Origin of the sequence: Pseudomonas sp. P129 (assembly GCF_020312195.1) — a bacterium.
GTDB classification, from domain to species: domain Bacteria; phylum Pseudomonadota; class Gammaproteobacteria; order Pseudomonadales; family Pseudomonadaceae; genus Aquipseudomonas; species Aquipseudomonas fragariae.
In genome coordinates this window covers 1-115,343 of sequence record NZ_JAGPYS010000003.1, presented here as the reverse complement: position 1 = coordinate 115,343, position 115,343 = coordinate 1, and the positions used below count along the sequence as shown (strand labels likewise).

Here is a 115,343-nt window from a genome sequence, read left to right as displayed (position 1 = left end):
CGGCTCCGGTATCGATCAGGGTGACCGATTCGGGGAGCATTTCGCGCAGCAATGGCTTGAGAAACGGGTAATGAGTACAGCCCAGAATGATCGTGTCACAGCGCGCTGCCAGCAATGGCTCGACATAGTGCTGCAGCAGCTGACGGATTTGCGGACTGACCAGGTCGCCGGTTTCGATCAGCTCGACCAGCCCGGGGCACGGCTGGGTCACGACCCGCACATCGTTGGCAAAACGGTCCAGCAAGGCCGCAAAGCGGGCGCTTTGCAGCGTTCCGGTAGTCGCCAGCACACCGACAACGCCGCTGCGGGTCGCCTCGGCAGCCGGTTTGACCGCTGGCTCCATACCGACAATCGGCCAGTCCGGGTAGCGCTGACGTAGGTGCGACACACCTGCGGCAGTAGCCGTGTTGCAGGCGACGACCAGCGCCTTGGCCCCCTGCTCGCGGAAAAACCCGGCAATCGTCAGGCATCGCTCGATGATGAATTCGGGAGTCTTTTCACCGTAGGGAATGTGCCCGCAGTCCGCCAGATACAGCAGCGACTCGCTGGGCAACAGCTGGCGGATTTCATTGAGCACCGACAGACCACCGACCCCGGAATCGAAGATTCCGACCGGTGCATCGCCGCCATGGCTCATATGCACGTCAAGCATGCTCGCGCTGCACACTGGCCGGACCACAGACGCTGCACGCCGGGTCACGCTTGACCTTCAGTTCACGGAAACGCGTGCTCAAGGCGTCGATCAATAACAGTCGACCGACCATGGGTTCGCCAAAGCCGGCCAGCAGTTTCAACGCCTCCAGCGCTTGCAGGCTGCCAACCAGACCGACCAGCGGCCCGATGACACCGGCCTCGCTGCAGGTCAGTTCGGCTTCGCTGCCATGCCCGTACAGACAATGGTAACAAGGGCTGTCCGCACGACGCGGGTCGAACACCGACAACTGCCCTTCAAGCCGAATGGCCGCACCACTGACCAACGGCTTGCCGGCAGCGACACAGGCGGCGTTGACCGCTTCGCGAGTGGCGAAATTATCCGAGCAATCGAGCACCAGATCGACAGCCTGTACCGCCGCATCCAGTGAGTCGGTATCCAGCGCTGCACGATGAGCGACAAGGGTGATCTCGGGATTGATCGCATTGAGCCGGGTGATGGCCGAATCTACCTTGGCCTGCCCGATGCTCTGAGTGTCGTGGATGATCTGGCGTTGCAGGTTGGTCAGGTCGACGTGATCGAAATCCGCCAGATGCAGCTCACCAACCCCAGCGGCGGCCAGATACAGGGCCACCGGCGAGCCAAGCCCGCCGACGCCCACGACCAGCGCACGACTTTGCTTGAGTCTTAGCTGGCCATTGATATCAACATGTTGCAGCAGAATCTGGCGACTGTAGCGCAGCAGCTCCTGATCACTCAGCACAGCTTGCATCCGAACGTGATGCGCTCATGCTCGCCCAGATCACGGCGCGTCTGAATACGCTCGAAGCCCTGGCGAATCAGCAGCTCACGCACCGCAGGTCCCTGATCGTAGCCGTGCTCCAGCAGCAGCCAGCCATCCGCATTTAGATGTGCAGGCGCCTGTTCGATGATCGTGCGCAAGTCATCCAGCCCGTCGGAACCGGCCACCAGCGCACTGCTCGGCTCAAAACGCACGTCGCCAGCCGACAGATGCGGATCTGCGTCAGAGATGTACGGCGGGTTGCTGATGATCAGGTCGAACTGTCGACCTTGCAGGCCACCGAACCAGTGGCTTTCAAAGACTTCGGCGTTGTTCAGTTGCAAGCGCTGCCGGTTACGCTCAGCCAAGGCGACGGCCTCTGGCACACGGTCAACCGCGGTGACCTTCCATTGCTGGCGGTCGTTGGCCAGCGCCAGCGCAATTGCGCCGGTGCCGGTGCCGAGGTCCAGCACCTGAGCGGGTGCGAAGGCAGGCACCAGTTCCAGTGCCGCCTCGACCAGCATTTCGGTTTCGGGGCGCGGGATCAACGTGTGTGGGGCGACTTCCAGATCAAGCTTCCAGAAGCCCTGCTGGCCGAGGATGTAAGCGACCGGCTCGCCCTTGCGGCGGCGCTCCATGTAGCCGGCGAATGCCACGGCGGCTTCGGTGCTGACGATGCGTTCGGGCCAGGTGTGCAGAAAACTGCGTGGTTTGCCCAGCGCCGCCGCCAGCAGCAGCTCGGCATCAAGCCGTGCAGTCGGTGAATCGGGAAGCTCGGCGCTTCTGAGTACACTTGCGATGATGGTCATTTACTCACCCAGTGCCGCAAGTTGGTCAGCCTGATATTCAGCGAGTAGCGGCTCTATCACTGCATCGACTCCGCCCGCCAGAACTTCATCCAGCGAATACAGAGTCAGGTTCACGCGGTGATCCGTCACTCGCCCCTGAGGGAAGTTATACGTACGTATGCGCTCGGAACGGTCACCCGAGCCGACCAGCAGCTTGCGTTCGCTGGCAATGGCATTGGCCGCCGCGCTGGTCTGCTGATCATTCAGTTTGGCAGATAGCCAGGACATTGCCCGGGCTCTGTTCTTGTGCTGCGAACGCTCTTCCTGGCACTCGACGACAATACCCGACGGCAAGTGGGTAATGCGGATCGCCGAGTCGGTTTTGTTGACGTGCTGTCCACCAGCGCCCGAAGAACGATAGGTGTCGACCCGCAGGTCGGCTGGGTTGATCTCGATCGCCTGCTGCTCGTCAGGCTCCGGCAACACCGCAACCGTACAGGCTGAGGTATGGATGCGGCCCTGGGATTCGGTCTCTGGAACACGCTGCACACGGTGCGCACCGGACTCGAATTTCAGCTTGCCGTAGACGCTTTCCCCCTCGACACGTGCAATGACTTCCTTGTAGCCGCCATGCTCGCCTTCGTTTTCGGAAAGAATCTCGACCCGCCAGCCACGCCGCTCGGCGTAACGCGAATACATGCGGAACAGGTCGCCGGAGAAGATCGCCGCTTCATCGCCACCGGTGCCTGCGCGGATTTCCAGAAACACGTTACGACCGTCGTTCGGGTCCTTGGGCAACAGCATGCGCTGCAATTGCGCTTCCAGCTCGACCAGTTGCTGTTTGGTTTCGCGAACTTCCTCGACGGCCATTTCGCGCATGTCCGGATCGCTGTCCTTGAGCAGCGCCTGTGCGCCCTCCAGGTCGCCCTGCACCCTGAGCAACTGCGCGTAGAGCGCAACGACTGGCTCCACTTCAGCGTATTCACGGGAATAGGCGCGAAAGCGTGTCTGGTCGCTGATGACTTCCGCGTCGCCGAGCAGCGCGGTCAGTTCCTCGAAACGGTCGCTGAGCACATCCAGCTTATTGAGCAGTGAAGCTTTCATTGCGGGGGTTTATCCGTCGAGCCCTCACCGAGGGCAAAAAGTTCCTGGGCCATGGCCAGCGCATCGACGCGACCTTCGGCAGACAGCTTCTTGAGCTGCACGCTGGGTGCATGCAGCAATTTGTTGGTCAGGCCACGCGCCAGCTGGATCAGTACGTCCTCGGCATTGCTGCCGTTGGCCAGCATACGTTGCGCCTTGCTCAGCTCTTCGTCACGCAGCCGTTCGCTTTGCTGACGATAGGCACGCAGCACGTCGACTGCGGCCAGTTCGCGCAAGCGCGACATGAAGTCCTCGGCACCCACGCTGACCAGCTGCTCGGCGGCCAGCGCCGCGCCCTGACGGCTCTTGAGATTCTCTGCCACCACTTCATGCAGGTCATCAACGCTGTACAGGTAAACATCGTCCAGCTCGCCGACTTCAGGCTCAATATCCCGCGGTACGGCGATATCGACCATGAAAATCGGTTTGTGCTTGCGCAGCTTCAACGCACTTTCCACGGCGCCCTTGCCCAGAATCGGCAACTGGCTGGCGGTGGAGCTGATCACGATATCGCTGTTGACCAGTTCCGCCGGGATGTCCGACAGCAGCACCGCGTGCGCACCGAACTCGGCGGCGAGCATGCTGGCGCGTTCCAGCGTGCGGTTGGCGACCACGATACGCTTGACGCCCAGATCATGCAGATGCCGGGCGACCAGAGTAATGGTCTCGCCTGCACCGATCAACAAGGCCTGGCTGCGTTGCAGGTCACTGAAAATCTGTTTCGCCAGGCTGACTGCAGCAAAGGCCACAGAGACCGGGTTTTCGCCAATGGCAGTGTCGGTACGTACCTGTTTGGCAGCGCTGAACGTCGCCTGAAACAGTCGACCAAGCAACGGCCCGACCGTGCCGGCTTCGCGGGCAACCGCGTAGGCGGACTTCATCTGGCCGAGAATCTGCGGCTCGCCGAGCACCAGCGAATCGAGCCCCGAGGCGACACGCATCATGTGCCGCACGGCAGCGTCATCTTCGTGCACGTAAGCACTGGCACGCAATTCTTCAAGACTGAGGTGATGATAATTGGCCAGCCAGGCAAGAATACTGTCCGCGCCAAGGTGCTCGTGTTCGATGTACAACTCGCTGCGGTTGCAGGTCGAAAGGATCGCAGCCTCGCGGCTTTGCGTCAGTTGGCAGAGCTGCTGCAATGCCTCGACCAGCTGTTCCGGGGTAAATGCCACACGCTCGCGAACGTCGACCGAGGCGGTCTTATGGTTGATACCGAGTGCAAGGAAGGCCATTCAGGGTCGCAGGTGGTGACGTGAAGCCGGTAATTGTCCTACTTCGATAAGCTCAGAACAACCACCACATATTATTGTCCCACTACAATCGCTCGTCGCAGACCGTGCTTTCGGCTCCGCGACACTGCAAACACACGCATTGCATCAGTTTTTCCGACGGCTGTGGGTTTTGCCAACAGCCTTGTGTCATGATGCTCCCACCGCAGGTAAGCCGCCCTTCTTATATATGAATAGATCCTCCGCGTTGTTCCTTGCTCTCGCCTTTCTGGGTGGCTGTCAGTCCATGACTCCCGCCTCGTCACAGCCTGTGCCCGCTCAAAAGGACGCCCCGCCCGCGCCTGAAGCCAAGCCGCAGGTCTATGGCTCGTTCACTCAGGACACCCTGGTCAGCCTGTTGAGTGCGGAGCTGGCTGGCCAGCGCAACCGCTTTGACATCGCCCTGGACAACTATGTGACCCAGGCGATCAAGACTCAGGACCCGGGGGTCTCGGAGCGCGCTTATCAGATCGCCGAGTACATGGGTGCCGATCAATCGGCGCTGGATACCGCACTGATCTGGGCGAGGAACGCGCCGGGCAATCTTGAAGCGCAACGAGCTGCCGCCATTCAACTGGCGCGCGCCGGGCGTTACGACGATTCCCTTGTGTACATGGAGAGAGTTCTGCAAGGCCAGGGCGACACGCACTTCGATTTTCTGGCCCTGTCGGCGGCCGAAACAGATCCGGACACCCGCAATGGTCTGCTCAAGAGCTTTGACCGACTGCTGGGCAAATACCCGAACAACGGCCAGCTGATTTTCGGCAAGGCGCTGTTGCTGCAGCAGAACGGCGATTCCGAACAATCGCTGAAACTGCTTGAAGACAACCCGCCGAAAGAAGGTGAAATCGCGCCGATCCTGCTGCACGCCCGCCTGCTGCAAAGCATGAATCGAGGCAAGGAAGCGGTGCCCCTGCTGGAAAAAAGCATCAAGAAATACCCCGACGACAAGCGCCTGCGCCTGACCTATGCGCGCATGCTCGTCGAGCAGAACCGCATGGAAGACGCCAAAGTGCAGTTTTCCGCACTCTTGCAGCAGTATCCGGATGACGACGAGCTGCGCTTTTCGCTGGCCCTGGTGTGCCTTGAAGCCAAGGCCTGGGACGAAGCCGCGGGTTATCTGGAAGAGCTGATCGCCCGTGGCGCGCATGTCGATTCGGCGCATTTGAATCTGGGCCGCATCCACGAAGAGCGTGATGACCCGCAAAGCGCGCTCAACGAATACGCTCAGGTCGGTCCCGGCCCGGACTTCCTGGCGGCGCAATTGCGCCAGGCCGATATTCTGATCAGCAACGGTAACGGTGCCGAAGCCGCCAAACGGCTGTCCGAAGCGCGCGCCGAAGAGCCCGATTATGCAATCCAGCTGTACCTGATCGAAGCCGAAACCCTGACCAGCAATGATCAACTGGACCGTGGCTGGCAGGTGCTGAATCAGGCGCTCAAGCAATACCCGGACGACGCCAACCTGCTGTACACCCGCGCCATGCTGGCTGAAAAACGCAATGATCTGGCGCAGATGGAAAAAGACCTGCGCACCATCATCAAGCGCGAACCGGAAAACGCCATGGCGCTGAATGCGCTGGGCTACACCCTTTCCGATCGCACGACGCGTTATAGCGAGGCACGCGACCTGATCGAAAAAGCCCACAAGATCAGTCCCGACGATCCGGCAGTGCTCGACAGCCTTGGCTGGGTGAACTACCGCCTGGGCAATCTGGACGATGCCGAGCGCTACCTGCGTCAGGCACTCGAACGCTTCCCCGACCACGAAGTGGCCGCCCACCTGGGCGAAGTACTCTGGGCCAAGGGCGAGCAGCGCGAAGCCAAAAAAGTCTGGGCCAAGGCCCTTGAACAACAACCCGACAGCACCGTCCTGCGCAGCACATTGCGACGCTTGACCGGATCAGAGACCCTTTGACGTTATGTTTTTGCGCCACGTAATCGTATTCAGCCTCATCGCCCTGCTCACCGGCTGCGCCGGCCTCACCTCCCGCGAAGCCGTTCAGGGCAAGGGTGACCCCGCGCAATGGCGCGAGCACAAACAGCAACTGAGCAGCCTCGATGGCTGGCAGATCAATGGCAAGGTCGGTATCCGCGCGCCGAAAGACTCCGGCAGCGGTACCCTGTTCTGGCTGCAGCGCCAGGATTACTACGACATCCGCCTGTCCGGCCCGCTCGGTCGTGGTGCAGCGCGGCTGACCGGCAGGCCCGGCGCCGTGGTGCTCGAAGTTGCCAATCAGGGCCGCTACGAAGCCACCTCGCCAGAATCACTGCTGCAGGATCAACTGGGCTGGAAACTGCCCGTGTCGCACCTTGTATGGTGGGTACGCGGTCTGCCGGCACCGGACAGCAAAAGCAACGTGACACTCGATGGCGACAGCCGGCTGGCCAGCCTTGAACAGGATGGCTGGCAGGTGGAATACCTCAGCTACGTCGAGCAGAACGGCTATTGGCTGCCGGAACGCGTCAAGCTGCACGGGCAGGACCTGGATGTCACGCTGGTCATCAAGGACTGGCAGCCTCGCAAACTGGGGCAATGACCATGAGCACGCCACAACTGGTTTTGCCTGCCCCGGCAAAACTCAATCTCATGCTGCACATTCTCGGACGTCGTTCTGACGGTTATCACGAACTGCAGACGCTGTTTCAGTTTCTCGATTACGGCGACGAACTGGGTTTTGCCGTTCGCGAGGACGGCGAGATTCACCTGCAGACCGACGTTCCCGGTGTCCCGCATGACAGTAACCTGATCGTCAAAGCCGCCCGTGCCCTGCAACAACAGTCCGGTTGCACACTGGGCATGGACATCTGGCTGGAAAAACGCCTGCCCATGGGTGGCGGTATCGGCGGCGGCAGCTCGGATGCAGCGACCACCCTGCTGGCCCTGAATCATTTATGGCAGCTCGGCTGGGATGAGGATCGTCTGGCGCAACTGGGGCTGACACTGGGCGCCGATGTACCGGTTTTCGTACGTGGACATGCTGCTTTTGCTGAGGGCGTCGGCGAAATTCTCACCCCGGTGGACCCGGAAGAACCCTGGTATTTGGTGCTCGTCCCGCAAGTATCTGTAAGTACAGCAGAAATTTTTTCAGATCCGTTGTTGACACGCGACACGCCGCCCATTAAAGTGCGCCCCGTTCCCAAGGGAAACAGTCGAAATGACTGTAAGGCGGTTGTAGAGAGGCGTTACCCAGAAGTACGTAACGCTTTGAATTTGTTAGGTAAATTTACCGAAGCAAAATTAACCGGAACTGGAAGTTGTGTGTTTGGGGCCTTCCCAAACAAAGCTGAAGCTGATAAAGTCTCGGCCCTTCTTACAGAGACCCTTACGGGGTTCGTAGCGAAAGGAAGCAACATCTCGATGTTGCATCGCAAGCTGCAAATTCTGTAGCAGGAATTGAGTGTCAGGCACTCGATTGATTCAATACAGGGGCGTCGCCAAGCGGTAAGGCAGCAGGTTTTGATCCTGCCATGCGTTGGTTCGAATCCAGCCGCCCCTGCCATTTTCTATACTCATCCAGGTTACCCTCAGCCTCTAGGTACTGCGCGTGTCCAAGATGATGGTCTTTACGGGGAATGCCAACCCCGATCTCGCTCGGCGTGTAGTACGTCAGCTGCATATCCCACTGGGTGATGTTTCTGTTGGAAAATTCTCCGACGGCGAAATCAGCACTGAGATTAATGAAAACGTCCGCGGTAAAGACGTCTTTATCATTCAGCCGACCTGCGCACCCACGAACGACAACCTGATGGAACTCGTCGTGATGGCTGATGCCTTCCGTCGCTCCTCAGCGTCCCGAATCACTGCTGTGATTCCCTACTTTGGTTATGCCCGCCAGGATCGCCGTCCGCGCTCCGCACGTGTTGCCATCAGCGCAAAAGTTGTCGCTGATATGCTGACCGTAGTGGGAATCGACCGTGTGCTCACGGTTGATCTGCATGCTGACCAGATTCAGGGCTTCTTCGACATTCCGGTAGATAACATCTACGGCTCCCCCGTTCTGGTGGATGACATCGAAGATCAGCGCTTTGAAAACCTGATGATCGTTTCCCCGGATATCGGCGGTGTCGTGCGTGCACGTGCTGTCGCCAAATCCCTGGGTGTCGATCTCGGTATCATCGACAAACGCCGTGAGAAAGCCAATCACTCCGAAGTGATGCATATCATTGGTGATGTCGAAGGGCGTACCTGCATTCTGGTCGATGACATGGTCGATACCGCCGGCACGCTGTGCCACGCGGCCAAGGCCCTGAAAGAGCATGGTGCTGCCAAGGTCTTCGCCTACTGCACACACCCTGTGCTGTCGGGTCGGGCGATCGAAAACATTGAAAATTCCGTGCTGGACGAACTGGTGGTGACCAACACCATCCCGTTGTCCGCCGCCGCTCAAGCCTGTGGCCGTATCCGTCAACTGGATATTGCCCCGGTAGTCGCCGAAGCGGTTCGCCGCATCAGCAACGAAGAATCGATCAGCGCGATGTTCCGTTAACTGACATCACGCAGACGAAAAGCGCCCCGCCCTGACATCCGGTCAGGGCGGGGCTTTTTTGCCCATACCATCCGAGCGCTGGTCGCAAACGCAACGGTGGATGTGGTTAATTTGGAGATACAACATGAACGAATTTACCCTGAATGCAGAACAGCGTTCCGACCTGGGGAAAGGTGCGAGCCGCCGCCTGCGTCGTCTCGCTAGCCTGGTTCCAGCTGTCGTCTACGGTGGCGACAAAGCCCCCGAGTCCATCAGCATGCTGGCCAAGGAAGTTGCCAAACTGCTGGAAAACGATGCGGCCTACAGCCACATCATCGAGCTGAACGTTGGTGGCAAGAAGCAAAACGTCATCATCAAGGCGCTGCAACGTCACCCGGCCAAAGGCCACGTGATGCACGCTGACTTCGTGCGCGTTATTGCCGGCCAGAAGCTGACCGCAATCGTGCCGATCCACTTCCTGAACGAAGAAGCTCCGGTCAAGAAAGGCGGCGAGATCTCGCACACTACCACTGAACTGGAAGTGACCTGCCTGCCGAAAGACCTGCCTGAGTTCATCGAAGTCGATCTGGGCGCGCTGGAAGTAGGTGACAACGTTCACCTGTCCGAACTGAAAGCCCCTAAAGGCGTTGAGTTCGTCGCTTTGGCACACGGTACTGACCTGGCAATCGCCAACGTCCACGCACCGCGTATCGTCAAAGACGAAGAAGAAGGTGAAGCTGAAGAAGGCGCTGCCGAGTAATTCATTACTTGGTAACGTCGGAGTTGCTCAGGAGACATCGCGAGCGATAGCAGGCAAAGCGGGCGAGATCGCTGAGTTTACATCATGGTAAATGAGCAGTTTTCGTCCACATTGCCGCTGTCGTCAGCGGTTCAACCCTCAACTCCAAAGGAAGAGCCCCTGTCGTGACCGCCATACAACTGATCGTGGGCTTGGGAAATCCAGGCGCCGAATACGAACAGACCCGGCATAACGCAGGGGCTTTTTTTGTTGAGCGTATTGCTGCGGCGCAACGAGTTAACCTCGTTCCCGAGCGCAAATTCTTTGGCCTGACCGGGCGCTTCACGCACCAGGGTCAGGATGTTCGTCTGCTGATTCCCACCACTTACATGAACCGCAGCGGCCAGGCTGTCGCGGCACTCGCGGGCTTTTATCGCATCCCGGTCGAGTCGATTCTGGTGGCGCATGACGAACTGGACCTGCCTCCGGGCGTTGCCAAACTCAAAGTGGGTGGCGGCCATGGCGGTCATAACGGGCTGCGCGACATCATTGCGCAGCTCGGCAACCAGAACACATTCCATCGCTTGCGGCTTGGCATTGGCCACCCGGGCGATGCCAGCAAGGTATCCGGCTTTGTCCTGGGTCGAGCGCCACGCGCCGAACAGGAAAAACTGGACGCCAGTATCGACTTTGCCCTCGGCGTGCTGCCGGATATCTTCGCCGGTGAATGGAACCGGGCGATGAAAAACCTGCACAGCCAGAAGGCCTGACATCACTCGAGGGGAAACACCATGGGATTCAATTGCGGCATCGTCGGCCTGCCTAACGTCGGCAAGTCCACCCTGTTCAACGCCCTGACCAAATCTGGTATCGCGGCCGAGAACTTCCCCTTCTGCACCATCGAGCCGAACAGCGGTATCGTGCCGATGCCCGACCCGCGTCTGGCGGCCCTGGCTGCCATCGTCAACCCGAAACGCATCCTGCCGACCACCATGGAGTTCGTCGACATCGCCGGCCTCGTGGCAGGCGCTTCGAAGGGCGAAGGCCTGGGCAACAAGTTTCTCGCCAACATCCGCGAGACCGATGCCATTGCTCACGTGGTGCGCTGCTTTGAAGACGAGAACGTGATTCACGTTTCCAACAGCGTCGACCCCAAGCGCGACATCGAGATCATCGATCTGGAACTGATCTTCGCCGACCTCGACAGCTGCGAGAAGCAACTGCAAAAGGTCACCCGCAACGCCAAGGGCGGCGACAAGGACGCAGTGGTCCAGAAAGGCCTGCTGGAACAGTTGATTGCACACTTCAGCGAAGGCAAGCCTGCACGCAGCCTGATGAAGAGCATGAGCAACGACGAGAAAGCCACCATCCGTGGCTTCCACCTGCTGACCACCAAGCCGGTCATGTACATCGCCAACGTCGCCGAAGACGGCTTCGAGAACAACCCGCTGCTGGACGTGGTCCGCGCCATCGCCGAAGAAGAAGGCGCAATGCTGGTGCCGGTCTGCAACAAGATCGAAGCCGAAATCGCCGAGCTTGATGACGGCGAAGAGAAAGACATGTTCCTCGAAGCCCTGGGCCTCGAAGAACCCGGCCTGAACCGCGTGATCCGCGCTGGCTACGAAATGCTCCACCTGCAGACCTACTTCACCGCTGGCGTCGAAGAAGTCCGCGCCTGGACCGTCCGCGTCGGTGCCACCGCACCACAAGCCGCAGGCGTGATCCACACCGACTTCGAAAAAGGCTTCATCCGCGCCGAAGTGGTGGCATATGACGACTTCATCCAGTTCAAGGGTGAGTCAGGTGCCAAGGAAGCCGGCAAGTGGCGTCTGGAAGGCAAGGAATACATCGTCAAGGACGGTGATGTGATGCATTTCCGGTTTAACGTCTGATTCGAGTATCCGGTTTCAGGGGCTTCCTGAAACACTTCGAACGGCACACCTCGATAAAACCGCGCCCTGGCGCGGTTTTATCGTTTTGGAGCTGCGCTCGTATGACAGCCACCGCGTAGGCTCCCTTAGGTTATCGATCATCCCTCGGTCAGGGTACGTCATCACTCCAGGTCATTGTTGCTCTCTCGCAAGATGGGGTTCACGCCCTCCCCGGTCAGCACCTCACTTGGGGAGGTGTCACATCCCTGATGCTGTTTCCGGGTAACTTCATCGAATTGATTGGTATCGAGGATGCCTCCAATCCAGGCGGCAAGCACATAGACAGGACACCGGCCCCTCCCTGACGAAAAACGCCCCGCAAACAGGTTTGCGGGGCGTTCGGACCAGCATGCAGCGGATGCCGGATTACTTCTTCAGACGCCCGTAACGGTCTTCAAAGCGCACGATGTCGTCTTCGCCCAGGTATGAGCCGGACTGCACTTCGATCAGCTCCAACGGCACCTTGCCGGGGTTGGCCAGCGAGTGCTTGACGCCCAGCGGGATGTAAGTGGACTGATTCTCGGAAAGGATCAGTTCCTGATCGTCGCAGATAACCTTGGCAGTACCGGATACAACGATCCAGTGCTCGGCGCGGTGATAGTGCATCTGCAGCGACAGGCACTCGCCTGGCAGTACGCTGATGCGCTTGACCTGATAACGCTCGCCGAGATCGATCGTGTCGTAGTGGCCCCACGGGCGGTTGACCAGTGGATGAGTCACGAACTCAGGGCGCTCTTCTGCCTGCAGACGCTTGACCACGTCCTTGACCTGCTGGCTGTTGTGCTTGTTGGCAACCAGAACGGCGTCCTTGGTTTCGATGACGATCAGGTCCTCGACGCCGACAGTGGCCACCAGTCGATGGTGCGACTGCACCAGGCAGTTACGCGTGTCGATTGCCATCACATCGCCTTCAAGGCGATTGGCATTCTCGTCGTGCGGGCCCACGTCCCAGATCGCTGCCCAACTGCCCAGATCGTTCCAGCCTGCGTCCAGCGGCACGACCAGACCGAGATCGGTGTGCTCCATGACCGCGTAGTCGACGGACTCATCGGCGCACAAGGCAAACTTCTCGGACGAGACGTGCAGGAAGTAGCTGTCGGCATCGGAGTCAGCCAAGGCTACGCGGCATGCAGACAATATGTCGGAACGATGCTTTTTCAGCTCAGCCAGGAACACCGAGGCACGGAACATGAACATACCGCTGTTCCACAGGTAAGCACCCGAAGACAGGTATTCGGCAGCCATTTCCGGCGACGGCTTTTCCTTGAAGGCCTCGATCGCGAAGCCACCCTGGGCAATGGACTCGCCACAGTGAATGTAGCCAAAACCGGTTTCAGCGTGAGTCGGGGTGATACCGAACGTCACCAGACGACCCGCCTCAGCGTGCACCTGAGCAACCGTTACCGCTTGTCGGAAAGCGTCTTCATCATGAATATGATGGTCGGCAGCCAGTACCAGCAGGATCGGGTCAGTTCCATCAGCCGTTGCTTCAAGCGCAGCCAGAGCGATGGCCGGCGCAGTGTTGCGGGCGAGCGGCTCAAGGATGACACGACGGCTACCCATCTTCGCTACACGCAGCTGCTCGGCGACGATAAAGCGGTGATTTTCGTTGCTCACGACAACCGCAGGCGCGTGCTCAAGGCCTTTCAGGCGGCCCAGCGTGCGTTGAAACATGGTTCCCTGATCCTGGCCATCAAGGGCAAGAAACTGCTTCGGGAAACTCTGTCGCGATAAAGGCCACAACCGCGAACCACTACCGCCAGCCAGAATTACAGGGGTGAACATAGACGCTCCATTCTTGGGCCACGAAGACGTAGCAAAGGCGGCATTATCCGGGTGCTCAAGTCGCTATGCAACAGGATGGCCACTACAATATGCCTACCATTCAGCAACTCCGCCGCTGCGACAGCCCACCACTCCGTGCGAGCCCGGCCGCCCCATGTTAGTCTTCGCGCCCAGTTCGGCGCCCGATCCTGCATATCCGCCACACGCAGGCGTAACCCTCTGCCTTGGTACACCATTGAGAAGTGATGTAATTGATCGACATTGAGAACAACAGAACATGGATATAGGCTTGAGCTGTACGGTCTGGGCCAAAGGTGAACATACCGGCCATCTGGACGGTATCGGCATATATTCACGGGCGCTCTGGCACGGTCTGAACAAGCTGAGTCAGGCTGAAGATATTAACGTCAAACCTTATGCTTTCGGCAGGCACCTGCCAGTGCTGGCCTGTGGTCAGCCGCAACAGTTGTCCAGCGACTACCGTATTCATGCTGTGCTCAGTGGCGTCCTCAAACTGCCATTGGGTAGTTCGGCAAGCATCGCCAAAGATGTCCAACTGTTCCATGCCACGGACCACCATATCCCGCGGATCAAAGGTGTACCTGTCGTCGCCACGATCATGGACATGATTCCGGTGCTGCACCCGGAATGGATCAAGCAAGACCTCAAGCGCCTGAAAAGCTGGCTGTTCACTACCAGCATCGAGCGTGCCGATCACATCATCACCATCTCCGAATACAGCAAGCAGGACATGGTTAGCCATCTGGGCATCGCGCCAGAGCGTATCAGCGTCACGCCGCTGGGCGTGGAGCCTGTGTATTTCGAGCGCATTGGCGCCGCCGAGCGCGACAGAGTGCTCGCCGCGCATGGCCTCACACCAGGCTTCTTTTTGGTGGTCGGCACCCTGCAGCCACGCAAAAACCTGCAACGCGTGCTTGAAGCCTTTGAGCAACTGCCCGCACAGGTACGTAAAGAGCATCCGTTGGTAATTGTCGGTCGTGACGGTTGGAGCAACGAAGAACTGCTCCCGCAGCTTGAGGCGTTGCAGCAACGTGGCGAAGGTCGCTGGCTGAGTTACCTGCCACAGGATGAGGTGCTGGCGCTGCTGCAAAGTGCCGGAGCGCTGGTGTTTGCCTCGCTGTATGAAGGGTTCGGCCTGCCGGCCATCGAGGCGTTCGCGGCTCAGTGTCCGCTGATTGCATCCAACAACTCTTCACTTCCGGAAGTCACGGGGGATGCCGCCTGGGCTGTCGACCCGAACAGTGCAGAGAGCATCAGCACCGCAATGCTCGCCGTACTGGAACAGTCTGAAGAGCGTGAGCGCAAGGTTCAGTCAGGGCTGGAGCGTGCGCGTCAGTTCAGTTGGGATGCCTGTGCGCAAAAAACGCTGGATGTTTATCGTATGGTCTTGGCTAATCGGCGTTAGTCGAGGGGGCCGAGCAGGAAAGGTTTCTTTTCAACGGAAACCCAGTAGCTGGCTCGGCTGCTAAATTGTCTCCAAGTCATCGCTGGCACTGACGATGCTTTTCTTCGGGACCGGTTTGCCTATAAACACGGTGAACGCGAGGCTGCGTTCAACGACAGCAAATCAATTTGTTGAGTGATCAACACCTGTGCACGGCAGACTGGCACCACCCTGAACACTCTGGTAATCCAGCTAACGATCCAATCTTTCAATGCCCCCAAATTGCGCGACCACGATCCTGGAACGAGGCATCTCACAAATTGGCACCTCTCCAGCGCAAAAATGCCATCAACTGAATCGACTCGGCGTTACGCAAGCTTTCTACCTATCTAATTCATTTGTCTGGTCGCGAGGACAATTATCACCGCTATGCTGGTAATGCATCCATGTTCTATTACTGGCGGTATGGAAAGCGGCAGAAACGCTCGATACAGGCATTCGCAAAACAGTACAGTGGTATCTGGCCAATCAGAAATGGGTGAGTGGTGTCATGGACGAAAGTTACCGTGACTGGATCGTGCAACAGTATGAGGTCAGCGACGCATGAAGATTTTGCTGCTGGGCAAGAATGGGCAGGTTGGCTGGGAGCTGCAGCGCGCTCTGGCACCGCTGGGCGAGGTGATCGCGCTGGATCGTCAGGGTACCGATGGCCTGTGCGGTGATCTGGCCGATCTGGAGCGCCTGGCTGCCACGGTTCGTGCGCTGGCGCCTGACGTCATCGTCAACGCAGCGGCCTATACGGCTGTGGACAAGGCGGAGAGCGAGCCGGACCTGGCGATGTTGATCAACGGCGAAGCTCCCGGCGTCCTGGCCAGAGAAGCGGCGACGCTGGGCGCATGGCTGATTCACTACTCGACTGATTATGTGTTTGATGGCAGCGGCGAACAGCAGTGGCGCGAAGACGGGGCTACCGGCCCATTGTCGGTCTACGGCCGCAGCAAGCTGATGGGCGAGCAGGCGATTCAGGCCAGTGGTGCCAAGGCGTTGATACTGCGCACAAGTTGGGTGTATGCGGCGCGCGGCCACAACTTCGCCAAGACCATGCTGCGCCTGGCCACCGAACGTGACTCGTTGAACGTGGTAGCGGACCAGTACGGCGCCCCCACCGGTGCCGAACTGATCGCCGACGTCACTGCGCAGATTCTGCATCGCGTGCGCGCTGATCAGAACCCGGCAGCATTGGCAGGTATCTATCACTTGGCTGCTGCCGGTGAGACGTCATGGCACGGCTTTGCACAGTTCGTTCTGGAACACGCCGCACGTAATGGCGTGGCATTGAAGGTCGCGCCCGACCAGATCGGCGCCATCCCCACAGAAGCGTATCCAGTGCCGGCACCGCGCCCGCGCAATTCGCGGCTGGCTTTGGCTAAACTCGAAACTGCTTTTCAATTGAAGATGCCGTCTTGGCAACAAGGCGCACAACGCATGCTGGACGAAATCCAGCGCTAAGGACTCTCATGGCTCGTAAAGGAATCATTCTGGCTGGTGGATCGGGTACCCGTTTGCACCCGGCCACGCTCTCTGTCTCCAAACAGCTGTTGCCGGTGTACGACAAGCCGATGATCTACTACCCGCTGTGCACGCTCTTGCTGGCCGGGATCCGCGACATTCTGATCATCTCCACACCGCAGGACACGCCGCGTTTCTCGCAGTTACTGGGTGACGGCAGCCAGTGGGGCCTGAACCTCAGCTATGCAGTTCAGCCTAGCCCGGATGGCCTGGCTCAGGCGTTCACCATCGGCGCAGACTTCATCGGCAACGATGCATCGGCACTGGTACTGGGCGACAACATTTTCTACGGCCACGACTTCCAGTCGCTGCTGCTCAATGCCAGCAACCGTGAGTCGGGCGCCTCGGTCTTCGCATATCACGTGCAGGACCCCGAGCGTTATGGCGTAGCCGAATTCGATGACAGCGGCCGAGTGCTGTCGCTTGAAGAGAAGCCCATGGTTGCCAAGTCGAACTACGCCGTCACTGGTTTGTATTTCTACGACAATCAAGTGGTCGATCTGGCCCGCCAGTTGAAGCCCTCCCCACGCGGAGAGTTGGAGATCACCGACCTCAACACGCTGTATCTGGAGCAGAAACAGCTGCACGTCGAGATCATGGGTCGTGGCTATGCCTGGCTGGACACAGGTACGCATGACAGCCTGCTGGAAGCCGGCCAGTACATTGCCACGCTGGAAAGGCGCCAAGGCCTGAAAGTCGCCTGTCCCGAAGAGATCTGCTACCGCGCGGGCTGGATTGATGGTGCGCAGCTTGAAAAGCTTGCGCAGCCGTTGATCAAGAATGGCTACGGCCAGTACTTGAAGAATGTGCTGAAGGAACGGATATTTTGATGCTCTCCTCCTTGCGGGCATGAAGCTGCTAAGATGACCGCAGGCCTTAAAAAGCCTGCGGCGGCAAGAAAATATAATAACCGCAGTTTCCTGCTATGAATGGCTTTTAAATATCAACGGTCAACTGTTAGCGCATCCATCGAATCGGTTCTTAGGCTAAAGCGGTTCAGCCAATGTATTTGAAAGCCGCAAAGGCATTTGCCGTTTAAACGCCTGTGAAGCGTCTCAGTTGCACATGACTGCAATTTATGGAGACAACTGAAAAAATGAGCACCCCTCACGAGCCCAGGCTCAACCTCTCCAACTATGCCACCTACGTCACTATTCTTACATTTGTGGCGACAGCACTGGTAATATTGATCCAATTACTAACCGGCTCTGACCAGGTCTTATATTGGAAAAGCGATTATGCGATTTTCTTGATTGACATGTATCACGCCTCACAGTTTGACCAGGAAATCGGCATATCATCACGATTTGGCTGGGCACATCCGGGACCTTTTAATTATTACATGCTGATCCCTTGGTACTCGCTTTTTGGTGAAAAGGAAATAGGGCTGATACTGGGCACCTTCCTCTACAACATAGGGTTCATTGCAGCATCTACCTGGACAGTTGCAAAGATCAGCGATAGAAAAACAGCGGCTCTGTTTTTGACAACCCTGGTCATCTACTCAACTATTGCGTTGGGGGCAAAGGTTTTTCTAGATGTTCTACTTCCCTACTCAACGATTTTTCCATGGATATTTGCCCTGTGCATTTCCATTGCCATCATACAAAAACACAGTCATTTAATCCCCCTACTCGCTTTAACGCTGAGCTGTGTCACGCAAATGCACGTTGCATTCTGGATGCCCGCAGTCGTGCTGGGATTGAGCACATTGGCAGGTTCGCTTTTACATAAAAGACCTGAAAGAAAAGAAATACTATTGTGGATAGCCGCTGCCTGTTTATTCGCAATAACGTGGATACCGCCCCTCCATGAATTCAATAATATCTCGAAAATATTTGGATTCTTTACCTCAAGACCAAGCTCAGATCATTCCCTACTGGACGCAGCTCATGCGCTTGCAGTTCTGATGGGAGAGCCAATTCGCGGGGCTGTTTTGAGCTATGGAGAAGCAAGGCCCGGCGGCTTACCGCTGTATTTGGGAATACTGGCAATCACGGCCTCGATTTTCTGCACCCTTGCAGCGTGGAAACACAATAATAAAACGGCATTGATACTGGGATACCTGGTACTGCTTCAACTGGCAACCTATCTTTATGCATTATCAAAAGTCACGGGCCCCATACTGCACCACAGCATTACTTTCATTCCGATGATAAGCGTGTTTATTGTATTGCAAGCTCTGTTACTTATAAACCAAAGACTTTCAAGCACTCACGCAAACACCATATTGGCTGTCATAGGCAGCCTGGCAGCCTTGCTATTCATAGCGACGCATTACCAGCAGATAACGAATACGATTGTCATCGCCAAAACACCCGACGAGGAAGTCGCACACTTATATACAGAGTTAAAGGAAGCAGCCCACAGCTGCACAAACACACCGACTATCAATATGAATCAAGCGATCTGGGCGCCTGTAATTGGAGCAGTATCTGCAGCTTACCGAAGTGGGCAGCCCTTTAATATCACACCTTCATTTTGGTCTATTATATTTGGATGGCGCGTCCCCACACAGCCTACCCATTGCGTGATAAGTTTTGCCCAACAAAATGATCGCATCATTCTAGACGTGAAAGATTATGAAAGCATCAACCAAATCAAGGGCTCAGTTGTTATCAGACTCGACACATTAACGTTCACTTCTTACGGCACCGCCCTGTTCGATAAGGAGCGTTTGCGCGTATATTCTGAGCCATTCACTGATGCTGGCTTTCAATCCCAAGAACTGACACTAGCAGCCGGACAGTATAGAATAAATGCCATTCTAGACTGGGCAGCAACGTCTGAAAAATCCGACACTAATGCGGGACATCTTTCATTCCACGGCAACAGCATCATTTATGCGATAACCGAACCTTCTGCCACAGATAAAACTATAACTGCGTATTTTACGTCGACTGGGAAACCATTCAGACTTTCGTTTGGGTTAGGCGGATGGTCTACTGGAAAAGGTTATGTTCAGCTGAAAGATCTGCAGGTAGAGCTTTTAAAACAGCCATAATTTACTGAAAAACCATACTGCCCGCAGGATCACTGTCGGGCAGAATGGAGCGACGCTCAAATTAATCGGCCTACGGCTTCACTTGAACGTAATGGCCTTTACAAATACGCTCAGAGAGCGTGCATCTTCACTCATGCCTAATTGGTGAGGAGAGACCGCATCCGGCGTCGAAAAAGTGACAACCATTTTATCACTGCCAAGACGGGGCAGTTTAATTTCCGTGGTAGTATCTGCCGGATCGCTCAACACCGAACTGTATTGCTCCACACCGTTGACAAGAACCTTCACAGCCTGCTTCGGATGCTGACTGCTCACAAATGGGCGCCAGTCTATAACCATTACACTTGGGGGCTGAGCATCTAAGATACAACTAAATTCAGCGCTTCTTCCTGCAATCCAGGTTCCCATACTTTCTGCAGAACCAAACCCCTGCAACCGACGCGCGTCAACAAATCCGTTTGTTGAGAAATCGACACGCCCGCGGCAATAGCTCGAGTCGCTTACCCGCTCCGACAAACAGTGCGCATTCGTAATTGACAGACCGGCACCTGAAAAGGTCTGACACTCTTTAGTGTCATATTTTTTTACACCAGCACTTGTAATAATGCGGCTGTAATTAGCGTAGTCATGCAACGAGTTAGCTATAAGCACATCTGATATCGCCAGTTCTCTCTGCGTTTTGAACATAGAGATCGAAAAGAGGTAGTCAATTATTGGCGACCTACCTTCCAACCCAATCACAACATCATTTTCTCCATGCTCTGTAGCAGGCAACTGCAGCGCTAACGCGTCCAGCTTCTTCTCCAGCTGCACCAGCTCGGAGAGATCATAAGCCTCGATATTTTGTATCGACGCATTGAAAACAGCATAAAAGCTGACAGCGATAAACAGAGCATACGCGAGAGAATAGTTGTTGGATGTCTCCGCACCCTCGGCACCTTTGCGACAAAACATAAAACCTAGCAGAATCGCAAGCGAGATAAAGAGATGAGTAACAATGCCATACACATATTTTTTTACAGCATAATCCGAGCCCATCCCATACTTCACAAGTACCATTTGCAACAAGCACAGGCAAGAGACCGCCGCGCCGTAGATAGCAAGGTACTTTACAGCCGGGTAGCCCAGCATTGGCTTATTCTTGACGTGAAGCGTTAGCATCACGATTGAAAGAATAACCCCCAACACGCACAACGTTGCGATGCCTGTCGGATAAGTGATATTGATAAAACTTAGCGTACCGTCATTTTCTGAAATCTTTCTCATTGAAGAGAACGCAGGGTTCAGAACAACGCCCCCCAAAGCCACAACGGGAACTAGAAGACTTGCTACTGCAGCAGGAATGCTGAGTTTCTTGTCGAGAAAGTCTGAATAAGCATTGAATAGGATCAGCCCGCCCAAGAGGCCCAGCAGCTCCAGAGTTGGCAGCAAGTGAACGCCTGTATTGATGGCGATGGCCCCTATCAAAAAGACATAGGCCGTGCCCCTGCCCCTGCGCACCTCAAGAAAAACAGCGACAGCCATGCCTAAAACAGCGACAGCCTGACCTACCAACTGGGAGTAAAAATAGTTGCTGACTATCTCGCCGCCGTGCACATCGAAATGGAATGCGTACTTATTGACGACAAGCAGTAAAGCAAGCGTGAACGTGGAAGCCGCTGCAACACGCCGTGGCAGCGTGTTGAGCATATAGATGAACGCCCCCCATAGAACAGCGAGCGACAGCAGAGAAACGATTTGCAACCCTAAAAATGTCGAGTGCATCGGCCAGCCGACTATCGCCGCGACTATATGGCTCAGCCTAGGGTAATAATTCATCTCTCCCAAGGTGGGATCGTTTGAGTTTATCAGATTAAAATTTTCAGCTATACGATAGGCCAACGCATAGTGATGTGCCAAGTCGACAGACTGACTCCACAGGACATCAATATTTGACAGCATCAGCCACCCTGTCACCAGAAGCAGCGTATAGCAGAAAAATCGCGACGGTAATGGTTGCATGTGATTCACTCAGACGATCCCTTTCAGATTAGAGCTTTTGGGCGATCAAGCGACCTTCGCGAATCGCGTAATTCGTTCCCCGGTCCTCTGGATAAATCTGAGCCATCGTCGAAATCAACGCATTATCGAATGGTGTGGATGCATCAGGGACGTATTGAGAGTAATTACGCTCGGTCACCGGTTGAGCGTACTCGGAACGCCAGACCTTGAAGTCGACGACCCACTCTTTTTCAAAGTGAGGGAACATTCGCTTCAAATGCGAGAGGGCGAAATCAAGATATTCATCATCGCTGTAGGCCCAGACTGGATCTTCAGTGGCCAGGTAGCGAGAGAGGTAGGCAATGTGCGTACCCTTGTAATTTTCCGGGGTGTCAAAATTGGTGTGTTCGATAACACCCACAAATGGGAAACCCGGATCATTGACGTTGAGCCAATAGGTGTCTGACAGGCTGTGCTTCAGGCGCAAAACCAGGCACATGTTGCCCAGGTACTTGACCCTGCGCAATTTTGCCAGCCATGCATCGTCCGCTGAGTTCTGAAACATATTCGCGATCAATGGAAACGACGGCGTAAACAAAAACTTATTGCCCGCCACTTCGCCCTCTTCGGTGGTGACAGCAGTGACTTGTTTACCCGCGGTCACCAGACCAGTGACTTTGGAATTAAAGACGACCTCGCTGCCATTAGCACGAATGGCCGAAACGAGTGCCTCTGCAAGCCGTCCGAAACCGCCTTTGAAGTAGGCAAGTTCTTCGCCGCCTTTATCGTTGCGCGTACTGCCGCGCAACACTAGCTTTTTCCACATCCAGACGGCGTTGACTGCCTCTGCGTAAACAGAGAACTTGGAGTTGATCAGCGGCTCCCATACCACTTTGTACACAGACTTGCCGCACATGCCTTCCAGCCATTCGCGGATACTCAGGTGCTCGATCGTCTTCCAGTCCTTGATGCGGCGTACTTGAAAAACCAACAGCCCCAGGCGTATGCGATCGACAAGGGACAGTGCCTTGAAGCGCAGCAAGTCCAACGGTGTGGATAACTTCCACATTCTTCCGTTGAAATACATACCGGTTCGCGTAGGCAGCAAGATAACGTCACCTTCCAGCCCCAACTCCTTGACCAGTTCCGGTACAAAGACGTCGTTATTGAACCAGTGGTGATAAAACTTCTCTACGCGAACGCCATCGTTGAATTCAAAAATCCCGGCCAATCCGCCTGGCGTGGAGTCGGCTTCAATCACCTTCACTCGCTTCCCCTGCTTTGACAGCACGTAAGCAGCCGTGAGGCCTGTGAAGCCACCGCCCACAATCACCACATCATAATTATTCATTAACATTTACCAAGGTAGAATTTTTCATGATTATGCTCGCGCTGCTTTGAATAACGCAGGGCGCGACCATATCGCCAATGCCCCAACAATCGTCGTTGGTAGCCAGAGGGCCAGATGTACAATTATCGCATAGCTGCCTGCTTGAGCTGCAGAACCACCAATGAGCGTGACTGCGGTGAAAGCAGCGAGATGAAACGGACCTACATAGCCGGGTGACGAAGGTGCCAAGGTAGAAAGCGTTGCGATCGCCATTACCAGCAGCGCCATAAGAGGGCTCGCGTCCAGGCCCAGCCCCATCAGTGCAAAATAAAACAAGCCTGACTCACCCACCCAGACAAGTACTGACAAACCAAGCATCGCGCCAAGTACGCGGGGCCGAGACATCACATCGAAGCTCTCGAAAAGCCCTCCGACGGCGTGAAATATCTGCTGCAGCCTGGAAGGTTTGATCGACTCTGACTGTTCGCCCGCCAATGAATAAAACAGGCGTGCGAAGCTGCCGGAAAAGAAAAATCCGACAGTGAGAGTCATGCCGCCTAACAAGGCCAGAATGACAGCTGTTTGCCGGAGTGCCGGCGGGACTTCCACGGTTTGTATCGCAAGCACGCCGAGCGCCAGGCAGGCCAGCAAGGTGACCAGATCTATAAGCCTCTCCACAACGAGACTGGTCGTTGCTGCGGTTTTGGTAACCCCCATGGCATAAGGGAATACCAGCGCACGCACGACATCACCCAACCGCAACGGCAGCACATTATTGAGTGCAATAGCACCCAGAAAAGGCGCCGCGCAGTTCTTGAATTCTACCGGCGTGCCTGTTGCAGAAAGCATTACAGACCATCGAAAGATACGCACGGCGTAGCCAAAGCCCAGCGATAGAATCCCCAGCGCCAGGTAGCGCCATTGGAAATGCTCAAGGGCTTCCATGACCTCCGAAAACTTCACCAGACGAAAAATTGCGATAAGGCAAATGAGCGTTATGCCCCCACCAATCACATGTTTTATCCAGCGTCTCTCTTTGGTCTGCGACTTCTGTGTCATGTTTATCTCAAATCCGCCAAGGGGCATTGTTGGTCGCCCACAACGCTTCCAGTTCGCGCTTGTCGCGCAAAGTGTCACAGGGCTGCCAGAAGCCATGATGCTGAAAGGCGCACAGGTGGCCATCTTTGGCAAGATTCGTCAGCGGCTCGCGCTCCCAGGAAATGCTGTCGCCGTCGATATATTTGATCACTTCTGGTTCCAGGACGAAGAACCCGCCGTTGATCCAGCCAATTTCATCAGCAGGCTTTTCAGAAAAACTGGACACATTGTTCTCGGCATCAATGTTGAGCACGCCAAAACGTCCAGGGGGCTGCACCGCTGCTACAGTTGCCAATTTCCCGTGTTGACGGTGAAATGCAACTTCTGCACTGATATCGATATCTGAAAGACCATCGCCATACGTGAGGCAAAAAGTTTCGTTGTTCAGATAAGGCGCCACGCGCTTGAGACGACCGCCAGTCATGGTTTCAGGACCGGTATCGACCAACGTAATCCGCCAGTCTTCGGCCTGGCTGTTCAGAATTTTTTGATCTCCGGTTGCAAGATCAATCGTCATGTCCGACATGTGATTATAGTAGTTGGAGAAAAACTCTTTGATCACATAGCCTTTGTAACCCAGGCAGATGACAAAATCCTTGATGCCGTGATTGGCATATGAACGCATGATGTGCCAAAGCAGAGGTTTACCGCCTATCTCTACCATCGGTTTCGGTTTGGTATCAGACTCTTCCGCAATGCGAGTTCCCAAGCCACCGGCCAAAATTACAGCTTTCATGTTTTTTCCTTATAACTTGAGATCGGAAGTTTCAAAGTTAAGACTTTGCTGAATCACAGCAATGGGGTCTGCACGCAACACCAGGTAAATACGCAGTAGGTACTCACCGATGATGCCTAACAAAAAAGAATTGAGGCCTATGCCGAACAGAACCAGAATGTGAATACTGGCTAGCCCAGGCGGCAGTTCAGGATGGAATAGACGCAATAACACATAATAGAGAGCGCCTAAAACACTGACAGCCAGAATCAACACCCCTAAAAATGATGCCATGCGTAGCGGCACTGTAGAGTGGTTGAACACCGCCGTCAGGCCCAACTGCAGCAGCCGGCTGATATTGAATTTACTGACGCCTGCAATCCGTGCATCCCGATCGTAAGGAATGCCCGTCTGATTGAAACCGATCCCCGCAATCATCCCTCTGAGATAGGGATTGGCCGTCTTGGTCTTGAGCAATACATCGACGACTTTCCTGTCAATCAGACGGAAGTCACCAACGTCTCGCGGTATTGGGTGCTCGCTCACTTTGTCGATTGCCCAATACCCCAGGCGACGAAAGTTGTTCAATAACCAACCTTCCGGCCTCTTGCGACGCACTCCATAGACCACCTCATGCCCTTCCTGCCAGCGAGCAAAAAACTCTTCCAGCATTTCCGGTGGATCTTGCAGGTCGGCGTCAATCTGCATCACAGCATCGCCCTTGGTGTGCATGTAATTGGCGAGAATAGAGCGCTGGAAGCCGTAGTTTCGAGAAAAGCGAATAGCTTTGACCCTCGGGTCTTTGGCCGCCAGGTCGGCTAGCATCTTCCAGGTATCGTCGTCCGAATGATTGTCTGAAAAGACAAACTCCAAATCACATCGGTCTTTCATCTTGGTCGCCAGCGCGTCCAGCCGAGCGTAAAGAGCTTCGATATTTCCAGACTCGTTGAGCACCGGGATCGAGATTGATACCAGGGGACGCTTGCCTGACATTAAATTTTCCATAAAGAATTCTGCACTCAGGCGGTTATCTGTTTTTTCATATAATCGACTACTGACTCTACGCTGTCGCGAAACACAACGCCGTTCAGCGCTTCAGGGCGCTCAAAAACATGGTCAAAATTTTCTTGAGCCGGCTCGGGCAATGCACCCAGGCGAAGTAGATGAGTTTTGTCGAATGCCGAGAAGATAGCCTTGGCCAAATCCCCAAGGCTGACAGGCATGCCATGACTTAGCTCAATGATGCCCTCAGCATGATTATCCACCAGCGACTTGATGGCCACCGCATCGTCCACCACATGGTGATACTCACGCAGTTGCCGGCCTTGGGTCATCTCGAAAGGAGCCTCTGCACGCAGAGCGCTCAAAATCTGTCCGAGAAACATGAAAGGGCTTGGCTCAGCTGAGCCGTAAAGTGTATGAATCCGGATATGCGCGGGCCTGACATTACCCTCCCCAACGCTTTCAACAAACTGACTCAACAGCAGTTTGCTTTGCACATAAGGATTGGAGGTCAGCGTGCGCTCCATTGCCGTTCCGAACGTGACAGTCCGGATGCCTGCAGAGGCGACAGCGTTGATTATATTGTGTGGCAGTCTGAAGTTTACGTCGTGCAACTGCTCGGCAGGCAGCCGAGGGTCGAGTAAGCCAGAACAGATGTACACCACAGCACCGGCATGCGCATATTTCGAAAAATAGTCAGTAATCGCCGCTATCGAATCAGGCTCGGCCCATCGCTCATAGACCGTTCGATCGACACAGGTGACTTCATTCGCAGTGTATTGCTCTGCGATAGCCTGCCCAAGTCGACCACGGCTGCCAATGATGAAGTTCATTCCTGAATGCCCGCTCGCCACCCATCAATTTGAGCGAGTGTAATTGCCCGGGCACTACCAGGACGTGCATAAAAATCTCGATACCAAGAAGCCGTTTTTTCCACAACTTCTTCCGTATTCCATACAGGAATCCAGTTCAGTTGATTTCTTGCGATAGAACTGTCCAGCGCCAATGCGCCCGCTTCAGGCAACGGATTGTCCATGAATTCGAGATTCGGACGCTGCCAGTCAGCACTCATCAATTCAAGAACATCTCTTACAGAGTACTGCTTGAGCTCTTGGGGCCCAAGGTTCCAGGCTTTCGCAACGCGGCCAGGGTTTTCGGATAGCAGCTCGGCAAGAATGACGAGGTAACCATGCACGAGTGCCAGAACATGCTGCCAAGGCCGTGTGGCATCAGGGTAACGCAGGGTCATGACCTGTCCTTCGTTCAAAGCCCGAACGAAGTCAGGAATAAGACGGTCTTCAGACCAATCCCCACCGCCGATTATATTGCCGCCTCGGGCGGTAGCAATGGCAGGACCCAGCCCTTGAGAGAAGGGGTAGGAAGCGCCATAGCTTTGGATGATCATTTCCGCAGCCGCTTTTGAAGCGCTGTAAGGGTCTTTGCCGCCCAGCGGATCATTTTCGCGATACGGCCATGCCCATTCGTTGTTTTTATAGACTTTGTCCGTTGTCACACAGAGCACGCCGCGGACACTTTTCACCAGCCGAGCGGCTTCAAGAACGTGCGCCGTTCCTTGGGCGTTGACCATGAAAGTCTGCACGGGCTCGCGGTAAGACCTGCGAACGAGAGGCTGAGCGGCCAGATGCAGGATCAAATCCGGCTGAAAGGCTTCGACAGCCTGCAGTAACTTGTCGAAGTCACAAATATCGCCCAGCACGCTGGTGACATCATCTTCAAGACCTATCTCTTCAAAAAGAGAGGGTTTGGTCTCGGGCGCAAGCGAATAGCCAGCTACATGAGCACCAATAGACTTTAGCCAAAGACACGCCCACCCCCCAGTGAAGCCGGTATGCCCGGTGACCAAAACCTTTTTCCCGGCAAGGCTGTCTTCGAACTTAAGTCTGGATGTCATTTTCCTACGCCATTGATGGTATGAGAATAACGCATCCCAGATCAGCAGTGATCAGGGATGCGAGCAGCAAAATTAGCGAGCAAGAATACATGGCTATCGCCACTTTGTGGAGATAAAGGACGCGGAAGTGCCGGCCAGCCCAACGAAACGTTCCGAAAGCTTGCCTCCGGTAAAAGTGAACGGTGACTGCCTCAGCCAACGTTTCAATGACCTTTAGCTCTCCCAGCACAAGGCTCACAATTTAAAGATTCACAACCCAGACCTAAAAGCACCTCCCGCATTATTCTGCGATCTCACCGAGAAGCTGTTGCGCGCTCTCTTCCCATGTCAGCCACGGCATCGTCACCGATGTAGGGTGCTCGCCAAGATCAAACAGCTGCAGCCAGGCCAGCACCGCGGCTGCAAGCTCGTCAGGGGTCAACCCCCGGAAATAAAACGCATGCTCACCTGCAATTTCCCTGAACACGGGCAAATCGCGAATGATCATAGGTATGTGGTGCTGCGCAGCTTCGATCAATGGCAGGCCAAACCCCTCGCCTTCCGATGCCGCTATCAGACACGTCGACGTCGAGTAAATCTTTTCGAGGTACTCATCACTGATGCCTTCCAGCCAGAAAAGCCTGTTGCCTTTCTCGGGATGGTTTTCAAGGCGTGCGACCAGCTCGTCCACAAGCCAGCCCCGTTTCCCGACGATGACAAGATTAATGTCCTGCCCCTGCTCCCAGAGACTTTCAAAAGCAGAGAGCGTTTGCGCATGCCCTTTGCGCGGTTCTACGGTACTGACCATCAGGAAGCTTGGCTTCTGCGCCAGACGTGCCAACAGCTCCCCTGCATCATCGGGCAGACCTGCAGAAGGCAGGCTGTTGTCAATATCGGCCCCCAAGTGGAAGCTTTTTACATTTGGCTTGTTGCCTGCGCACTTGTCCACATTGTCAGCAAGCCACTGCTTCAATTCATCCGCAACTGCACCCGATATGCAAATCAGACTGCTAGCGACCATGCTGATTTTCTGCAGCCAGTCGTTGAACAGCTCAGCATTCGGCGCCACCCACCAGTCAGGGCGGTGGAACAGCAGCAAGTCGTACACTATGTAACTGACCTGTACGCCCATCTGCCGCATCTGACTGTGCAGCGGATAGAGTTGACTTGCCAAGTGCATGTTCAAGTCCAGAGACAGATAGATATCGTCTTGGGCGAAGTCGATAATGGCGTCTGTCGTCTCGGAAAACTGATCATAGATGCGGGAGGCAAAGGCATTAGCATAATAATACTGGCCATCCGCGAAGTAGATCGGACGAACAGTCAGGCCTGCTGGTTGGTCATTCAAGAACTCGTGGAGCAGACTGCGTACGACGCGTTGAATACCTGATTTGGCATCACTGTGAACGATGCTGGATACATCAAGCAACAGCTGCCTGTGATCAGAACCTGCAAAGTCGAATGCGATACTTTTCGCAACCTGGAAAAGCTCGATGTCAGTAGGCGCAGTGTCCGAGAGTGAAATCAGTCGCTCCAGCAATGCAGCTCCAGGATCAGGTAGGTCAGGCTGATCAGCAGCAACCGACGAATGCCTCGACTCCAAAGCTTCTATGGCTTTTTTCGCAGACTCATCCCACGAAAACTTCTTGCACTGCTCCCCCGCATTGGTAAGCAATCTTGAGCGGAAGCCCTCGTTTTCTAGACCTTCCATCATTTTCGCAGCGATGGAGCCGACCGAGAACGGGTCGAACAGCGCTTCATCGAACCCGATGACTTCCGGAACACTGCTGCAGTTAGAACCGATAACCGCAGCGCCGCATGCCATGGCTTCCAGCACCGGCAGACCAAAGCCTTCATGGGTTGACGGGAAGACAAACAGCTTGGTCAACGAATAGAGGGCGATCAGGTCCGCATCATTGACGTAGCCAGTGAGTACCAACTCCGAGGCCTTGACGCCATATTGCTCTGCGAAGGCGAGCAGTTCCATTCGCTGCTGAGCATGCAGCTTGCTTGCGATAACCAGCTGGTGCCTGGCCTTAAGCGCGTTGGGCAGCGTGCTATAGGCTTCAAGCAAGCGAGCGAAATTCTTCCTGGGGTCAAAGCCGCCCGGCGCATAGAGAATGAACTCGCTTTTCACGCCCAGACGCTCAAGTATCGCCGAGCTTTTGCTCAGATTCACTTCATCCGGGATAAACTGCTCACCGATAGCCGCGGAAATATTGGCTATTTTCGCTTGGTTAATGCCTAGGTGCGTCACCGCCTCCTGGCGCGAGGAATCGGAAATGGCCAGCAAAGTATCGGCTTTTTTCAGCCAGTCTATTTTACGGTGGTAATAGTCTTTCAGCTCTGCAGTAGGAAGATAGACATCCTCGTTCATGAACGGAATCAGGTCATAGAGGATTACTGCGGTTTGATGCGTTGCCGGCACAGCCCCAACGGACGTCACTGCGTTCGCCCAATAGCCTTCAAACAGACTGCTGACCACTACCGCATCGGGTTTCAGCGTGGACAAAAAGGACTCTCTGATGACTTCAGATGCTCTCGCCACCCAAGGAGTCGGGTTCGCATCACCCGGCACGTCAAATATACGTATGCGGCTCTCGGGAATAAGACCAGAAAAGGCAGCCCTTATGTCAGGAATGCTTTCCGACATGCAGTTGTTCAGGGCCAGCCATATCTCATGGTTCCCGGCATTTCGTGCGATGGCCTGAGCCAATGACAGAGAATAGCGACCAATACCGCGAAAACGACTTTCGGACTGAGCGCCCTGTAGATCAATGACAATACGCATTAACGGTTTTCCTTGCGCTCAAAAGCCAGCTTCAAATCGGAATAAACACGCGCCACCCTTGGGCTTGCTGTCGGAAAACCATCGTCAGTCGCCTCTGTTGCAGCCGTAACAGGCGTCACTTCATGAGGCCGGGGCTGAATAATTCCGTGACGCAAGGCAAATTGCCTGACGCTATTCAAAAAATTGGGATATGCCTGAGCTTTATTGACAAGACGCGTGCGTAGGCGCGGCCTACTCAAAACAAAGCGTATCGAGCGGGCCAACACAGAACGTACCACTCGCTTGAAGAGACTCGAAGGTACTCTGGACGCTTTGCTGGATAAACTGGCCGACGTGCGAAGCGGCCGAGTTATCCGCCATGACCTACTATTTTCAAACTGTGCAATACGTGCCTCATAAGCGTTCGCTGTAAGCCACCAATGATGCGCATTGTTCAGCGATTGATCCAGTTGAGCTTGAATCTCATGCATCTGCGCTTGTTCGACCTGGTTCTCGTTGGCTTTCAACCACCAGTGATGCGCATTATCCAACGACTCCTTGAGACGGGCCTGGAGCTCATCGACCCGCGCTTGCGCAGAGACTGCGTCTGTCACTTTAGTAACGCCGGTATCCTGCTGCAGTTGCGCAACCTGCGCCTGAAGCTCTTTCAGGTAAGAAAACGCTTCATTCAAGCGCGCTTCTGATTCATTCATACGCAACTGTGCAGCTTCTTGGCCCAGCTGAACACTATGAACACGCGACTCAGCCAGTTCGGCACGCAGTGTCACCTCACGTATCCTGGCTTCAACTTCGTCGTTATTTTGCAGGGCGTGCACACTGCTCTCGAGGTGCTTGCCTTGTTCCTGAACATGAGAGAGCTGATCACGCAGTTCAGCTTGGGTCGCAGCACCCGATTCTTCCAGCGTACGCGCAATTTGCTCAAGTTCCTGGCCGCGTTGCTGAACCTGATTCAACTGCTCACGCAGTTCAGTCTCAGTCGCAGTACCTGACTCTTCAAGCGCACGCACAATTTGCTCAAGTTCCTGACCGCGTTGCTGAACCTGATTCAACTGCTCACGCAGCTCAGCGCATGTAGCGTCACTCTTTTCAATCCAGCCTGCCACCTGGGAGTCATAGCGGCGCGAAAGTGACTCCAGCGACATGCCGTACTCTTTACCGAAAACGGCGTCGAATATCTCCAGCTGTTCGGGAGCAGCCGCTTTTTGTGCAACGATCGCGTAATCCGGACTGACACCGTGCAGCACGCTGAATAAATCGACAGGCCCGCCTTCGGAAAGCGCGACGGGCTCCTGAAGGCGTAGCAACTGAGAGCGGCTAAATTGAGAGTATTCGGTCAGAAAGCTCAATAGCAAATGCGGTATGGGACAGGTATGAGTAGGGTCCAGATAAAATGTCTGCGTCCCCACTACTAGATTTTCCGAGTTAGGTGTTTCCAGAATAAGCAGCCCGGCAGGTTTTAGTACTCTCAGCGCCTCGGCGACCAGCACTTTGAGATCGCCAAACGGGATATGCTCGGCGATATGAAAACCTGAGATAACGGTCATGCTTTCATCTGGCAAGCTTCTCAGCTTTTCCAGCGCATCAACGTTTTCGACCGGCAATCCCAAAGCCGTACAGGCTTCAAGCATACCTACGTCAAGATCGATACCGAGCGCCTGGAAACCATTCTGGATCAAGATTTCCAGCCACTCGCCTCGACCACAGCCAAGATCCAGCGCCTGGCCATCCGGGTAAAGCTGGTGCAGCGGCTTCAGGAACGGCACGTAAACCTGCTGGCGTTCATGGATCAATTCGCGCGAGCCACGATAACGATCTTCAAAGGCACGGTAGAAGGGAACGGTCATCGACTGAACTCCACAACAGGCGGCAGCCATGCCAACCCAACAAACTCGCTTTGCGAAATATTGACTACATTGAACACGAGCGTTAAATCCACCCATTCATAATTGCGTGATAAATGACTGTCTGTTGTGTGGAGTGCCACCGCAACTGAATACGAGCCCACACCCAGGTTGGCTGGGAAGTTGAAGGAGTAATCCAGAGACTCTCCTGCCTGCAGATCAACGACCTTGCAGCCCATATGATGCGTGTTGGTGCCGTAAACAGGCTGTCCCAGGCGATCCTTGATGAGATACCCCACTACCAGCTCGGGAATTGCACTGTTGACCTGAGCATTGATGCGCAAGGACACTGGCTCGCCGACGGAAACGTACTCAATACGCTCACCGGCAGCATTGTGCAGACTGACAGCGCCGATGGTGGCTTCTCCGCTGCCTGAGCGAGTCTGTACCGAACCATCCTCGAGCTCTCGGAGCTGTACCGTTGCGTTTTCCTTTTCGGCAATCAGTGCATTATAGAAATCCATGACTTCTTCAGGCTTTCCATCTTTTATCACCGTGCCTTTTTCAAGCAATATCGCTCGGCTGCAAAGCGCCTGAATGGAACCTCGGTCGTGAGACACGATGAGTAATGTCGTTCCCTGAGCCTGGAACTGACGTATGCGCTCGAAGCTTTTATGCTGGAAGTAGCTGTCGCCGACAGATAACGCTTCATCAACAATAAGTATTTCAGGCCTGATCGCTGTGGCAACCGCAAACGCAACACGCATCTGCATGCCACTCGAATACATTCTCACCGGTTCGTCGAAATATTCGCCGATCTCTGCGAATGCCTCGATTTCATCAATAACCCCGTTGATCTGATCAGCACTGAACCCCATAAGGCCGGCGGCGTGATAGACGTTCTGACGCCCGGTCAGGTCGGGAGTAAACCCCATCCCCAGCTCGAGAATAGCGGCGATACGACCGTTGACCTGAACATGCCCCTCAGTAGGCTGCAAAGTCCCGGTTATCATCTTGAGCAGCGTCGACTTACCCGCCCCGTTCTGCCCAACGATTCCTATCGCCTCACCTGGCTCGATTGAAAAACTGATGTGTTTAAGGACCCAGTGCTCTTCGCTTGGCTTGGTAGGTATGCCGAACCAGCGACCAATACGCTGAAACTCGGAGGCATAGACACGATAGGCCTTGCCCAGATTACTAACGCTCAACAGACTCATAGTACGTCCACCATCTCCGGCGCCGCCCGGCGAAACATGAATAGGCCCAGCAGCATCAGACCTGCAGCGACAGCGGCGGTGATGGCCATACTTTGCAGATCAGGCGCTCGCGCATAAACCAGAACGTCGTGGTAAGCACTGACGATCGGAAACATGGGGTTGATGCCCATGACGCTTTTGAATTGCTCGGGAATGATATTGACCGGGTACACGATCGGGGTGAACCAGAACCACACCTGCAGCAGAATCGGAATGACCTGACCGACATCGCGCACAAATACGTTCAATACACCAAGGATGAGGCCCAGACCGACAGCCAGGGCGGTCACCACGAGGGTCAGAGGAATCAGCCAGAGCATTTGCCAGTGCGGCCAAAGGCCCAGTGCAGCGAAGACAAGCAGTATCGCGGCAAACAGCAGAACATAATTGAGCAGGCATGAGCCTGTGACAATCACGGGCAATGTGATGCGTGGAAAACGCATCTTTTTCATCAGGTTGCCCTGATCGATGAACAGCGTCAGACAGCGACCGATGATTTCCGCAAAGTAGCTCCATGCCAGCATACCGGCCATCAGGTAGACCGCATACGCATACTTGTTGTCGATGCCCGGTAGTTTGGCAGCCAGAACGTTGGAGAGAACCAGCGCGTAGATCGCAACCTGTGCCAACGGGTTGATGATCATCCACAGGCCACCCAGGCGGCTGCGGGCGAATCGTGCGGAGAACTCATTGCGTATAGATGAAAAGACGAATCCCCGGTAACCCCAAAGGCTTCTGAACAGCTCCAACATTGATGACTCCTGAAGAGGGTGAAGTCGTGCTTACCCTGAGTGTTCCTGTTCCGTACAGTTAATACCCGACTCCCACCGCAGTGGGCGGAGCGCTGGTTTCACCGAGCTACGAAACGCAAAAAAACAGAAAAAGGTTTCTGGGGGCGCACTATATCGCCTTCGCTGGAATAGTCACCGTTTAGTCTTTAAATCGGCACGTTCAAAACGAATTATTCATGAGCCCAGCAGACGGAAAATCATGAAATTCTTCTGAAAATCAGGCAATTGCAGAACCGTTGCTTAACGGCCATGTCATGGACGTTTCCGAACGGCTCACGTGCAATGATACCCTTTCGCCACCTCTGCTATCACAGTAGTCACTCGAGAGCAGAGCCGGCGAGCCGTCGAACGGGCATAATAAATGCCACACAACAAGGTGCAACAGTCGTCTACACGCTTGCTAACCTGTATCATGACCCGCCTCGAATACAGCACTAGCCCCCCGTGAACAAGCTGGGGCACCCGATCTTTGATGGAGTTAAAAAATCTAGCATGAAAGCAATCATTACCGGCATTACAGGTCAAGACGGCGCTTACCTGGCTGAGCTGCTGCTCGAAAAAGGCTATACCGTTTACGGCACCTATCGCCGTACCAGCTCCGTCAATTTCTGGCGTATAGAAGAGCTCGGGATCCAGAACAACCCTAATCTGCATCTCGTCGAGTATGACCTGACTGACCTGTCTGCCAGCATTCGCTTGCTGCAAACCACGGGCGCTACCGAGGTCTACAACCTCGCTGCACAAAGCTTCGTGGGCGTTTCGTTCGAACAGCCGTTGACCACTGCCGAAATCACCGGCATCGGCGCAGTCAACCTGCTGGAAGCCATCCGCATCGTCAACACCAAGATCCGTTTCTACCAGGCATCGACTTCCGAGATGTTCGGCAAGGTCCAGGCCATCCCGCAAGTAGAAAGCACTCCGTTCTACCCGCGCAGCCCGTACGGCGTTGCCAAGCTCTACGCGCACTGGATGACCATCAACTACCGTGAGTCGTACGACATCTTCGCCACCAGCGGCATCCTGTTCAACCACGAGTCGCCACTGCGTGGCCGTGAGTTCGTAACCCGCAAGATCACCGATTCGGTTGCCAAGATCAAACTGGGCCTGATCGAGTCGTTCGAACTGGGCAACATGGACGCCAAGCGCGACTGGGGTTTTGCCAAGGAATACGTCGAAGGTATGTGGCGCATGCTGCAGGCTGATGAGCCGGACACCTTTGTCCTGGCCACCAACCGCACCGAAACCGTACGCGACTTCGTGAGCATGGCGTTCAAGGCCACTGGCGTGACCATCAAGTGGGAAGGCGAAGCCGAGTCGGAAAAAGGCATTTGCGCAGACACTGGCAAGGTACTGGTTTCGGTCAATCCGAAGTTCTACCGCCCAACCGAAGTCGAGCTGCTGATCGGTAACCCTGCAAAAGCCAAGGAAGTCCTGGGCTGGGAGCCTAAGACCAATCTGGAAGAGCTGTGCCGCATGATGGTCGAAGCGGATCTGCGTCGTAATGAAAAAGGCTTTTCGTTCTGATGAGTATTGCTGGCAAGCGCGCACTGATCACCGGAATCAACGGCTTTACAGGCCGTTTCATGGCGAACGAGCTTGCCGCCCAGGGCTGTGAAGTCCTTGGCGTCGGCAGTCAGCCTTCGGACAGTCCCGGCTATTACCAGGTGGATCTGGCAGACGTGGCAGGTCTTCGCAAGCTGCTGGCAGACACTCAGCCGGATATCGTCGTGCACCTCGCAGCATTGGCGTTCGTCGGGCACGGGGCAGCGGATGCTTTCTATCAGGTCAACCTGATCGGCACCCGTAACCTGCTCGAGGCGATCGATGCCTGCGGCAAGGTGCCTGACTGTGTGTTGCTGGCAAGCAGCGCCAATGTCTACGGCAATGCTTCCTCCGGCATGCTGGATGAAACGACTCCGCCCGCACCGGCCAACGACTATGCCGTGAGCAAACTGGCGATGGAATACATGGCGAGCCTCTGGCACGCCAGGTTACCCATCGTCATCGCCAGGCCGTTCAACTACACCGGCGTCGGGCAGGCAGAAAACTTTCTGCTGCCCAAGATCGTTTCGCACTTCGCACGCAAGGCCAGCACCATCGAGCTGGGCAACCTTGACGTGTGGCGTGATTTCAGTGACGTACGCGCCGTTGTCAGCGCCTATCGCGGTCTGCTGGAAGTCTGCCCGGTCGGGCAGACGATCAACGTCAGCTCCGGCGTGACGCACTCGCTGCGCGAAGTGATCGACATGTGCCGGGACATCACGGGCCAGGATATCGACGTTCAGGTGAACCCTGCGTTTGTCCGGGCCAATGAGGTCAAGACCTTGTGCGGCAACAACGCTCGCCTGCGCGCATTGGTCCACGACTGGGAGACCCCGCCGCTTCGGGAAACCCTGAGCTGGATGTTGCCCTCCGCTTGATTGGTTGGCAGTTACAAAATAAGGCCTGTCTACCTGGTAGACAGGCCTTTCCTTTTTAAACACCCTTAAAGCCCGTGGTGAACGACTCAGCACGCATGGCTGAATCAGGCAGACGATGATCAAGGTTCTTCACTTCTTCAAAACCTACTACCCGGACACCACTGGCGGGATAGAGCAGGTCATTTTCCAGCTCGCTCAGGGCTGCCGTGCGTTCGATGTAGAAAGCCAGGTGCTGACGCTTAGCCCATCCCCCTCACCCACCCGCCTGCAGGTCGCCGACCATCAGGTCACGCGCGTGAAGGAAAACTTCAATCTGGCGTCCACGGGCTTTTCTGCCAAGGTCTTCAGTCAATTCAGGGAAATGGCCGCAGAAGCCGATCTGGTTCATTTTCATTTCCCCTGGCCGCTGATGGATCTGGTGCATTTCGCCACCCGTCATGGCCGGCCAACGGTGCTCAGTTATCACTCGGACATCATCAAGCAGCGCACGCTGCTGAAGCTGTACAGCCCGTTGATGAACCAGTTTCTCCAACGCATGGACCGCATTCTGGTGGCCTCGCCCAATTACCTGCAGACCAGCGAGACCCTGAAGCCCTTCGCTGACAAGACCGTGGTCGTGCCCTACGGGCTGGATCAGTCGGCCTATCCGGTGGTCCCGGCGCAGAAGCGATCAGAATGGCAGCAGCGCGTGCCGGGCAAGTTCTTTCTGTTCGTCGGCGTGCTGCGCTATTACAAAGGTCTGCACACACTGCTCAGCGCCCTGGAGGGCGTTGATTACCCGGTGGTGATCCTCGGTGGCGGGCCTCAGGAGGCTGAACTCAAGGAGCAGGCCGAAAAACTGCAACTGCGCAACGTGCTGTTTCTCGGTCGACTGGATGATGAGGACAAGGCGTGCCTGCTGCAGATGTGTTACGCCCTGGTCTTCCCTTCCCATCTACGCTCGGAAGCGTTCGGCATCTCGCTGCTTGAAGCCTCGATGTACGGCAAGCCGATGATCTCCTGCGAGATCGGCACCGGCACGACCTACGTGAATATCGACGAAGAAACCGGCCTGGCAGTACCACCGGAAAATCCGCTGGCTTTGCGCGAAGCGATGCGCCGCTTGTGGGAAGCCCCGGAGCAAGCGGCCCGCTTCGGCGAGAACGCGCTGGCACGTTTCCACAAGCTGTTCACCGCCGAAAGGATGTGCGCGTCGACTGTGCAGGTCTATCACGACCTGCTGAAATGAATGTCGTCTCTCGATGAATAAAAAAAGCCCCATCACTGGGGCTTTTTACTGACCACTTGGCGTATCACCCCAACCGAAACCGCGCCGTATTGTCATTCAACGCCCGACTGCCCTGACTCAAGGTATCCGCCGCCTGATTGACCGCACGGGCGCCTTCCAGCAAACGCCCTGCGGCCTGATCGACCTGCTGGATGTTGCTGCTCACTTCATCAGCGGTCGTCGCCTGTTCTTCCACGGCGGTCGATATCTGCGCCAGGGTATCGGTCACACCCTGCACTGCCGTGGCGATTTCGCCCAGGCGGATGCCCAGCCCGGTTACCGACTGGGCATCGTTGACGGCTTGTCCGCAGGCCGCTTCCATCAGGTTGACCGCCTGCGTCACGGTGGAGCGCAAGCTGTCGACCGTTCCGGCGATCTGAGCGGTCGAGGCCTGGGTGCGCTGGGACAGGCTGCGCACTTCATCGGCAACCACGGCGAACCCGCGCCCTTGCTCGCCGGCGCGAGCCGCCTCGATGGCTGCGTTGAGGGCCAGCAGGTTGGTCTGTTCGGCGATACCGCGAATGGCATCCACCACTGACTGGATCTGCTGGCCCTGCTCGCTGACCCGGCCCAGCGCGGCAGCAGTCTCGGTCAGCCGCTGATTGAGTTGCTGGATGCTGTCGGTGGTGCGCTGGCTGTCCTGGCTGCTTTGCTGGGCAATCTGGCGCGTCTGCCGGGCGCTTTCCGATGCTTGCTCACAGCTTCTCGCCACGCCTTGGGAAGTGGCAGCCAGCTCGGTGGCTGCGGCGGCGATCTGACTGATCTGTTGTTGCTGGTCCTCGACTTCGGTGAGCGTCCCGCTGGACTGAGCACTCAGCGTCAGCACGGCGTCGCCGACGCGAACGGTTTCCTGATTGACACCCAGCAGGCTGGTACGCAGCTGCACTACCGCGACGTTCAGCGCGCGGCTGATGGCAGCCAGCTCGTCACGGCCCTGCACAGCCACTTCCACACACAGATTGCCGTCACGCAGGGATTCAGCCAGCGTGGTGATGCCTCTGGCGCTGTTGCGAATCGAGGATTGCAGACAGGCGAACAGATAGATCGCCATGATCACCAGAACACAGAAGACCACCGCCATCGGGATGAACTCCGTGTTGGAGTTCTCATGGTAGTAATCGAGGCGTCCATTGAGCGCGTCAAGCGATTGCCTGCGCAAATCCGCCGTGCTGCTGGTCAGCGTGTCGATGCTCTTTTCGAACTCTTCCGGTTTGAGCTTGATGCTGCCGCCGAAAACACCTTCGTCAATGACCTTCAGCTGTGCTTCCAGCACTTGCATCACCGCAGCGTACTTGTCGGCCCACGGCTGCAACTGCTCAGGGAGTTTGGATAGCAGCAGGCCGGCAGCCTTTTGCATCTGGTCCTTGGAATCATCGATGCGGCCACGCAGGTCGCGCATTTGCAGGCGGCTCTGCAGGCTGAACTGCCCCGATGCCACCGACGTCTGCCCCACACTCGACAGACGACCGATACGCTCGATCAGGTCCGGCACTTGCTGGGTGGAAAGCTGCATCAGCATGTAGGTTTCAAGCCAGGGGTCGAGAATCAAACCGCTGTCCATCGCGATCTGCTCACGCAGCGCCTGGACCAGATTCAGCACCGTGGTGAAGCGGTCGTAGCCATCAGGCCACCAGCCCACCGTGCGCAATGATGCCGTGTCCAGACCGGTGACAGCAGCTTGAAGCGCCTTGAAACGGTTCATGGTGTCGGCAGGAGCTTTCTCTTCAACCAATACGGCCTGAACGCCCTGCAGCGCGTTGGCAATTCGAGGTATCCCTGCATCGACGCTGGCCATCGCCGCCTTCGCCGCCGGGGTTGGCTCGCGCAGAATGTCGGCCGCTTTCCAGCGTGCGGCATGATCGCGCTGGGCGGACAACTCGATGTTCAGATCGTCGAGGGCCAGCAGTTGACGCACGCCGGATTGCTCCCCGGATATGACATCGAGCTTGTTGCTGTATTCCTTGGTGATGACCCATGCGCTGCCCGCCAGCGGCAACATGAACAGCAGGAACAAGACCTGAAACTTGCGAGCAAAACCAAAATGTCCCATCAGGCGCATGCCTGGTGACAAAAGACTGTTCATGTCCTGCGACTCCCGGTGAACACCTGCCAGATCTGCACAAACAGAGGCGATGCCTTTTGTTGGAAAAACACTAACAGCAAAATGCCATGTTCTTGTTTCAATGGCGATACACATCGCCTCAGATTGGTACGCAAAGTGTCGCCATTCATTGTTTTTGGCGTCAAAAAGCTTCTCAAACGAGCTATCAGGCACATGCAAGCAAGAAGCGGACCGCTCAGCAGACAAGAAGAAGTGCTTTACGGCAGCCATTTATTCATCCCGCAAAAAGGTCAGAAAAAGTAAACTGGCCAACGACAATCAATCACTACGCAGCAGTGCTCCCCCATCAAGGAGGTCTTCATGACCACCCCACCCGCCTCGCCACGCATCGTCACGCAACCGTCCAGGCCGCATTTGAGCGCCGGTCAGAAGAAATTCAACACGCTGATGGAAAAGCTCGAAACCAGGCGCAAGCTTTTGCAGCAGTGGCTCGCGATTTCAGCAACCTGCGAAAAGCTGTGGATCGAAGAGTTGGTTCCGATGCTCCGTGAGCAGGCAGCGAACGAGATGAACAAGCTGCGCTTGCTTGACGTGGCTTTCGATCAGTTCCGCCTGGCCAAAAAAGACAGACATACGGTGCTCGAGATTATCTGCGTCCTGACCATGTCACTCATGGGCGGCGAACACGATGAAGAACTGAAGCAGCTCTACCTCAAATACACCGGCAACGACTACGACGAGGAGGAGCGCCTGCAAAACCAGCAGTTCAAAGCATCACTGGAAGAAAATCTGGGCGTGGAACTGGACGACGATGTCGACCTGGACTCCCTCGAGGACGTGACTCGGCATATTGAAGAGAAGCTCAAAGAGCAGGCCGAGCAAGCGCAAGGCGCACAGAAGCCGAAAAAGCCGACGGCCAGCGAACTGCGTCGTGAGCAGGAAGAGGCTGAAGGCAGCCAGTCCTTGCGCGAAATCTACCGCAAGCTGGCCAGCGCACTGCACCCGGACCGCGAGCAGGATGCCGATGAGCGCGATCGCAAGACAGCGCTCATGCAAAGGGTCAACGAAGCGTACGAGGTTGATGACTTGCTGGCGCTACTGAAGATGCAAATGGAGATCGAGCAAATCGACCAGAGCCACATCGACAGCATCTCCGACAAGCGCCTCAAGCATTTCAACCGGATCCTGAGCGAACAACTCAGAGAGCTGGAGGACGAGATCCACGACCGCAAGATGCTGATCCGTGAACGCTTCCTGATGGACCCGTACGAGGACCTCAAACCCAAGACCGCCAACACAAAGTGTGCCAGGCAGGTCAAAGCCATACGGGAGCACCTCGACGAGGAACAGGACGAACTGCAGGCACTGACCACCCCGAAAAGCCTTAAAGCCTGGCTCAGGGAGCGAAGGGAGATGGCCGAGATGCTGGAGAGGGCAGAAGAATTCGATGACCTGGAGATGCTCGACACCCTGTTCCGGTAAGCGCCCGGAACGACGTACCGACGAGGGCTGCCACCTAACCGGTTGATCGCACGCAATTATTTTTCACAACAACGCTTGACACATATGCGTTCTCCGAGAATAATGCGCGCCACTTGGCTACATAGCTCAGTTGGTTAGAGCATAGCATTCATAATGCTGGGGTCCGGGGTTCAAGTCCCTGTGTAGCCACCAAGTACCGATTCACAGTTTTCTTCTGATCACTGTGAATCAACAAGAAGCCCGCCTCGTGCGGGCTTTCTTGTTTCTGGCTGTTCACCTTTATCTCTCTCTATCCCCTTTCATCTCCCCTTATCCTTCCCAGCGTTGTCCAGCGGACAAGCTCACCGTGCCGTCGCTCGCCTTGGCATCGTCGCCTCAGCGGGTGAGCAGGCCACCGCGATGGGGATAACAGGCTGGCCCGACGGCACCGCCAGCACCGCTGCTCGGGTATGCCTCAACGCATGGATGAACGAGCATGGCGGTGCCGGTAACCTCGAAGGTGATGCGATCCTTGCGCGATTGCGCCAAGTCATCGAGCGCTTCGGCGAGAGCCGATTTACCCGCTGGGAATCGGCAGCGGCAAAGATCGACGAACACGGGCCGCGCACCATCGACCGGCTGGGCTTTCGCAAGACGATGGAGCACGGCCTGGGCGACTCCCTGCACACCACAAACACCTACTACGTGCTGCCCGAGTCATGGCGCTCGGAGATATTCCGGGGCATGAACATCAGTGCAGTGAACAAAGAGCTGCTACAGCGCGGGGTCATCGAGCGGGGGAACGACGGAAAAGCATCTGCAGCCCCTTGAAGCCGCGCTGGAAAATGAGCAGTCCATTGAGCCCGCCCAGGAGCGCGAACTACGCGACAAGTACAACGAGCTGAAAAGGCGTTTCGACTCGCGCAAGCATAACGCTGACCTGTTGGATCAGAAGATTAATCGTCGCGAGACCCTCGTCAACAGCCACTCCTTGATGGCCGGTCACATCGAGGCCATGAACAACTGGAAAGCCGATGAGCAGGAGCTCAATGAAAAACGTCAGAGCCTCAGCACCCGTCTAGAACAAATCAAGCAACAGGCCGTAGAGGACACGGCCAAGCCCGGCAGGCCGAAACGGACGCTGCGACCGCGTATGCACAGGCCGTCGCATGGGGCGACACCGAAGGTGAAAAGACCGCCAATGCCGATGCACAAAAAGCCGCAAAAAACCTGGCAACCGCCGCCGAGTATGATCGTCGGCAGGGCCTGATCATATCCGCGCTCAAGCAGGAGCTGCTCACCGTAGATCGATACATCGCCGAAGCGCAGGAAAAGCACAAGGGCATAGAACGCGACGCCCTGTGGCTTTCTCAAACAGTGCTGGAAGAGAAATGGAACGAGGCTGCTAAGACACTCTTCGATGTAGGCGGAAGACTCTGGGCGAATTACAACCTGCTCGGCATTGATCAAGTGAGCTTGCTGAAGTTGGCCGTTCCACAAGCAGGCGAAAGTGTGGGGAATTGGACGTGGCATGAACTATCCGACCGGGCGCGCAGCCACAGCGGGCAGGATCTGCTTCAGCTCAACGATATTTCGATACCTCAACAGGCTGCACTCGTGAGCCAACTGGAGCAACGAAAGGATGAAAGCAGTGAACAACACGGCGCTGATGTCGTCGAGGTATGGCTGAAGAAATAAAGCCGCTTCACCTGAAAAAGGGCCCAGACGGGCCCGTTTTGGTGTAGACGCTTTACTGGAAATACACAGTATTTCTAGCCCATCGCATCAAGATAATGCTCCATAGGATGCGCGGCTCTCTACCTATATAGTCACAGTCTGCTCTCGGCCAGAAGCCGTCACTGGACAGCTCTGCCGTCAGTCGCTAGCCTCAGCCGTCGCTAACATTCAGGTCTCTCACAAACTCTTCACATGCAGCCAAAAGTTAGGAGCCGGCACACCTATGGCCTACGAACTTCATATTGTCAGACCAATGGAAATAGCTCTTGAAGAATGGCAATCACTTTGCGCAAGTGATCCATCGATGAAGCTAGAAAACGAGTTGGCTCGCAGAAATCCCGTCACTGGTGAAACGATTGTTTCCAGCGGCAAAAACTCGGCAATTTGGACGTCTCCACTAACACAGCAACAGTATCTCTTTGATTATCGCAAGGGGGTGATTTCCTTCGTCTACAGCGATGCGGCAATCATTAAGGCTACGGAAATTGCGAAAGCACTCGCAGCCAGCGTTGAAGGCGATGAAGGTGAGGCATATTGAAATTGGCCTGTGATGGCCGAAAGCCGCCGTCCGCGACTGGCTGCTAGGGATCGAAAGCCTACGATAGCCCTGACACACTCCGGCTATTCCCCCGCTAGACCACGTAATAGCACACGAAGACCTTAAGTAGCACACAACGTTTACGACGTTGTCACGTAATAATAAAATCCGTAACTCATTGATATAAAAGTTAAAAGCATCTCCCTTGTAATCAGTAGGTCCCGGGGTCGACTCATAGTGCCTGCACCATACAACCAAAGGCTTGCGGCGATGCAGGCCTTTTGTTTGTCCGCAAAACGTAAAACTGTCGCCGATTAGGCCTGCACTATGCGCTGCCACTTCGAGATCCAACCGCAGCTAGGTACGCTCGTGAACGGTGACGCTCAACCCTGGCCAACCGCTCGGCTCGTTATCAGCGCGTGCAACCGTGTGCAGTCTCTAATGAATCCTGAATGCGGCTACAGCCCTCAATCTGCTTGCGTTGGAGAGGCTGGAACTGATCTGGCCACCGCTGCCCTGGTGCGCAGCTTTGGGACCGGTGTCGATTTGGAAAACCACCCTGCTTTTCGTGAAGTAAAATTGCCACTCGCTGAACAAAGGGACAAAGCTCGTGGCTAACGAGCGTGAGCTGTGATTGCGAGATTTGAATACTCACTGTTATTTCGACAACTCCCGCTTCCGGGCAGGAAGCGGGATGTACAGACTCGAAGGCGTGCCTATCTCGTTAAAGCGAGCGACCACCATCAACGATAATTTCTGTTCCCAACGTCCAACGAGACTCGTCCGACGCGAGGTACACCACCGCCTTAGCTACTTCTTCAGGCGTGCCAAAACGGCCAAATGGGATAGTCGCAGCAATATCTTTGTTGACCTGCTCGCGGTATGCATCGGGAATACCCGCCTTGTCGTACAGCGGCGTGTCGATCGGCCCAGGGCTGACCGCATTTACTCGTACACCACGCGGAAGAAGCTCGCTAGAGAGCGTTTTCGACATGCTTAGAAAGGCCGCCTTTGTTGCGGCATAAATGGATGAGCGCGGGGCGCCCAAGTGTGCACTGATCGAGGTGTTAAGAACCACCGATGCAGGGTTTGAGAAGACCGGCAGCAGTGCTTGCAGGAGGAAGTAAGGGCCTTTGACATTGATGTCAAAGGAGCGGTGAAACATCTCTTCGTTCCATTCTTCGATCGGCTTCCAGACGGATACGCCAGCATTGAGAAAGGCAATGTCGAGCTGCCCGTAATGAGACTGAACAGCCTGCGCCAGCTTCTTCTGGGCTGCGACACTAGCTGAGTCGGCTCGCAGCACCAAGACATCGCTCCCTAAAATAGCTTGAGCATTTGCCATGGACTCAGGATTAACACCTGTGACGATCAGGCGTGCGCCTTCGGCGAGAAATTGCTTGGCGGTCTCCAGGCCGATGCCGCTTGTACCGCCTGTGATGAGAGTACGCTTGCCTTGTAAACGGGACATGTAATTTCCTCTCTATTGGTTCGGCCAGCCGGACGGCTGACCTTCTGAGAGCAACTATGTATTCATGCCAGCGCGCTGATAAGATGGGCAAATAGAATAGATCTCATGCAAAATCTGCATGAAAAGAGGCGTGATGGACCGGTTGTTACTGATGGGCTGTTTTGTACGCGCTGTCGAGACAGGTAGTTTCTCTGCTGCGGGACGTGATCTAGGACTAGGGCAACCGAACGTCAGTCGTTACGTCGCTGCTCTTGAAGACCATTTGCAAACCAGGCTGCTTCACCGATCCACACGAAAGCTGATGCTCACGCCCGAGGGTGAACGGTACTACGCGGATGCGCGGCGTATTCTGGACTCAGTGGAACAGTCAGAGTCCTCACTGAGAGGGAACGTAGCGCCGTCTGGGTTACTGCGAGTCGCTTGCCCGACCGCATTGGCTCACACCTTCATCGTACCGCACGTGGCGAGCTTTCTAGCGCGTTATCCCGAACTGTCGCTCGATCTTCAAATCAATGATCGCTACGTCAATTTAATCGACGAGGGGGTAGAACTCGCGATTCGTATTGGGCACCTGGAGGACAGTGCAATGCGAGCCCGGCCACTAGCATCGTTCGAACGTGTGTGCGTTGCCAGCCGTGCGTACCTAGAAAAACGTGGCTCTCCCTCTTCGCCTGATGACCTGAAGGAACACGACTGCCTCATTTATACCCTCCTATCCACTGGAACCAACTGGCGGTTTAAGAACACTGATGTCCCGATCTCCGGACGACTGCGTGTCAACTCGCCTGAGGCGATACGTGAGTACGTCAATGCAGGATTGGGAATCGCGCAGGGGCCTCAATGGCTTTATGAGGAAGGGCTCAGAAGTGGCAATCTTCAATTGCTGCTTAACGAATACGTGGCGCCACCCGTCCCGATCCAATTCGTATACTTAGCGAATCGGCTGCTGCCCCAGCGAGCGATCGTTTTCATGGATTTTATGGCGGATGTTTTTGCTGCATTCCATGATCGCCCTAAATAGCCTAGAACACGGCCAAGGTGCGAACGGAGAACCATTTGCATGGGCGGCCCCTTGGGTGAAAATCGCTGCACACTCACCATTCTTGCTCGTCGACGGGGCTTTAAGTAGTCAGACCGGACTTCAGGGCTTGCCTCTCAAAAGTGTCCTGATTTATTGCCAAAGCCGATTCGATACATCTCTAAATCAAAGGTGCAACGCTCATCTCATGCGGTTAAGAAAACGGGGGCAGATTTATTTGGATAATCGACCGCTTCTGACCGATTTCTGCCAGTCACGAATGGCCGCATTCGGCCAAAAGCGGTCTTTGGGAACGACGCTTTAACATGTTCAAATCGCACCCGGTTAATGATCAGATTGTTCATTTTTAGGAAGCATTGTGAATGCCTGTTTTTGAAATTCTGTCGCTGGAAGCAATCGGCCCCGCGCGGCTTGGCGCTTCACGCGCAGCAGCAAGGGAAGCAATGTCTGCGAATGGATTCCCGCTTGAACGATCCTATGGCCGCGTCGATTATTTCTGCGAAGCCTCCATCCAGCTTGAGTACGGCCCTAGCGATCAAGTCCAGTTCATAGGCGTTTCCGGAAACTCTCAGCTCAACTTCACGTTTAGAGGGGTTGATGTTTTTTCCATATCTGCGACTGAATTGTTTTCACAAATGGCTGCCTCGGACGATTCCGGCTCCCATGAGTTCGACCGGTATGAGTACTGCTTTCCGAACCAGATACTCACGCTTTGGGATGCTGATGAACAATATGACCGTCAAGGCGGAGAAGAACGTGAGGTGTGGGGCCAAGTCGGGATTGGCAATGATGCTTATGTGGCAGCCATCGAAGCTATTGAGAAAAAGCTATAGCTCGCTAGACCGCACTCGCTTAGGAATGGGGTATTTAGGCTGCGACGGTCACCGCTGACCTGAAATCACCTTCGGTGACAGGTAGCTATGAGTCGATAGCTGCCTTCCGCGATTGGCCGCTTTCGACCGATGGTGTTGAAAAAGTCGCTCCGCTAAAACTGCCCGGATATTGACCGGGGAAAATGCAACTTTTGCACGTTGCTACGTGAAATCTGAGCCCGGAAGCCTCAACCAAAAATAAGGATTTCAATCTTAGACGCGTACTTTTCTGCCGTAGAAACCAAGGCCGACTTTTTCAACAGAATCGACCCAAAGCTGCCGGTCAGATCCCGTGGATGTCGGACAAATAGCCCAAACGCCTACGCATTCCCAGGCTGATATTTGAGAGGGTAAACTGAGCACCTTTCCATCTGTGTGGTACCAATATGGACATCAATCTACTGACCGAATCCATGCTTGGCCACTGGCGTGCTCCCTCGGGTGTCTGGCAATGTGAATTCCAGTTCGGCAGCCGATTGATTTACGTCCAGCACCACAATGACGAGCCACCTTACGCCAGGCTCGCCGCTGCGCAACGCGCGGTCAAGGCTACGTGGGATGATTTGCCCCAGGCACTGACGTTTGCCGAACAGCACTGTAAAGCACAGATGCCCGAACTGATGCGGTTGTACGAAACCCACATGTCGTGGGAATCTCCGTTGTTCGTGTACTCGATCCACTTCGATCTCGACAAACCTTACCCTAGCTATACCATTTCCAAGAATCCTGACTTCGATTGGGATCGCATCCTGATCGACGAAGATGAACTGTGCCAGGAACACAGTGTTTGCATGGAGCAATATGAGCCAAAGGATAACTTTTGGGTTTACGTCAGGCGCGTGGGGTTTCAGCAATTCGAGCTTGGGGATTAGCTTGGCAATCAACTATGTATACCCCCCAGCCCCTGAATCACCGCTGATTAAGTAGACACTGGAGAGTGTCCGCTTCTGGCCGAAAGCTGACTATCTGATTGGAAAGGCCGAGCTTGAAGGGTTGATAGGCAGTTGGTACGTTTGGGAACCTCTACTGGTGGGAGCCTGAAATGGGAACTGATTCCTCGCTACAGATCGAACGCGCTGCTTATGAGGAGTTTATCCGGCTCTGGAGCCAAGGGAGCTTCGAGCATCAGCGACTGGGTCAAGCGTTCTTCAACCACTTCAATCTACACAAACTCACCGATCAGGCCGGATTGCACGGTCTATACGAGGCCGACGGTGAGAAAGCTTCGGGCTTGATCTTGAGGCTTTTCCACCTTCACTGAGTGGCAGCTATCGACCGATTCTGTTGAAAAAGTCGGCTTCGAATTCCATGGCAGAAAAGTACGCGCCCGAGATTGAAATCTGAGTTTTGCGCAGAAGGTTCAGGAGTCAGATTTCACGTAGTAGCGTGCAAAAGAGATGTTTTCATACATCAATATTCGAGCGTTTTGGGCAAGCCGAATTTTTCAACAGAATCGACCCAAAGCGGACAGTCGCGACGTGCAGTAGTTAACCAATAGCTGTCTTTCGGCTGTCTTAAATGATCCAAGGGCAAGCGACGACAGCCTTCACTCATGCTGTAGAAACGGCCACCTCAGAAAGCCCTTGTACGATAAATACGCGGTATTCTGCCCCCTTCAACCGGTGCTTCAGCGCCTCCTGGTACAGAGGACTATCGTAAGCAGCCTTGGCATCCGGCAGGGTAGGAAACTGAAGGATAATGGCACCGTCTACTGGCGCACCTTCGAGTGTTTCAACTGCGCCGTAGAAGGCAAGTGGCGTGACGGGGTGGCCTGCCGATGCGGCCCCTGCGCTTTCCTCATACTTCCTGAATTCTTCTGGATCAGTGATCCGGTCTCTGACGTAAACAAGATAAGCGGTCATGGTCAATCCTCGATTGTCTAGGCCGCAGAGGTCGTTTTGACTGCGGCCCACAATGGGTAGCGGCTCAGTTACCAGAGCGATTAAGCAGCAGGCATATCGCCAAGGCGTTCGGCAAAATTCAGCTCAAACTCACCGACTTTGCCCAGCCCTGAGTCGAGCATTTTTCCGAATGCGTTCTGAGCTTCGGGCCACAGGTCTACGCCTTGAAGGATATGGTTCGACATCCACAGATCGCCTTCGGTAGGAACGCCTGCACGAGCGTTTACCATTTTCTTGCCTGTCTCCAGTGCGCGTTTCTCAAACCGTCCCATGCGGTGGGCGAGCGCATTGACGAAAGCGTCGAGTTCGGCATCAGGGAGTGCTCGGTTCACGAAGCCATATCGCTCGCCAATATCGGCGTCGAAATCGTCGGCACTGCAAACAATCTCCAGTGCGCGTGAGCGACCGACCAGTGCGGAAAGCCATTCAACACCGCCACCGCCTGGGATTGAGGAGCCGCCAACTTCAATCAATGCGAACTTCGCGCGCTCCTTGGATGCAAAACGCATATCGCAGGCCAATGCAAATTCAAAGCCCTGAGCACGTGCCCGGCCCCGTACCTTGGCGATGCTGATCACGGAGGACTGCGCAAGGCGGGTAACCCACTTTGGCCAGTTACCAAAGAATGGCATTGCCCCAGGTTGATCGGGAACGGTCAGCCGGTTTTCTACATCGTGGTGATTCATGAAGAAATCTGGGTCGGCACTCTCGAACACAACAACCTTGAGGTGCTCATCCTTCTCGATGTTGTCCATCAGAACGTTCAACTCAGCAAAAGTCGTCGGATCAAACAGGGCTAGCGGCGGATTGTTGAAGATGACGCGCCAGTAGGCTTGGGACTCAGCAATTATGGTCAAGCGGTTAGCAGTGTTCATATGTGTTCTCGGCTTTTGCGACCTGCGAGAGATCGACGTTTTTCAGAAAGGCCGCCTGTTGAGGCGACATGAACAAACGGTCAAATGTAAAAAGTGCCACCTTGTGTTGACCATGGTATGCCGTTGACCGGTTTGGATTAAGGCAGGTAACGTACATAACACTAATGACAAAATAGTCACTAATCTGGAGATGGTTTTGGAGACATTGAGTGGCCTGGAGATTTTCGTCGACACCGCGCAAAGCCAGAGCTTTGTTGCGACGGCCCGGAAAATGGGAATATCGGCGTCCGCCGTCAGTAAGAGCATCTCCAGGCTTGAGGAACGCGTCGGTGTCAGGCTTTTCCAACGAAGCACCCGGACGGTCAGACTGACGTCTGAGGGTGAAGTGTTTCTGGAAAGGTGCAGGCGCATCCTCGGCGAGATCCAAGCCGCAGAAGATGATCTTTCGGCGATGACAACCTCCCCTCGCGGGCGTTTGCGAGTCGGCTTAGCCTTGGTCGCAGGATTGCCTTTGCCGGTTATCTCCGCATTCATGGAGCGCTATCCAGAGATACAGCTAGATCTGGATTTCACTGACCGCATGGTGGATGTGATCGACGAAGGATTCGACGTGGTTATCCGTGGAAGCGAACTCCAAGATTCGAGGCTAATGTCCCGTCCACTAGGGCCCTACCGGTCATGCCTTGTAGCGTCCCCTGCTTACCTTCAAAACAGAGGTATTCCCGCCAAGCCCGCCGATCTCTTAACTCACTCCTGCTTGCACTACCGGTGGCAGAATTCGGGCAAGCTCTACCAGTGGCCTTTCAAGAAACAACAGGCCATTCAAGCAGGCGAGTCTCTGCCGGTCACTATGGTCTGTAGCAACGTAGAGGCGCTGATCTACCTTGCGCAGGCCGGTAGAGGGATCGCGTGCGTACCTGATTTCGCTGTCAAAGATAGCTTGGCTGACGGGCGTTTAGAAAAGGTACTTACCAACAGCCTTATAGGTAGTAGTACCTTTCACGTCGTTTGGCCTAGCAGTAGGCAAATGGCGCCCAAGGTGCGTGCATTTGTGGACTTCGCCGTAGAGAATTTTTCCAAGGGGCTGGTCAGCTAATTGCGATGGTCACTGGATGATTTGGCTCCGTAGACTCAGCGTGTCTGCTTCTGGTCGATGGTAGCCTGTCCGGACGGTCAACTTTCGCCCCATCGCAGTCGCTGATACCCCCCCCCGTCGATTGATGTGGGCGAGCACTTAAACATTGAAAGCAAGTGCCACGAGCGGGGTGCCGGCAGCAGCGACCATTCGCCAGTTCACAAAAGCGGCACATTCCACAAGCGCTTCAAATTGCTCAGGACAGCGGCGCTTGAAGCTCTTGGCATTGTCGATAACCAATGAAAGCGTTTGTCCGCGTTGAACGTGGATAGACGACATTCCTGCCCTGGGGTCATCAAGGTATGAAAGACAATCAACCCAGGCGTCCATATTGCGGCCGTAGAAGCTAGGAAAGCCGAACTTTTCTGCGAAAACACTGTGGAATGTTTGCCAGTCAGTAATCAGGTTTGCATCCACTTGCACCATTATCAGATTAACCTTCGCTACGTTTAAATAAACAGGTATGGCGGTCTCGCAAGGTGAAGTCAATTGCTGGCTGCATATTTGCGCGATCCAAGGCTCAATCCGCTAAAAACGACGTTGCAGTGGCCGCTTCTGGCCGCTAGCGGCAATCGTACGCGGTTGCCCGTACGGCACAGCGGCAGCGTTACACAGTTCCGTATTGTTACATCACATATACAGAAACTCTGGGTGAAGTGTTACAACTTTTTTATCCTTATTTTCCATATACTTAAGTATTACCGCTACACCTGAAACACCAGTTACACCGCATTTGAAGGGTCTGTCCCCCGCCCCCCATGAAGTGAGCCCCATCAGCGAATGGAATCCGGCATAAGCCGGGGGACCCTGAGAACTTCCGCCGCATACGGGGCAGGGAACCCGCGCATCTTGAGTAGCCGACGTTTTCACAGCTTAGTGAACTGGTGAACCCGGTGAACTCACCCAATCGGGTGGTGAACCCAGATGTTCATTCCTTCAGCTACTGATGTGCTGCTGTCAACCCGTCAACTGTCAACCAACGTCAACCGATCAGCAGCTACCAAACCCACGCGGGTTTCCTGCCCCGTACCTTTAAGAAAGCTCCAGGGTCCCCGGCACTTTTGGGGAAGGGAGGACGCGAAACCGAAGCTGCTCAGCTAGTCTCAGACGGATCGGCTCACTGAAGGGCCTGACGTTTGGGGAAATACTGTGGACATGATCGCCGTGCGCTCTGACGCAATGACTGCTGTAGGCTACGATCCGGCTACAAGAAGAATGAGCATCCGTTTCCAACAGGGTCATTCCTATGATTTTTGTAACGTCCCCCCAGCCATACACCAAGGCCTGATGTCAGCGGGATCAAAAGGCTCGTATTACAGCCGATACATCCGTGATCGATACCGCTGCTGAACGCCCCCTTAGCGTAGGGCTAAAATGAAGTAAACGGTCGGCAATGCTCCAGCCCCCCGCCTCCTGATCGCCGTTCTGACTTCAAGGATGTGCTATGAGCTACACAGCTGAAACCTTCAATGTGATGATCGCATCTCCAGGTGATGTTGCCTCTGAGCGCGCCATCGTGCGTGATGTCATCTATGAGTGGAATGCGGTCAATTCAAACGTGCGGAAGATTGTGTTGCTGCCAATTGGCTGGGAGTCACATTCATCTCCAGAAATGGGGGGCACTCCCCAAGCAATAATCAACAAACAGATTCTAGAAAAATGTGATCTTCTGATAGGAGTATTTTGGACAAGGATTGGCACCCCCACCAACGAGTATGCGAGCGGCACTGTTGAAGAACTTGAAAAGCATATTCAGTCGGGCAAACCGGCGATGCTCTATTTCTCATCCCAACCCGTGGCCATAGACTCTGTCGATCTTGAACAGGCTGCGGCGGTCAAGAAATTCAGAACCGACTGCCAAAATCGCGGGCTTTATAAGAGCTATGACAGCCTCAGTGACTTCCGTACAAATCTCTACCGGCACCTTCAACTGAAGGTCAATGAGCACCCTCTGTTCAACAGCGTGGAAACCCTTAACGCGAGAGAAATCGTCGAGTCCAATACGTCGATCCCGAGACTATCAGGTGAGGCTAGTATCTTGCTGAAGGAGGCGAGCTTAGACGCCCACGGTACGATTATTCACGTCCGCTACATGGCAGGAACGGACGTCCAAACAAACGGCAAAAACCTCATCGCGGACAAAAGCGACCGGAGAGAGGTCGCTAAATGGGAACAGGCGATCGTCGAGCTGACCAACGAAGGCCTTATCATCAGCCAAGGCCACAAGGGCGAAATCTACCAAGTCACGAATCTTGGATATCAGATCGCAGATATGGTCGTCCTGTAGATCGCTAGATGTGGACAGCTCGCCAACCAACTGGCGATGCTTTACCAAGCGGGGACACCAAAAAGTGGAAGGCAGAAAAACTTGGCTTGTATGCCCACATGTATGCCTATTCAGTTATTTAGAAAATAAAACCTTTAAATTCATAGGCATATAGATCAGGTTCAAATGACTGTGTACCACCAAGTACCGATTCACAGTTTTCTTCTCATCACTGTGAATCAACAAGAAGCCCGCCTCGTGCGGGCTTTCTTGTTTCTGGCCTTCCCGTTTTGTCACACCTCTTATGCCTCCCAGCCCCCCCCCTGCGTGTGCTAAAAGCACGCCTCCGGGATTTCAGGACGTCGTCGGGAGACGGGTTTCCCTGGCAAGCGCCAACCAGGCCTCGGCCGCAGGTGACAAGTGCGCGTTTTTGCGCCATGCCAACACCATATGCCAATCGGTATCCGGCTCGTTCAGCGCAACCAGTCGAATCCCGTCGTGATAGTGCTTCTGCGCCAGCATCCTCGGCAAGAACGCGACACCCAGCCCTGCCGAGACCAGATCCACAATAAAGTCGACCTGACCGCTGCGTGCAGTCACTTTGGGCGTCACGCCCTTGCGGTCGCAGGCCAGTTTGATCATGGTATTCAGTGCAAATCCGGCCTCGAAGAGGATAAACGGCGTTTCGGCCAGGTCTTCAATGACGACCCGTTTGCGCTTGGCCAACGGGTGGTTCTCTGCCATGACCACCACCACTGGCTCGATACGCACATCCTGGTAATCGAACTCTTCGCTGAACGAGTTCATCTTCAACAGTGCTGCCAGCTCGACTTCTCCCGAAGCCAGGCACTCATGCAGTTTGCTCGCGCCGTGTTCGGTGAGCTGAATATCGATATCCGGATAGCGGGCGCGGTATTGAGTGAACATGGCGGCGAAAAGCGCACCGCTGCCGACGGGGGGCAGACCGATGCGCAGCACGCCACCCTTCAAACCGCGCAGCTCGTTGAGCTCGGTCAGCAGATCGTTGCGTTCGGCCAACAGGATGAGAGCACGGCGGTAGACGATTTCGCCGGCGGCGGTCAGCTCGCTGCGGTGGCCAATGCGGCTCAACAGCGGCGTGCCCAATTCGTCCTCAAGGGTCTTGACGGCTTTGCTGACGGAGGACTGGGTAAGCGACACCACGTCAGCGGCCTGGGAGAAGCTACCCTGACGTACCACTTCGACAAAAGTGCGTAATGTTCGAAGGTTCACAAGTATTCGATTTCCGACTGAATTCAAGTTGTATTAGTTGTTTTGATCATAGTCGGTTTTTCCGTAATCTGAATCTGCCGCTCTCCCTTGGCGGCCTCGCTTCGTAGATTTATTCGCTCAGGAAAACGTCATGATTATTTCTTCGGCATCCGACTACCGTGCAGCGGCCAAACGCAAACTCCCGCGTTTTCTGTTTGATTACATTGACGGCGGTGCGTATGCAGAGCACACGCTGCGTGCCAATGGTTCGGACCTGGCCGATATCAGCCTGCGCCAGCGCGTCCTGAAAAATGTCGATAACGTGAGTCTTGAAACCAGACTGTTTGGCGAATCCCTGGCGATGCCGATTATCCTCAGCCCCGTAGGCCTGAGCGGAATGTATGCGCGCCGCGGTGAAGTGCAGGCAGCCAGGGCCGCGGCGAACAAGCGGATTCCATTCTGTCTGTCGACGGTGTCGGTGTGTTCGATTGAAGAGGTAGCGTCGCAGAGCAAGCAGGCAATCTGGTTTCAGCTCTACGTACTCAAAGACCGTGGCTTTATGAAAAACGCTCTGGAGCGTGCCAAGGCGGCGGGCGTCACGACGCTGGTCTTTACCGTCGACATGCCAACGCCCGGCGCGCGTTATCGTGATGCGCACTCGGGCATGTCAGGGCCTTATGCCGCGCCTCGACGCATTCTGCAAGCCATGACCAAGCCGGACTGGGCACTGAATGTCGGCCTGCTCGGTCGCCCCCATGATCTGGGCAATATCTCCAGATACCTGGGCAAGGCCACCACCCTGGAAGATTATGTGGGCTGGCTGGCGAACAACTTCGACCCGTCCATCAGCTGGAGGGATCTGGAGTGGATTCGTGAGTTCTGGCAAGGCCCGATGATCATCAAGGGCATTCTCGATCCGCAGGATGCCAGAGATGCGCTGAGTTTTGGCGCGGACGGCATTGTCGTATCCAACCACGGCGGACGTCAGCTGGATGGCGTGCTGTCCACCGCCAAGGCTTTGCCGCCGATTGTTCAGGCGGTCGGCAGTGACCTGACAGTGCTGGCCGACTCCGGCATTCGCTCGGGTCTTGATGTGGTGCGCATGCTCGCCCTCGGTGCCAAAGGCGTGTTGCTCGGACGCTCGATGGCCTATGCGCTGGGCGCCGATGGGCAGCGTGGCGTCGAGAATATGCTGGATATTTTTGCCAGGGAAATGCATGTGGCGATGACGTTGACCGGGGTGACATCGATTGAGCAGATCGACGAAAGCATTCTGGTTAAAGCAGTTGCTTGAAGGCCGGGACTGGACGGAATCGTTATCCGGGTCGGCCTTTCGACGAACTGCATTTTTCACTCTGCATGCCTGGTCTATGCTCGAAAGTGATGGCTCAAGAAGAGCCAGCATTTCTCATGAAGGAGCAAAGCATGCGTAAACTCGTACTCTCAATGACTGCCGCCCTCTTCCTGACGGGTGCTGTAGCGCCCGTCGCCTTTGCAGAGAGTGAGCTGGAAAAGGGTGTCCGACACGATAACCGTGAACTGGATAAAGGCGTCGATCATGACGCCAAGGAAGTGGACAAGGGCGTGAAGCACGACGCTGACGAGGTCGACAAAGGTGCTAAGCATGACGACAGGGAACGTCACAAGGCTGACAAGCACATCGATAAAGAGGTTAAAAAGGATCTCTGACCAAAAAGCCTGCCACCGAGCAGGCTTTTTTAATGGGCGGATGATGCTGGACGGTCCAGCGGGCTTGCTGCCCCCCCCACTCACTGGTACTTGCAAGCCCTCACTCTTGAAGACCGGGCTACGTATAAGTGGCCCGGCCTCTGTTACTGGATGTACGGTCAGATCTTGAAACTGTCGACCAGTTGCTTCAAACGCCCGGCTTGTTGCGAAAGCGCAGCACAGTCCTTGAGCGTTTCATTAAGGTTGGCCACACCTTGTTGATTAAGCGTGTTGATCTGATTGATATCGATATTGAGGGTTTCTACAACGGCAGTCTGCTCTTCTGTCGCCGCAGCAACGGATTGATTCATGCCATCGATATCGCCAATGCGCCGTGTCACATCACGCAGACGACTGCCCGCCTGATTGGCAACTTCGACACTTTCCTGACTCGACGTCTGGCTTTCATTCATGTTGAGTACGGCATGCTGAGAGCCGCTCTGCAGGCTGCCAATCATCTTGTGAATCTCGTCGGCAGACGTCTGGGTACGATGCGCAAGGTTGCGCACCTCGTCGGCAACTACCGCAAAACCGCGTCCGGCCTCCCCCGCGCGGGCGGCTTCGATGGCGGCGTTGAGGGCCAGCAGATTGGTCTGCTGCGAGATGCCTTTGATGACATCAAGAATGTGACCGATATTTTCGGTGCTGGCGTTGAGTTGCTCGATCTGCGTGCAGGAATCACTGATCTTGGCCGACAGCGCGCTCATGGCATGTATCGTTTTCTCGACCACTACCTGGCCATCTTCTGCCTGGTTGCGGGCCTCACTGGCCTGGATAGAGGCGTCCGATGCGTTACGGGCAATCTCCTGGGTTGCAGCGCCCAGCTCGTTGATAGCTGCAGCGACGTTGTTGGTTCGGGCGCTCTGCTCATCGAAACCGACAATGGACGAGTTGGAGGAGTTGACCACCCGTTGCGACAGGTCATGCACCTGAAGCGTTGCGGAGGACACTTCGACGATGGACGCGTGCACGCGCTCCACGAACTGATTGAACGAGCCACCCAGCGCTGCGAACTCGTCCTTGCCCTGGATGCTCAGGCGCCGGGTCAGATCACCCTCGCCCTGGGCGATGTCCTGCATCGCACGACCCATGTCGGTCAACGGGCGCATCAGCGCACGAATGAGCAGGCTCAACAGCAACGCAATCACGGCCACTGCAATCAGCACGGCAACCATCGCCGAGCTGCGAAACTGGCTCAATGGCGCATAGGCCTTGTCCTTGTCGATCGACAGGCCAATGTACCAGTCAGCCGAGGGCAGCCCGGTGATCGGGGTAAATGACAGCAGCCGTTGCTGGCCATTGAGGCTCACCTCACGCAGGCGCGCGTCCAGGCTGATGGTCTGTCCGGGGTAGATGTCCTTGAGGTTTTTCATCACCTGCTCCTTGTCCGGACTGACGATGATCTGCCCGTCGCCACTGACCAGAAAGGCGTAACCCAGCCCGCCGAATTCGACCGAGTTGATGATCTTGACCAGCGTGTCGAGGCTCAGGTCGCCGCCGACGACACCCGTGACCTGGCCTGCCGCCTTGACCGGGCTGGCGATCGTTACCACCAGGCCACCCACAGAAGCCAGATACGGCGCGCTGAGAATGGTCTTGCCTGCGTCGACGGTGGACTTGTACCAGGGCCGTTGGCGAGGGTCGTAGCCCGCGGGCATGTCCACATTGGGCCGCTGGGTGAATGTGCCTTTGCTGTCACCGACATAGGTGAACTGAAAGGTCGATACCAGCGCAGACTGCGATACCAGTCCGCTGAGGTCGGAATTGACCCCCTGAAAGGCTACGTTCTGGGTGAGGTTTTCCAGCACCAGAATGCGCCCGCTCAGCCAGTTCTGGACGCTGCTGGCAGTCAGTTGACCCGCTTGACCCACGGAGGACTCGAGGTTCTGGTTGATCGTCTTACGTTGCAGGTAATCGTTGTACAAAGTGAACAAGGCGAACGCCAGCACCACTACACCGGCCGCGGCCAGCAGAATCTTATGACGAAACTTTAAATTCATGACAAGGCATCTCAACAGGACTGCTGGAAGAAGGCTCGGAGGCCAGAGCAAGTTGCGACACAAAAAATGTCATGCCCTGCACACACAATGAACCTGCAACGGATAGGGTTTTGGTCTCGCAAACACAGCCGACGGTGTGCCGTTCCCTCTGGAATTCGGCGCTCTACTTTAATGACTTCGGCGGTGCTTTATAACGGTGTGCTGGCGCAAATGATATGCCTGGAAAAAAATATTCCAGGCGTCGTGGAACTTTCTTTATTTTTTATTTCAGCTTGGCCAGTTCCTGCCGATAGTGTCTGTATACCTCACCCCGCCCTGACCTGTATGCCATACCTTTCAGGGATAAGACCGTTTCAATGGCAGTTGTTGGAGAATTCAATGAGTAGCTGGTTTGCAAACATCAGCGTGAATATGAAACTGGCCCTCGGCTTCGGTCTGGTACTTGTTTTTACAGCCATTCTTGCACTGACTGGCTGGACCAGCATGAGCGGGCTGATCAACCGCAGTAACTGGATGAGTGACATTACTTCACTCAATGCGCAGTTGACCAAACTGCGCGTGACGCGCCTGCAATATATGGTGGCCGACGGCGACGAGAAGGTAGCCGAAACCGTGCAGACCTCGCTGGACAGCTTCAAGGCGTATCAGGAAAAACTGCGCGCCTCGTTCAAAAGTCCCGAAAACCTGAAAATGCTCGATCAGTTGGGCATCGTGATCGCTGACTACCAGAAGTCCCTCAACAACATGCGCAGTGGCTACAAGGCCAGCACCGCTGCGCGTGATGAGCTGACGACCCATGCGGTCAAAAGCCTCGCGGTGTTCGAGCAGCTTGTGACTGAAGTCAGAAACATGGACCCGGCTGACGCCAACCGGTTCGAGCAGTACCGACTCGTCACCGATGCCAAAGATGACTTGAGACTCGCACGCTATGAAGTGCGCGGCTACACCACCAATGCCACGCCCGAGACCGAGCAGGCAGCTGTTTCGAAACTGGATGCGGCCATCAAGGATCTGGACGCGCTCAAGACAACCTTCAGCGGCACTCAGGCCGATCAGCTCAGGCAGCTGGAAACCTCGTTGATGGCCTACCGGACGACCTTGCAGAACTTCAAGGCCGCCACGGGCACGATTGTCCAGGCGCGCAAGGAAATGACCACGCAAGGGCAGGATATCGTCAAGATCAGCGAGGACATGTACAAGCTGCAACTGGATCGCCGCGATCAGGAAAGCGCACAGGCACGTACCACGCAGATCACCTGCACCCTGTTGGCTATCATTCTGGGCATTATCGCCGCAGTGATCATCACCCGGCAGATTACCCGTCCCCTGCGCGAAACCCTGGCAGTGGTCGACCGTATTGCGTCCGGTGACCTGACCCAGACCCTCGCGGTGACACGCAGTGATGAGCTCGGCGTTCTGCAGCAAGGCATCCAGCGCATGGGCACCACTCTGCGCGAACTGATTGGCGGTATTCGCGACAGCGTCGTACAGATCGCCAGTGCCGCCGAAGAGCTGTCGGCGGTTACCGAACAGACCAGCGCTGGCGTCAACAGCCAGAAAGTCGAAACCGATCAGGTCGCCACCGCCATGCACGAGATGTCGGCGACGGTTGCAGAAGTGGCGCGTAACGCCGAACAGGCCTCGCAGGCCGCGTCCAACGCCGACCGCGAAGCGCGTGACGGTGACAAGGTGGTGGGTGAAGCGATCGTCCAGATCGAGCGTCTGGCCAATGAAGTGGGCCGCTCGGTCGATGCCATGACTCAGTTGGAGCAGGAAAGCGACAAGATCGGCAAGGTCATGGACGTCATCAAGGCGGTGGCCGAACAGACCAACCTGCTGGCGCTCAACGCCGCCATCGAAGCGGCTCGTGCGGGTGAAGCCGGACGTGGTTTTGCCGTGGTTGCCGACGAAGTTCGCGGCCTGGCACAACGTACGCAGCAGTCCACCGTGGAGATCGAAACACTGGTCGCTGCGCTGCAAAGCGGTACGCGCCAGGTGTCCAGCATCATGCTCAACAGCCGCGAACTGACCGTCAGCAGCGTGACCCTCAGCCGTCAGGCAGGTACGTCGCTGGGCAGCATCACGCAAACGGTTTCCAGCATTCAGGCGATGAACCAGCAGATTGCCGCCGCCGCTGAAGAGCAAAGCGCGGTCGCTGAGGAAATCAGCCGCAGCATCGTCAATGTCCGCGATGTGTCCGAGCAGACTGCTTCGGCCAGCGAAGAAACCGCTGCGTCCAGCGTCGAACTGGCACGCCTGGGCGGGCAACTGCAGACGATGGTCAGCCGCTTCCGCATCTGATCACCCAGCGTTGACATCAAGCCCGGTCTTTACCGGGCTTGATTGTTTCTGCACCCGTGACAATCAGGCCTGCGGCGGCTGCCCGTTGGACGCCGACAGGCCACCGTCTACCGGCAGGTTGACGCCGGTCACGAAGCGCGCGTCATCGCTGGCCAGAAAGGCAATCACGTCGCCGACGTCTTCGGCTTCACCCGGGCGCCCCAATGGGATGCGCTCCATGAATTTGGCCATCAACGCTTTGTCGCCGAGCATGTCTTCGGTCAGCTCGCTGCGGGTCAGTGAGGGGCAAACGGCATTCACACGCACGCCGTCAGCACCATGATCCATGGCCAGCGAACGGGTGAAGTTGGTGATGGCACCCTTGGCCGCGTTATAGAAGCTCATGCCCCAGTCGCCGCCCAGACCGGACACCGACGAGACATTGATGATGTTGCCTTTGCTGGCGATCAGTGCCGGCATGGCGGTGCGGGTGCAATAGAACACGCCGTCCAGGTCCACGGACATCAGCTCTTTCCAGTCCTCTATGCCCAGCTCGGTCACTTTGCCGGACTTGACGATGCCGGCATTGTTGACCAGCACATCCAGACGCCCGAAACGGGTCGCCACTTCCTTGAACAGCGCTTCCACGTCGCTCGGGTCGGCCACATCCGTGGCTCTGACCAAGTGCCCTTCGCCCTTCAGTTGCGCGGCCACCTTGGCCAGCTTGTCGTGATTGCGGCCGACCAGCACCACGCTCGCGCCTTCCTCGGCAAAACGTTTGGCGGTCGCTTCGCCGATTCCGGAACCGGCACCTGTGACGACGATGACTTTCTGGGTGAAACGATCCATTCGGCAGTCTCCAAAAAATGAACAGGATTATCGGGTGGACTGCACACCCACCCGCAGCGTTCACTCGCATTTGATTTTGCTTTCAGGAGCGCGGTAAATGACCGGTGAATCGTTAAACCTCGACCATGGGTGCGTTGACAACGCGGCAACGGTCTGCAAATAATCCCAGAAGTTGTACGACAACCTATAACGCCAAAAATAAAAACAACACCGAGGCCTGTCCATCATGAACACTAACGCCGCGCCTGCCCGCTCGATCAGCAAGGGCTCAATCATCGAAGCCTGGATCGGTGATACCTCGTTGTTTACTGAACACTCGCACTACCAGACACCCTTCTCGATTCACACCATTCGCTAAACACAGCGAACGGTACTCGGCCGTCTGCAGGTCGAGGCCATGCCTGGCGACAGGCATCACGTAATCCTCGAAGGTGTCGGCCGCCGCTTGCGCGCGGCCAGGAAAGGGGAAGGTTTCACTAAACAAGGGAGCACAACAATAATGACATCTCACACTACCCGCTCACGCATCCTGCTGGGCGTCGGCGGCATGACGCTGATTTTCCCGATGCTCGGCATGGCCGAGGGTTTCGTCGACGACACCAAGGCCACGCTCAACCTGCGTAATGCCTACTTCAACCGTAATTTCACCAATCCTGCGTACCCCAGCAGCGCCGCGCCGCAGGGCAAGGCCGAGGAATGGACACAAAGCTTCATTCTCGACGCCAAGTCGGGCTTCACCCAGGGCGTGGTGGGCTTCGGGGTTGACGTGCTGGGGCTTTATTCGCTCAAGCTCGATGGCGGCAAGGGTACGGGCGGCACTCAGTTGCTGCCGATCCACAGCGACGGTCGGCCGGCCGATGATTTCGGGCGCCTGGGCGTGGCAGGCAAGGCGCGGTTTTCCAAGACCGAACTGAAGGTCGGTGAATGGATGCCAGTGCTGCCGATCCTGCGCTCCGATGACGGTCGCTCGTTGCCGCAGACGTTTCGCGGTGGCCAGGTCACGTCCAAGGAGATCGACGGCCTGACCCTGTACGGCGGGCAATTCCGCGGCAACAGCCCGCGCAACGACGCGAGCATGGAAGACATGTCGCTGAACGGGCGAGGCGCATTCACTTCGGACCGCTTCAACTTCGGCGGCGGCGAGTATGTCTTCAACGACAAGCTTACTCAGGTAGGCGTCTGGTACTCGGAACTGCAGGACATCTATCAGCAGCAATTCTTCAACCTACTGCACAGCCAGCCGCTTGGCGACTGGACCCTGGGCGCGAATCTGGGTTACTTCATCGGCAAGGAAGACGGCAACAAACTGGCCGGGGACCTGGATAACAAGACGGCCTACGCGCTGCTCTCGGCCCGCTATGGCGGCAGCACCTTCTATGTCGGCCTGCAAAAACTGACTGGCGACACCGCGTGGATGCGCGTCAACGGCACCAGTGGCGGTACGCTGGCCAACGACAGTTATAACTCCAGCTACGACAACGCCAAAGAGAAATCCTGGCAACTGCGCCACGACTACAACTTTGCGACGCTGGGCGTGCCCGGCCTGACCCTGATGAACCGCTACATCAGCGGCGACAATGTGCACACCGGCAACATCACCGACGGCAAGGAATGGGGCCGGGAATCCGAACTGGCCTATACCGTACAAAGCGGTGCGCTGAAGAACCTGAACGTCAAATGGCGCAACTCGAGCCTGCGTCGCGATTTCAGCACCAACGAATTTGACGAGAATCGCGTGTTCGTCAGCTACCCTATTTCGTTGCTCTGAAAGCGGTGGCGGAGCCTGTCGGCGACGGCAGGTTTTGCCTTGTTACAAATGTATCCGGCCAAGGGCGTGCCCAGCCCGTTTTTAGACCTTGGCCGCGTTGACAATCAGCGTATGCGGTGCCGATAATCCGGCAAGTCATACGACAACAGATGACAAAAATAACAATCGGGACTTCTCTCATGGCATCGGCTCATACCACTCAAACTCCCTTCAATCGCCTCCTGCTGACCGGCGCGGCAGGCGGCCTGGGCAAGGTATTGCGCGAAACACTGCGCCCTTACGCAAACGTGCTGCGGCTCTCCGACATTGCCGAGATGGCGCCCGCTGTCGACGACCGTGAAGAAGTTCAGGTCTGCGATCTGGCCAACAAGGATGCCGTACACCAACTGGTCGAAGGCGTCGATGCGATCGTGCATTTCGGCGGTGTGTCGGTCGAGCGACCGTTCGAGGAGATCCTCGGCGCCAATATCTGCGGCGTGTTCCACATCTACGAAGCGGCCCGCCGGCACGGCGTGAAACGCGTGATCTTCGCCAGTTCCAACCACGTGATCGGTTTCTACAAGCAGACCGAGACCATCGACGCGCACTCCCCTCGCCGTCCGGACAGCTACTACGGTCTGTCCAAGTCCTACGGCGAAGACATGGCCAGCTTCTACTTCGATCGCTACGGCATCGAAACCGTCAGCATCCGCATCGGCTCCTCGTTTGCCGAACCGCAAAACCGCCGAATGATGAGCACCTGGCTGAGCTTTGGCGACCTGACCCAGTTGATCGAGCGCTCGCTGTACACGCCAGACGTGGGCCACACCGTGGTCTACGGCGTTTCGGACAACAAGACCGTGTGGTGGGACAACCGCCTGGCCAGCAAACTGGATTACACCCCGAAGGACAGCTCGGAAGTGTTCCGCGAGAAGGTCGACGCCCAGCCGCTGCCGGCAGCCGATGACCCGGCAATGCTCTACCAGGGCGGTGCCTTTGTCGCTTCAGGACCGTTCGGCGACCAATAAGCAGCGCTTTCCTCTCGCAGCACTCTGGAGACACGAACCGTCATGGATGCCGAACTGATTGTCGATGCACAGAACGCCACCGGCGAAAGCCCGGTCTGGAGCGTGCGTGATCAAGCGCTGTACTGGGTGGATATTCCCAAGGGCGAGCTGCATCGCTGGGACTTCAATCAGGACAGCACGCGCAGCTGGAAAGCGCCGCAAATGCTCGCCTGTATCGCCGCCGACAGCCGGGGTGGCTGGGTGGCGGGGATGGAGAACGGAATCTTTCATTTGCAGCCCTGCGAAGACGGCAGCCTGATCAGCACGCTTCTGGCCGGCGTCGAACACGCGCAGGCAGGCATGCGCTTCAATGACGGCCGCTGCGACCGACAGGGTCGGTTCTGGGCGGGCACCATGTTCATGGACATGGCCGCCGGTGCGAGGGTGGGTGCGTTGTATCGCTACAGTGCCGGCCAGAAGACACTGGACGCACAGCTCAAGGATTTCATCGTCCCCAATGGCCTGGCGTTCAGCCCCGACGGCAAGGTCATGTACCTGTCCGACTCACACCCCAGCGTGCAGCAGATCTGGGCGTTCGATTACGACACCGACAGCGGCACGCCACACAATCGCCGCCTGTTCGTCGACATGAGCCATCACCTGGGTCGCCCTGACGGCGCGGCGATCGACGCCGACGGCTGCTACTGGATCTGTGGCAACGACGCAGGCCTGGTCCACCGCTTCACTCCCTCCGGCAAACTCGACCGCTCGCTGGTCGTGCCGGTGAAAAAGCCAGCCATGTGTGCCTTTGGCGGCCCCAACCTGGACACCCTGTTCGTGACGTCCATTCGCCCGGGTGGCGATATTGGCGATCAGCCACTGGCCGGTGGTGTGTTCGCCCTGCGACCTGGCGTCAAAGGCCTGGAGGAACCCACGTTTCAGGGCTGACAGCGCCCTACCGAAAATCCCGTAGCTCGACCAAAAATAACAAAATCGGAGATATCCATGGATTTCAAACGCACGCTCCTCATCGCAGCACTTCCGCTGGCCTTCTGTGTGTCAGGCATGGCCCAGGCAGACGTCAAAATCAAATTCGCCGAGGTTCACCCTGCTGGTTATGCGCCGGTCGTGGCAGAGCAGAACATGGGCAAGAAACTCGAAGAACAGTCCAAGGGCGAGATCAGTTTCAAGATGTACGCAGGCGGTGTGCTCGGCTCCGAGAAGGAGGTCGTCGAGCAGGTCCAGAGTGGCGCCGTGCAGATGACCCGCGTCAGCCTCGGCATCGTTGGCCCGGTAGTGCCGGACGTTAACGTCTTCAACTTGCCGTTCGTGTTCCGTGATCAGGCGCATATGCGCACCATCATCGATGGCCAGATCGGTCAGGAAATCCTCGACAAGATCAGCAACTCCGAATTCAACATGGTCGCCCTGGCGTGGATGGATGGCGGCACCCGCAACCTGTACACCAAGAAGCCGGTACGCCAGATCTCCGACCTCAAAGGCATGAAAATCCGCGTTCAGGGCAACCCGGTGTTCATCGAAACCATTAACGACATGGGCGGTAACGGCATCGCCATGGCCACCGGCGAGATCTTCAGCGCCCTGCAGACCGGCGTCATCGACGGTGCGGAAAACAACCCGCCGACGTATTTCCAGCATAACCACTACCAGAACGCCAAGTTCTTCACCATGACCGAACACCTGATCCTGCCCGAGCCCATCGTGATGTCGAAAACCACGTGGGAAAAGCTCAACCCCGAGCAGCAGGCACTGGTGAAAAAGCTCGCACGTGAAGCGCAGATGGAAGAACGCGTGCTGTGGGACAAGTCGTCAGCCGATGCCGAGACCAAGCTCAAGGCTGCTGGCGTGGAGTTCATCACGCTGACGCCCGAGCAGAAGAAAGCCTTCTACGACGCGACCCAGCCGGTACGCGACAAATACGGTGCGAAATATAAGGGTCTGATCGACCGCATCGGAGCGGTCCAGACCGATCCGGCACTGGCGGCGAGCAACCCCCAAGCGGCCCAATAAGCCTGTCCGATTACGCAGCGGGAACGAGCACCAGCTCGTTCGCCGCCGCAGTGGTGAGCCTTATGAAAAATACGCTATTGCGCATCAACGACATGCTTTATCGGGTCTGCATCGGCATTGCCGGTCTGTCGGTGTTGATCATGACCCTGATCATTCCCTGGGGCATCTTTGCCCGTTACATCCTCGGCAGCGGCTCCAGCTGGCCGGAACCCACTGCCATCCTGCTGATGGTGGTGTTTACCTTCTTCGGCGCCGCCGCCAGTTACCGGGCCGGTGCGCACATGGCCGTGTCGATGGCCGTGGACCGCATGCCGCAGCAGGTGCGCAGAGTCGCCAGCGTAGTGGTGCAGATTCTGATGGCGATCGTCGCCCTGTTCATGATCTTCAAGGGCTTCAAGCTGTGCGCTACCACCTGGAATCAATTCGTCGGCGAACTGCCGTTTCTGCGCGTCGGCATCTCTTATCTGCCGATCCCCATTGGCGGCCTCGTGACGCTGGTATTCGTCCTGGAAAAGCTGTTGCTGGGTGACCAGAGTCATCGCGCAGTGATGCGCTTCGACGTCATTGAAGAAAGCGAAGGTGCTGCATAAATGGACGCTTTTATACTGTTGGGCAGCTTTATCGCGTTGATCCTGATCGGCATGCCGGTGGCCTACGCGCTGGGCCTTTCAGCCCTGATCGGCGCCTGGTGGATCGACATCCCGGCCGATGCGCTGATGATCCAGATTGCGGGCGGGGTTAACAAATTCTCGCTGTTGGCGATTCCGTTCTTCGTGCTGGCCGGCGCGATCATGGCCGAAGGCGGCATGTCGCGACGTCTGGTCGCCTTTGCTGCGGTGCTGGTGGGCTTCGTGCGTGGCGGGCTGTCGCTGGTCAATATCGTGGCTTCGACTTTCTTCGGCGCGATCTCGGGTTCCTCGGTGGCCGACACGGCCTCGGTAGGCTCGGTGCTTATCCCGGAAATGGAACGCAACGGCTACCCGCGCGACTTCTCGACGGCAGTGACCGTCAGCGGCTCGGTGCAGGCGCTGCTGACTCCGCCCAGCCACAACTCGGTGCTCTATTCGCTGGCGGCAGGCGGCACGGTGTCGATCGCGTCGCTGTTCATGGCCGGGATCCTGCCGGGCCTGCTGCTCAGCGCGGTGATGATGGGCCTGTGCATGATCTTCGCGCGCAAGCGCAATTACCCCAAGGGTGAAGTAGTGCCGCTGCGTCAGGCGCTGAAAATCGCCGGTGAAGCGCTCTGGGGGATGATGGCCATGGTCATTATTCTCGGCGGCATTCTGTCGGGGATTTTCACGGCCACCGAGTCGGCGGCGATTGCCGTGCTCTGGGCGTTCTTTGTCACCATGTTCATCTACCGCGATTACAAATGGCGCGATCTGCCCAAACTGATGCACCGGGCGGCACGCACCATTTCCATCGTGATGATTCTGATCGGTTTTGCCGCCAGCTTCGGTTACATCCTGACGCTGATGGAAATCCCGATGAAGATCACCACCGCGTTCCTGACCCTGTCGGACAACCGCTACGTGATCCTGATGTGCATCAACGTGATGTTGCTGTTGCTCGGCACGGTCATGGATATGGCGCCGCTGATTCTGATCCTGACCCCGATTCTGTTGCCGGTCATCGTCGGTGTCGGTATCGATCCGGTGCACTTCGGCATGATCATGCTGGTCAATCTGGGGATCGGGCTGATTACCCCGCCGGTGGGCGCGGTGCTGTTCGTCGGTGCCGCGGTGGGCAAGGTCACCATCGAAGCCACGGTAAAAGCACTGGTGCCGTTCTATGTCGCGCTGTTCCTGGTGCTGATGCTGGTGACCTACATTCCTGCCATCTCGTTGTGGCTGCCGAGCGTCGTGCTCTGACGTCTCCAGTTGCAAGGCTGCCGGAGCGTCCGAAAGGGCTCCGGCATGCACCTCTGTTGTCCAGCCAAGGAGGCTGGTTTGCGTATGTCTGCCCCTGCCCTGTTTCCGCGCCACATTGCCGTGCTGATCCTGGCCCTGCTGGCCTGTTCGTTTGCCGGCAACCACATCGCGGCGCGCATTGCCTTCGATCATGACACCGGCCTGCTGCTGGCCATCCTTTGTCGCTCCGGCGTCACCTTGCTGGTGCTGGTCAGCCTGGTGCTCTGGCAGCGTGAAAGGCTCAGTCTGCCCACCAGCACCTGGCGCTGGCAGCTGCTTCTGGGGTTGCTGATCGCCACTCAGAGCTTTTGCATCTACTCGGCGGTGGCACGTATTCCGGTGGCCCTGGCCTTGCTGGTGGTCAATGTCTCGCCGATCTTGCTGGCGTTGCTGACCTGGGCATTGGGGGGAGCCAGGCCGACACGGCGCGCAGCAGGCCTGATGGGCTTGATCCTGTTTGGCCTGACGCTGGCGCTGGACGTGCCACAGCGCCTGTCGAACCCCGGCAGCAGCGAGCCGCAATGGCTGGAGGGCGTCGTCTACGCGTCGACCGCTGCGGTGGTGTTCGCCTTTGCGCTGTGGATTACCGATAACAAACTGGCGGGCATGCGCGGCAGCGTACGCAGCATGCTGACCATGGCCGTGGTGTTCGTCGTCGCGGCCATCGCCGGCAGCAGCGGCGTGCTGCCCGGCGGCGTGGGTCTGCCGACGAGTTCTGTCGGCTGGAGCGCACTGGCCAGTCTGGTGGTTTTGTACGGGCTGGGCTTTTCGCTGCTGTTCATCTGCATGGCAAGGCTGGACATCGCCCGCAACGCGCCAGTGATGAATATCGAGCCGGTGGCCAGCCTGCTGTTTGGCTGGCTGATTCTCGACCAATTGCTCAGCAGCGGTCAGGTGGTCGGCGGGCTGATCGTGGTCAGCGGCATCGTGCTGCTGACCTGGCGTCGCGCCCAGTCGCCTGACCCTCAATCATCCAGAAAGGCTTTGAAGCATGTCCACGAACGTACTGACCCTTGAAGATGGCCTGACCCGCCTGACACTGGCCCCCGACATCGGCGGCAGTATCGTCAACTGGAGCGTCCTGGCCAGCGGGCAACCCCTGCTGCGCCCTAGCGACGAACAGGCTCTGGCGGCCGGGACGCCCCGTCGCCTGGCCTGCTACCCGCTGGCGCCGTGGTCGAACCGGATCGGCAACGGCGGTTTCGAGACACCAGACGGCTGGCTGGCCCTGGAACCAAACAGCGCCAACGACCCGCTGCCGATCCATGGCAGCGCCTGGCAGCAAACATGGACCGTCATCGAACAGCGCGCAGAGCAGGTCTGCCTGCAACTCGACAGCCAGACGCCATTCGCCTACCGCGCGCACCTGCGCTACACCCTGCGTGAGGGCACGCTGAGCATCGAACTGAGCACCACCCATCAGGACAGCCGCGCCATCTGGCACGGGCTGGGCCTGCACCCGTACTTGCCACGCACGGCCCACACTCGTTTGCAGGCCAGGGCTGCACAGGTCTGGCTATGCGACGAAGGCGGTTTGCCCCGCGCCTTGCAGGACCTGCCCGCCGAGTGGGACTTCCGTCACGGCAACACTCTGCCCGACACACGTCTGGACAACGGTTTCACCGGCTGGGATGGCCAGAGCATCATCAGCCAGCCGGACCTGGGCTACGAATTGCACTGCCAGGCCACCGGCAGCGAATACTTTCTGGTGTTCTGCCCGTCGGGGCTGGATTTCTTCTGTTTCGAGCCGGTCAGCCACCCGGTCAATGCCCATCATTTGCCGGGGCATCCTGGGTTGAAGCTCTTGCGGCAGGGAGAGTCAGTGACGCTGGAGTTCAGTCTTCGTTACAAGGACCTGAAGCGGGGGTTATGAATAAGTGTCCTGGTGACTCATTTCAAGTTACAGAACGAGTCGGGATATCCCGTTGACATATCCCAAAAAAACATATTCTTATTCATCCGAAACATCAGCCAAGGATGAATCACTCATGGAACAATCCACAGTCTTCAAAAGCAATCGAAGCCAGGCTGTCCGACTGCCAAAAGCGGTGGCCTTGCCCGACGACGTGAAACGTGTCGATGTTATAGCCGTGGGCAGAACCCGCATTATTTCCCCCGCCGGTGAAATGTGGAACAGCTGGTTCGATGGTGAAAGTGTCAGTGATGATTTCATGGCAGAGCGCGGACAACCAGCCGAACAGCAGCGCGAATCGCTCTGATGCTCAAGTACATGCTTGACACCAACATTTGCATTTTCACTATAAAGAACAAGCCAGCTTCGGTGCGTGAAGCCTGCAACCTCCATCACGGACAGCTACGTATCAGCGCAATCACATTGATGGAGCTTGTCTACGGCGCAGAAAAGTCTTTGAGTCCGAAAGAAACCTTGCCCTTGTTGAGGGTTGGACGGCGCGTCTTGAAGTGCTCCCTTACGACAGCGACGCGGCGGCTCATACCGGCATGATCAGAGCCGAACTGGCTAGATCGGGCACACCGATGGCCCGTACGATCAAATGATTGCAGGACACGCCCGCTCTCTAGGCTTGGTTGTCATCACTAACAACCAGCGTGAATTCCAGCGCGTCGAGGGGCTGAGGGTAGAAGACTGGGTAAGCCAATGACCTCAAGGCCATATCTGCAACGCCTCTTGGTTTTGAGCTCGTCAGCCACCCGGTCAATGTCCATCATTTGCCTGGGCATCCGGGGTTGAAGCTGTTGCGGCAGGGGGAGTCGATGAGGTTGAGGGTCAGTCTGCAGTACAAAAAAATCTAGCAAGCTTTATCCATGCGCTCCCCAGCCACAGATTACTGAATAATCGTCAATGTAGAAGGGCCACTCAAGCTGGTGACACCCGTGGTCGTGGCGCACGCGTTAAGCTCCAGATTGAAAAGCACATAGGTCGTTATTGCCGTGGAGCCCGTGTAACGGCCAGCCACAATTTCCCCGATACCCACTACGGTTTTGTTCAGACCACCGGTATCGTTGTAAGTCGCGTCGAAATTATAGGTACTGGTCTCTCCATCACCCCACGTTATGATCCACGTTACATCGGTCGTGTTCTGCAGCAGAGCGTTGCAGGATAAGGGCGCCTGAAAGCTTTGGCTGGAAGACGCACTTGTGCCGAGAGGCAACACACAAGTCCCCCAGCTGCTTGTCGTCGTCACATTGATTGGCTGGCTGGCGTTGGTCAGGCCTGGCGAAAAAGTTCCAGTGTGAGTTCCTGTACAGACAACCAGGTTTACAGCCTCAGCCTGAGCTCGCTCAGGCGCAAAAAAGCCCATACAACCGATGACCAGCAGTACACCGGCCAGCCTGGCCAGCGTAGATGAAGCACGTGCAACGCGAGTGTCCATAATGGTCTCCCTGACCTTGATAACATCCAGATCACACATTAAACAGCCAGCGCTCGTTGGGCTACTGGCAGAATTGACAGTGACCGTCTGCATGACCGGCCCGTGGTCATTGTCATGGCCGCACTTGTAAAATGCCTCCACGCCGCTCGTCACATCCTATGATCCACCCCCCACCCCGTTACGTAACACCTCTGCATCGCGAACCAAACGCACACAATGGTGATCAGAAGGTGGATCATGCGCATAACTGCCAGTCTCAGGACCTTCTGTCACTTGTCCCCCTCTCACAGCGAATCGACAATCACCCGACTTTGGATCGATGAAGTCACCGCCGTGGCCCGCCAGAGGGACCGCGACAGCTTCATGCGCATTTACGATCACTTCGCTCCGCGCCTGTTGCGCTACCTCACCGGGCTGAATGTGCCAGAAGGTCAGGCCGAAGAGTTGGTGCAGGAAGTGCTGCTCAAACTGTGGCACAAGGCCGACTCGTTCGACCCGGCCAAGGCCAGCCTGGGGACATGGTTGTTTCGCATCGCACGCAATCTTTACATCGACAGCGTGCGCAAGGACCGTGGCTGGGTGCAGGTGCAGAACTCGCTGGAACAACTCGAGCGTCTGGAGGCTCCGGTAGATCGAACACTCGATTACAGCCAGCGCCAGGAGCAACAACTCAACATCGCCATCCAGAACCTGCCCGCCGATCAGGCCCGAGTGTTGCGAATGTCGTATTTCGAAGCGCTCAGCCACCGGGAGATTTCCGAACGCTTGGGTATGCCGCTCGGCACAGTGAAGTCCTGCCTGCGCCTTGCGTTTCAAAAATTGCGCTCGCGGATAGAGGAATCATGATGGGCCCACAACATCATCCGGACGACGCCACTCTGGTCAGTTATGCCGCTGGGGCGCTGTCGCAGGTTATCTCGCTGGTCACTGCCGCGCACCTGGAGCGCTGCGCCGAGTGCCGGGCGCGGCTCAGGCAGGCCGAGGCCATTGGCGGTGTGTTGATGCAGCAGCACACCAGCAGTGTGGTGCCACTCAAGGGCCGATCGGCCATGCTCGCGCGGCTTGACGAGCAGCAAGCGGGGCTCGTACCCGCTATGCATTCGATGCCGGCGGCCAATCAGGACCCGGACCTGATGCCGGTCTGCATGCAGGCGCATTTTGGTCGACACCTGAGCACATTAAAGTGGAAGACCCTGATCCCCGGCGTAAAACGTGTACGCGCTGAAGGCATCGAACAGGGCAACCTGATGCTGCTGAAAATCGCCCCCGGCGTGAGCATGCCGGTGCACAGCCACGAAAGCGGCGAGATGACCATGGTCCTCAAGGGCGCGTATTACGACGTACAGGGAGAGTTCGGACTCAACGATGTGGCCGATCTGGACAGCCATATCCATCACCAGCCCATTGCCTACCCTGACCGGGAATGCATTTGCGTGCTGGCCACTGAATCGAAGCTGCGTTTTCAGGGGCTGCTGGCGCGGATGATGCAGCCGTTTTTCGGGATTTGAAAAACGGCTGCAAGCAGATTGAGGAGCCAGGCAACTAGCAGAACCTGCTATTCAAAAAGGGCTTGAACGCGAGCCAGCACATCGTCGATTATCATCTCGGGAACTGACTCAACACGCTTTGCGCCACGAGCCTCAAGGTCAACGGTTCGAATCTGGTTGCAAAGAACGACACCCTGCGTTTCGGTACCTGAACCGCTTAAAGGCACCGCGAAACCGGCATACCGAGCGAAGTCGCCGCCCTGCGTGATGGGTACAATAATTACAAGGCCCGATGCGTTATAAGCCGCAGGCGTCAGAATCAACGCTGGACGAAAATCGCCCTGTTGTTCACGGCCTGCGGTTGGATTCAGGTTCAGTCGCACAATATCCGACCGGTTGAATTTAACCCGTTTCAAACCTCACGTCCAATTGGCTGCATGGCGTTCCATTCGGCCAATTCTGTGGGTTCAGGCGCGCTCAAATCACATTTTGCCATCAAGTCAGCCAATCGATAATGCAACTTTGCTTTAGCGGGTTTGAGCGTGATGACTTCTGCAGACGCATCAAGCGTAAGGACATCGCCGCTAGACAGGCTCATCTGCTTTAGCACGTTTGCGGGCAAACGAATTGCAGCGCTATTGCCCCATTGCTGAATTTTCACTTCCATAAAGACACCTCATAACGTAGCAATACTGTAGATACCTCACACGAGGCATGCAACCCCAACGTATAAACATAGTATCTACAACCGTAGACTGCCAGCTAAAGATGTCTCGAAATCCTACAGGCTTCCCGAGCCGATAAACCTGATCTATCAGCGCTGAACACTCACACCCAGAGAAGCCAGCGCATCCCAGTACCCCGGGTAGGTCTTGGCGACGCAATCAGGGTCGAGAATGCGGATGCCGGCAATCTTCAGGCCCGCCAGTGCAAAGCACATGGCGATCCGATGGTCGGAGTGGGTATCGATCAAGGCATCGACCGTAGTGCCTGCCAGCGCCGGGTTGGCGGTGACGATCAGATCGTCACCCTCTTCGACCGCCAGGCCGGGTGCGATGGCGCACAGGCCGTTGGACAGTGCCGAGATGCGGTCGCACTCCTTGACCCGCAGGTTGGCGATGCCGACAAAGCGCACCGGTTGACGATTGAACGCGGCCAGTACGGCCAGCGTCGGAATCGCGTCCTGCATCTGCGAGCCGTCGATCACGGCCGGCATGTTCGGGAAGCTGGCGATGATCTGGCTGGCCAGTGCATCGGGTTGCGTGAACGCGTCGCTGGCCACACCCAGGTCGATAGCGCCCTCGGTCAGGGCCTGCGCAGCCCACAGGTAGGTGGCCGCCGAGGCATCCGGTTCGATGTGGAAATCCGTAGCGCGATAACCGGTAGCCGAGACTTTCCAGGCGGCGTCGCCGATGGCCTGAACCTCGGAACCGAACGCCCGCATGGCCGCCAGCGTGAGGTCGAGGTAACCACGCGCGCCGATCTCGCTGCCTGTCAGGGCAACTTCCACAGGCCCCTTGCCACAGGCACCGGCCATCAGCAGTGCCGACACATACTGGCTGGACAGATTGCCGTCGATTTCGATACGACCGGCCTCAAGACCGCCCTTGCCCTTGATGGCCACCGGCGGGCAACCACTGGGTGCGCTGACCTCCACGCCCATGCGCTGCAAGGCATCGACCAACGGGCCGATCGGGCGCTTGCGCATGTATTCGTCGCCATCGACCACGAAGTCGCCTTCGAAGTTGGCCAGTGCCGCGGTCAGAAAGCGTGTCGCAGTCCCGGCATTGCCGAGGAACAGCGCCTGCTGCGGCGCCTGCCAGTGCCCGCTGCTGGTGACCACGAAGGTGCTGTCATCGGGCTCGTCGACCTGCACGCCCATCAGACGCAAGGCTTCGGACATCACGCGCGTGTCGTCACTCTTCAGCGCGCCGGTCAGGCGGCTGGTGCCTTTGGCCAGCCCGGCCAGCAACAATGCACGGTTGGTGATCGACTTGGAGCCCGGCGGGCTGACACGCCCGACCAACGGGCGCTCGACAGGCAAAACAGTGAGGGTGGCTTGAGGTCGCATGATGTCCCTGAGCGTCAGCGGAAAAATCGCGATCCTAGCACGAGCGGGATCAAGCCCGCAGTGCCGGTTTCATTCATCGCCAAGCCCGGGCGCGGGTCAGCTTTTCACTGAGCCCGACAGTTGCTGCAGCTTGTCGTTGGCCGCCAGCAACTGATTGCGGTTGGCCGCGACGTCGGTGACGTCATAGATCACCAGACACACATGGCTGATCGCACCGGTGGTCGACCGCAGCGGGAACAGTGTGGTGTTCTGATACATGAACTCCTCCTGCCCGGTAATCGGTTGGTAATTCTTGAAACGCACCAGATACGGCCGCTGCTCCCAGATGGTGAACGCCGGCGTGCCGAGGGTCACGACGTTATCGATTTTCTTGCTGAACCACTTCGCGTTGACCTCCGGGAAAATCTCGAAAAAAGTCTTGTCGATGGCCACATAGGGCACCACACCCGAGCGGTTTTCCATGAAGGTATTCCAGACCGTCACGCGGTAGTTCAGGTCCAGCACCACGATGCCTACGTCAATGTTCTGCGTGACGGCCAGCAACCAATGAAGCTCGTTGATTTCAATAGCGTTGCTCATGGGTCAGCTCATCATGTAGGCGAGTTTTTTGGTAAGCAGCTCGACCGAATCTTCGGTGAACAGCATCAGCAGATCGAAATGCAGATTGTGGCCTTCCACGCTGTAACTGATTTCGACCGCCAGGGTCTTTTTCCAGCGTTGCTGATTGATGCGGATCAGCTCGTCGATGCCGCCCTGTGCACCCAGCAACTGTGGATGGCCCTGCGAAAAGGCGATGTCGATCTGTTCGGCAATCCCGCTCAGGCAGGCACCGATCAGGATCGTGGACAGGTCGAGGAGCATCTCCATGTCGGAACTGTCGGAGTGATCGCCGCCCATCAGCTGCGAGATACCGGAAATTTCCGAGTCGTGGAAAATAAGCAGCGCCTCGCCTGCAATACCGCCACCGATGTAGCCCTGACACACCGCAGTCAGGCGCTGATCGCTGTGCGCATCGGCCAGCGCCATGTGCAGCTCGCCAACTTCGAGCATGTTGACGTTGGGCACCGGCAACTGCACAAAGACACCCAGTACCTTGGCCAGCAACGCCGCTGCACGGCCCATGGCGACGTTGACGGTTTCGCGGAACGCATCCTGAAAGCTGATCACCCCGCCCTTGTTGTTGAGGGCCGGCAGTGCAACCGGCGACACCGCAGGCTTGCCCAGCAGGCCCAGGCGCTCCAGCGTGCTTTTCAGTTCGTCCGGGTCGGCAGGTTTTTTCAGAAACGCCAGCGCGCCCAACTCCATGACCCGACGGACGGCTTCGTCCTGCACGTCGCCCGACACCACAATCACCTTGGCGTCGAGGTTTTCGGCGCGAATCGCCGTCAGCGTCTGGTAACCGTCCATCACCGGCATGGTCAGGTCGAGCAGGACCACCTGGCCCTGACCTTTACGAATCGCTTCCAGGCCTTCCTGCCCCTGGGTGGCCAGCGTGACCGACACATCCCAGTCTTCAGGTAGCGCGCGCAACAGCTGCTTTCGCGCCATGTTCGAGTCATCGCATATCAATAGCGCAAGCGTGGACATCGTGTGGTTCTCACTGCAGGAAAATCAGGCTGACCACGGCGGACAGCACGTATACGTTTGACGGCACCATCGGAAGCGACTGACTTCGAGCCTATAACGCGAGATCAGCAACATTCAAACTAAACCTATAGCTTAAGTCGGTGATTTTTGGAGTTTCTGTAGTTTTATTCGCTATCCGTTGCTGTAAATCACTGTCGCGACGTCTGAAACGTGCCTATTATCAATTGATAGATTTAATAGCAATCACTCGATAGACAGGTGTGCCATGTCTCTGCCCATACGCGACTATCATCCAGCCCTGCCCCGGCAGGACGATTTCTGGCAACACCTGGGCATTCCCGCACGAGGCGCGCGGCTGTACTCGGCGCTGCATGACGGCTTGCCGTATGAAGTCTTCGAACGTCTGGCGCATTACACCGACCTGAACCGCTCGACCCTGGCCGAACATCTGGGCATCGCTCCGGCGACCTTGCAGCGACGTCTCAAGGTGCGCCGCTTCAATGCCGAGGAAAGCGATCGGCTGTTCCGCCTGGCAGCGGTGTACAAGGCGGCGCTGGATCTGTTCGAAAACGACGCCGAAGCGACTCGTCTGTGGCTGGCCAACCCGGTCTACGGGCTGGGTACTCGCAGGCCGCTGGAAATGCTCGCGACCTCGGCGGAGGCTCAGGCAGTGCTCGACCTGATCGGCCGCCTGGAGCACGGGGTCGTGGCGTGATAGCGGTCTATCGACTGGTCAAGCGCAAATGGCTGGCGCAGGCCTTCGACGGCGAAGGCGCCAAGCTCTATGGCGGACGCTGGAACAGCAAGGGCAACGCCTGCGTGTACTGCGCGGGCAGCGAGTCACTGGCCCTGCTGGAAGTGCTGGTACACCTGAACAACGCCACTGTGGCTAAGCACTACACGATGCTTGAACTGCAGATTGCCGAGGAGCACGTCCTCAATGCACGCCCGGACACCCTGCCCCGCGACTGGCGCGAAGAGCCTGCACCACCGGCAACCGCCTCGTTCGGCGACGACTGGCTGTCCTCCGCTCAGAGCCTGGCACTGGCAGTGCCCAGCGTGATCATCCCGCGCGAGTCCAACTACCTGCTCAACGTCCAGCACCCGGAGTTCAGGGCGGTTGTGGCGACGGCCAAAGAGCTGGATTTTGTGGTTGATCCGCGTTTGGGGTGAACTGGCTGAACGGTTAGCTCGATTATGGGGGGCTCTTGCTGTCCCATGGGTTCAAAGCAACGTACGCCGCGACCAATGCATTCAGCACCAGAAGTAACGCCTTAACACTGCGATGGATTACAAAACCGGCAACACTACGTGCGGCCGCTGACCAGTCCTACACCAGCATGCGTTTCAATTGCGTGCCTGAAAGCCTGAACAAAAAAACAACTACCTATACCTATGTACCGCACTTCGTGCCTATTAATACTACCTAATATCAAGGAGATATTATTCGGCGATTTAAACCTTAAGGATAAGCACATGCCGCAAAACGTCATTACTCTTCCACCCACAATCGTAACACCTGGCCAGCCGTTGCCCAGGCCATTAGGCCCGCTGTCAGGAGCCGGAGTAATCGCCAGACCGCTGCGATGGGACGGCACTATTCCTGCAAACCATGAGCTGGATGCATTCTTCAGTAAAAGGGGTATAAGAAACGAGCAGTACACGATATCCATTATCGTGACGGCCTCTTCAACACAGCAAAATATCCATCAGTCTTACATAGACTTTTTGCCCCTCCTTCCGGCCGACGTTGACGCGGAAATTTCGGCCGGCGTAGGAGATTACCCCTTCTCTGAGTTAGAAAAGTCTACGATTGAAAAAAACGTGGTGGACAGCCTGATTTCACAGCGCGCTGCTGAGTTAGCCAAAAGTAACGAAGGCGCTCATGCTTTCTTTGGCAGGCATGTATTGGCGGTAGATTTTAAAAAAAACGCTGTGGATTTTTTAAATATCTTTCAAACAAGAAGAGACTTGGGCTCTCCCCTTGACGTTTATAAAAGCTGGGAAGCCTCAGTCACAGCAGCCTACAGAGCAAAAATTCTTGAAGAGAAAATCAGGATGCTCACAGAGAGGTCGGTATCACTAAGCCATACTATTGCTGCAGCGCAGGCCAGGGAGGACGCACGTATCGCGGCAGAAGCCGAGTCGACGAGGCTTGCCGTTGAAGCTGCAGAGCACGCTCGACTTGCTGCCGAAACCGCTGAACAAGCCCGAGTTGCAGTGGAGGCTGAAGCCAAGCGAGTAGCGGATGAGCAGGCTCTTCTTGCTGCCGAAGCAGAAGCTCGCCGAGTAGCTGCCGAAGCGGCTGAACAAGCTCGTATGGAGGCAGAGACGCAGGCCCAGCGTGACGCTGACGAGCACGCGCGCGTGACGGCAGAAGCTCAAGCGCTAGAAGCGGGCAAGACGCTCAGGCTCCCGGAAGCGGGTACACCGCAGTTGGGTGCAGTTGCAGGAGTCATTTCCGTTACAGCAGGATCCGGTCTCTTTCTGGACGCTACCATTCAAGCCGCTATCGAAATATTAACGGCTCTCGCAGGCACGGCTGTCAGCTCTACCACAGCCGTAGGCATCGGCACGTTGCTGTACTCCCCTTCGCTTGGCAATGGAGAGTTACCGGAAAGAATGCTGGACCTTCCGGCCAGGGTTCTGATGCCTGATCTGCCCGACGCCTTGAATGACGTGGCGGCAACGGGTGGAACGGTCGATATGCCCTATAGAATTTACGGCGATCAGTCGAAGTATTCAGTCGTGGCAACACAAGCCGAAGGCGGATTTTCTCCCAAGGTGCCTGTGAGGGCTCTGATACTGGACCCAGTGGCCAACGCCTACACCTTTACCACTTCGGACACCCCGCCCATCACCTTGACGTTTCCAATCGCAGCACCTGGAAACAGCTCAACGACGACGGTGGCGCAACCAGTCGAAACTCCGGCGTACGCTGGAATTACACTGGAACCTATCGAGGTGAAAGCCGAGCCTTTACCCGCCACCGGCCAGATGGACATTCGGGACGCCATTTACGTTTATCCTTTAAATTCGGGTTTGCCTCCGGTCTATGCCGTGTTCAACAGCCCCTATGAAGGGGCAACAACCAAAGGAGAGCATAGCGGTCGATTGTACAATCCTGAAAAAGCGGGCGGCCCCACCCAAAACCTTGACTGGACAACCGCCTCAGTCACTCAGGACGGCATTGATCTGGTAAAGCTGCACACAGGCCGGTTTGAGCCATCAGACGCAAATGCATTAATGATTAATCGTCTGGAAAAAATTCTTCGCAGCGAGCTATCGATGACGGATACCGATAAAAGATTTTATACTCATGAACTCAGGGAGCTAGAGCGGTATAGAGCACTGGGTGTGCCTGATAGCGTGGAAGGAGAAGTGTGGAATAACGCTCACACTGCAACCTTGGAAGACTATAAACTAAAAGACTCTTCAGAATCATTTTATACGCACGAAGCAATAGCAGCAGAAAACAAACAGGTTTATGGAGAATAAAGATGAGCACAATTAATGATATTGTCATTTCGGAAAACCCTAGAGATGTCGTTCAATTTATAACCAGAGGCAAAAACGCCATTTCGTACCCAGCACTGGACAGACTTTATAGCAACAATAACTGGGCCAACATATCAAACAATCTTGAACTCTTAAAGCTTATTGAGACCATGAAATCAGAAGGTATTATTGAGGATATAGATGGAGGACTAAGAAAAGGACCCCACTGGAAGGAACCCGCCTTCATCGCTGAGAAAAAATATACTTTTGAATAAAAGCCATACTGCCTAAAGAGCGCCCGGCTTCGGCCGGGTGTTCTTCCATCTAAATTTCGATATTCGTAACAGCAGCTCTAGGCTCTGTACGAAAAGTCGGCGAGCGAAGGTCAGGCGAGGCAAAAACAGGCGAGGAACGGCCGGGGTCGCGATCGACTCTACGTGTTGTAAATGAGCATTCCGATTGGACTCGCATCCGAGCCTGTTTTTAACGAAGCATCACCGAGCGCAGCCACTTTTCGTACAGAGCCTAACAGGGTATGCCCGACGTTTATTTTACAGGTACATCTAACTTGTCGACCCTCCCATAAATGGTCTGCAGATCCCACTCGGGAATTTCCCATATAAGCAGTTTGGGCGGCGTCTGGCGGAAGGCCGGGTTGTCAAAGTAAAGGTTGGCAACGTTGCCAAGAGCTCGCCGCAGTCCTTGGCAACGTTGCCAATCGGGGCGCCGAGTGCGCGCTGTAGAAACCCGACAAAACCCGAATTGCACGAGAACGACGTGCCGATCAGCGCGACGTTGGGCAGCTTGCTGTCTCCGTCGATTCATTGGCAAGCTCGGTGATCTGCGTGGCGGCCACGCTTTACGGCGCAGGTTGTAATGACGACGGCAACCAGTCGAGTCCGCCGGGGCACTCGGCAAAGGGTAACGTCTAAATCTGGAATTGACGCTGTGAAGTGGCCTGAATGCCGGCTTTTTTCACCTGCAAACCGATAGCTCTGGCGGCGCTGTTGGCAGCACTCTCGCCCCATTGCATTTCGCTATCTCAAGCGTATTTGGAAGGAAAACGGGGGCATGAAGAAGATAGCTACCTATCCATTGAGCAGGACGGTAGCTATCGAGGTGAAGGGATTTCAGTGACTGGCAGCAGCCGGGGTTGCTGCAGGAGCTGTTTCTGCGGACTGAGGCAACGGCATGCCTTTGGGCCACAACAGCCAGATATTGCCTTTCTGCTTCATGTCGCCAGCCAGCTTGCCCGCCTCATCGCCGGTCCCCCAGAACAGGTCGGCGCGTACTTCACCGGCAATCGCACCGCCCGTGTCCTGGGCAGCGACCGGACGCACCACGCTGCTGCCATCCGGCCGCGTCGTCGAGAGCCAGAGCAGACTGCCCAGCGGAATCACCTTGCGATCGATGGCCACGCTGTAGCCCGGGGTCAGCGGCACATTCAGCGAGCCGCGCGGGCCTTCGTTGCTGTCGGGGTTACGGGCGAAAAACACGTAGCTGGGATTGCTCGCCAGCAGCTCGCTGATCCGCTCCGGATGCGCCTTGGCCCAGGCCGCGATACTGCCCATGGTCACGTCCTCCTTCTTCAGCTGCCCCTGCTCTACCAGCCAGCGACCAATTGCGCGATAAGGACGACCGTTCTGATCGGCATAGCCCAGACGCAGCTGCGAGCCATCCTCCAGACTCACGCGCCCCGAGCCCTGAATCTGCAGGAATTGCAGATCCATCGGGTCGGTCAGCCAGGCAATCACCGGCGCGTTCAAGCCCTGCGTGCTGATCGTTGCAGCGTCGTCGTAAGGCTTAAGCACCCTCCCCTCAAGCCGACCGCGCAGACGCTTGCCTTTTAGCTCGGGATAAATGCTGTCCAGATTGACCACGATCAGATCGTCCGGAATGCCATACACCGGCACATTGGCCGTGGCGGTCTGCGTCAGGCTGCCCGGATAAACAGGCTCGTAGTAGCCGGTGATCAAACCATCGGCACTGCCCCCGTCGGCGCGCAGGCTGTAGACCTGCAACTGCTCCTGCAAAAAGGTGCGGATCTGCGCAGCATCCGGTGCAGCCGCAAGACTCGCAGCCGCCGCACACGTCGGCCCCCACACCGCATCGGCCTTCAAACGGACACACGCACTGCGCCACGAGGCAAAACCGGCCTGCAAATCCGCGTCCGACACCGCCGGCAGCGCGTCCCAGCCAGCCTGACTATACGTGGTGTGCGGCGGCGCAGACGGCGTCACCGGCTTGTCGGACTTGTCACACGCGGTCAGTAACGCAGCCAGTGGCAAAACCAGCGCCAGGCCCCGCAACCATGGCTTGAAAGAGAGCATCATCAGTAGCACCAATCCGTTTACAGCCCGCAGCAGGCTGGTGGGTGAAAGGCGTCATTGTGGCTGAAGCGGGCAGAGGGGCCTAGGGTTTGTCTGAAAAGTCAGCCTGGATAATGTGGAGATGCCGCTTAATATAAAGATGGAGCCGAACAAGTCAGCGTTCATGAGTGGTACGCGTTGGGCAGGTGCTGCACGGACCCGACTTCGGACCTCATAACAAACAGGCTGCATTCCGAGGCTCTTTTAAAAGATCTCAGTAGACTGCTGCCATGCTGAAAGCGTCTATGTATTCGCCATCTCGATAGGCGAATTTCCTGTGCGTGCCCTCTATGACAAAGCCATTCTTTTCATACAGCGCGATAGCGGCCTTGTTATCAACGAAAACAGTAAGCTCCAGGCGCTTTAAATTCATCCATCGACAGGCAGTGGCGGTGAGCTCGTTCAATAACAAGTCACCAATGCCCTGGCGATGATGACTGTCTGCAACCCCCATCCAGAAATCAGCTACGTGCTGCCTGCGCCCCTGAAAACGATAGAGCATGGCGCAGCCGACAACCACGCCATCGCGCTCGGCAACGAGGGACAGCCCAGAAGCACTTCGACTTTCGACAAGCTTTTTTATGTCGTTGATTGACTGGTACGGCATGCGAAGCGTCCACCAACGGAATACCGGTTGTTCAAACATGTCAGCCAGCGAAGACCAGTCACTGTCTGCCATGGCACGGACGATCAAGCTCATGTCAGCCCCCTCACTAACGCTACCCTTTCGGCTAACCATCTGCTTACGGTCAAGGTTGGCCCGGATGCGGTTCCGGGTAGTCGCGATTGATGTCGATGGGTTTGGCGTACGGTCCATCCCAAAGCTGCTCGTGCAGTTGGCCGATGCGCCTGGCCATCGAGCTATCGTGCATCACCACTTCCAGATTGCGCGAGTTGTCGAGGTAGCCGCCCAGCCAGTTGCTGGTGCCTACCCAGGCAACCTGATCATCAATATCCATGGTCTTGCTGTGGATCACGCGTGCATAGGGGATAAAACCCTGCTCGGCCATCGGCAGTGTGACGATGCGCACCTGCACGTTGGGCACCAGGGCCAGACTTTTGAGGTAGGCGACTTCGGGCATGCCGGTGTTCCAGTCGGACACCATGAGTTTTATCGACACACCGCGGGCGGCTGCGCTGCGCAGGGCATTATCGATGACCGCATAGTAAGGCCGGGTTTTGTCGGGCCCGTAGGACAGGGGCGCGTAGTCCAGCAACTGGACACGAACCTCGCTTTTGGCTTGCGCCAGCAAACGCGGCAGTTCGGCCTGGGAGTCGACGACACCTGGCGGGTTATAGCGCTGCGGGCTGGCGATCAGGTAGTTGCCGTCAGGCAATGCGCTATTGATCGGGCGCGGCAACGGCACCGGTTTGCCCTCGGTAATGGCCGCCTGGGCAAGCCAGTCCTGATCGAATATGGCCTGCGTCTGGCTCACGACGGTCGGCTCGTCAATGCGCAGGCCGGTTTCGTGGATGTGCTCCAGTGAGCGCCAATCGAAGTTCTGACTGCCGATGAACGCCTGTCGGCCATCCACGACCAGGAATTTGGCGTGAATGATGCCGCTGCCCGTGAGTTTTGCGTAGGGCAGTACGCGCAAGGTGAGGTTGGGGATCGCGCGCAGTCGCTCAAGGGTCTGCGGGTCGGAAAGTTTCAGACCTTTTTCCTCCAGCAGAAAACGGATCTTCACTCCGCGCTGCCCGGCTGCCGTCAGGCTTTCAAGCACCTTGTCCATGACCGAGCCTGCGTGGTCTGCGACATAGAACTGTTCGATGTCGATACGCTCGCGAGCCCCGTCAAACAGCTCGCGCCAGACCTCGCCGGGTGCTCGCAGGTCAGGCGTCTGCAGGCCAGACCCGACCGGCACGGTGTGTACCAGTTCGAAACCCGGGATGGCGAAGTCTGCCTGCGCGCACGAACTGCCCAGCAGTAACGCTGCGATCACGGCGCGGTAGCTCAGGGACAGTCGACGATATGAAGGGTAAAAGGGCATTGCGAGCCTCATCGCCAGACACAGACAAGATGGCGCATGCCAGAGCACGCGCCGCTATTTGGATCAGGCCGTGCGGTATTTCGGTTGAGCCGAAACAGCCGGATGCTCGGCCTCGTCATGCACACGTGCTCCGCTGGAAGCACGGATCAGCAGGATCTTGAGTTGGTCGTTGATGCGTTCCAGGCTGTCCTGAAAGTAGTTGTGAAAGACCACGCAGAACAAGGCAATGGCAATACCCAGCCCGGTCGCGAACAGCGCTGTACCGATACCGGCGGAAATCTGCCCGGGATCGGAGACCCCGGCACTGGCCAGGGCCTTGAAGGTGTCGATGATGCCCAGAATCGTCCCCAACAAGCCCAACAGTGGCGCAGCGGTAGTGATGGTTTCGATCAGCCAGAGGCTACGGGCCAGCGGTGCGCGCGTGCTCAGGTACTGGGTTTCGATGACGTCATCCAGATCCCTGCGCGAGCCCTGCGCATTTTTTTGCGCAAGCACCGGCAGGACCATTTCCAGTGGCAGGCTGGTCCGGCGTGTCAGCGTCTCCGGCAGATCCTTTTCACTGTGCACCGAAGCACCGAGTGCCGTTTGCAGCGCCCGCGACTGGCGACGCACGTAAGCGAAGTAGATGCCTCGTTCGATCGCGACAAAGATCGCTATCGCGATGGCGGCGTACATCACATAGAACGTGATGTCGTGAAGCTGATTCATGTCCATGGCACGGACCTCTGGTCAATGAAGATTAGAAATTGGCTTCAAGAGAAACGGTAACGGTACGCTCGACCCCGACGATGTAGGCCGGGTCGCCATCGCGGAAGCCGCTGTAAGTGCCCGCGTTGGTTTTGGTGGTGTACACGCCGTCCAGGTATTCCTTGTCGAACAGGTTGTCGACGTTCAGACGCAAGGTGGCGTCCTTGACGATTTTCTTGTCCACCGGAAGGTAGATCCCTGCGCCCAGATTGAAGATGGTGCGCCCCGGAATGCTTTCGTCGTTGGTCAGGTCGCCATACAGCTTGCTGGTGAGCTTGGCGCCAAAGGTCCCGTAATAACTTCCGTCGTCGTAGCCGATGTTGGCGGCCAGCATGTTCTTCGGCACGTTGGTAAATTGCTTGCCACTGGTCGGCAGTTCGATGGCGGTACCGTTATTGAAGACGGTCAGGTCATCTTTCTGTTTGGCGCGGGTGTAGGTGTACGAGGTGTAGTAATTGAAATGGTGCGGCAGCAGGCCACTCCATTCCAGTTCCAGACCGCTGTTGTCGACTGCACCGGCATTGATGTCGGCAAAGTCGCCATTGACGTCTTTTGATGACACCTGACGGTCCTTGAACTGCAGGTAAAACAGTGTGGCCGCCAGCGTCATGTCCTGTTCGGTGTAGCGCCAGCCCAATTCGTGGTTCCAGCTGGTCTCCGGCTTGCTGTCGATGGAGCCGGTGCCCGGGTCATAGAGGACGTAGTTCTGCGGCACGCGCATGTTGCGTGACAGGCTGTAGAACAACTGGTCGCGCTCATCCAGCTGGTATTTGAGGCCGACGTTCGGCAACAGCTTGTTGTAGGTCTGGTCGCGTTTTTCCGGCCGCTCGGTCAGGCTGCCGTGGTTGGTGCCTTCACGTTCGACGTTCATGAAGGCCAGGCCGCCGACCAGCGTCCAGTCCGGGGCGAAATACCAGGTGTCCTGAGCCCAGACTTTTTGTGCAGGCGTCACGGTATAGCGGTCACGGCCCTGGATCTCGTTGCCGTTGGCATCGACCATGTAGTCCGAATCTGGCTGGATGCTTTCAGGCTTGCCATTGCTCTTCAGGCGGATGAAGGGCTGAGTCTGCGACTGGCGCGCGCGTTCATACCAGTAGCCGACTTGTACGCTGTGTTCGTCGTTGACGTCCCAGTTCAACTTGGTGGTGATGCCCGGACGCCAGGTCTGCGTGCGCGACGGCCGGTAATACACGCCAGTGGTCGATGACCCGTCTGCGTTATAAGCCGCCGCCGTCGGCAGGTTGCTCAGGTCGAACACACCGTTCTGATTCGAGCCGCGATTGAGCGCATAGGAAGAACTGTTCACGCCGCTGCCGTTACCCCAGAAATAATACGGGACGACGGAAAGAGACAGATTGTCGGCCAGTTTGAATTGGGTATTGAGCACGCCGGTGAACGTCTGGAACGGGTTCTGCGCCAGCTCGTAGTAGCTGGACAATTTGCCGTTGCTGCCCAGCGCAGGCGTCGAAGGATAAGGGTCAAACTTGCGCCCGTTCTGCTGGAACTGACTCTTGGTGAGCTGGCTGTAGCTGTTGTTGTCATGCTCGTGGTACTTGAGGATCAGGTTGGCGGTATTGCCCGAGCCCATGTCGAAGAAGCTGTTCCACTCCACCTTGTCGGCACGCACCGCGCCATCGCCGCGCCATTTCTGACCTTCGGTGTGAGACATCGACAGCCAGTTGCTCAGCCCGTTGATTTCTCCGGTGTTGAGTCGCGCGAAGGTCTTGTAAGTGCCGTTGCTGCCCGCCACCTGCTTGACGAATGCGCCGGTTTCCTTGGTGGGCCGGATGGTGACGATACCGATGTTGCCGCCGCTGGAACCGATGTGCGGGCCGTCACTTTCGGCAGAGCCTTGAGTCACGAAAATCTGATCGATGTTTTCCGGGTCCCCCAGCAGGTTGGAGTACAGCGCGTAGTTACCGGAGTCGTTGATCGGCATACCGTCTACCGACATGCCGACCTGATCGGAGTTGAGACCGCGCATGGTAAAGCGAAAGCCGGACAGACCCGTGGCGTCTTCGCTGGAGATGTTCAGGCCCGGTGTGTACTTGAGCTTGTCGATCGCGTTACCTGTTGCGGTCTGCTTGTCGAGCGCTTCTTTGGTGACAGTGGAGCGCGCCTTGATGCTCTCCTCCTGCACCATGTAGCCACCCCCAACCGTCGCCCTGCCTTGCACACCAATGGTGCCGACGTCACTGCCACTCGAGTCGGCCATAACCATGCCGTGACTCATGCCCGCGGCGACCAACGCAAGGTGAATTCTGGAAAACTTCATCACTTTGTTCCTTGTCAGTGCTATTGCACGCTGTAGTTGAAGGTGGCGGTGAAGCGCTGTTCGCTGCGTCCACCAAAGGCTTGCTCGGGAAACGGCTTGACCTGCTTGATGCGTCGCAGACTGTTGGCGGCTGCACGGTTGAGCAGCATGCTGGAGGCCTGGGTCTGAATGCCGGAGTCCAGCACTCGCCCCTGGCGGTCGACCAATAACCACACCACAACCTCGCCGCTCGGGCGCTCCAGTGAGGCCTGACGGCCAGTCGGGTATTGTTTGTAACCGTCCAGTTCACTGCGCAGCCCCTTGAGGTAGCCACCTTCCATACCCTGGGTGTCGACCTTCGGTGGTGCGGGTGGCGCAGGCGGTGACGGCGGCGCAACCGGGGCGCTGGCGATCGGCTTAATGGGTGCCTGAACCGGCTCGACGGGTTTTGCCACTGCCGGTTTGGGCAAGGGCTTAGGCCGGGGTTCTGGCTTGATCTCCGGCTTGGGTTTTGGCTTGGGAACGGGCTTGGGCGGCGGTGGAGGTGGCGCCGGTTCGGCTTCTTCGCTTTCGACTACAGGTGGCGGAGGTGGCGGCTCGTCAGGCTGTACCGCAGGCGCCTCGGGCTGCACGACGGGCTCGGGCGCAGGCGGCTCGGGCTCGATCAGCGCCAGCTCCACGGCCGACTCGTCGTAGACCGGCTCCATTTTCAGCGGACGGGTCTGCACACCGATCACGATTGCGATGAGCGCCACCAGCGCAGGCAGGCCGCCGAGCCACTGACGTACACGAAACAGAAAATACATGGTCAGGATTTGCGCGTGGCGATGGAGACTGACGTGAAGCCACCCAGACGCAGGGTGTCCATGATCTCGACCAGCCGGGCGACTTCCACGCCCTTGTCACTGTTAACGATGATCGTGGTTTTGCTGTCGGGTTTTTCCAGCGCCTTCAAGGCAGGCACCAGAGCGTCGACCGTGGTCGCCTTGCCGTCGAGCTGTAATTCGCCGTTGAGCCCCAGCGTCAGGATCGATTTGTTCTGCGGCTTGAGCTGCTGTGAACTGCTGGCACTCGGCAACTGGGTTTTCATCCCCAACGCCGGAATCACGTTCAGGCTTACCAATACGAAAAAGACCAGCAGGAACATCATCACGTCGATCATGGGGATCAGTTCGATGTGCGCCTTGCGCTTTTTAGGTTCGTCCTACGTTCTCATGCCAGCCTCTCGCTTTCTTGTTAGAGGCCGAGAATCTAGCAACCGAACATGACCGATCGGTTGGTTTTACAAGACCGATACATGACTGTTACATGGCTGTTACCTGTACATCTCATGGCACTTAAATGATTCTTGAGGCCGTCACGGAAATGCCATAACAACGCGCCAGCGTTTGAGCATTCAACCCGACGGAAAATACGGATGAATCGCCCGCTGCCCACTATCAGAACCTCGCGTCTGCTGCTCGCCGCGTTGCAGCCTGAACAGGCGCTTACCTTGTCACACCTGGCCGACGAACCGACCATTGCGGCCATGACCTCTGCGCTGCCCAGCCCCTACACCCTTGAGCATGCGCGGGCATTCATCGCACAGACCCACGACCAATACGCCGCCGGTCAGACGGTGAGCCTCGGGGTTCACCTTCAGGAAAGCGGAGCGTTGACCGGGATCGTCTCGCTGCGCCTTTCGATCTCGCATCGCAGCGGCCATCTGGGTTACTGGACAGGAATCCAATACCAAAATCGGGGTTATGCCTGCGAAGCGGCTCAAGGCTTGCTGAGGCATGGCTTCACGGACATGAACCTCAACCGCATCGCCGGCCAGTGCTTCAGCGACAACCCGGCCAGCGCCAGGGTCCTGGAGAAGTGCGGTCTATCGTATGAGGGCTGTACCAGAGAGGCATTTCTGAAAAACGGTGTGTTCAAGAACATGTTGCTGTTCGGGCTGTTGCGCTCCGAATACGCATCATCGGAGGCCACGTCATGACCGATTTCAACCCGGACCGTCGACGCATCATCACCGGAGTCGCCGGTGCCACATTACTGTCGATCCTCAGCCCGTTTGCGCGCAGCGCGGGGGTCGATTACCCGTTCACGCTCGGCGTGGCGTCTGGCGATCCATTGCCGGACGGCTTCGTGATATGGACACGCCTGGCCCCCAAGGTGATGACGCCCTCGGGTGATGGCGGGCTGAACAAACCCGTTGAGGTGCGCTGGAAGATCGCCAGCGATGCGGCCATGGTTCACGTGGTCCGCACAGGACAGGCAACTGCCCACCCGCGCTTTGCCCATTCAGTGCATGTCGAAGTAAGCGGCTTGCAGCCTGGGCGTCCGTATTGGTATCAGTTCGAGAGCCTGGGGGCGCAAAGCGCTGTCGGTCAGGCCTGCACTGCACCGCTGGCAAGCGCGATGGTCTCGGCGCGGTTCGGCTTCGTGTCGTGCTCGCACTGGGAAGCAGGGTACTTTAGCGCCTATCGACACCTGGCCGCGGAGCGCCCGGATCTGGTGTTCTTTCTTGGCGACTACATCTATGAGATGAACGTGTCCTCGGAAATCCCTCGGTTCCCGCGTCACCACGCGACACCTGACCCTATGGACCTGGCGGGCTATCGCAATCGATACGCGCAGTACAAGACCGACCCCGACCTGCAAGCGCTGCATGCCTGTGCGCCGAGCGTCGCCACCTGGGACGACCACGAAGTGCAAAATGACTACGCCGCCCAGTGGTCACAGGACCCCAACGTGCCGGTGGACAGTTTCCTGCGCCGCAGGTCCGCCGCCTATCAGGCGTTTTACGAACACATGCCGTTGCGCGCCAGCAGCCTGCCCAAAGGACAGGAAATGCGTATCTACCGCAACCTCGACTATGGGCGTCTGGCACGTTTTCACGTTCTGGATGGTCGACAGTACCGCTCAGAGCAACCCTGCATCCAGGCCAACGGCAGCCGTCGAGGTCACGTCGCGCCCAGCGACTGCCCGGATCTGCGTGACCCGAAACGCACCATGCTCGGCTGGGAACAGGAAACCTGGCTGGACCGCAGCTTCGCCGAGTCTCCCGGACAGTGGAATGTCATTGCCCAGGATTTGCTGGTCGCGCCACTGGAACAGCGCGATCTCAAGACCCAGGCGCAGGGCCACTGGACCGACGGCTGGGACGGCTACATGACCACCCGCGAGCGCGTGCTGGCCTCCCTGCAACGCCACCAGACCCGCAACCCGGTGTTCTGGGGTGGCGATATCCATTCGTTCTGGACCACCGACCTGCACGCCGACGCAGGCAATCCGGATTCAGCCATCGTCGCCACCGAATTCGTCGGCACTTCGGTAACCTCCAGCGGGCCACCGTTCGACGCCTTCAACAGCATTCTCGGCCTCAACCCACACGTGAAGTTCTTCGACAGCCGTCAACGCGGCTACGTGGCAGTCGACCTGAACGAACAGCACATGCAGACCCGCTTTCAAGTGGTGTCGGATGTGCTGGACCCTGCGGCGAGCTTGTCGACGCTGAAGCGTTTTGTGGTGGAGGCTGGCAAGGCGGGGGCTGTTGCGGTGTGACGCCTGAACATGAGTCAACATTGAAACGCCTAAAGCCCGCATTGACGGGCCTTAGGCGTTTGCGCCATGCAGCGGAGGCACAGCAGGATCATTTCAACTGATTGGCAAACCGCCCCACGGCGCCCACCACCTGCTTGGCCCCCTCCTGAATCTCGACGATCACGGCACCGGCCTCGTTGGCCAGTACCAATCCCTGCTCCGCCTGAGTGCGGCTGTTGGCCATGCCGCGTACCGCCTCATCGGCCAGCGTCTGGTTTTGCTGCACGACGCTGACGATTTCTTCGGTTGCGGCGCTGGTGCGGCCTGCCAGTTGGCGGACTTCGTCAGCCACCACGGCAAAGCCACGGCCCTGCTCACCGGCACGCGCGGCCTCGATGGCGGCGTTGAGCGCCAGCAGGTTGGTCTGCTGGGCAATGCCACCAATGGTCTGCACGATAGAATTGATCAGCAGTGACTGTTTGCCCAACGCTTCAATGCCCGAGGAGGCCGTCTGCATTTCTTCGGAAATCTTGCGCATGGTCTGGACAGTGTTTTGCACCACATCCGCGCCGCGCTGGGCGCTGACGTCGGTCTGCTGGGAGATTTCAAACGCCACGCTGGCGGCCTGACTGACCTCTTCTTCGCGCGCCACCTGGTCGGTCACCATCGTGGCGAACTTGACCACCTTGTAGAGTTTGCCCTGAGCATCGTGGACCGGGTTGTAGGTTGCTTCCAGCCAGACCTCACGCCCGTTGCTATCGATACGCTTGAAGCGTCCGGCCACGAACTCGCCACGGTTAAGCATCGCCCAGAATTCCCGGTACGACGCCTGAGAGGTTTCTGCCGGATCACAGAACATGCTGTGATGCTTACCCTTGATCTGCGCCAGGCTGTAACCCATGCCACGCAGGAACTGATCGTTGGCAGTCAGTACCTGGCCGCTCAGGTTGAACTCGATCACGGCGGTGGAGCGCAACAATGCCTGAATAAACGCAGAGTTCTCGGCAGCGGTCTCGACGATCTGGGTGATGTCCGATCCGTAGCATTGCAACGTCATCAGTCTGCCCTGCTCATCCAGCACCGGCTGCCAGAGGGCGCGAATCCATATCAGCCGGCCATCGGCATGCAGAAAACGGTACCTGTCGATGACCGACTCGCCCTTCTGCACCGCCACTTTGAGACTGCGGTAGCAATCAAGCTGTTTGACGTAAGTGGGCACCAAGTGGTCCAGATCCTTGCCCAGCACTTGCTCGAGCGAGTAGCCAAGCGTACTGAGAAGGTTGTCGTTGGCGTGGACGATGTGGTAGCTGGCGTCCAGAGTCAGACAGACCATTTGCGCATCCATCCCTTTCTGCATCTGCCGGTACATGGATAACTCGGCCTTTTGTGCCTGTAATTCCTTTTTCAAGCGAGTGTTGAACATGACGGCACCCATAGTGAGGTTGTACGTATATATCGACACAAGCGTAGACGGGATTAAGGCATTTCGTCTGATGGTGGCAGATTGAATTACAGTGCGCCGGCGACGGAAAAAACGCCTGTCTCAAGGCCTTTCCGCACAATGCCGCGGGGTGTTCTCAGCGCTGACAGCCCGCGGCCATTTGTCACCCAGGCCACGCCGTTAGCCACCATCGGTCGACTTTGGTATGGCAGCAAGATACATTGATAGCACTAAGACATCACTCATGATGTCTTACGTCTCTCGATGTTAATGTCCCGGTGTCACATGCTCGTTTCTGCCCTTGAACGTCCCAGCCTTGAAGATGCGCAACTCCTTGCCGAGGTCGAGCAGACGATCACTTCAGGTGTTGGCTCGTTACGCTTCAGCCGTGTTCTTGAGCAACGCTATCAGGAAGAAACCCGGCTGCCGCGGCGCGAGTTCCTGACGGCGGTAGGGATTGGCGGCAGTCTGGTCTACAACCTGTTTCTGATCAGCGACTGGTTGATATTGCGGGATGTCTTTGCCTATGTCGCGGTGGGCCGTCTGTGCCTGATTACGCCGATGTTTATCGCGCTGCTGATGCTGGCCCAACGGGTTGCTACGCGCTGGGCGATGGAAACGATTGCAGCATTCGCCACGGTAGTGTGCTCGCTCATGCCAATGCTGGTCATGATTCACAGCGACAGCCCTTATCAAATCTTTTATCAACTCGGCATGCTGTTGATCATGGTCTACTGCACCATGATCCAGCAATTGCCGTTGCGCCATGCCGCTGTCGCCATGTCATGCATGCTGATCATCCAGTTGGTGACCACCTACATTGCCGACTTCGCCGATTTTGTGATCTGGCAGGCCAATGCCGTGTTGTTTGTTTCGACAGTGGCACTGTTGCTGATGGCCTCCTACTTTCTGGAGCGGGCAAGCCGCATGAGCTACCTGTTTGCGCTTCGCGGACGCCTGCTTCAAGTGCAATTGATGGAGTTCGCGCGTACCGATGGGCTGACCCGACTGTTCAATCGACGCTATCAGGACGAAGTGATGGCGTCAGTCTGGGAACACGCTCGCAATGCACCGGCGAACGTGGCCATCATCCTGCTGGACATCGATCACTTCAAATCCTACAACGACAACTACGGTCATCCACAAGGGGATACCTGCCTCAGATTGCTCTGTCAGAAACTCCAGCAAAGCGCGCATGAGCATGGTGCTGTGGCGTTCCGGTTCGGCGGCGAAGAGGTGCTGGTGCTGATGATCGGCGATGTCGTGCAGGCCAGGGAAGTGGCCGGGGCCCTGCAGAGCGCGGTTGCCGAGCTCAAGTTGCCGCATCCGGTGCTGGGCGAAAACGCGCTGGTCACCATCAGCCTCGGCGTGGCCTGTGCGACAGCGCCTCTGACCAGTGCCGAGAACCTGATTGGCGCGGCTGACAATGCCCTCTACGCAGCCAAGCGCGCCGGACGTAATTGCGTGTGCTTCGCGTGAAATGACACCCCGCAGGATCCTGCTTTACGCCGCGCCCCTGCCACTTTAATCTCGGCGCACACCCAGGCTGGGAGCCATCGCATGAGCATTCACATTGACGTCAGCACCAACCCTACGGAAGAGGATCGTCTGGCGATTCTGGAACCACTGAAACGTTTCAACGCCGAGCAGGCGGGCGACGGCAAGTCCGAGAAAGTGGCGATGTTCATTCGCGATGATCAAACCCGGGAAGTCCTCGGCGGGCTGCACGCTCGCATTCTTTATGAGTGGCTGTTCATCGAACTGCTGGTCGTTCCCGAACAAGCCCGCGGGCAAGGCATGGGCTCGCGTTTGATGCAGATGGCCGAGGATCTGGCGGTCGAAAAGGGCTGCACGGGGATCTGGCTGGACACTTTCGACTTCCAGGCCCCCGATTTCTATCGCCGCCACGGTTACACCGAGTTCGGCCAGATTGACGACTATCCACCCGGCAACAAGCGCTTCTTTTTCCAGAAGCGCCTGCCGAACACAACGGCCTGAGACTTACGTCAGACCTTGAACTTGCCTACCAGATTGTTGAAGGAAATGGCCAGACGCGACAGTTCCTGGCTTGAAGCACTGGTCTGATGAGCACCTGCGGCAGTCTGGGCGGAGAGGTCCTGAATGTTGACCAGGTTGCGATCCACCTCGCGCGCAACGTGGGACTGCTCTTCGGAGGCCGTCGCAATCAACATGTTGCGGTCGTTGATCTCGGCGACGCTCTGCGCAATGCGCTCCAGCGACTGCCCTGTGGCCTGAGCCAGGGTTTGCGTGTTGCTGGTCAGGGTGCGGCTGTTGGCCATGGCCCGCACGGCCTGATCGGCACTGGCCTGAACACTGCCGATCATGGTTTCGATTTCGCCAGTGGACGCCTGGGTTCGAGCGGCCAGCGCCCGCACCTCGTCTGCCACCACAGCAAAGCCGCGCCCCTGTTCGCCGGCACGCGCGGCCTCGATGGCAGCGTTGAGGGCCAGCAGGTTGGTCTGCTCGGCGATCCCACGGATCACGTCCAGCACCTGCCCGATCTCACGGACGCGCCCGGCAAGCTCTTCGACCATGGTGGTCGAACTGCTGATCTCGGCACTGACGGTGTTGATCGCATTCACCGCATCGCGGGCCTGATCACGACCGGCGGCAGCGTCGGTACTGGTCTGGCGGGACGCTTCCGACGTCGACATGGCGTTACGCGCGACCTCTTCGACCGCAGCGGTCATCTCGTTCACAGCCGAAGCGGCCTGCTGAATCTCATCGTTCTGACGGATCAGACCGCGACTGCTTTCTTCAGTCACGGCATTCAGTTCTTCAGCAGCCGAGGCCAACTGGTCGGCAGCACTGGATATTTGCCCGATCGTGCTTTTCAGGTTGTCCTGCATATCGCTCAGAGCGACCAGCATCATGCCGGCTTCGTCGTGATATTGACTGGCAATCGGCAGGGTCAGGTCACCGCTGGCAATTCGCCGGGCATTGGTCACCGCAGTGTTGATTGGTGTGCTGATGGCACGACTTATGAACAGGCCCATCACAAACGCGGCAAAGAATGACAAGCCGATGCCGATGTACAGGTTTCGTTGCGCAGAGTTCTGTGTCTGGTCAGAAGCCACAGCGGCCTCGCCCGCCTGACGATTATTGGAGTTGACGATGGTGGTCAGCTGATCCATGACCTTCAGGTAACCGCTGCGTACATCACCGTCGATGATCGCTCTTGCCCCGGCAATATCCCCGGACAGGGCAACGCTTTTGGCTTGCTCGATGAGTGCCTGATAGCCAGGCCAGTCTCTGTCCATCTGATCACCGGCAGCGCGCTCGTCATCGTCAAGCGGCGTAGCCCGGTAGGTGGCGTAGCTTTTTTCAGCTTGAGTCTTGTTGACGCTCATGCTCGCGAGAATATCGTCCTTGACGCTTTGCGGCGCATTGCCTGCCATGGCGGCCAATAAACGATAGAGATCACGGTTCTGAGCAATGACCGAGGCCGTGACCTCTCCGGATTTTGTGACCGACAGCAGGCTGTTGGTAAACACGTTATCCAGGCTGCTGGACAAGGCACTGATGCCGCGACTGCCTATTACGCCCACCCCAAGGGTGAAAAGCGCACACAGCGCAAAAGACATGAAAAGCTTGGCGGACAGCCTTGCGTTGTAAAACCATTTCATAGCGGGAACCCTCATGAGCGAATATGGCATAACGCCATAAAACTTTATGGAATTCTGATGCCCTCTGCATAGGTGTATATCGGCATTTTCAGAGCACTCTGCAGGCGGTTAACAAAGTCTTCATATGAGCAAGGCTGAGCGGACCGTTTCGCATTGTCTGCAATGTCCGGAAACATGCGCTCGCGTGGTGTAACAAGAACTTTCCGGGCCTGTTGCGTTACCATCCCCGCCTGTGTCCCGCCAGAGCCATAAGCCAGGATGTCCGCTTCTTCCATCGAACAACTCACTTCGCTGCCGTCCATCCTTGCCGGCCCGTTATTGCGCCGTCAGGAAGCCGGCCGCCTGGTGTTGTGGCTGGTAGGGTCCCGTCGGTTGCGCCTTACCGTGCGCCTGCGCCATGCCGCTACTGATGATCCCTCTGCGGGCTTCAACGATTACGTACTCGACGACAGTCAATGTCAGGTTATTGCAGTCGGGCGCCAGGCGTTCATTCACCTGATCGACCTGCAACTGGAAGCCGAACTGCCCCGCGACACCTGGATCGATTACGACCTGCGGGTGGAGGGCGAAGGCGGTATTGCCGAGTGGGCGCCGCACTTGCTGTACGAGGGCAACCGCTACCCGAACTTCGTGGTGCGCAGCAGCATCGATCACCTGCTGCATGGCTCGTGCCGCAAGCCGCACCACAGCGCAGCCGAAGGTCTGCTCTGCGTGGACCGCCTGCTGGCCGACACCAAGGAGCCGCTGCAACGCCCTGCGCTGTTGATGATGAGCGGCGATCAGATTTACGCCGACGATGTTGCCGGGCCGATGCTGCGCGCTATCCATGTCTTGATCGAACGGCTGGGGTTGTTCGACGAGCGACTCGACGGTGCCATCGTCGATGACAGTCCTCGTCTCTACACGCATCCGGCCAGCTATTACCAGCGTGCCGACCTGCTGCCGGCCCTGAAAAGCAACGACACACTGCGCGAGCGCTTCTTCGGCGGCACCAGCAAGCCGGTATTCACCAGCAGCACAGCGGATAACCATCTGGTCACCCTGGCGGAAGTCATGGCGATGTACCTGCTGGTCTGGTCACCCACGCCCTGGACCCTGATCGAACCCGGCAGGCCGCAACTGGAAGACGGGGAAGTCGAGCGCTACGCCAGGGAACAGCAGCTGGTCGAGGCGTTTGCCGCCGGCCTGAGCGGCGTGGCACGGGCGATGGCGCATCTGCCGTGCATGATGATTTTCGATGACCACGACATCACCGATGACTGGAACCTGTCGGCGAACTGGGAGCACACCGCGTACGGCCATCCATTCTCCAAACGCATCATCGGCAACGCCCTGCTCGCCTACCTGCTGTGCCAGGGCTGGGGCAATAACCCGGATGCGCTCAACGGTCTGGTCAAGCAGGCTCATGCCCTGAGCACCGACGCCGTGTCGAACGACAACTGGCTGGACAGCCAGGCCCAGGACCAGTTGATTGATCAGTTGTTGAAGTTTCAGCAATGGCATTACGTGTTACCCACCAGCCCGGCACTGGTGGTACTGGATACCCGCACCCGGCGCTGGCGCAGCGAGTCGAACTTCAATCACCCGTCCGGCCTGCTCGACTGGGAAGCGCTCAGCGAACTGCAGCAGGAGCTGATCGACCACAAATCAGCGATTATCGTCTCACCTGCCCCCGTGTTCGGCGTCAAGTTGATCGAGGCGATACAACGCATCTTCAGCTGGTGCGGCTATCCGTTACTGGTCGATGCAGAAAACTGGATGGCACATCGCGGTGCCGCCAACGTGATTCTGAACATCTTTCGCCATTCCAGAACCCCGGGCAATTACGTGATTCTGTCGGGCGATGTGCATTACTCGTTCGTCTACGAAATCCTGATTCGCCAACGCAGTGGCGGGCCTCACATCTGGCAAATCACCAGCAGTGGCATCAAGAATGAATTCCCCCGTCGTCTGCTGGACACTTTTGATCGGCTGAATCGCTGGTTATACTCTCCTCGCTCACCTCTTAACTGGTTCACCAAGCGCCGCCTGATGAAGGTTGTTCCGCGCACGCCCGAGCACAGCAAGGTCGGTGAACGCTTATGGAACTCGGCGGGTGTCGGGCAGGTACTGTTCAATGAACAGGGCCAGCCGACCCTGATCAACCAACTCAATGCCAACGGTGATGCGCCTACCTGTTTCGTCGAACCGGAAGAATACAGAGACCAGCGATCTGACCCAGAGCGTGGCTTTCTGGAAAACAACCGGGAAACAAGGGATAGTCACCGCTAAACTTATCGGCAATTGCCGGGTCGATAGTTGCTACCGGTCAGGTTGCGGCACACCCTGGCAAGCATTACTTCCTGGAGAGCGCCCCCGTGATAACCAATCAACGCATAGCCAGACTCAACGCATGGGGGGCGCATGGCTTCACCGCCACCGGCGTAGTCCTTGCGTTCCTGGCGACCATTGCCTTGTTCAACAACGAACCCAAAGCCTGCCTGTTGTGGCTGGGCGCGGCCCTGATCGTGGATGGAGTCGACGGCTCACTGGCTCGCAAGGTCAACACCACGTCGGTACTGCCGCACTTCGACGGCTCGGTACTGGATCTGGTCATCGACTACCTGACCTACGTGTTCATTCCCGCATTGTTCATCTACCGCTATATACCGGTGCCGGATTACACGCTGCTGCTGAGCGTCTCGGTCATCCTGGTTTCGTCGCTGTTCTGTTTCTGCAACGTCGACATGAAAAGCAAGGACAACTACTTTCAAGGCTTCCCCGCTGCCTGGAACGTGGTTGCACTGTGCCTGTACATTCTGTCACCGGCCCCATGGCTGACGTTCATCACCATCATCGCCCTGGCGCTGCTGACCATGACCCGCATGAAGTTCCTGCACCCGTTCCGCGTGCGCCGTTTCATGCCGCTCAATATCGCGGTGACCACCGTATGGTTGCTGTCCAGCGCACTGCTGATAATCAACCACCCGCACAATGGCCCGTTGGTCATGGGGCTGTGGCTGGCGATGTCGGCGTATTTCCTGGGGATTTGTATCTGGAGAACGTCGCTGGAGTGGCTGGGTCGTCTTAAAGCCTGACCTGCAAGCCAGACCAAAAAGCTCGCTGAACGCATTGCGCGTCAGCGAGCTTTTTTATGCGTGCCCTATTTGCTCTCGGCCTGCATCTCGGCAGCAGGCCGCACCTTGCCGAAGTGATGCGTTGTATAGCAGCACAACCCCAGCCCGCCGAGGGCCAGCAGGCCGCCGACGATGCCGACATTGGCAACCCCGAGATGGCTGCTGACCACGCTGCCGAGCAGCGCGCCGCCGCCGATACCGATATTGAAGATGCCCGAGAACAGCGCCATCGCCACATCGGTCGCATCGGGTGCCAGCGACAGTACGCGCGCCTGCAAGGTCAGGCCGAAGCACATGATCGCCATGCCCCAGATAATGGTCAGCGTGCCGAGCGTCACGGCATCACCGGAGAGCGGCAACAGCATCAGCAGGCACAGGGTCAGCGTGCCAATGGCCGTGATCAACAGCCCGTTGGGGAAGCGATCGCTGAACAGGCTGAAGATGATCGAGCCCATGATCCCGGCCCCGCCAAAGACCAGCAGCAGGATCGTGGTCATTTCGCCGCTGAGCAGGGACACGGTCTGAGTGAACGGTTCGATATAGCTGTAGGCGGTGAAATGAGCGGTCACCACGATGGCGGTCAGCAGGTAGATCGCCATCAGCCGTGGGCGCTTGAACAGGATCGGCAGGCTGCGCAACGAGCCTGAGTTCTGACTGGGCAACAAGGGCAGCGCACGAACCAGCAGGAAGACTACCAGCGCAGCGATGGCGGCGATGCCCAGAAAGGTGGTGCGCCAGCCCAAGGCTTCACCCAGCACGCGGCCCAGCGGAATACCCAATACCATCGCCAGCGACGTACCGGTTGCCAGCAGGCCCAGCGCCTGAACCTGCTTGCCGGGCGGTGCGATGCGCACGGCCAGCGACGCCGTGACCGACCAGAACACCGCATGTGCAAACGCGATACCGACCCGGCTTACCAGCAGGATCGCGAAGCTGGGGGCAATCGCGGAAAGGACGTGGCTGACCACGAACAGGCCGAACACGAACATCAGCAACTTGCGGCGCTCGATGTTGCGCGTCGCCAGCATCATCGGCAACGACATCAGCGACACAACCCAGGCATAGATCGTGAGCATCAGCCCGACCTGGGCCGGGGTCATTTCGAAGCTCTGGCCGATGTTACTCAGCAGACCGATCGGCACGAACTCGGTGGTATTGAAAATGAAGGCCGCCAAGGCCAGCGCGAATACGCCAAGCCAGCTACCTGCCTGCTCGTTTGGAGGTGAAGTTATCAAGAATCACAACGCCCTGAAAATGTTCCGACCCGAAGGCCGATCGCCACGCATGAACACCACGCCTGACACCTGTATGCAAAACCGCGGCTCGCCCCACTGAAAAACCAACGCAAAAACGCTCCGCTCGACCTTCTGAATCGGGCGCAGTGTGCAAAGTGGATTATTGTGGATATGGGGAGTGAAGCCAGATGACTCGAATTCTACGGACCGCCAGAGTGGATCACAACCCGTGCGTGCGTGACAGACTTTACAAATGACCGCCGGTCGTCAGTCACCCAGGAAGCGCTGCCGGTCCTCGGGTGATGGCAACAGGCAGTGATCATAGCGCCCGAACAGGCGATATCGGTTGAGCGCGATGCGGTTGTAGGCCCAGTCCCGCAGAAAGCGTGGAAAAATTCCCAGCACCTTGAGCAGCGGCCACGGCGCAGGCAACAGCCCCATGATGTGCAGAAAGGCATCCGAGCGCACGAACACCCGATTGTTGACGATGACCGCGATGGTATGAAAATCGTCCAGTGGCAGCCCGGCCCACTTCAGCAATGCCTGACCTTGTTCCGACTGCACTGCGGCCAAGCGCAGACGTTGATGCGGGTCATGGCGAATCAGAAACTTCACCACGCCATTGCACAGCTTGCAGACGCCATCGAACAGCACGACACATTCATCGGGCTTCAGATAGGGGGCGGGGGTTTTCGGCACGGTATTCACCTGTTCAGGAAAAACAGCCTTGGCGCGCCCGGAAACATGAACGCCCCGCCAGTCGAAGGACCGGCGAGGCGTTCAGGCTAAAGCCATTACCCGGCAGAATCAAACCTTGCGGACGAACTCCGACTTCAGCTTCATCGCGCCGATGCCATCGATCTTGCAATCGATGTCATGGTCGCCATCGACCAGGCGGATGTTCTTGACCTTGGTGCCGACCTTGACCACCAGCGAGGAGCCTTTGACTTTCAGGTCCTTGATCACGGTGATGGTATCGCCGTCCTGCAGCACGTTGCCCGTTGAGTCCTTGATGACTTTCACGTCGTCGGATGCATCGGCGCCAGCGGCGTCGGCAGACCATTCATGGGCGCATTCCGGGCAGATCAGCAGGCTGCCGTCTTCGTAGGTGTATTCGGAATTGCATTTCGGGCAGGACGGTAAGCTCACAATGGTTCTCGCATCGAGGAGGGGTAAAACCATGCATTATAAGGGGCTTTTCCTGTTTCAGGTGGGAAGAGACTGATCTGTCGTCATAAACCTGCTTCAGTCATTGGACAGAAGCGAAGACCTGAACTAAAAAATACAGCACGCTCTGTCTGGCAACTCCCCTTCGCCCTCTTCGTACACGACCCCTGCGCCTCGCGTTGGCGGTAGCTATTGCAGCGTGCATTTACCGTCTCTTGCCACTTACTGCATGAGCACATCACATGGGCATCCCTCACAACCCGGCACTCGGCTATCGACCCGAGATCGATGGCCTGCGCGCGCTCGCGGTCATCCCGGTCATTCTGTTCCACGCGGGCTTGCCGCTGTTCAGCGGCGGATTCGTGGGCGTCGACATCTTTTTCGTGATCTCCGGCTATCTGATTACTTCGATCATCCTCGCGGAGAAGATCAGAGGCCGGTTCTCGCTGATCAACTTTTATGAACGACGCGCGCGGCGCATCCTGCCTGCGCTGTTCGTGGTGATGCTGATCTGCCTGCCTGTCGCGTGGTTGACGCTCGATCCGTCGGATCTGAAATACTTCGCCAAGAGTCTGGTGGCGGTGCCGACCTTTTCATCCAACGTGCTGTTCTGGCTGGAAAGCGGCTATTTCGACGCCACGGCAGAACTCAAACCGCTGTTGCATACCTGGACGCTCGCGGTGGAGGAACAGTATTACCTGTTCTTCCCGCTGCTCTTGATGCTGGCCTGGGGCCTGGGCCGCAAGAGGTTGATCGTGCTGCTGATGGCCGTCGCCCTGGCCAGCCTGGCGCTGGCGCAACTGGGCGCCCATCAAGACACCAGCAACGCGTTTTATCTGCTGCCGGCACGCGCCTGGGAATTGCTGGCGGGCTCGTTTATCGCCTTCTATTTTGCATGGCGACCGCGCAGCATCGGGCGCGCGAGCGCTGTAGATCAGGCGGCGACTTTACTGGGGCTTTTGCTGATCGGTTATGCCGTGATCGGTTTCGACAGCAGCACGCCCTTCCCCGGCCTTAATGCACTGGTGCCCGTACTGGGCGCGGTGTTGATCATCGTCTTCGCCCATGGCAAGACTTGGGTTGGAAGAGCGCTGAGTTCACGTGTGCCCGTCGCGATCGGTATGCTCAGCTACAGCGCCTACCTGTGGCATCAGCCCGTCTTTGCCTTTGCCCGCCAGTACAACCTGACTGAGCCGGGCCTGCCGTTCATGCTGGCGCTTACCCTTGTGTCTCTGGTGCTGGCCTGGCTGAGCTGGCGTTTCGTCGAGCAGCCGTTTCGCAAGGCCGGCACCTTCAATCGCGGTCAGATTTTCACCACGGCAGGCGCCGCCTCCACATTCTTTGTCGCGCTGGGGCTGCTCGGCTATGTGAATAACGGCTTTCCCCAGCGTTTCGCCGTCGATCCGGAGTTGCATCAGGCATTCGCCGACCCGTTGATACGCGACAAATGCGACCAGCCACTGGCCGGCAAAGGCGGCAAAGTCGATTTTTGCCTGTTCGGACTCGCTGACGATCAGGCCGCGCCGGACATGGCGCTGTTCGGCGACAGCCATTCTGAAGCGCTGTTATCGACGTTCGACGCCGCCGCCCGGGATCAGGGCAGAACCCTCGCGCACATCGGTCTGGGCGGCTGCCTGCCCTTGCTCGGCGTGGACGTGGCCAACGGCAACTACGCTGCCGGGGTCTGCGAAGCGCTGGCCGATCGGGAATTCGACTACGTGAAGCGGCAGCGGATCAAAAAGGTCGTGCTGGTGGCGCGCTGGACGCTGTATACCGGCGACGACTACAGCGAGAGGACGATGAGCAAGTATTTCCTGACCTCGCGCACCGATCCGCAGAAAAGCCGGGAAACCTCGCGCAGGGTATTCAGCCAGGCCCTTGAACACACGATCGAGGCCTACCGCAGTATCGGCGCCGAGGTGTTCATCGTTGCGCAGGTGCCGCAGCAAATGATCAACCCTGAAAGTCTCTACTATCGCTTGGCGCGCGACGCTTCGGACAGCGATGAGCAGGCATTGAAGCGGGTCAGCGAACTGTCGGTGCCGATGGACAAACACGACCTGTTGCAGCGTTTCACCCGCCAGCTGTTCCTGCGTGCCAGCCAATCGAAACACATCAGCCTGATCACGCTGGATGACGCGTTCTGCAAGGACAGGCAATGCCTGATCGGCGACCTGCATTCGTACTACAAGGACTTCAACCACCTCAACGCCCGGGGTGCGGGGCTGCTTGTCGGCCAGATCAGCCATATTCTTGATCAGTGACAGGGTTTTATCGGGCGGCATTGTCTGTAATGCTGATGCCTGACCAGACGCCCGAGGACCACCGCATGACCGCCGCCAGCTTCACCCCCTTCGAGGATCTGGCCAACCTGCTGATACCCCACACTCATGCAGAGAAAATCGACGGCTCGCACGATGTCTCGCATTTGCTGCGTGTCTGGAAGAACGTCTGCGCCATTCGTGACCGTGAAGGCGGCGATGCCCGCGTCCTGATTGCCGCGACGCTGCTGCATGATTGCGTTTCGGTCGAGAAAGACTCGCCGTTTCGCGCCAGCGCATCGCGACTGGCGGCGGCGCGGGCCAGCGAATTATTGACCGAGATGGGTTGGGATGAACAAAGCATCGCCTCCGTCGCCCACGCCATCGAAGCGCACAGCTTCTCGGCGGCGATCACCCCCTTGACCCTTGAAGCCAGAATACTGCAGGACGCCGACCGCCTCGACTCGCTGGGCATGATCGGTGTGGCACGCACCTTTTACGTATCAGGGCGGCTCGGCAAAGCGCTCTACGACCCGTATGACCCGCATGCCAGCCGGCGCCCCTATGACGACCTGAATTTCGCCGTCGATCATTTCCACACCAAGCTGCTGCACCTGGCTGACGGTTTTCAGACCGATACCGGCGCACAGCTGGCGAAAGTCCGGCACCACCGGCTCAAGCGCTTCCTGGATGAGCTGATGGAGGAAGTTGCGACCCCTCAGCCATGAATCGTCGGCTGCCTACCCATCATTCAGTAGATGTCATAAAGACATCACACAATTGCCCTATAAACGGCTCTCCGAGAAGGTCCGTGTGTTTATAGGGGTTGTGTGCCGTGAAAAGATTTCTGCCTCGTTTCCTACGTCGGCAAGCCACAACGCCAACACTCTTGCGCCGCTTCAAAATCACGCTGCGCCTGGTGATCTGCTTCGCTATAACCTCCCTGCTGATGGTCGCGCTTGGCGTATTCTGCCTGTTGCAGATGCAGGCTATCCGCACCCAGGGCGAGGCGGTCGAGAGCGGCGCCCTGCCCAGTATCGCCACCGCCGATGCCATCGCTATCGGCCTGGTCAAACTGCGCAGCGAAACCACCCGTCTGATCGCCAACGCCGACGATCCGGGTGCCGTTATCAACAGCAAGATCAATGTCGAACAACTCAGGAACGAGGTCGAGAAAGGCTTCTCGGAATACCTGGCGCGTGTTCAGTCGGGCACTGAGCATGACTCGATTGTCGCGTTGCAGGATGCCTACAAGGCCTTCATGCCCGGCTTGCAGGATCAGATCGCGCTGATCGAGCAGAACAAGCTGGACGAGGCCAGGACGCTGGCCAACACCGTGCTCTCGCTGCAGGGTGACCTGATGGACATGCAGGTGCAGCTGTTGCGCGAACTGAACAAGCAGAGTGCGGCCGCCGCTGTAGAGGCCGCAGGTGCCAGCTATGAACAGACCCGGATCATCGCGCTGAGCGCCATCGGCCTGGTTTTGGTACTGACCCTGTTGCTGGCCTGGCGCCTGAGCGTCAGCATCATCCATCCGGTGCGGCAGGCGTTACACATCGCCAGCACCATTGCCGATGGTGACCTGAGCGAACACCCGATACCGGACGGCAAGGACGAGACCGCACAATTATTGATCACGCTCGGGCGCATGCGTACCAACCTGCACAGTACGATCGACCAGATCTACGCAGCGGCGACGCAGTTGTCGCAGTCGGTTCAGGAAATGGGCAGCATCGCCGAAGCCAGTGCGCTCAATCTGCAGCTGCAGAACACTGAAATCGAGCAGGCCGCTGTCGCGGTCAATCAGATGAGCCAGGCGGCCATCGAAGTGGCAGGCAACGCCAGCAATACCGTGACCGAGTCAGAGGCGTCGACCCAGGCGGCGGCACAAGGGCAGGAAAAGCTGTCGGCAACCATTCTGTCGATCAAGGAGTTGACCGAGAATGTGCTGGATTCGTCGCATCAGGCTGAAGGGCTGGCCGAACGTACCCAGAGCATCAGCAGCATCCTCGATGTGATTCGCGCAATCGCCAATCAGACCAACCTGCTGGCGCTGAACGCGGCTATCGAAGCGGCTCGTGCAGGCGAAGCCGGGCGAGGCTTTGCCGTGGTGGCCGATGAAGTCCGCTCACTGGCGCAGCGCACCAGTGCATCCACCGCGGAAATCGAAGGGCTGATCAGCGGCGTGCAGCAAAGCACCCAACAAACCGCCAGCTCGCTGCGCCACACGGCGACCCAGGCCAATCTGACAATGGAACAGGCCGCCTCGACCGGCGAAGCCTTGCAAGTGATCATCCAGTCAACCGCCACCATCAACGACCGCAACCTGCTGATTGCCAGTGCCGCAGAGCAGCAGGCCCAAGTGGCGACTGAAGTGGACCGCAACCTGAGCAGTATTCGCGACCTGTCCAGCCAGACCGCATCGGGCGCGCAGCAGACCACCGTCGCGAGTAACGCACTGTCGATGCTGGCGACTGATCTGAACCTGATGGTGCAGCGTTTCGTGCTGTGATGGGTTGAAACTCGCCAGCCAGCCTGCGCCACAGGCTGGCTGACGATAAGCAGCTGTCAGTCCTGCGGACGCAGACGGTACTGCGGGGGCAATTGCTCGAAACCACTGATGGTCACGTCGAGGCTTTTCCAGCGGCCATCCTTGATGCCATAGATGCAGCCATGCACGGACAGGCTCTGCCCACGGTGCCAGGCGTTCTGCACAATGCTGGTGTGACCGACGTTGGCCACTTGCTGAATCACGTTCAACTCACACAGGCGGTCGACGCGCTCTTCCTCGGTCGGCAGCTTGGCCAGCAACTCGCGGTTTTCGTAATACAGGTCACGAATCGTGCGCAACCAGCCGTCGATCAGGCCGAACTGGCGGTCCTGCATGGACGCCCGCACACCACCGCAACCGTAGTGGCCTGTGACCAGAATGTGTTTGACCTTCAATACATCCACTGCGTACTGAATCACTGACAGGCAGTTCAGGTCGGTATGCAGCACGACGTTGGCCACGTTGCGGTGCACGAACAGATCACCCGGCAGCATGCCGACGATTTCGTTGGCCGGCACGCGTGCATCGGAGCAACCGATCCACAGGAACTCAGGGGTTTGCTGGCGGGCCAGTTTGGCGAAGAACTCAGGATCTTCCTGCTTTATCGCATCGGCCCAGCGTGCATTGTTATCAATCAGGTCTTGTAGCTCGTTCATGCTTTGACGCCTCGATAATGATGCCCAGCCTTGGACTGGTGTCAGATCCTTCAAGTCACGGTCAACAAAAAAGGAATCTTCAAAGTCATGGCCGGTCCACTTTTTACGACCACCTGAAATGAGGATTTCCCATGAATGATTCACGCCGTCCGTTCGGTGCCACCGAACCGGAACCCATCGACGATAACGAAGACCGCATGGGCTCCATGGAAACACTCGATTTCGACGAGGAAGAACCGGGCCGTATCGGCGATCTTATCCCTGAAGGCGAGCTGCAACATGAAATTCCGGATCAACGCGTGCGTGAGGCAGGCCTGACGGGGGCTTCCACGGATGACCATCATTCGACTGACGATGATCTGTCTCCGGAAACCCTGATCCATGAAGACGGCGCCCGCTCACCGAACGAGCCAGGCGAAGACGTCCCGGCCGACCTGGATGTTACGGTCGTCGATGAAGATTACATTGGCGGTGGCAACGGCCTGGACGAAGAAGAACTGGCCATTGTCGACCCGATGGACGGCAATACCCAGCGCTGACAGCGCTGTACTACTCGAAAAGCGTGCAGGCCATGACCACTGCGTCTTCACGGCCGCCGACCGCCGGGTAGTAATCGCGACGCCGGCCTATCTCGTTGAAACCGTAGTTTTCATACAGACGATAGGCTGGACGGTTGCTGTCACGCAGTTCCAGAAAGCATTCCCGTGCATTGAGCTGGTAAGCGCGTTTCATCAGGTGGTCGAGCAGCAACAGGCCAAGACCACGCCCCTGGTTTTCAGGTTTGACCGTGATGTTGAGCAGGTGCGCTTCGTCGATGATGACCTGAATGACGCCGTGCCCGACCTGCTGCGCGCCCTCGAACATCAGCCAGATCTCGTAGGACTTTAGCCCGTCGAGAAAGATGCCGCGTGTCCAGGGATGACTGAATGCGGCGTATTCGATTTTCAGCACCGCGTCCATGTCGGCTTCGGTCATGCGGCGGAAGGTTACGGCATCACTCATCGATCGATTTCCAGCGCGTCATCAGCCGACGCATGGCTTTCCAGACATCCGCCTTGCGCTCAGGCTCGTCCATCAGTAATTCAAGACCTGGCAGCGCCCAGGCAGTGCCCAGACCCTCGATCTGCAGTTCACGGTGGTAAGACTCGGCATCGGCTTCACCGGCGTATTTCATCGACGGCAGACCGATCAGCCACAGGCAGGCGCAGGGCTCGTCCTCGAGCCGCGCGCCGACGAAGCCCTGCACGAAATCACGCGCCGCTTCCGGGCCCTGGTCCATCTGGCCGCGGACCAGCAACGGCCAGCGCACGGGCTCGCCGATGATCTGCGGGCTGTCGGGCAGACCGGCGGCGCGCAGCATGTCCTTGAGCAGCAGGTAGGAAGGATCACGGCTCTGAAACGGTTGACCGGTGGTCAGTTCGACCAGTAACAGGCAGCGTCCGGCGCGCAACAATTGCAGGGCAAAGCGCGGTGGCGGTACCACCGGCGCCTTGGGCGGCGCCGGCTCGGCTTCTTCGGCGGCCGGGGGCGCTGTGCGCGTGCTGGCCAGTGAAGGGCGCGGCACCTCGACCCTCGGGCGCTCGGGCTGCCGGGCAATCGGCTCGACGTTCGACGTTTCGGCAGGCGCAGCGTGCTCCGCTGGCGAAGCAGCAGGCGCGACACGTTGCACCTCGACCGGCGGCGGCAACGGCACAAGCAGTTGCGGACGCGACGGCGCGGCGAATGGCAGTTCTGTGCGCGGCAGCCAGTTGACCACCTGCATGGCAGTCAAATAAGCGCGGCGACGGGACTCGTTGAGCAAGGGTCAGCCACCTGTGGATAAGTTAAGCGCGCAATTCTAGCGTTGTTCGCCTTTTTGCGCTGCAGCATATCGCCCGCAGGTGAAATATCAGTCGGCTGATGCAGTACAATTGCCGCTTTTCACTTGCCAACAGTCGGCCTAACGATGATCGAACCCAAGCGCGTTCTGCGCGCCCTTGCCGAGCATTGGGCGCTTCTTGAGCCCTTATGCGAACATTTCGACCAGGGTACGTTGAGCCTGAGCGAGCTGCGCCTGCAATTGGGCGCTCAGCAGCAGGACAGCACTCCGCAAGACATCACCAATCTGCTGGACGTGTGGATCCGTCTGGACATTCTGGTGCCCGTCGCGAAAAGCCCGAACCGTTTCGAGCTCAACGCACAGATCCATGACTTCCTGTCGTACCTGCGCCGCGAGCACCGTCTGGGCCTGTGCCTGGAAATCGAAGCCTACCTGCGCCACCTGGAGCGACTGGCCGGCTACATTCAGGACGCATTCGAGGTTCGCGACGCCAACGACCTGGCCAGACAGCTGCGGCTGCTGGACATGCGCGTGCGCGACGTACTGAAGAAGCTCGCCAACGACGAACAGGCGCTGGTCGCCGTGGCCGACCGGGCCAAGACCAGTGACCGGCAGATCCCGTTGCGCCAGCGTTATGCCGAAGTGCTGGCGACGTGGGACGAATACGTCGAGCCGATGATTCAGCTGGTCAACGCGGATGGCGCGTTCGAACAGGGCGTGCGCAAGGTCGAGAACGTCCTGCTGCGCCTGCTGACCGAGCAACAACGTCTCGGTCACCTGGTCGACGACGACATGCTGCTGCGTACCCACGCGCGCATTCTGGAAATGCAGACCAGCGCCCAACTGACCTTGCGCCATGCGCGCGAGCTGCTGCTGCCACTGCGTGAAGAAGCGCGTCGCCATAACGCGGTGACACGCGGCGCAGCGCTGGCCCTGTCTGCCATTCGCCGCAAGGGACTGGATGCGGTGCCGCAGGCTGCCATGCCGATGTTCACCCGTCCGCAAAGCACGTTCCTGGGCAGTGCCAGTCAGGTCGAGGCCTACGTGTATGCGCTGGCGCGCTTTGAACCCAAACCCGCGAGATTCCCCAAGGCCAGCGGCACCCGCAAGGGCCAGGCGCCACGCGCACCGCGTACGGTCAAGGAGATGCTCGAGCGCTGCGAAGACGCCTTGCCGATGCCTGACCTGATGGTCTGGCTGCTGGAGCAGGAGCCGACCGGCGAAACCGACGAGCTGCTCTACTGGTTCTCGCGCCTGTCGCGAGACAAGCGCTTCGCCCGTGAACGCCTCGAGCGTCGCGAATATTTCACCCGGGAGCACCGCGTCAGCCTGCGCTCCTTTGCCCTGCTCGCTGCAAAAGACGAGCAGGCCGAGCATTCCGAGAGCACCGTTCATGCATCTTGATCTATCCGAAATGTCCCAGCTCGCGCCGATCTTTCGCGAGCTGTTCAAGGGCTATCACATCAGCCGCCGCGATCCGGAGCTGTACGCCCAGCTCTCCAACTGCCAGGACCAGTACCGTACGCTGTTCAAGGCACTGGGCTTTGAACTGGTCTGCGACACGCGTGGCTTTTATTACTTCGTGCCTGAACTGGCTGCCGCACAGGTCAACAAGACCGCCCAGCGTCTGGCGCTGTTCACCTTCATCCTCGTTGAACACCTGGCAGATCAGGGCCGTGACCCCATGTCGGTGCTCGACGGTGGCAGCCTGGGCCGCGACGAACTGCCTTCGATGCTGGAAAAGTACCGCGACCTGTTTCTCCAGGCTGAAGTACAGACCCCTGAAGAGCTTGAAGAAAAGATCATGCGCCGCATGACGCAGTTGGGCTTTGCCAGTGAGGAAGTGGGTATCTACCGCTTCCTGCCGCCGATGCACCGTTTTCTCGATGTGTGCCTGTCGGTGCAACAGGACCGCGATCTGGCAGCCAGCCTGCATAGCGCCCTGCCCCTGCCGACGCCTGTGCTCATCGATGACGACAGCGACGAGAAGCTGCTGGAAACCGATGACCCGCTGGACCTGGCTGAATTCGGCGAAGAGACCGAGGAAGAGGCGCTGGCCCGGGCAATCGCCGATGAGCAACGACAGGAGATGGACACATGAGCCAGGAACGTTATGGCATCCGCCGCTTTGCCCTGTTGAACACTGCCGGTTACAGCCTCGGCCTGTTCCCGCTGGAAAACCCGCTGTCGGTGTATGGCGCGAACAACCTCGGCAAAAGCGCCTCGATCAACGCCCTGCAATTTCCGATTCTGGCGCGCATGTCGGACATGAGCTTCGGCAAGTACAGCCTTGAGCAGTCGCGGCGCTTCTACTTCGCCTCCGACACCAGCTACATTCTGGTGGAAGTTTCCCTGCCCCACGGCCCACATGTCATCGGTGTCGTGGGTCGCGGTCCGGGTGGCGGCTTCGGTCATCAGTTCTTCGCCTATGCCGGCGAGCTGGATCTGGGTCATTACCAGAAGAACGACACCTGCCTGCGTCAGAAAGAGCTGTTCAGCAACCTGGAAAGCCAGGGCCTGAAAGCCTACGAGCTGAAGCCTGACGAACTACGCCGTCTGCTGGTCGGCGGCCACACGTCGATTCCGCTGGACCTGACCTTGATCCCGCTGCGCTCCACCAGCGAGCAGAGCCTCAAGACCTTCCGCGCGCTGTTCATCAACCTGCTGCACATGCGTGAAATCACCGCCGCCAAACTCAAGCAGCTGTTTCTGGATGCCTTCGAGCACAGCCTGCGTTCGGGCAGCGTCGACTATATTGCCGCCTGCGAAGAAGCCTTCCGCGATGTGCGGCGTATGGAACAGGACTACAACTCGCTGGTGCTGGCGGGTCCTCTGGTCGAGGCGCTGGCCGCTGGCGTCAAGCAGCGCGATGTATTGCGCGGCAAGCTGCATCGTCTCTCACCGATCCTCGACTCACTGCTCGGCACCTGGTCAGATTACTCCGGTGCGCGCAAGGAAGAGCTGGTCATTCAGGCTGAGCATTACCGTGCCCAGCAGGATGAGATGCAAAACGATCAGCGCAGCAGCACTCAGGAGCTGATGCGCCTGGAGCGCGAGATCAGCAGCATCCAGCGCTGGGTCGGCGAGCTGTCGGTGCTGAAGAATCGTTTTGCGCTGGTCGATGACGTCAAGGTGCTGGAGCAACAGCTGCTCGCCGCCAAGGACGCTCACGATGAGCTGGCCGGTGCGCTGGCGCAGTCCCGGCAGTTCAGCGCCGAAGACCTGGACGAGCGTCTGCGCGATCTGGAAAAACGCCTCAAGTCGGTCAAGCAACAGCTCGACCATGCGGACAACAACAGCTATGCCCGTCTGCGTGAAGAGTTTTCCCAGCCGGATGTAGAACGTCTGATGCGCCTGTTCAACAGCGCGCTGTTCAGCTTGCCGTTGGGTGAGCAAGGTATTGCACTGGATGATGGCGATGCGTGGGTCAAGTCGCTTGAGACCATTCTGGATGGCTTCAAGGGCGATCAGTTCGCGGTACCGGGGCTGACCATCAACCTGTCGAGCATCGAGCCTCCTGCCCTGCAGGCGCTGGCCGATCGTGCCGCGTTGCGCGATCAGAAAGAGCGACTGGAGAAAGAACTCAAACAACTGAAAACCCAGCAGGCTGTCGCTGCCGACCGTTCGGCGAGCAAGACCCAGACCGAAGCGTTGTATCAGCAGGTGCTGGATGCGCAAAAGGCGCTTGAAGACTTCCGCCGTTGCCAGACCTTGAGCGCAGAGGAATCCACCAAGCTGGAAGAGCTGGCGCAGATGGAAGCCGCTCAGGATGAACTGAAACGCTCCAGCGACGCGTTCACCGAGCGCGTGCAGCAACTGTCCGCCAAGCTGCAATTGATCGCACGTCAGATCGGCGATATGGAATCCAAGCAACGCACGCTGGACGACGCGCTACGTCGCCGTCAGTTGCTGCCCGCAGACCTGCCGTTCGGCACACCGTTCATGGACCCTATCGATGATTCCATGGATAACCTGTTGCCGCTGCTCAACGACTATCAGGACAGTTGGCAGGGTCTGTTGCGCTGCGATGGGCAGATCGAAGCGCTGTATGCACAGGTTCGCCTCAAGGGTGTGGCCAAGTTCGACAGCGAGGACGACATGGAGCGTCGTCTGCAGTTATTGATCAATGCCTATGCGCACCGTACCGACGAAGCGCTTACGCTGGGCAAGGCGCGTCGCGCTGCGGTCACGGATATCGCACGTACCCTGCGCAACATCCGTAGCGACTACGACAGCCTTGAGCATCAACTGGCGCTGTTCAACCGCGAGATCAACAAGCGTCAGGTCTCGAACCTGGCAAGCTTCCGTATCGTGCTCGCCCCTAACAAGGAAGCGCTCAAGCACATTGACCAGATCATCCACAGTGCCGGGCAGTACGAAGAAGGCGAAACGCTGTCGGTCTTTGACCTGAGCCAGAGCGCAGAGCAGGACAACAAGAACGAAGAAGCCAAGGAATATCTGGCGCGGCTTGTGGCTGCCAACCACAACCAATTGGGCTTGAAAGACCTGTTCGAGCTGGCCTTCGAAATCACCAAGGTCAATGGCCAGCCGGTTATCCACACCGATATCGATGGCGCAGCCTCCAACGGCACCACGATGACCATCAAGGCATTGACCAACATGTACCTGCTGTTGCACTTGATGGATCGCGATCAGGCCGGTCGGGTGCGTTTGCCTTACTACCTCGACGAAGCCGCAGACATCGACGAGAAGAATCAGGCAGCCCTGCTGGAAACGAGTTTGCAACTGGGCTTCGTTCCAATTCTGGCCAGTGTGAAGCCACAGGTCTCGGCCCACGTCGCCATCGACCTGGAAGGCGGCAGCGGACCCAATGGTATTTACATTGATGAAGCGGACTGGAAATACATTCAGCGTCGTGACGATGTGAAACCAGAGGTTCCGGAACTGGCCTCTTAAGGGCTGATTGACGTAACCAGAAGGCCGCATGTGAGTGCGGCCTTTTTTATTGTCTTTGAATTGAGAAGGCCCTGTTGCAGGCCTCAGGCGAGCAGACTCTTTATTCATCGAATTCATAATGAGGTGCAGCAAACACGCATACGATTACACCAGGCAGGCTTGGAGTGACCCCATGAGAACGATACTGTTGACGGTCTTGCTGGTCGGTGCTGCAACAGCGCAAGCAACTGACTACTACGTGGCCCCCGATGGCGATGATCACGCGGCGGGTAGCAAAGGCGCACCGTTACGTACCATCATGCAAGCACAGCAAGCCGCAAAAGCCGGCGACACGGTGTACTTTCGCGGCGGCCTCTATGCCTACACAGCCGGCATCAACCGCTGCGCCACCCGTACAGACACCGTGAATGCCATCACCCTGAACAACAGCGGCAGCGAAAACAAACCTATACGCTACTGGGCCTATCCAGGCGAAACACCGGTTTTCGATTTCTCGGCCATGAAAGACGATTGTCGCGTCAAAGGCTTCAACGTTACCGGTAGCTGGCTACACCTGAAGGGGCTGGAGGTGACCGGCGTGCCGCAACAACCGGAAAACCATCTCAACCACGAGTCATGGGGCATCTGGAACAGCGGCAGCCACAATACCTTCGAGCAACTCAATCTGCATCACAACATGGGACCCGGCCTGTTCATTCAGAACGGCGGCTATAACCTGGTACTGAATACCGACTCCCACCACAACTACGATCCTTACACCTCAAACGGCGCAGGTCAGAGTGCAGACGGCTTCGGCGCGCATATCAAGGCGGGCCATCCTGGCAATGTATTCCGCGGTTGCAGAGCGTGGGCCAATTCCGACGACGGCTTTGACCTGATCAATGCCTTCTCGCCAGTCACCATCGAAAGCTCATGGGCATGGCAGCAAGGTTACCTGCCTGGCACGCGCACAAAACTTGAAGCAGGTAACGGCAATGGCATCAAAGCCGGTGGATACGGTGGCAAGTATGTGCCTGACGGCGTGAAACACATCGTCCGTAACTCAGTTGCCTTTGACAATAAGTCCGCTGGTTTCTATGCCAATCACCATACCCTGGCACTGGACTTCATCAACAACACGGCTTTTGCAAATGGCGTGAACTACAACATGGCAGGTATCGCCCCGGATGGTTCGCTGATCCCTCTCGGCAACCTGTCCAACAACATCGCTTACAAGGGACGCTTGACCGTTAACACCGAAGGACTGGATATGGCACACAACTCCTGGACATTGCCAACGCCGGTAACCGATGCAGACTTTGAGGATGTCTCCGATACGGGGTGGGATGCGCCGCGTCAGTCAGACGGAAGCCTGCCGGTGCTGCGCAGCTTCCACCTGCGACCCGGCAGCAGACTGGCAGGGATGGGGGCGTTCCACTAAACCTCGCGGAGTCTCTGGCTGCATTGCAGCGGGGTGAGTCAGGCAGGGAACGCACATCGAACAATAAACCCCAGACAAACAAAAACCCTCAACGCGTAAGCGATGAGGGTTTCTGGAATTCAATCTTGACGATGACCTACTCTCACATGGGGAAACCCCACACTACCATC

Annotated in this window: 100 protein-coding genes, 2 tRNA genes and 11 pseudogenes (1 of these 113 running past the window's edge); 65 read left to right on the top strand and 48 right to left on the bottom strand. The window is 57.2% G+C overall.

Annotated features, from left to right (window positions below; translation table 11 throughout):
- The 5 genes in view from murI to hemA are tightly spaced (each overlapping or abutting the next) and all read right to left on the bottom strand, a layout consistent with a single transcriptional unit that may run on beyond the window.
- Positions 1-652, bottom strand: the 5' portion of a protein-coding gene (gene murI / locus KBY02_RS10245) for a glutamate racemase (RefSeq protein WP_103378292.1). It extends 164 nt beyond the left edge of the window; the window shows 652 of its 816 coding nt (coding positions 1-652); its start codon is at positions 650-652; its stop codon lies beyond the left edge, outside the window.
- Positions 645-1,415, bottom strand: a complete 771-nt coding sequence (locus KBY02_RS10240) for a molybdopterin-synthase adenylyltransferase MoeB (RefSeq protein WP_162492729.1) — start codon at positions 1,413-1,415, stop codon at positions 645-647. The genes murI and KBY02_RS10240 overlap by 8 nt, the downstream gene beginning before the upstream one ends.
- Positions 1,409-2,242 carry a peptide chain release factor N(5)-glutamine methyltransferase gene (prmC, locus tag KBY02_RS10235; protein WP_060400317.1) on the bottom strand — a complete coding sequence of 278 codons (834 nt, stop codon included), beginning with the start codon at positions 2,240-2,242 and terminating at the stop codon, positions 1,409-1,411. Before prmC ends, KBY02_RS10240 begins: the two co-directional genes overlap by 7 nt.
- Positions 2,243-3,325 (bottom strand): peptide chain release factor 1, encoded by a 1,083-nt coding sequence (gene prfA, locus KBY02_RS10230; protein ID WP_010430223.1) that lies wholly within the window; start codon positions 3,323-3,325, stop codon positions 2,243-2,245. It lies immediately after the preceding gene.
- A complete protein-coding gene (hemA, locus tag KBY02_RS10225; RefSeq protein ID WP_011266733.1) occupies positions 3,322-4,599 on the bottom strand; it encodes a glutamyl-tRNA reductase in 1,278 nt (425 codons plus the stop codon). Before hemA ends, prfA begins: the two co-directional genes overlap by 4 nt.
- Positions 4,600-4,825: 226 nt before the next feature.
- Here hemA and KBY02_RS10220 point away from each other — a divergent pair, with 226 nt between their 5' ends.
- From KBY02_RS10220 to ychF, 8 genes are all read left to right on the top strand, one after another.
- Positions 4,826-6,553 (top strand): tetratricopeptide repeat protein, encoded by a 1,728-nt coding sequence (locus KBY02_RS10220; protein WP_111522466.1) that lies wholly within the window; start codon positions 4,826-4,828, stop codon positions 6,551-6,553.
- Positions 6,554-6,557: 4 nt separating this feature from the next.
- On the top strand, positions 6,558-7,175 hold the full coding sequence (lolB, locus tag KBY02_RS10215) for a lipoprotein insertase outer membrane protein LolB (RefSeq protein ID WP_003365627.1): 618 nt from the start codon (positions 6,558-6,560) through the stop codon (positions 7,173-7,175).
- 2 nt (positions 7,176-7,177) lie between these two features.
- Positions 7,178-8,026: a 4-(cytidine 5'-diphospho)-2-C-methyl-D-erythritol kinase gene (gene ispE, locus KBY02_RS10210; protein WP_225650298.1), complete on the top strand. Its 849-nt coding sequence runs from the start codon at positions 7,178-7,180 to the stop codon at positions 8,024-8,026.
- Positions 8,027-8,063: 37 nt separating this feature from the next.
- Positions 8,064-8,138 (top strand) — tRNA-Gln (locus KBY02_RS10205).
- Positions 8,139-8,183: 45 nt separating this feature from the next.
- The gene (locus KBY02_RS10200) at positions 8,184-9,125 is read left to right on the top strand and encodes a ribose-phosphate pyrophosphokinase (protein ID WP_003317125.1); all 942 of its coding nucleotides are present in this window, start codon (positions 8,184-8,186) and stop codon (positions 9,123-9,125) included.
- Positions 9,126-9,249: 124 nt separating this feature from the next.
- Positions 9,250-9,864, top strand: coding sequence for a 50S ribosomal protein L25/general stress protein Ctc (locus KBY02_RS10195; protein WP_003317126.1), 615 nt, complete (start codon positions 9,250-9,252; stop codon positions 9,862-9,864).
- 164 nt (positions 9,865-10,028) lie between these two features.
- Complete coding sequence (gene pth, locus KBY02_RS10190) at positions 10,029-10,613, top strand: aminoacyl-tRNA hydrolase (RefSeq protein WP_003317127.1); 585 nt, start codon at positions 10,029-10,031, stop codon at positions 10,611-10,613.
- Between the two features lie 21 nt (positions 10,614-10,634).
- Positions 10,635-11,735: a redox-regulated ATPase YchF gene (gene ychF, locus KBY02_RS10185; protein WP_003404927.1), complete on the top strand. Its 1,101-nt coding sequence runs from the start codon at positions 10,635-10,637 to the stop codon at positions 11,733-11,735.
- Positions 11,736-12,140: 405 nt separating this feature from the next.
- Here the strand turns inward: ychF and KBY02_RS10175 are convergent, their stop codons facing one another.
- A complete protein-coding gene (locus KBY02_RS10175; protein WP_104683728.1) occupies positions 12,141-13,559 on the bottom strand; it encodes a mannose-1-phosphate guanylyltransferase/mannose-6-phosphate isomerase in 1,419 nt (472 codons plus the stop codon).
- Between the two features lie 277 nt (positions 13,560-13,836).
- Here KBY02_RS10175 and KBY02_RS10170 point away from each other — a divergent pair, with 277 nt between their 5' ends.
- The 5 genes and pseudogenes from KBY02_RS10170 to KBY02_RS10150 all read left to right on the top strand — a co-directional run bounded on the left by KBY02_RS10170 (position 13,837) and on the right by KBY02_RS10150 (position 19,537).
- Positions 13,837-14,985: a glycosyltransferase family 4 protein gene (locus KBY02_RS10170; protein WP_225650296.1), complete on the top strand. Its 1,149-nt coding sequence runs from the start codon at positions 13,837-13,839 to the stop codon at positions 14,983-14,985.
- A 445-nt stretch (positions 14,986-15,430) separates the two neighbouring features.
- Positions 15,431-15,571: pseudogene (locus KBY02_RS10165) on the top strand (dTDP-glucose 4,6-dehydratase); the annotation flags it as partial.
- Positions 15,568-16,473, top strand: coding sequence for a dTDP-4-dehydrorhamnose reductase (gene rfbD, locus KBY02_RS10160; RefSeq protein ID WP_225650294.1), 906 nt, complete (start codon positions 15,568-15,570; stop codon positions 16,471-16,473). The pseudogene KBY02_RS10165 and the gene rfbD, both read left to right, overlap by 4 nt.
- Before the next feature lie 8 nt (positions 16,474-16,481).
- Positions 16,482-17,363: a glucose-1-phosphate thymidylyltransferase RfbA gene (rfbA, locus tag KBY02_RS10155; RefSeq protein ID WP_225650292.1), complete on the top strand. Its 882-nt coding sequence runs from the start codon at positions 16,482-16,484 to the stop codon at positions 17,361-17,363.
- Positions 17,364-17,629: 266 nt separating this feature from the next.
- Positions 17,630-19,537 carry a hypothetical protein gene (locus KBY02_RS10150; protein WP_225650290.1) on the top strand — a complete coding sequence of 636 codons (1,908 nt, stop codon included), beginning with the start codon at positions 17,630-17,632 and terminating at the stop codon, positions 19,535-19,537.
- Between the two features lie 78 nt (positions 19,538-19,615).
- On the opposite strand, the gene KBY02_RS10145 is transcribed toward KBY02_RS10150, so the two are convergent.
- From KBY02_RS10145 to KBY02_RS10095, 11 genes are all read right to left on the bottom strand, one after another.
- Positions 19,616-21,538 carry a hypothetical protein gene (locus KBY02_RS10145; RefSeq protein ID WP_225650423.1) on the bottom strand — a complete coding sequence of 641 codons (1,923 nt, stop codon included), beginning with the start codon at positions 21,536-21,538 and terminating at the stop codon, positions 19,616-19,618.
- Between the two features lie 28 nt (positions 21,539-21,566).
- A complete protein-coding gene (locus KBY02_RS10140) occupies positions 21,567-22,868 on the bottom strand; it encodes an NAD(P)/FAD-dependent oxidoreductase (protein ID WP_074996640.1) in 1,302 nt (433 codons plus the stop codon).
- A gap of 30 nt (positions 22,869-22,898) precedes the next feature.
- Positions 22,899-23,933 carry a lysylphosphatidylglycerol synthase transmembrane domain-containing protein gene (locus KBY02_RS10135; protein ID WP_074996641.1) on the bottom strand — a complete coding sequence of 345 codons (1,035 nt, stop codon included), beginning with the start codon at positions 23,931-23,933 and terminating at the stop codon, positions 22,899-22,901.
- Positions 23,914-24,681 carry a glucose-1-phosphate cytidylyltransferase gene (gene rfbF / locus KBY02_RS10130; protein WP_016567233.1) on the bottom strand — a complete coding sequence of 256 codons (768 nt, stop codon included), beginning with the start codon at positions 24,679-24,681 and terminating at the stop codon, positions 23,914-23,916. The genes KBY02_RS10135 and rfbF overlap by 20 nt, the downstream gene beginning before the upstream one ends.
- 9 nt (positions 24,682-24,690) lie before the next feature.
- Entirely contained in the window at positions 24,691-25,653 is a 963-nt protein-coding gene (locus KBY02_RS10125) for a glycosyltransferase family 2 protein (protein ID WP_225650288.1), read from the bottom strand.
- A gap of 26 nt (positions 25,654-25,679) precedes the next feature.
- Positions 25,680-26,495, bottom strand: coding sequence for an NAD-dependent epimerase/dehydratase family protein (locus KBY02_RS10120; RefSeq protein ID WP_225650286.1), 816 nt, complete (start codon positions 26,493-26,495; stop codon positions 25,680-25,682).
- The gene (gene rfbG, locus KBY02_RS10115) at positions 26,492-27,574 is read right to left on the bottom strand and encodes a CDP-glucose 4,6-dehydratase (protein WP_225650284.1); all 1,083 of its coding nucleotides are present in this window, start codon (positions 27,572-27,574) and stop codon (positions 26,492-26,494) included. Before rfbG ends, KBY02_RS10120 begins: the two co-directional genes overlap by 4 nt.
- A 280-nt stretch (positions 27,575-27,854) precedes the next feature.
- Positions 27,855-30,344, bottom strand: a complete 2,490-nt coding sequence (locus tag KBY02_RS10110) for a glycosyltransferase family 4 protein (protein ID WP_225650283.1) — start codon at positions 30,342-30,344, stop codon at positions 27,855-27,857.
- A complete protein-coding gene (locus KBY02_RS10105) occupies positions 30,344-32,188 on the bottom strand; it encodes a class I SAM-dependent methyltransferase (RefSeq protein ID WP_225650282.1) in 1,845 nt (614 codons plus the stop codon). Before KBY02_RS10105 ends, KBY02_RS10110 begins: the two co-directional genes overlap by 1 nt.
- Positions 32,185-33,402 (bottom strand): ABC transporter ATP-binding protein, encoded by a 1,218-nt coding sequence (locus KBY02_RS10100; protein ID WP_003345312.1) that lies wholly within the window; start codon positions 33,400-33,402, stop codon positions 32,185-32,187. Before KBY02_RS10100 ends, KBY02_RS10105 begins: the two co-directional genes overlap by 4 nt.
- The gene (locus KBY02_RS10095) at positions 33,399-34,193 is read right to left on the bottom strand and encodes an ABC transporter permease (RefSeq protein WP_225650280.1); all 795 of its coding nucleotides are present in this window, start codon (positions 34,191-34,193) and stop codon (positions 33,399-33,401) included. The genes KBY02_RS10100 and KBY02_RS10095 overlap by 4 nt, the downstream gene beginning before the upstream one ends.
- Positions 34,194-34,724: 531 nt before the next feature.
- Here KBY02_RS10095 and gmd point away from each other — a divergent pair.
- From gmd to KBY02_RS10080, 3 genes are all read left to right on the top strand, one after another.
- Complete coding sequence (gene gmd, locus KBY02_RS10090) at positions 34,725-35,756, top strand: GDP-mannose 4,6-dehydratase (RefSeq protein ID WP_003414986.1); 1,032 nt, start codon at positions 34,725-34,727, stop codon at positions 35,754-35,756.
- Positions 35,756-36,652 (top strand): GDP-mannose 4,6-dehydratase, encoded by an 897-nt coding sequence (locus tag KBY02_RS10085; protein ID WP_011266714.1) that lies wholly within the window; start codon positions 35,756-35,758, stop codon positions 36,650-36,652. Before gmd ends, KBY02_RS10085 begins: the two co-directional genes overlap by 1 nt.
- A 115-nt stretch (positions 36,653-36,767) precedes the next feature.
- Complete coding sequence (locus tag KBY02_RS10080) at positions 36,768-37,880, top strand: glycosyltransferase family 4 protein (protein WP_011266713.1); 1,113 nt, start codon at positions 36,768-36,770, stop codon at positions 37,878-37,880.
- Between the two features lie 64 nt (positions 37,881-37,944).
- Here KBY02_RS10080 and KBY02_RS26530 read toward each other — a convergent pair whose 3' ends face one another.
- The gene (locus KBY02_RS26530; RefSeq protein ID WP_373686960.1) at positions 37,945-38,970 is read right to left on the bottom strand and encodes a methyl-accepting chemotaxis protein; all 1,026 of its coding nucleotides are present in this window, start codon (positions 38,968-38,970) and stop codon (positions 37,945-37,947) included.
- A gap of 1,371 nt (positions 38,971-40,341) precedes the next feature.
- Here KBY02_RS26530 and KBY02_RS10070 point away from each other — a divergent pair.
- The 5 genes and pseudogenes from KBY02_RS10070 (at position 40,342) to KBY02_RS10050 (ending at position 43,717) form a co-directional block, all read left to right on the top strand.
- Positions 40,342-41,463, top strand: a complete 1,122-nt coding sequence (locus tag KBY02_RS10070; RefSeq protein ID WP_225650278.1) for a J domain-containing protein — start codon at positions 40,342-40,344, stop codon at positions 41,461-41,463.
- Between the two features lie 115 nt (positions 41,464-41,578).
- Positions 41,579-41,655: transfer RNA gene (locus KBY02_RS10065), tRNA-Met, on the top strand.
- Between the two features lie 126 nt (positions 41,656-41,781).
- A pseudogene (locus KBY02_RS10060) lies at positions 41,782-42,261 on the top strand (DNA/RNA helicase, superfamily II protein); the annotation flags it as partial.
- Positions 42,260-43,140 (top strand): annotated as a pseudogene (locus KBY02_RS10055) (chromosome segregation protein SMC). The pseudogenes KBY02_RS10060 and KBY02_RS10055, both read left to right, overlap by 2 nt.
- 262 nt (positions 43,141-43,402) lie before the next feature.
- Complete coding sequence (locus tag KBY02_RS10050) at positions 43,403-43,717, top strand: hypothetical protein (protein WP_054092096.1); 315 nt, start codon at positions 43,403-43,405, stop codon at positions 43,715-43,717.
- A gap of 724 nt (positions 43,718-44,441) precedes the next feature.
- Here KBY02_RS10050 and KBY02_RS10045 read toward each other — a convergent pair.
- A complete protein-coding gene (locus KBY02_RS10045) occupies positions 44,442-45,188 on the bottom strand; it encodes an SDR family oxidoreductase (RefSeq protein ID WP_024641717.1) in 747 nt (248 codons plus the stop codon).
- A gap of 133 nt (positions 45,189-45,321) precedes the next feature.
- Here KBY02_RS10045 and KBY02_RS10040 point away from each other — a divergent pair, with 133 nt between their 5' ends.
- From KBY02_RS10040 to KBY02_RS10025, 4 genes are all read left to right on the top strand, one after another.
- Positions 45,322-46,209: a LysR family transcriptional regulator gene (locus KBY02_RS10040; RefSeq protein WP_024641718.1), complete on the top strand. Its 888-nt coding sequence runs from the start codon at positions 45,322-45,324 to the stop codon at positions 46,207-46,209.
- Positions 46,210-46,589: 380 nt separating this feature from the next.
- Positions 46,590-47,060: a hypothetical protein gene (locus tag KBY02_RS10035; RefSeq protein ID WP_225650276.1), complete on the top strand. Its 471-nt coding sequence runs from the start codon at positions 46,590-46,592 to the stop codon at positions 47,058-47,060.
- 425 nt (positions 47,061-47,485) lie between these two features.
- Positions 47,486-47,971, top strand: coding sequence for a hypothetical protein (locus KBY02_RS10030; RefSeq protein ID WP_024660283.1), 486 nt, complete (start codon positions 47,486-47,488; stop codon positions 47,969-47,971).
- Between the two features lie 170 nt (positions 47,972-48,141).
- The gene (locus tag KBY02_RS10025) at positions 48,142-48,360 is read left to right on the top strand and encodes a hypothetical protein (RefSeq protein WP_024660284.1); all 219 of its coding nucleotides are present in this window, start codon (positions 48,142-48,144) and stop codon (positions 48,358-48,360) included.
- A gap of 289 nt (positions 48,361-48,649) precedes the next feature.
- On the opposite strand, the gene KBY02_RS10020 is transcribed toward KBY02_RS10025, so the two are convergent.
- Complete coding sequence (locus KBY02_RS10020; RefSeq protein WP_024660285.1) at positions 48,650-48,961, bottom strand: DUF1330 domain-containing protein; 312 nt, start codon at positions 48,959-48,961, stop codon at positions 48,650-48,652.
- 80 nt (positions 48,962-49,041) lie between these two features.
- The gene (locus KBY02_RS10015) at positions 49,042-49,875 is read right to left on the bottom strand and encodes an enoyl-CoA hydratase/isomerase family protein (protein ID WP_024660286.1); all 834 of its coding nucleotides are present in this window, start codon (positions 49,873-49,875) and stop codon (positions 49,042-49,044) included.
- A gap of 196 nt (positions 49,876-50,071) precedes the next feature.
- Between KBY02_RS10015 and KBY02_RS10010 the strand changes: the two genes are divergently transcribed.
- On the top strand, positions 50,072-50,971 hold the full coding sequence (locus KBY02_RS10010) for a LysR family transcriptional regulator (protein WP_080377168.1): 900 nt from the start codon (positions 50,072-50,074) through the stop codon (positions 50,969-50,971).
- A 138-nt stretch (positions 50,972-51,109) separates the two neighbouring features.
- On the opposite strand, the gene KBY02_RS10005 is transcribed toward KBY02_RS10010, so the two are convergent.
- The gene (locus KBY02_RS10005; protein WP_024660288.1) at positions 51,110-51,436 is read right to left on the bottom strand and encodes a barstar family protein; all 327 of its coding nucleotides are present in this window, start codon (positions 51,434-51,436) and stop codon (positions 51,110-51,112) included.
- A gap of 729 nt (positions 51,437-52,165) precedes the next feature.
- On the opposite strand from KBY02_RS10005, the gene KBY02_RS10000 reads away from it, so the two are divergent.
- Positions 52,166-52,360, top strand: a complete 195-nt coding sequence (locus KBY02_RS10000; protein WP_225650421.1) for a KTSC domain-containing protein — start codon at positions 52,166-52,168, stop codon at positions 52,358-52,360.
- A 94-nt stretch (positions 52,361-52,454) separates the two neighbouring features.
- Complete coding sequence (locus KBY02_RS09995) at positions 52,455-53,297, top strand: hypothetical protein (RefSeq protein ID WP_054092100.1); 843 nt, start codon at positions 52,455-52,457, stop codon at positions 53,295-53,297.
- Between the two features lie 333 nt (positions 53,298-53,630).
- On the opposite strand, the gene KBY02_RS09990 is transcribed toward KBY02_RS09995, so the two are convergent.
- The gene (locus KBY02_RS09990) at positions 53,631-54,527 is read right to left on the bottom strand and encodes a LysR family transcriptional regulator (RefSeq protein ID WP_225650274.1); all 897 of its coding nucleotides are present in this window, start codon (positions 54,525-54,527) and stop codon (positions 53,631-53,633) included.
- Positions 54,528-54,657: 130 nt separating this feature from the next.
- Here KBY02_RS09990 and lldD point away from each other — a divergent pair, with 130 nt between their 5' ends.
- Positions 54,658-55,800: an FMN-dependent L-lactate dehydrogenase LldD gene (gene lldD, locus KBY02_RS09985; protein ID WP_225650272.1), complete on the top strand. Its 1,143-nt coding sequence runs from the start codon at positions 54,658-54,660 to the stop codon at positions 55,798-55,800.
- A 131-nt stretch (positions 55,801-55,931) separates the two neighbouring features.
- On the top strand, positions 55,932-56,195 hold the full coding sequence (locus tag KBY02_RS09980; RefSeq protein WP_011266706.1) for a hypothetical protein: 264 nt from the start codon (positions 55,932-55,934) through the stop codon (positions 56,193-56,195).
- A 158-nt stretch (positions 56,196-56,353) separates the two neighbouring features.
- On the opposite strand, the gene KBY02_RS09975 is transcribed toward KBY02_RS09980, so the two are convergent.
- Positions 56,354-58,234 carry a methyl-accepting chemotaxis protein gene (locus KBY02_RS09975; protein ID WP_225650270.1) on the bottom strand — a complete coding sequence of 627 codons (1,881 nt, stop codon included), beginning with the start codon at positions 58,232-58,234 and terminating at the stop codon, positions 56,354-56,356.
- A gap of 66 nt (positions 58,235-58,300) precedes the next feature.
- On the opposite strand from KBY02_RS09975, the pseudogene KBY02_RS26525 reads away from it, so the two are divergent.
- Positions 58,301-59,632: pseudogene (locus KBY02_RS26525) on the top strand (methyl-accepting chemotaxis protein); the annotation flags it as partial.
- 39 nt (positions 59,633-59,671) lie between these two features.
- Complete coding sequence (locus KBY02_RS26520) at positions 59,672-60,535, top strand: methyl-accepting chemotaxis protein (RefSeq protein ID WP_370661162.1); 864 nt, start codon at positions 59,672-59,674, stop codon at positions 60,533-60,535.
- A 63-nt stretch (positions 60,536-60,598) separates the two neighbouring features.
- Here the strand turns inward: KBY02_RS26520 and KBY02_RS09965 are convergent, their stop codons facing one another.
- On the bottom strand, positions 60,599-61,363 hold the full coding sequence (locus tag KBY02_RS09965) for an SDR family NAD(P)-dependent oxidoreductase (protein ID WP_096103776.1): 765 nt from the start codon (positions 61,361-61,363) through the stop codon (positions 60,599-60,601).
- A gap of 226 nt (positions 61,364-61,589) precedes the next feature.
- Here KBY02_RS09965 and KBY02_RS26180 point away from each other — a divergent pair, with 226 nt between their 5' ends.
- The 12 genes and pseudogenes from KBY02_RS26180 to KBY02_RS09910 form a co-directional block, all read left to right on the top strand.
- A complete protein-coding gene (locus KBY02_RS26180; protein ID WP_263870156.1) occupies positions 61,590-61,721 on the top strand; it encodes a hypothetical protein in 132 nt (43 codons plus the stop codon).
- Between the two features lie 141 nt (positions 61,722-61,862).
- The gene (locus tag KBY02_RS09960) at positions 61,863-63,131 is read left to right on the top strand and encodes an OprD family porin (protein WP_096103775.1); all 1,269 of its coding nucleotides are present in this window, start codon (positions 61,863-61,865) and stop codon (positions 63,129-63,131) included.
- Between the two features lie 179 nt (positions 63,132-63,310).
- Entirely contained in the window at positions 63,311-64,138 is an 828-nt protein-coding gene (locus KBY02_RS09955; protein ID WP_003404814.1) for an NAD-dependent epimerase/dehydratase family protein, read from the top strand.
- Positions 64,139-64,180: 42 nt separating this feature from the next.
- The gene (locus KBY02_RS09950; protein WP_225650268.1) at positions 64,181-65,065 is read left to right on the top strand and encodes a glucurono-1,5-lactonase; all 885 of its coding nucleotides are present in this window, start codon (positions 64,181-64,183) and stop codon (positions 65,063-65,065) included.
- A gap of 57 nt (positions 65,066-65,122) precedes the next feature.
- The gene (locus KBY02_RS09945) at positions 65,123-66,148 is read left to right on the top strand and encodes a TRAP transporter substrate-binding protein (protein ID WP_103378278.1); all 1,026 of its coding nucleotides are present in this window, start codon (positions 65,123-65,125) and stop codon (positions 66,146-66,148) included.
- Between the two features lie 62 nt (positions 66,149-66,210).
- Entirely contained in the window at positions 66,211-66,738 is a 528-nt protein-coding gene (locus KBY02_RS09940) for a TRAP transporter small permease (protein ID WP_032656626.1), read from the top strand.
- Positions 66,739-68,019, top strand: coding sequence for a TRAP transporter large permease (locus KBY02_RS09935; protein WP_003404808.1), 1,281 nt, complete (start codon positions 66,739-66,741; stop codon positions 68,017-68,019).
- A gap of 84 nt (positions 68,020-68,103) precedes the next feature.
- Positions 68,104-69,075 carry an EamA family transporter gene (locus KBY02_RS09930; RefSeq protein WP_103714109.1) on the top strand — a complete coding sequence of 324 codons (972 nt, stop codon included), beginning with the start codon at positions 68,104-68,106 and terminating at the stop codon, positions 69,073-69,075.
- Positions 69,050-69,931: an aldose 1-epimerase gene (locus KBY02_RS09925; RefSeq protein WP_225650266.1), complete on the top strand. Its 882-nt coding sequence runs from the start codon at positions 69,050-69,052 to the stop codon at positions 69,929-69,931. The genes KBY02_RS09930 and KBY02_RS09925 overlap by 26 nt, the downstream gene beginning before the upstream one ends.
- A 115-nt stretch (positions 69,932-70,046) precedes the next feature.
- Complete coding sequence (gene vapB / locus KBY02_RS09920; protein ID WP_011266698.1) at positions 70,047-70,277, top strand: type II toxin-antitoxin system VapB family antitoxin; 231 nt, start codon at positions 70,047-70,049, stop codon at positions 70,275-70,277.
- Positions 70,277-70,679 (top strand): annotated as a pseudogene (gene vapC / locus KBY02_RS09915) (type II toxin-antitoxin system tRNA(fMet)-specific endonuclease VapC). Before vapB ends, vapC begins: the two are co-directional and overlap by 1 nt.
- Positions 70,680-70,710: 31 nt before the next feature.
- Positions 70,711-70,830 (top strand): annotated as a pseudogene (locus KBY02_RS09910) (aldose 1-epimerase); the annotation flags it as partial.
- 32 nt (positions 70,831-70,862) lie between these two features.
- Here the strand turns inward: KBY02_RS09910 and KBY02_RS09905 are convergent.
- A complete protein-coding gene (locus KBY02_RS09905) occupies positions 70,863-71,411 on the bottom strand; it encodes a hypothetical protein (protein ID WP_177411188.1) in 549 nt (182 codons plus the stop codon).
- A 333-nt stretch (positions 71,412-71,744) separates the two neighbouring features.
- On the opposite strand from KBY02_RS09905, the gene KBY02_RS09900 reads away from it, so the two are divergent.
- Positions 71,745-72,257: a sigma-70 family RNA polymerase sigma factor gene (locus KBY02_RS09900; protein ID WP_003345995.1), complete on the top strand. Its 513-nt coding sequence runs from the start codon at positions 71,745-71,747 to the stop codon at positions 72,255-72,257.
- Complete coding sequence (locus KBY02_RS09895) at positions 72,257-72,919, top strand: ChrR family anti-sigma-E factor (RefSeq protein WP_011266695.1); 663 nt, start codon at positions 72,257-72,259, stop codon at positions 72,917-72,919. Before KBY02_RS09900 ends, KBY02_RS09895 begins: the two co-directional genes overlap by 1 nt.
- A 47-nt stretch (positions 72,920-72,966) precedes the next feature.
- Here KBY02_RS09895 and KBY02_RS09890 read toward each other — a convergent pair whose 3' ends face one another.
- The 5 genes from KBY02_RS09890 to KBY02_RS09870 all read right to left on the bottom strand — a co-directional run bounded on the left by KBY02_RS09890 (position 72,967) and on the right by KBY02_RS09870 (position 76,556).
- Complete coding sequence (locus tag KBY02_RS09890) at positions 72,967-73,314, bottom strand: type II toxin-antitoxin system ChpB family toxin (RefSeq protein WP_011266694.1); 348 nt, start codon at positions 73,312-73,314, stop codon at positions 72,967-72,969.
- Entirely contained in the window at positions 73,311-73,565 is a 255-nt protein-coding gene (locus KBY02_RS09885) for an AbrB/MazE/SpoVT family DNA-binding domain-containing protein (RefSeq protein ID WP_003404793.1), read from the bottom strand. Before KBY02_RS09885 ends, KBY02_RS09890 begins: the two co-directional genes overlap by 4 nt.
- A gap of 147 nt (positions 73,566-73,712) precedes the next feature.
- Positions 73,713-74,969, bottom strand: coding sequence for a 3-phosphoshikimate 1-carboxyvinyltransferase (aroA, locus tag KBY02_RS09880; RefSeq protein WP_096134999.1), 1,257 nt, complete (start codon positions 74,967-74,969; stop codon positions 73,713-73,715).
- 96 nt (positions 74,970-75,065) lie between these two features.
- On the bottom strand, positions 75,066-75,548 hold the full coding sequence (locus KBY02_RS09875; RefSeq protein WP_003404789.1) for a PAS domain-containing protein: 483 nt from the start codon (positions 75,546-75,548) through the stop codon (positions 75,066-75,068).
- 3 nt (positions 75,549-75,551) lie between these two features.
- On the bottom strand, positions 75,552-76,556 hold the full coding sequence (locus tag KBY02_RS09870) for a response regulator (protein ID WP_003421645.1): 1,005 nt from the start codon (positions 76,554-76,556) through the stop codon (positions 75,552-75,554).
- 265 nt (positions 76,557-76,821) lie between these two features.
- Here KBY02_RS09870 and KBY02_RS09865 point away from each other — a divergent pair, with 265 nt between their 5' ends.
- The 4 genes from KBY02_RS09865 (at position 76,822) to KBY02_RS09850 (ending at position 80,329) form a co-directional block, all read left to right on the top strand.
- Positions 76,822-77,271: an antitoxin Xre-like helix-turn-helix domain-containing protein gene (locus KBY02_RS09865; RefSeq protein ID WP_011266691.1), complete on the top strand. Its 450-nt coding sequence runs from the start codon at positions 76,822-76,824 to the stop codon at positions 77,269-77,271.
- On the top strand, positions 77,268-77,729 hold the full coding sequence (locus KBY02_RS09860) for an RES family NAD+ phosphorylase (protein ID WP_032656636.1): 462 nt from the start codon (positions 77,268-77,270) through the stop codon (positions 77,727-77,729). Before KBY02_RS09865 ends, KBY02_RS09860 begins: the two co-directional genes overlap by 4 nt.
- Before the next feature lie 303 nt (positions 77,730-78,032).
- A complete protein-coding gene (locus KBY02_RS09855; protein WP_032656638.1) occupies positions 78,033-80,054 on the top strand; it encodes an S-type pyocin domain-containing protein in 2,022 nt (673 codons plus the stop codon).
- A gap of 2 nt (positions 80,055-80,056) precedes the next feature.
- Complete coding sequence (locus tag KBY02_RS09850; RefSeq protein WP_032656640.1) at positions 80,057-80,329, top strand: hypothetical protein; 273 nt, start codon at positions 80,057-80,059, stop codon at positions 80,327-80,329.
- Positions 80,330-80,600: 271 nt separating this feature from the next.
- Here KBY02_RS09850 and KBY02_RS09845 read toward each other — a convergent pair.
- From KBY02_RS09845 to KBY02_RS09810, 8 genes and pseudogenes are all read right to left on the bottom strand, one after another.
- Positions 80,601-81,093: pseudogene (locus tag KBY02_RS09845) on the bottom strand (alginate O-acetyltransferase AlgX-related protein); the annotation flags it as partial.
- A 91-nt stretch (positions 81,094-81,184) separates the two neighbouring features.
- Complete coding sequence (locus tag KBY02_RS09840) at positions 81,185-82,387, bottom strand: murein transglycosylase A (protein WP_096135652.1); 1,203 nt, start codon at positions 82,385-82,387, stop codon at positions 81,185-81,187.
- A gap of 250 nt (positions 82,388-82,637) precedes the next feature.
- Positions 82,638-83,123 carry a GNAT family N-acetyltransferase gene (locus KBY02_RS09835; RefSeq protein ID WP_024641693.1) on the bottom strand — a complete coding sequence of 162 codons (486 nt, stop codon included), beginning with the start codon at positions 83,121-83,123 and terminating at the stop codon, positions 82,638-82,640.
- Positions 83,124-83,172: 49 nt separating this feature from the next.
- On the bottom strand, positions 83,173-84,414 hold the full coding sequence (locus tag KBY02_RS09830) for a phospholipase D-like domain-containing protein (protein ID WP_225650264.1): 1,242 nt from the start codon (positions 84,412-84,414) through the stop codon (positions 83,173-83,175).
- 63 nt (positions 84,415-84,477) lie between these two features.
- Complete coding sequence (locus KBY02_RS09825; protein ID WP_003404753.1) at positions 84,478-85,128, bottom strand: MotA/TolQ/ExbB proton channel family protein; 651 nt, start codon at positions 85,126-85,128, stop codon at positions 84,478-84,480.
- 25 nt (positions 85,129-85,153) lie between these two features.
- On the bottom strand, positions 85,154-87,436 hold the full coding sequence (locus KBY02_RS09820; protein WP_225650262.1) for a TonB-dependent receptor: 2,283 nt from the start codon (positions 87,434-87,436) through the stop codon (positions 85,154-85,156).
- Between the two features lie 20 nt (positions 87,437-87,456).
- Positions 87,457-88,221 (bottom strand): energy transducer TonB, encoded by a 765-nt coding sequence (locus KBY02_RS09815; RefSeq protein WP_024640195.1) that lies wholly within the window; start codon positions 88,219-88,221, stop codon positions 87,457-87,459.
- 2 nt (positions 88,222-88,223) lie between these two features.
- Positions 88,224-88,619: pseudogene (locus KBY02_RS09810) on the bottom strand (ExbD/TolR family protein); the annotation flags it as partial.
- Positions 88,620-88,832: 213 nt separating this feature from the next.
- Between KBY02_RS09810 and KBY02_RS09805 the strand changes: the two are divergent.
- Complete coding sequence (locus KBY02_RS09805; RefSeq protein WP_096135654.1) at positions 88,833-89,396, top strand: GNAT family N-acetyltransferase; 564 nt, start codon at positions 88,833-88,835, stop codon at positions 89,394-89,396.
- Complete coding sequence (locus KBY02_RS09800) at positions 89,393-90,964, top strand: alkaline phosphatase D family protein (RefSeq protein ID WP_225650260.1); 1,572 nt, start codon at positions 89,393-89,395, stop codon at positions 90,962-90,964. The genes KBY02_RS09805 and KBY02_RS09800 overlap by 4 nt, the downstream gene beginning before the upstream one ends.
- Positions 90,965-91,052: 88 nt before the next feature.
- Here KBY02_RS09800 and KBY02_RS26515 read toward each other — a convergent pair.
- Both KBY02_RS26515 and KBY02_RS26510 read right to left on the bottom strand, forming a co-directional pair.
- Positions 91,053-91,487: pseudogene (locus KBY02_RS26515) on the bottom strand (methyl-accepting chemotaxis protein); the annotation flags it as partial.
- A 150-nt stretch (positions 91,488-91,637) separates the two neighbouring features.
- A pseudogene (locus tag KBY02_RS26510) lies at positions 91,638-92,276 on the bottom strand (PAS domain-containing protein); the annotation flags it as partial.
- Between the two features lie 393 nt (positions 92,277-92,669).
- Here KBY02_RS26510 and KBY02_RS09790 point away from each other — a divergent pair.
- On the top strand, positions 92,670-93,863 hold the full coding sequence (locus KBY02_RS09790; RefSeq protein ID WP_024640897.1) for a diguanylate cyclase: 1,194 nt from the start codon (positions 92,670-92,672) through the stop codon (positions 93,861-93,863).
- Between the two features lie 81 nt (positions 93,864-93,944).
- Positions 93,945-94,382, top strand: a complete 438-nt coding sequence (locus tag KBY02_RS09785; RefSeq protein WP_003404734.1) for a GNAT family N-acetyltransferase — start codon at positions 93,945-93,947, stop codon at positions 94,380-94,382.
- 8 nt (positions 94,383-94,390) lie between these two features.
- On the opposite strand, the gene KBY02_RS09780 is transcribed toward KBY02_RS09785, so the two are convergent.
- Positions 94,391-96,031: a methyl-accepting chemotaxis protein gene (locus KBY02_RS09780; protein WP_024640896.1), complete on the bottom strand. Its 1,641-nt coding sequence runs from the start codon at positions 96,029-96,031 to the stop codon at positions 94,391-94,393.
- Positions 96,032-96,289: 258 nt separating this feature from the next.
- Between KBY02_RS09780 and KBY02_RS09775 the strand changes: the two genes are divergently transcribed.
- Together KBY02_RS09775 and pcsA are read left to right on the top strand one after the other, a co-directional pair.
- Positions 96,290-98,302, top strand: a complete 2,013-nt coding sequence (locus KBY02_RS09775) for an alkaline phosphatase D family protein (RefSeq protein WP_225650258.1) — start codon at positions 96,290-96,292, stop codon at positions 98,300-98,302.
- Between the two features lie 86 nt (positions 98,303-98,388).
- Positions 98,389-99,108 (top strand): phosphatidylcholine synthase, encoded by a 720-nt coding sequence (gene pcsA, locus KBY02_RS09770; RefSeq protein WP_011266677.1) that lies wholly within the window; start codon positions 98,389-98,391, stop codon positions 99,106-99,108.
- 65 nt (positions 99,109-99,173) lie between these two features.
- On the opposite strand, the gene KBY02_RS09765 is transcribed toward pcsA, so the two are convergent.
- The 3 genes from KBY02_RS09765 to KBY02_RS09755 all read right to left on the bottom strand — a co-directional run bounded on the left by KBY02_RS09765 (position 99,174) and on the right by KBY02_RS09755 (position 101,534).
- A complete protein-coding gene (locus tag KBY02_RS09765; RefSeq protein WP_003404729.1) occupies positions 99,174-100,382 on the bottom strand; it encodes a sugar transporter in 1,209 nt (402 codons plus the stop codon).
- A 267-nt stretch (positions 100,383-100,649) separates the two neighbouring features.
- Complete coding sequence (locus tag KBY02_RS09760) at positions 100,650-101,081, bottom strand: thiol-disulfide oxidoreductase DCC family protein (RefSeq protein WP_003404728.1); 432 nt, start codon at positions 101,079-101,081, stop codon at positions 100,650-100,652.
- 108 nt (positions 101,082-101,189) lie between these two features.
- Positions 101,190-101,534, bottom strand: a complete 345-nt coding sequence (locus KBY02_RS09755; protein WP_032656664.1) for a zinc ribbon domain-containing protein YjdM — start codon at positions 101,532-101,534, stop codon at positions 101,190-101,192.
- 257 nt (positions 101,535-101,791) lie between these two features.
- Here KBY02_RS09755 and KBY02_RS09750 point away from each other — a divergent pair, with 257 nt between their 5' ends.
- The 4 genes and pseudogenes from KBY02_RS09750 (at position 101,792) to KBY02_RS26500 (ending at position 106,322) form a co-directional block, all read left to right on the top strand.
- The gene (locus KBY02_RS09750) at positions 101,792-103,813 is read left to right on the top strand and encodes an acyltransferase family protein (protein ID WP_058398315.1); all 2,022 of its coding nucleotides are present in this window, start codon (positions 101,792-101,794) and stop codon (positions 103,811-103,813) included.
- A 65-nt stretch (positions 103,814-103,878) separates the two neighbouring features.
- Entirely contained in the window at positions 103,879-104,538 is a 660-nt protein-coding gene (locus KBY02_RS09745; RefSeq protein WP_024652551.1) for an HD domain-containing protein, read from the top strand.
- 107 nt (positions 104,539-104,645) lie between these two features.
- Positions 104,646-105,464, top strand: a pseudogene (locus tag KBY02_RS26505) (MCP four helix bundle domain-containing protein); the annotation flags it as partial.
- Complete coding sequence (locus KBY02_RS26500; protein WP_370661176.1) at positions 105,459-106,322, top strand: methyl-accepting chemotaxis protein; 864 nt, start codon at positions 105,459-105,461, stop codon at positions 106,320-106,322. The pseudogene KBY02_RS26505 and the gene KBY02_RS26500, both read left to right, overlap by 6 nt.
- A gap of 56 nt (positions 106,323-106,378) precedes the next feature.
- Here KBY02_RS26500 and can read toward each other — a convergent pair whose 3' ends face one another.
- Positions 106,379-107,017 (bottom strand): carbonate dehydratase, encoded by a 639-nt coding sequence (can, locus tag KBY02_RS09735; RefSeq protein WP_003345939.1) that lies wholly within the window; start codon positions 107,015-107,017, stop codon positions 106,379-106,381.
- Between the two features lie 131 nt (positions 107,018-107,148).
- On the opposite strand from can, the gene KBY02_RS09730 reads away from it, so the two are divergent.
- Positions 107,149-107,556 (top strand): serine kinase/phosphatase, encoded by a 408-nt coding sequence (locus KBY02_RS09730; RefSeq protein ID WP_225650255.1) that lies wholly within the window; start codon positions 107,149-107,151, stop codon positions 107,554-107,556.
- A gap of 10 nt (positions 107,557-107,566) precedes the next feature.
- On the opposite strand, the gene rimI is transcribed toward KBY02_RS09730, so the two are convergent.
- Complete coding sequence (gene rimI / locus KBY02_RS09725; RefSeq protein WP_003365779.1) at positions 107,567-108,019, bottom strand: ribosomal protein S18-alanine N-acetyltransferase; 453 nt, start codon at positions 108,017-108,019, stop codon at positions 107,567-107,569.
- Positions 108,012-108,818, bottom strand: a complete 807-nt coding sequence (locus KBY02_RS09720; protein WP_024640209.1) for a hypothetical protein — start codon at positions 108,816-108,818, stop codon at positions 108,012-108,014. Before KBY02_RS09720 ends, rimI begins: the two co-directional genes overlap by 8 nt.
- 144 nt (positions 108,819-108,962) lie before the next feature.
- Here KBY02_RS09720 and mksB point away from each other — a divergent pair, with 144 nt between their 5' ends.
- The 4 genes from mksB (at position 108,963) to KBY02_RS09700 (ending at position 115,173) form a co-directional block, all read left to right on the top strand.
- Complete coding sequence (mksB, locus tag KBY02_RS09715) at positions 108,963-110,240, top strand: Mks condensin complex protein MksB (protein WP_003404706.1); 1,278 nt, start codon at positions 108,963-108,965, stop codon at positions 110,238-110,240.
- A complete protein-coding gene (gene mksE / locus KBY02_RS09710) occupies positions 110,230-110,937 on the top strand; it encodes an Mks condensin complex protein MksE (protein WP_003319438.1) in 708 nt (235 codons plus the stop codon). Before mksB ends, mksE begins: the two co-directional genes overlap by 11 nt.
- The gene (gene mksF, locus KBY02_RS09705; RefSeq protein WP_011266671.1) at positions 110,934-113,753 is read left to right on the top strand and encodes an Mks condensin complex protein MksF; all 2,820 of its coding nucleotides are present in this window, start codon (positions 110,934-110,936) and stop codon (positions 113,751-113,753) included. Before mksE ends, mksF begins: the two co-directional genes overlap by 4 nt.
- A gap of 172 nt (positions 113,754-113,925) precedes the next feature.
- Positions 113,926-115,173 (top strand): right-handed parallel beta-helix repeat-containing protein, encoded by a 1,248-nt coding sequence (locus KBY02_RS09700; protein ID WP_096135660.1) that lies wholly within the window; start codon positions 113,926-113,928, stop codon positions 115,171-115,173.
- Positions 115,174-115,343: the final 170 nt, after the last annotated feature.

What these genes read in the sequence shown, in the direction of transcription:
- prmC (WP_060400317.1), bottom strand. Translation starts at nt 2,242, where the DNA reads ATGACCATCATCGCAAGTGTACTCAGAAGCGCCGAGCTTCCCGATTCA.
- prfA (WP_010430223.1), bottom strand. Translation starts at nt 3,325, where the DNA reads ATGAAAGCTTCACTGCTCAATAAGCTGGATGTGCTCAGCGACCGTTTC.
- hemA (WP_011266733.1), bottom strand. Translation starts at nt 4,599, where the DNA reads ATGGCCTTCCTTGCACTCGGTATCAACCATAAGACCGCCTCGGTCGAC.
- KBY02_RS10220 (WP_111522466.1), top strand. Translation starts at nt 4,826, where the DNA reads ATGAATAGATCCTCCGCGTTGTTCCTTGCTCTCGCCTTTCTGGGTGGC.
- lolB (WP_003365627.1), top strand. Translation starts at nt 6,558, where the DNA reads ATGTTTTTGCGCCACGTAATCGTATTCAGCCTCATCGCCCTGCTCACC.
- ispE (WP_225650298.1), top strand. Translation starts at nt 7,178, where the DNA reads ATGAGCACGCCACAACTGGTTTTGCCTGCCCCGGCAAAACTCAATCTC.
- KBY02_RS10195 (WP_003317126.1), top strand. Translation starts at nt 9,250, where the DNA reads ATGAACGAATTTACCCTGAATGCAGAACAGCGTTCCGACCTGGGGAAA.
- ychF (WP_003404927.1), top strand. Translation starts at nt 10,635, where the DNA reads ATGGGATTCAATTGCGGCATCGTCGGCCTGCCTAACGTCGGCAAGTCC.
- KBY02_RS10175 (WP_104683728.1), bottom strand. Translation starts at nt 13,559, where the DNA reads ATGTTCACCCCTGTAATTCTGGCTGGCGGTAGTGGTTCGCGGTTGTGG.
- KBY02_RS10170 (WP_225650296.1), top strand. Translation starts at nt 13,837, where the DNA reads ATGGATATAGGCTTGAGCTGTACGGTCTGGGCCAAAGGTGAACATACC.
- rfbD (WP_225650294.1), top strand. Translation starts at nt 15,568, where the DNA reads ATGAAGATTTTGCTGCTGGGCAAGAATGGGCAGGTTGGCTGGGAGCTG.
- rfbA (WP_225650292.1), top strand. Translation starts at nt 16,482, where the DNA reads ATGGCTCGTAAAGGAATCATTCTGGCTGGTGGATCGGGTACCCGTTTG.
- KBY02_RS10150 (WP_225650290.1), top strand. Translation starts at nt 17,630, where the DNA reads ATGAGCACCCCTCACGAGCCCAGGCTCAACCTCTCCAACTATGCCACC.
- KBY02_RS10145 (WP_225650423.1), bottom strand. Translation starts at nt 21,538, where the DNA reads ATGCAACCATTACCGTCGCGATTTTTCTGCTATACGCTGCTTCTGGTG.
- KBY02_RS10140 (WP_074996640.1), bottom strand. Translation starts at nt 22,868, where the DNA reads ATGAATAATTATGATGTGGTGATTGTGGGCGGTGGCTTCACAGGCCTC.
- KBY02_RS10135 (WP_074996641.1), bottom strand. Translation starts at nt 23,933, where the DNA reads ATGCCCCTTGGCGGATTTGAGATAAACATGACACAGAAGTCGCAGACC.
- rfbF (WP_016567233.1), bottom strand. Translation starts at nt 24,681, where the DNA reads ATGAAAGCTGTAATTTTGGCCGGTGGCTTGGGAACTCGCATTGCGGAA.
- KBY02_RS10125 (WP_225650288.1), bottom strand. Translation starts at nt 25,653, where the DNA reads ATGTCAGGCAAGCGTCCCCTGGTATCAATCTCGATCCCGGTGCTCAAC.
- KBY02_RS10120 (WP_225650286.1), bottom strand. Translation starts at nt 26,495, where the DNA reads ATGAACTTCATCATTGGCAGCCGTGGTCGACTTGGGCAGGCTATCGCA.
- rfbG (WP_225650284.1), bottom strand. Translation starts at nt 27,574, where the DNA reads ATGACATCCAGACTTAAGTTCGAAGACAGCCTTGCCGGGAAAAAGGTT.
- KBY02_RS10110 (WP_225650283.1), bottom strand. Translation starts at nt 30,344, where the DNA reads ATGCGTATTGTCATTGATCTACAGGGCGCTCAGTCCGAAAGTCGTTTT.
- KBY02_RS10105 (WP_225650282.1), bottom strand. Translation starts at nt 32,188, where the DNA reads ATGACCGTTCCCTTCTACCGTGCCTTTGAAGATCGTTATCGTGGCTCG.
- KBY02_RS10100 (WP_003345312.1), bottom strand. Translation starts at nt 33,402, where the DNA reads ATGAGTCTGTTGAGCGTTAGTAATCTGGGCAAGGCCTATCGTGTCTAT.
- KBY02_RS10095 (WP_225650280.1), bottom strand. Translation starts at nt 34,193, where the DNA reads ATGTTGGAGCTGTTCAGAAGCCTTTGGGGTTACCGGGGATTCGTCTTT.
- gmd (WP_003414986.1), top strand. Translation starts at nt 34,725, where the DNA reads ATGAAAGCAATCATTACCGGCATTACAGGTCAAGACGGCGCTTACCTG.
- KBY02_RS10085 (WP_011266714.1), top strand. Translation starts at nt 35,756, where the DNA reads ATGAGTATTGCTGGCAAGCGCGCACTGATCACCGGAATCAACGGCTTT.
- KBY02_RS10080 (WP_011266713.1), top strand. Translation starts at nt 36,768, where the DNA reads ATGATCAAGGTTCTTCACTTCTTCAAAACCTACTACCCGGACACCACT.
- KBY02_RS26530 (WP_373686960.1), bottom strand. Translation starts at nt 38,970, where the DNA reads ATGGCGATCTATCTGTTCGCCTGTCTGCAATCCTCGATTCGCAACAGC.
- KBY02_RS10070 (WP_225650278.1), top strand. Translation starts at nt 40,342, where the DNA reads ATGACCACCCCACCCGCCTCGCCACGCATCGTCACGCAACCGTCCAGG.
- KBY02_RS10050 (WP_054092096.1), top strand. Translation starts at nt 43,403, where the DNA reads ATGGCCTACGAACTTCATATTGTCAGACCAATGGAAATAGCTCTTGAA.
- KBY02_RS10045 (WP_024641717.1), bottom strand. Translation starts at nt 45,188, where the DNA reads ATGTCCCGTTTACAAGGCAAGCGTACTCTCATCACAGGCGGTACAAGC.
- KBY02_RS10040 (WP_024641718.1), top strand. Translation starts at nt 45,322, where the DNA reads ATGGACCGGTTGTTACTGATGGGCTGTTTTGTACGCGCTGTCGAGACA.
- KBY02_RS10035 (WP_225650276.1), top strand. Translation starts at nt 46,590, where the DNA reads ATGCCTGTTTTTGAAATTCTGTCGCTGGAAGCAATCGGCCCCGCGCGG.
- KBY02_RS10030 (WP_024660283.1), top strand. Translation starts at nt 47,486, where the DNA reads ATGGACATCAATCTACTGACCGAATCCATGCTTGGCCACTGGCGTGCT.
- KBY02_RS10025 (WP_024660284.1), top strand. Translation starts at nt 48,142, where the DNA reads ATGGGAACTGATTCCTCGCTACAGATCGAACGCGCTGCTTATGAGGAG.
- KBY02_RS10020 (WP_024660285.1), bottom strand. Translation starts at nt 48,961, where the DNA reads ATGACCGCTTATCTTGTTTACGTCAGAGACCGGATCACTGATCCAGAA.
- KBY02_RS10015 (WP_024660286.1), bottom strand. Translation starts at nt 49,875, where the DNA reads ATGAACACTGCTAACCGCTTGACCATAATTGCTGAGTCCCAAGCCTAC.
- KBY02_RS10005 (WP_024660288.1), bottom strand. Translation starts at nt 51,436, where the DNA reads ATGGTGCAAGTGGATGCAAACCTGATTACTGACTGGCAAACATTCCAC.
- KBY02_RS10000 (WP_225650421.1), top strand. Translation starts at nt 52,166, where the DNA reads ATGATCGCCGTGCGCTCTGACGCAATGACTGCTGTAGGCTACGATCCG.
- KBY02_RS09995 (WP_054092100.1), top strand. Translation starts at nt 52,455, where the DNA reads ATGAGCTACACAGCTGAAACCTTCAATGTGATGATCGCATCTCCAGGT.
- lldD (WP_225650272.1), top strand. Translation starts at nt 54,658, where the DNA reads ATGATTATTTCTTCGGCATCCGACTACCGTGCAGCGGCCAAACGCAAA.
- KBY02_RS09980 (WP_011266706.1), top strand. Translation starts at nt 55,932, where the DNA reads ATGCGTAAACTCGTACTCTCAATGACTGCCGCCCTCTTCCTGACGGGT.
- KBY02_RS09975 (WP_225650270.1), bottom strand. Translation starts at nt 58,234, where the DNA reads ATGAATTTAAAGTTTCGTCATAAGATTCTGCTGGCCGCGGCCGGTGTA.
- KBY02_RS26520 (WP_370661162.1), top strand. Translation starts at nt 59,672, where the DNA reads ATGGGCACCACTCTGCGCGAACTGATTGGCGGTATTCGCGACAGCGTC.
- KBY02_RS09965 (WP_096103776.1), bottom strand. Translation starts at nt 61,363, where the DNA reads ATGGATCGTTTCACCCAGAAAGTCATCGTCGTCACAGGTGCCGGTTCC.
- KBY02_RS26180 (WP_263870156.1), top strand. Translation starts at nt 61,590, where the DNA reads ATGAACACTAACGCCGCGCCTGCCCGCTCGATCAGCAAGGGCTCAATC.
- KBY02_RS09960 (WP_096103775.1), top strand. Translation starts at nt 61,863, where the DNA reads ATGACATCTCACACTACCCGCTCACGCATCCTGCTGGGCGTCGGCGGC.
- KBY02_RS09955 (WP_003404814.1), top strand. Translation starts at nt 63,311, where the DNA reads ATGGCATCGGCTCATACCACTCAAACTCCCTTCAATCGCCTCCTGCTG.
- KBY02_RS09950 (WP_225650268.1), top strand. Translation starts at nt 64,181, where the DNA reads ATGGATGCCGAACTGATTGTCGATGCACAGAACGCCACCGGCGAAAGC.
- KBY02_RS09945 (WP_103378278.1), top strand. Translation starts at nt 65,123, where the DNA reads ATGGATTTCAAACGCACGCTCCTCATCGCAGCACTTCCGCTGGCCTTC.
- KBY02_RS09940 (WP_032656626.1), top strand. Translation starts at nt 66,211, where the DNA reads ATGAAAAATACGCTATTGCGCATCAACGACATGCTTTATCGGGTCTGC.
- KBY02_RS09935 (WP_003404808.1), top strand. Translation starts at nt 66,739, where the DNA reads ATGGACGCTTTTATACTGTTGGGCAGCTTTATCGCGTTGATCCTGATC.
- KBY02_RS09930 (WP_103714109.1), top strand. Translation starts at nt 68,104, where the DNA reads ATGTCTGCCCCTGCCCTGTTTCCGCGCCACATTGCCGTGCTGATCCTG.
- KBY02_RS09925 (WP_225650266.1), top strand. Translation starts at nt 69,050, where the DNA reads ATGTCCACGAACGTACTGACCCTTGAAGATGGCCTGACCCGCCTGACA.
- vapB (WP_011266698.1), top strand. Translation starts at nt 70,047, where the DNA reads ATGGAACAATCCACAGTCTTCAAAAGCAATCGAAGCCAGGCTGTCCGA.
- KBY02_RS09905 (WP_177411188.1), bottom strand. Translation starts at nt 71,411, where the DNA reads ATGGACACTCGCGTTGCACGTGCTTCATCTACGCTGGCCAGGCTGGCC.
- KBY02_RS09895 (WP_011266695.1), top strand. Translation starts at nt 72,257, where the DNA reads ATGGGCCCACAACATCATCCGGACGACGCCACTCTGGTCAGTTATGCC.
- KBY02_RS09885 (WP_003404793.1), bottom strand. Translation starts at nt 73,565, where the DNA reads ATGGAAGTGAAAATTCAGCAATGGGGCAATAGCGCTGCAATTCGTTTG.
- aroA (WP_096134999.1), bottom strand. Translation starts at nt 74,969, where the DNA reads ATGCGACCTCAAGCCACCCTCACTGTTTTGCCTGTCGAGCGCCCGTTG.
- KBY02_RS09875 (WP_003404789.1), bottom strand. Translation starts at nt 75,548, where the DNA reads ATGAGCAACGCTATTGAAATCAACGAGCTTCATTGGTTGCTGGCCGTC.
- KBY02_RS09870 (WP_003421645.1), bottom strand. Translation starts at nt 76,556, where the DNA reads ATGTCCACGCTTGCGCTATTGATATGCGATGACTCGAACATGGCGCGA.
- KBY02_RS09865 (WP_011266691.1), top strand. Translation starts at nt 76,822, where the DNA reads ATGTCTCTGCCCATACGCGACTATCATCCAGCCCTGCCCCGGCAGGAC.
- KBY02_RS09855 (WP_032656638.1), top strand. Translation starts at nt 78,033, where the DNA reads ATGCCGCAAAACGTCATTACTCTTCCACCCACAATCGTAACACCTGGC.
- KBY02_RS09850 (WP_032656640.1), top strand. Translation starts at nt 80,057, where the DNA reads ATGAGCACAATTAATGATATTGTCATTTCGGAAAACCCTAGAGATGTC.
- KBY02_RS09840 (WP_096135652.1), bottom strand. Translation starts at nt 82,387, where the DNA reads ATGATGCTCTCTTTCAAGCCATGGTTGCGGGGCCTGGCGCTGGTTTTG.
- KBY02_RS09835 (WP_024641693.1), bottom strand. Translation starts at nt 83,123, where the DNA reads ATGAGCTTGATCGTCCGTGCCATGGCAGACAGTGACTGGTCTTCGCTG.
- KBY02_RS09830 (WP_225650264.1), bottom strand. Translation starts at nt 84,414, where the DNA reads ATGCCCTTTTACCCTTCATATCGTCGACTGTCCCTGAGCTACCGCGCC.
- KBY02_RS09825 (WP_003404753.1), bottom strand. Translation starts at nt 85,128, where the DNA reads ATGGACATGAATCAGCTTCACGACATCACGTTCTATGTGATGTACGCC.
- KBY02_RS09820 (WP_225650262.1), bottom strand. Translation starts at nt 87,436, where the DNA reads ATGAAGTTTTCCAGAATTCACCTTGCGTTGGTCGCCGCGGGCATGAGT.
- KBY02_RS09815 (WP_024640195.1), bottom strand. Translation starts at nt 88,221, where the DNA reads ATGTATTTTCTGTTTCGTGTACGTCAGTGGCTCGGCGGCCTGCCTGCG.
- KBY02_RS09805 (WP_096135654.1), top strand. Translation starts at nt 88,833, where the DNA reads ATGAATCGCCCGCTGCCCACTATCAGAACCTCGCGTCTGCTGCTCGCC.
- KBY02_RS09800 (WP_225650260.1), top strand. Translation starts at nt 89,393, where the DNA reads ATGACCGATTTCAACCCGGACCGTCGACGCATCATCACCGGAGTCGCC.
- KBY02_RS09790 (WP_024640897.1), top strand. Translation starts at nt 92,670, where the DNA reads ATGCTCGTTTCTGCCCTTGAACGTCCCAGCCTTGAAGATGCGCAACTC.
- KBY02_RS09785 (WP_003404734.1), top strand. Translation starts at nt 93,945, where the DNA reads ATGAGCATTCACATTGACGTCAGCACCAACCCTACGGAAGAGGATCGT.
- KBY02_RS09780 (WP_024640896.1), bottom strand. Translation starts at nt 96,031, where the DNA reads ATGAAATGGTTTTACAACGCAAGGCTGTCCGCCAAGCTTTTCATGTCT.
- KBY02_RS09775 (WP_225650258.1), top strand. Translation starts at nt 96,290, where the DNA reads ATGTCCGCTTCTTCCATCGAACAACTCACTTCGCTGCCGTCCATCCTT.
- KBY02_RS09750 (WP_058398315.1), top strand. Translation starts at nt 101,792, where the DNA reads ATGGGCATCCCTCACAACCCGGCACTCGGCTATCGACCCGAGATCGAT.
- KBY02_RS09745 (WP_024652551.1), top strand. Translation starts at nt 103,879, where the DNA reads ATGACCGCCGCCAGCTTCACCCCCTTCGAGGATCTGGCCAACCTGCTG.
- KBY02_RS26500 (WP_370661176.1), top strand. Translation starts at nt 105,459, where the DNA reads ATGCGTACCAACCTGCACAGTACGATCGACCAGATCTACGCAGCGGCG.
- can (WP_003345939.1), bottom strand. Translation starts at nt 107,017, where the DNA reads ATGAACGAGCTACAAGACCTGATTGATAACAATGCACGCTGGGCCGAT.
- KBY02_RS09730 (WP_225650255.1), top strand. Translation starts at nt 107,149, where the DNA reads ATGAATGATTCACGCCGTCCGTTCGGTGCCACCGAACCGGAACCCATC.
- rimI (WP_003365779.1), bottom strand. Translation starts at nt 108,019, where the DNA reads ATGAGTGATGCCGTAACCTTCCGCCGCATGACCGAAGCCGACATGGAC.
- mksB (WP_003404706.1), top strand. Translation starts at nt 108,963, where the DNA reads ATGATCGAACCCAAGCGCGTTCTGCGCGCCCTTGCCGAGCATTGGGCG.
- mksE (WP_003319438.1), top strand. Translation starts at nt 110,230, where the DNA reads ATGCATCTTGATCTATCCGAAATGTCCCAGCTCGCGCCGATCTTTCGC.
- mksF (WP_011266671.1), top strand. Translation starts at nt 110,934, where the DNA reads ATGAGCCAGGAACGTTATGGCATCCGCCGCTTTGCCCTGTTGAACACT.
- KBY02_RS09700 (WP_096135660.1), top strand. Translation starts at nt 113,926, where the DNA reads ATGAGAACGATACTGTTGACGGTCTTGCTGGTCGGTGCTGCAACAGCG.